Below are 115343 nucleotides of genomic sequence, written 5' to 3'. Positions count from 1 at the left end.
CAGTACACCGTGGCTGATCGGCGCAGGCGTCGTTGTCGTTGCCGGAGGCGGTGCCGTCGTCTACTCTTCGCGGCGCAACAAAGCACGCAGGCAAGCGGGAATCGACGCTGCACACAACATCGACCCCACCGACACCGCAGCACTGTCCGCTCTCCCCCTGGAGATACTCGACGCGAGAGCACACTCGATGCTCGTCGAAACCGACAACGCCGTCCGGTCGAGCGAGGAAGAGCTGGCTATCGCTCGCTCGGAATTCGGCGACACCACAGCCGCCCCGTTCATCACCGCGTTCGAGGGAGCGAAAAGGGCGCTCGCAACTGCGTTCGAGGTACGTCAACGCCTCGACGACGCCATCCCGGAAACACCGGAACAACGACGCTCGATGCTCATCCAGATCATCTCCTCGTGCGGCCGCGCCGATCACGAACTGGATTCGCGGGTCGCCGAGTTCGAGTCGATGCGAGACCTGCTGATCAACGCAGGTTCCAAGCTCGACTCGCTGACACAAGCCGTCGTCGAACTCACCGTCCGCGTACCCGAGTCCGATGCCGTTCTGAAGGCGCTGCACACCGAGTTCGCGGCGCCGGCGCTCGCCTCGATCTCGTCGAACATCACCATGGCACAGGAGGACATCGAACTGGCCGAGCGCAACATCGAGGTCGGCCGCGAGGCTGCGACGAAACCCGCAGGCCAACAGGGCGAGCTCGTGTCCGCGATCCGGACCGCGGAAAAAGCCGTCGACCAGGCTCGGGCACTGCTCGACGGAGTAGACCACGCGCAGAACGACATTCGCAACGCAATTGCCACGCTCCCCGCCGCGATCGAGGACGTTCGCCGCGACATCCAGAGCGCCGCCACGCTCGCCGAGCACGGTGGCCAGGAGCTTCAGAACGCACGCGCAGCGGCCGAGCAGGCACTCCGCATCGCCGAAGAATCCAAAGCGACCGATCCGCTCGGCAGCTTCACGCAACTCGTCGCTGCCGATCGACACCTCGATGCCGTCATCGCCGACGCCACCGAGGCGAAGACCCAGGACGATGTGCTCCGTTCACGACTGGCCCGCGACCTCGGCGGAGCACAATCCCAGATCACCGCAGCGAAGGACTACATCTCCACCCGACGCGGCGGCGTCGGCGCAGAAGCTCGTACGAGGCTCGCCGAAGCGGAACGGCACTTCGCAGCAGCTCGACAACTCGAATCCTCGGACCCGGCCAAAGCGATCCAGCACGCGCAGGCAGCAGCGCAACTGGCATCGAGAGCATCTCAGTCCGCCCAAGCCGACGTACGGGACTGGGAGAATCGCAACCGTCCACGAGGCGGCAGCAGCGGCGGCAACGTCGCCGGCGCTGTCCTCGGCGGCATCCTCATCAACAGCGTCCTCCGCGGCGGCGGAGGCGGTGGCTTCGGCGGTGGTGGTTTCGGAGGCGGAGGCTTCGGCGGGGGCGGTGGAGGCTTCGGTGGCGGAGGCGGTCGGTTCTAGCTCCCCTCCGGCTCACCCGCGCCTGACGCCCGCGCAGCGCACCGACGCACCGAGCGAAAGTGGCTTCCGGTCAGTCTGACTGATCGAGAGCCACTTTCGCTCCGGAAAGGGGTAGCGCTCAGCCCACTCAGGCGCCCAGTAGCCGGGCCGCGAGGTAGGCCTCGACTTGGTCGAGGGCGACGCGTTCCTGTGCCATGGTGTCGCGTTCGCGGATGGTGACGGCCTGGTCGTCGAGGGTGTCGAAGTCGACGGTGATGCAGAACGGCGTACCGATTTCGTCCTGACGACGGTAGCGGCGGCCGATGGCGCCGGCGTCGTCGAATTCGACGTTCCAGTAGGCGCGCAGCTGCTGTGCGAGGTCCTTGGCCTTCGGCGTCAGGTCGGCGTTGCGCGAGAGCGGCAGTACGGCGACCTTGACCGGTGCGAGGCGACGGTCGAGCTTGAGTACGACGCGCTTGTCGACGCCGCCCTTGGCGTTGGGAGCTTCGTCCTCGGTGTAGGCGTCGACGAGGAATGCCATGAGTGACCGTGTCAGGCCGGCTGCGGGCTCGATGACGTACGGCGTGTAACGGGTGTCCGTGGCCTGCTCATAGTAGCTGAGGTCCTGGCCCGACGCCTTGGAGTGGACCGACAGGTCGTAGTCGGTGCGGTTGGCGATGCCTTCGAGCTCGCCCCACTCGCTGCCCTGGAACTTGAAGCGGTACTCGATGTCGACGGTTCGCTTGGAGTAGTGCGAGAGCTTCTCCTGCGCGTGCTCGTAGAGACGCAGGTTCTCGGGGTCGATACCCAGGTCGGTGTACCACTTCATGCGGTAGTCGATCCAGTATTGGTGCCACTCGTCGTCCTCACCGGGCTTGACGAAGAATTCCATCTCCATCTGCTCGAACTCGCGGGTGCGGAAGATGAAGTTGCCGGGGGTGATCTCGTTGCGGAAGCTCTTGCCGATCTGCCCGATGCCGAACGGCGGCTTCTTACGGGAGGTGGTGAGCACGTTGGCGAAGTTGACGAAGATACCCTGCGCGGTTTCCGGACGCAGGTAGTGCAGGCCTTCTTCGTTGTCGACCGGTCCGAGGTAGGTCTTGAGCAGACCCGAGAATGCGCGGGGCTCGGTCCACTGGCCGGGGTCGCCGGTTTCGGGATCGCGGATGTCGGCGAGACCGTTCTCCGGTGGGCGTCCGTGCTTCTCTTCGTAGGCTTCGAGAAGGTGGTCTGCGCGGTAACGCTTGTGCGTGATGAGGGACTCGACCAGTGGATCGGAGAACGTCTCGACATGTCCCGACGCTTCCCACACCTCGCGCGGAAGGATCACCGAGGAGTCGAGGCCGACCGTGTCTTCGCGGCTGGTGACCATGTTGCGCCACCACTGCTTCTTGATGTTGTCCTTGAGCTCGACGCCGAGCGGACCGTAGTCCCACGCCGACTTGGTACCGCCGTAGATCTCACCGCACTGGTAGACGAGTCCTCGACGCTTGGCGAGGTTGGCGACGGTTTCGACTTTGGACTTGGGTGCCACTGGCGGAGCTCTCCATCTTGTGTCTTGCGAGAGGGACTTGTACAGGCGTCAAGACTATCGGTCGAGGGCCCCTTTCTCCGAACGCTCCCGTCCGCGTTTGACATGCGCACTCGTGCATATCAAAATGGAAGTGATTTGCATTAACGATCGCTGGACTACTGTGAAGCAGGTACGCGAGCCCTGAACACGAAGGAGAATCTGTTGGCAATCCTGGAGACGGACCCTTCGCACCTCGGCAACGATCAGCCTGCACACAGCCACTCCACCGAGGCCCACGTGCATGATCCGTTCGTATCCGCACCGCCTGCACCTGTTCCGGCCAAGGAGACGTTGACGGCTGCGGGTGACATCCTGCGCGCGTTGGCCGCACCCGTTCGCATCGCGATCGTGTTGCAACTTCGCGAGTCCGAGAGATGCGTCCACGAACTGGTGGGCGCCCTCGGAGTGACCCAACCGTTGATCAGTCAGCACCTACGCGTTCTGAAGGCCGCGGGTGTTGTGCAGGGTGAACGTAACGGACGCGAAGTGCTGTACCGACTGGTCGACGATCACCTGGCTCACATCGTCGTCGACGCCGTCGCCCACGCGGAGGAAGGCTGACATGCCCGAGAGCACGAGAACACGCAAGCCCGTCGCGGTCGGGATCCGAGCGACCAAGCAACGCAGCGCCATCTCGGACCTGTTGGACAACATCGAAGAGTTCCGGTCGGCGCAGGATCTGCACGACGAGCTACGCAAGCGCGGCGAAGGCATCGGGCTGACGACGGTGTATCGCACGCTTCAAGCTCTCGCCGACGCAGGCACCGTCGACGTCCTCCGGATCGACACCGGCGAATCCGTCTACCGGCGGTGCTCGGCCGGCCACCATCACCACCTGGTCTGTCGCGATTGCGGCTACACGGTCGAAGTCGAGGGCGTAGCAGTCGAGAAGTGGTCGCAGGCCGTCGCGGAGGACAACGGATTTTCCGACGTCAGCCACACGATCGAGATCTTCGGCACATGCAACGAGTGCAGGGCCAAGTAGGTCACGGAAGCAGGCCTTCGCGCGCTTTCTCCACGCCCCCGAGGACCAGTACCAGCATGGTCATCAGGGCTTCGTCGTCAAGGCCACTCGCCGGGAACGTGTAGCGCAGCAGGACATCCGCCGATTTCTCGTGGACATTGACCGAGATCGACCCGAACTGCGAGTCCGCGTTACGGTCCGCCACCTTCTTGTGCAGAGCGGCCTTGAGGGGCCGGTCCCATGCCAGTACTGCCGTCAGCGACAGCACTTCGAGACCGGGCGACAGTGCCACCGAGCGGAGAGAACACAGGGCACCGGCGTAGTCGAAGCCGAGCGAGCCTTCTTCCCCTACCACCACCGTCGCGAACTGCGACAGCGCCAGTTCTGCACGCGACTGCAGGGTGGTGGGCTCACTCATACTTCACTCCTCCGAATCGACGGTCCCTGGACGCGTACTCGATGCACGCTTCCCAGAGGTCCCGGCGATCGAAATCCGGAAACAGTTTTTTCTGAAAGACGAACTCCGCGTATGCGGACTGCCAGATGAGGAAGTTGGACGTGCGCTGCTCCCCCGACGGACGCAGGAACAGATCGACGTCCGGCATGTCTGCTTCGTCGAGGTACTTGGCGACGGTGGCTTCGGTGATCTTCTCGGGATCGAGTTTCCCCGCCGCCACCTGACGCGCGATTTCTCTTGTCGCGTCGGCAATTTCGGCGCGACCACCATAATTGACGCACATCGTCAGCGTCATGACGGTGTTCTTCTTCGTCAGTTCCTCGGCGACTTCCAGTTCCTTGATGACGCTGCGCCACAGACGAGGCCGTCGCCCGGCCCACCGAACACGAACACCCATCTCGTTCATCTCGTCACGGCGACGTCGGATGACGTCGCGATTGAAGCCCATGAGGAACTTCACCTCGTCCGGGCTGCGCTTCCAGTTCTCGGTCGAGAAGGCGTAGGCCGACAGCCACTTGACTCCGATGTCGATGCATCCGCAGACGGTGTCCATGAGCACGGCCTCACCGCGCTCGTGCCCTGCGGTTCGTGGCATTCCTCGGTCCTGTGCCCACCGGCCGTTGCCGTCCATGACGAGGGCGACGTGACGCGGAATCAGTTCGGGCTGAATGATCGGAGGCGTGGCTCCCGACGGGTGTGGATCAGGGGGCCGAATCGCCCTGTCACCGTCAGACTGACTGCGCGGTTCGCGTCGGAGAATCACGGTCTTCATCCTGCCCGACGCCTGTTGCTCCAACCTCACCAGGCCCGATCTGATGCGGTGCTGTGCGTTCGACGAGCGGCAACGTCCGCAGTTGGCGCTCCAGATGCCACTGAAGATGAGCGGCAACCAGCCCGCTGGCTTGGGACCGGACGGCCGTCGACGTCGTTTCCGTGTAGTCCCATTCACCGCGTTCGAGGGCGACCATCAGGTCCATGACACCGGTCATGGGCGTCGCCGAACCCGGAGGCCTGCAGTGCACGCACACAGACCCACCTGCCGCGACATGAAATGCTCGGTGCGGCCCTGGGGCTGCACACCGCGCGCATTCGGTCAACGACGGCGCCCAGCCGGAGAAGCCCATGGCGCGGAGCAGGAACGCGTCGAGAATCAATTCAGGAGGACGAGATCGGTCGGCGAGCGCACGCAGCGCGCCGACGGTCAGCTGGTGCAGTCGCTTCGCCGGTGCGTGTTCTTCACCGGCCAGCCGCTCCGCGGTCTCGAGGATTGCGCAGCCGGTGGTGTAGCAGCCGTAGTCGCTGACGATGTCCCCACCGAACGCGTTGACGGTGTGCACCTGGGTGACGATGTCCAGATTTCGACCCGGATGCAGAAGGAGATCGACGTGCGCGAAGGGTTCGAGCCGAGCGCCGAACTTCGACTTCGTGCGGCGTACACCCTTCGCGACAGCCCGGACGATGCCGTTGTCACGAGTCAGGAGCGTGACAATACGGTCGGCTTCGCCCAGCTTGTGCTGGCGCAGCACGACTGCGTTGTCCCGGTACAGCCTCACGTTCTCCAGTGTCCCACGTCGCGGGGGTAGCGCACCTTCGCCACTCGGACTTCTAAAAGCCCAGTTTGCCCATCTGCTTCGGGTCGGTCTGCCAGTCCTTGGCAATTTTGACGTGCAGGTCGAGGTAGATCCTCGTGCCGAGAAGCTTTTCGATCTGCAGCCTCGATGCGGTGCCGACCTCTTTCAATCTCGACCCGCCTTTGCCGATGATGATGGCTTTCTGGCTAGGGCGTTCGACGTAGAGGATCGCGTGGACGTCGAGCATGTTGTCGTGGCCCTCGCGAGGGGTGACCTCGTCGATCACCACGGCGAGCGAGTGCGGGAGTTCGTCGCGAACGCCTTCCAGAGCGGCTTCGCGGATGAGTTCGGCCATCAGGACGTCTTCGGGCTCGTCGGTGAGTTCGCCGTCCGGGTAGAAGGCGGGGCCCTCCGGGAGCTCCGACGCGAACAGGTCGACGAGCTTCTCCACCTGCTCACCCGACGCGGCGGAGACCGGGATGACGTGACTGTCCTCGCCGAGGAGCTTGGAGAGCGCCATCAACTGCTGTACGACGCGTTCTTTCTTGACCTTGTCGATCTTGGTGACGATGCCGATCAACGTGGTCCTGGGCGCGATGTGACGTACCTGTTCGAGGATCCAGCGGTCGCCGGGTCCGATCTTCTCGTCCGCGGGGATGCACAGCCCGATGATGTCGACCTCGGAGTAGGTCTCCTGAACCAGGTCGTTCAGACGCTGCCCCAGAAGCGTCCTGGGCCGGTGGAGTCCGGGTGTGTCGACGAGGATCAGCTGCGCGTGCTCGCGGTGCACGATTCCGCGAATGGTGTGCCGTGTCGTCTGCGGCCGGGACGAGGTGATCGCGATCTTGGAGCCGACGAGCGCGTTGGTAAGCGTCGACTTGCCGGTGTTCGGCCGTCCGACGAAACAGATGAATCCCGATCGAAACTCGGTGCCTGCGTCGGTCATTCTTCGTCTCCCAGCTCTTCCCGCCGTCTGTGGCTGGGATTGTCGTCGTCTGCCGTGTCGTATTCGTCGTCCTCGTCGGGAGCAGGCACTCGTTCCACCAGAACGGTCGTGATGCGTACTCGCCCACGTGGGTCTGCACCGCCTTCTCCGATCAGGATCAAGCCGTGTGTTTCGACGCGTGAACCGGGTAGCGGCACGCGGCCGAGCTCGTAGCCGAGCAGTCCACCGATGGTGTCCACGTCCTCCGACTCGATCTCGATGTCGAACAGCTCGCCGACGTCCTCCAGTGTGACGCGGGCGGACACACGATAGGTGCCGTTCTCCAGGTCCTCGATGGGAGCGACCTCGGCGGAATCGTATTCGTCGGCGATCTCGCCGACGATTTCCTCCAGCACGTCCTCGATGGTCACCAGCCCTGCGATGCCGCCGTATTCGTCGACCAGTAGGGCCATGTGGTTTCGATCGCGCTGCATTTCGGCCAGCAGGCTGTCCAACGCCTTCGAATCCGGCACGAACACCGCGGGTCGCATCAGTTCGTCGACCTTGACCCCTCGGCCGCCGTCTGTGGAGTAGTACGTCCGTTGGACGAGGTCCTTGAGGTAGACCACGCCGACGACGTCGTCGACGTTCTCACCGATCACCGGGATGCGGGAGTGTCCGCTGCGCACTGCGAGGGATGTGGCTTGGCCTGCCGACTTGTCGGATTCGATCCACACCATCTCCGGCCGGGGCACCATGATTTCGCGCGCGGAGGTGTCCCCGAGTTCGAACACCGACTGGATCATCCGACGCTCGTCGTCGGCGACGACTCCGCGTTCGCGGGCCATGTCCACCAGCTCACGAAGCTCGATTTCCGATGCGAACGGGCCGTTGCGGAAACCCCGTCCGGGAGTGATGGCATTTCCGATGAGGATGAGAAGACGGCTGATCGGGCCGAGTATCCAGCCGAGAGCTCGAAGCGGAAACGCGGCGGACAATGCGATGGAGTACGCGTGCTGCCTACCGAGCGTTCGCGGGCCGACACCCACCGCGACGTAGCTGACCAGCACCATGACGACGGCGGTGACCGTCAGAGCGAGTGTTTCCGACAGCAGGTCCATCATGCCGCCGACGAGAAGTACGGTGGCCGCGATCTCGCACAGAATGCGCAGCAGAACCGTCAGGTTGACGTAGCGTGGCCGGTCCGCGACCACCTCGAGCAATCCGATTGCACCGGGCCGCTCGTCCTTGGCCATGTCCTCGATCCGTGCCCGCGACACGGTGTTGAGGGCCGAGTCGACGGCAGCGAAGACACCTGCGACGGGCACCAGCACCACAGCGGAAACGATGAGTGCGGGTGCACTGCTCACAGGTTCTCGTCCCTGGAGAACCCGGTCTTACCCAGCAGTCGTGCGTCACGAGCCGCTTGGATCTCGGCTTCCTCTGTGCGGCGAAGATCCTCGTACCACTCTTCGAGGATGCGATTCTGGAGACCGAACATCTCCTTCTCCTCGTCCGGCTCGGCATGGTCGTATCCGAGCAGGTGCAGCACACCGTGCACCGTGAGAAGCGCCAGCTCGTGTTCCAGTGGGTGCCCGGCTGCGGCTGCCTGATCGGCGGCGAAAGACGGACACAGCACGATGTCGCCCAGCATCGACGGCCCAGGCTCGGGGGCGTCTGGACGACCACCCGGCTCCAGCTCGTCCATGGGAAACGACATCACGTCCGTCGGACCCGGCAGATCCATCCACCGCATGTGAAGATCGGCCATGGTCGCCGAGTCCACCAACACCATCGACAGCTCGGCGGCAGGGTGGACGTCCATACTCGCGATCGCGAACCTCGCCACGCTCACCAGTTCCGGCTCGGAGACATCCATCCCCGATTCGTTGGACACCTCGATACTCATCTACCGCTCATTCTCTGTCGATTCTCCGCTCGGGCAGCCATGAGTCTAACGGCGTGCGGCACGTGCCCCGCCCGAGCGTCGCTGCGCACGGTTACCGATCGAGTCGTTGCCCTCGCGAGAGGACTCGAAGCGCTCGTACGCGTCGACGATGTCGGACACCAGCCGGTGTCGAACGACGTCACTGCTGGTCAACTGCGCGAAGTGGATATCGTCGACCTCGGTCAGGATTTCGCTCGCGGCGCGGAGACCCGATCGGGCTCCACCGGGAAGGTCGACCTGGGTGATATCCCCGGTGACCACGATCTTGGATCCGAATCCCAGCCTCGTCAGGAACATCTTCATCTGCTCGGCAGTGGTGTTCTGGGCCTCGTCGAGGATGATGAAGGCGTCGTTCAGAGTCCGGCCACGCATGTACGCGAGCGGTGCGACCTCGATGACCCCCGCCTGCATCAGCTTCGGGATGGCTTCGACGTCCATCATGTCGTGCAACGCGTCGTGCAGCGGACGCAGATACGGATCGATCTTCTCGTGCAACGTGCCGGGAAGGAATCCGAGACGCTCGCCGGCCTCCACTGCCGGCCTGGTCAGGATGATCCGACTGACCTGCTTGGCCTGCAGAGCCTGGACGGCCTTCGCCATGGCGAGGTAGGTCTTGCCGGTTCCCGCAGGCCCGATGCCGAACACGATGGTGTTGGCGTCGATGGCGTCGACGTACCGCTTCTGGTTGAGGGTCTTCGGCCGAATCGTCTTGCCTCGGCGCGAGAGGATGTCCAAGCTCAAGACCTCCGCCGGCGACTCGGAGACGCCCTCGGTGAGCATCGCCACCGTGCGCCGGACCGCGTCGGGAGTCAGAGGTTGGGCACGCTTGACGACGGCCGCCAGCTCGGAGATCACGCGTTCCGCCAGCGCGACGTCCGCGACCTTTCCGCTGAGCGTCACCGCGTTACCGCGCACGTGGATGTCCGCGCTCAGCATCTGCTCGAGTGTGCGTAAGTTCTCGTCCGACGGTCCCAGCAGCGGCGGAACCGCTTCTGGTGCCAATTCCATACTCGACCGAACCTGGCGTTCGGCAGGAAGATCGCTGTGTTCACTCACGTGGTGGCTATGGCCTGCTTCCGGTTGTCTGGTCTCGAACTCGGCTGTTGGAAGTTTAACGCTCCTGGATGTGAGCGCATTCCAATTACTCCACCCGCCGCATCACTCCAATACGGCGGCGAGAGAATGCTTCCAACATCGGCTGCCGGGCTGGAGGAATGCGAAATGATCCTCGCCGTCGACGACGGTCGAGGTCACGTGGTCTCCGGCCGCGCGCGCCGCCTGTGCGTACTCTTCGCTCTGCGACACCGAGACCTGTACGTCCTCGGCGCCGTGGATGCAGTGCACGGGAATGCCGGTCGGTACGCGACAAAGCGGCGACGCCGCACGGTAGGTCTCCGGCGCGTCGTCGTAGTCGACGCCGAAGAGCGCCCGGATCGGCTCGTACGAGGCGCGTGACACGAGGTCGAGCACACCCGCTTGCGACACCACCCGCGACGGACGAAGTGCGGTGTCCCTCTCCCCCGCGAGCCAGACCGCGAGGTGTCCCCCGGCCGAGTGGCCCAGTAGACGCACGTCGGCGAGATTCAGCTTACGCGGTGAATTGTCCTGCACCACAGTGGCGATCGCGTCGACGGCCGACGCCACGTCTCCGCTTGTCTCGGGCCAGAGCCCTCCGGCACCCACACGTCGGTACTCGATGTTCCACGCGGCGTACCCGGCTCGTGCGCATTCGACGGCGTACTGCGTTCCCAGGTTGAGCGCGTACTGCCCGCTCCAGAAGCCGCCGTGGATGACCACGACGACCGAAAGCGGTTCCGTCGCATCGCCTTCGGGCAGATACAGATGTCCGAACTGCTGGGGGTGGTCACCGTAGGCGATGGTGGTTCGCTTCATGTCGGGGATCCGAAGTCGAGGGGCGCTTGCTTCCATCTGTCGGTGAGTGCACCGATCGCACCCAACGCAACCGCTGCCGCCGTCGACGTCCGTAACACCGTGGGCCCCAGCATGACCGGAGTCGCCCCGACTTCCGTCAGCCGAGCGATCTCCTTGTCGTCGATGCCGCCCTCCGGCCCGACGATCAACAGGACCTCCTGGACCGTTCGGAACGGGAGCGACGAGAACTCGGCGGTGGCCGCCTCGTGCAGCATCGCGACCACCCCGCCTCGATCGACCACGTCGCGCACCAGGGAGACCACGCCGGCGGTGTCCTGCACGTCGCTCACCGACGGGACGAACGGTCGCCTGGACTGCTTCGACGCCGCGGCTGCGACACCTCGCCATCGCGCGACGCCTTTGACTGCCTTCGGTCCGTCCCAGCGCGCAACGCAGCGCGCGGACTGCCACGGGTGAATCGAATCGATACCCGCTTCGGTGGCCAGTTCGACGGCCAACTCCGAGCGCTCTGCTTTGGGAAGCGCCTGGACCAGGCCGACGGTCGGTGTCGGTGGCGTCGCATCGGATCGGGCGTTCACCGCCAGCTCGAGACGGTTCTTCTCCGCAGCCGTCACGACCGTGTCGGCGAGGCCGCCTCTACCGTCGGACAGCAGTATCCGTTCGCCGACGCGGATACGTCGGACCGTGGCGGCGTGGTGGCCTTCCTTACCGTCCAGCACGGCGACGCCACCGACCTCGGGCAGCGGATCGAGATAGAAGACGGTAGCCGCCATCGTCAGCGACCGCTGAACGCTTCCCGCAACCGCGAGAACAACCCACCGCTGTGCTGAGATCCGGTAGTGACGACCTCGGCGGCGTCGCGGTCACGCAACCGCTTGAGGTCCTCGAGCACCTGTGTCTGCTTGCTGTCCAGGCGGGAGGGCACGACGACTTCCAGGTGCGCGTGGAGGTCGCCGCGGACGCCCGAACGGAGCTTCGGCATTCCGTGTCCGCGCAGAACCGCGACCGACCCCGGCTGGGTGCCTTGGTCGACCGTGATCTCGGTCGGTCCGTCGATGATGGCGTCCACGGACACCGATGTTCCGAGTGCTGCGTCCACCATCGGGACACGGATGGTGCAGTGCAGGTCGTCGCCGTCACGAACGAACACCTCGTGCGGCTGCTCGACGATCTCGACGTACAGATCACCGGCAGGGCCACCACCCGGTCCGACCTCGCCCTGCGACGCGAGGCGGATACGCATTCCGTTGCTGACGCCGACGGGCACCTTCACCGAGATCTCACGACGCGAACGCACCCTGCCGTCACCCGCGCACTTACGGCACGGGTCGGGAATGGTCTCGCCGGCTCCGCGGCACGTGGGGCACGGGCGCGACGTCATGACCTGGCCGAGGAACGAGCGCTGCACCGACTGGACCTCACCGGCACCGCCACACGTCTCGCAGCGCACCGGCTTGGAATCTCCGTTGGTGCCGGAACCGGTACACACGTCGCAGAGAATCGCCGTGTCGACGGTGATGTGCTTGGTGACACCGGTGGCGCATTCGTCGAGCGTCAGCTTCGTGCGCAGCAGCGAGTCGGCACCGGGCTGAACACGGCCGCGAGGACCACGTCCGCCTCCCTGACCCCCACCGCCGAAGAACGCCTCGAAGACGTCGCCGAGACCTCCGCCGAAGCCCGCGCCGCCGAAGCCACCGCCTCCGCCGCCGCCCTGCTGCAACGGATCGCCGCCGAGGTCGACGATGCGGCGCTTCTCCGGGTCGGACAGCACCTCGTACGCGGTCGAGATGTCCTTGAACCGAGCCTGGGCAGCCTCGTCCGGGTTCACGTCGGGGTGGAGCTCACGCGCCAACTTGCGGTACGCGCGCTTGATCTCCTGGTCGGTGGCCTTCTGACCGACCCCGAGTGTTCCGTAATAGTCCCGTGCCACGTGAGTCTCTTTCTTCGAATCTGTTCTTGGTTGATCGAGCCGATGCAGTCGAGCTGGAGGTGCTCAGCGTTCTGCGAGCACTTCTCCGATGTATCTCGCAACGGCCGCAACCGATGCGATTGTTCCTGGATAGTCCATCCGCGTGGGCCCCAGCACACCCATGCCACCGAGCACCATGCCAGCCGAACCGTATCCAGTGGAAATCACCGAGGTGCCGCGCATCTCCTCGACCTGGGTTTCCTCGCCGATCCGGACGGTGACCGTGCGCGTGTCCTGCGTCACGGCAAGAAGCTTGAGCACCACGACCTGTTCCTCGAGCGCTTCGAGGACACCGCGTAAGGAGCCGGGGAAGCCTGCGTCGCCCGCGAAGTCCGCCGCGTTGCGCGTCAGATTCGCGGTTCCGCCGAGGACCAACCGTTCCTCGGGATGTTCGACGAGCGATTCGATCAGAACAGTTGCCGACCGGATGATGGCGTCGCGAAGGGATGCGGGCGAGTTCTCCGCGAGCTCGGCGACGGCAGCCGACGCCGCAGCCAGCCGCTTGCCTTCCATCGCGCCACCGAGCAGGCGACGCAGTTGCGCCAGCTCGTCGTCGTCGATGACGTCTCCGAGTTCCACGATCCGCTGATCGACGCGACCCGAGTCCGTGATGAGCACCATCAGCAGTCGAGCCGGCGTCAGCGCCACGATCTCGAGATGACGAACCGAGGACACCGACAGCGTCGGGTACTGCACGACCGCCACCTGACGAGTCAGCTGGGCCAGCAGCCGCACACCGCGTCGCAACACGTCGTCGAGGTCGACGCCGTTCTCGAGAAACTCCAGAATCGCCCGGCGCTCGGCGGACGACAGCGGTTTGACGTCCGCGATGCGGTCCACGAACTGCCGGTACCCCTTGTCGGTGGGGACACGACCGGAGCTGGTGTGCGGCTGCGCGATGTAGCCCTCGGCCTCGAGCACCGCCATATCGTTACGGACGGTCGCGCTCGACACGCCCAGGTTGTGACGCTCCACCAACGCCCGGGAGCCGACCGGTTCCTGAGTGGAGACGTAATCCGCGACGATTGCACGCAGAACTTCGAATCGCCTGTCCTCGGTGCTCGACACGTTCCCCCCTTCGGTTCGTTCGGTCACGCGGTTGTCAACAGTCTGAGTCTAGTAGCCGCCACGAACACGAGCCGTCCAAGGCCTTACTGTGGTGCGGTGACCTACTCGACCTCGACGACGTTCACCGCATGATCTTCAAGGGCGTACGCGACGGGAAGCCGTACCCGGAGCACGGTCTCTCCCTGCGGGACTGGTCCAAGATCCCGCCACGGCAGCTGCGACTGGACGAGATCGTCACCACGACGAAGGTGCTCGAGCTCGATCGGCTTCTGTCCGAGGACTCCACCTTCTACGGAGACCTGTTCCCCCACGCCGTCCACTATCGCGGCGTGGTCTACCTCGAGGACGGCTTGCATCGCGCAGTACGCGCCGCGCTACGAAACCGGACGGTTCTACACGCCCGAGTCTTCGACTACGACGTCCTCGGCGCCTGACGGTCCCCACCACGACCGGTCAGGCCGCGATGGTCCTGACGACGGCGTCGGCGAGCAGGCGCCCACGGTCGGTCAGCACATAGTTGCCGTCACCGAAAGTCATCAGGCCGTCGGCAACGACCTGGGCCGCTGCCCGGCGTTCGGCGTCGCTCAGCACGTCGGCGGGTAACCCGGTGCGCAACCGAATCTTCAACATCAGATCCTCGAGGTGACGATCCTCTGTCGTCAGCCGTTCGCTGCCCGCGATCGGCAGCGCGCCGGACGCCAGATCGTCCGCATATCGGGCAGGGTGCTTGACGTTCCAGAAGCGCGTGCCGCCGATGTGGCTGTGTGCACCGGGTCCGGCGCCCCACCAGTCACCGCCGTTCCAGTAGCCGATGTTGTGCTTGCACTCGGCGTCGGCGCCGGTTGCCCAGTTGGACACCTCGTACCAGTGCAGGCCTGCAGCGTCGAGCACGGCATCGATCCGCTCGTAGCGACTGGCGAGAACATCGTCGTCGGGCATCGGGAGTTCTCCGCGACGCACCTTGCGAGCCATCGCCGTACCGTCCTCGACGATCAACGCGTACGCGGACACGTGGTCGACGCCTGCGTCGAGCACTGCGGCCAACGACGCGTCGAGGTCCTCGTCCCTCTCCCCCGGTGTTCCGTAGATGAGGTCCAGGTTCACGTGCTCGAAGCCTGCCTCGCGCGCCTCCTTCGCAGCGGCCACAGCCCGGCCGGGCGTGTGCGTGCGATCCAGGACGGCCAGCACGTGCTGTGCGGCGGACTGCATGCCGAGTGAAACTCGGGTGAATCCTGCGGCACGAAGTTGCTCGAAGAACTGTGGAGACGTCGATTCCGGGTTCGATTCCGTCGTGACCTCGGCACCCTGAGTCAGTCCGACGCTCGCGCGCACGGCGGCCAGCACGTCGGAAAGACCGGCTCCGCCGAGAAGAGACGGCGTGCCACCACCGACGAACACGGTGTCGGCCGTCGGGACGTGTCCGAGGCGCGCGTCGATCAATGCGGCCGCAGCGTCGAGCTCGCGCCGCAGGCCGTCCATCCAGGACTCGGGAGATGCGGAGGTGCCCAGTTCACCGGCTGTGTAGGTGTTGAAATCGCAGTACCCGCACCGCGTCGCACAGAACGGGACGTGGACGTAGATTCCGAACGGCCGCTGTCCGATTCCGTCGAACGCCTCGTCGGGCAGGGCGAGTGGGACGGGCGGGGTAGCGAGCAGGTTCACCGCTCCAGTGTCCCAGAAGTCGAACACACCGATTCACCTCGCAGGCTCGCAGCCACGTGTCGTAGGCGCGAAGCAAGTTTCCGGCCCTCTGCCTGCCTATTTACCCAAAATCGTGGGTAAATAGGCCTGCCGCGGTCGGACCAGCGGGAATGACGTGGCACAATGGTCCGCGTGACTGACTCTGGGATCCCGCTCGTGGCGCGTCGCCACGTCGATCTCAAGCGTGTGTGCAGTTCATCGTGTCCTTGTTGTCGAGTCTGCAGCTGAGCTCTACGCCGGCCAGCTCGACCGATCTCCACGCACGAAGTCAGAACGATCCGTCCGGATGCGCGCCCGCGGTGAGAACCAGCCCTCTCCCTGCAGCGGCCCGGAAGCCGATAGAGCCAGGAGCACACCGATGTCGTCGACAACCGACGCGGCCACGTCCGCCGCCTCGTCCACGCCTGCTGGCGTAGCCCCGAGGGAGCGCACCGCCAGGCCGACCAAGCGCCGAGCCGAAGGACAGTGGGCGCTCGGTTACCGCGAACCTCTCAACGCCAACGAGCAATCCAAGAAGGACGACAACCCGCTCAACGTCCGCGCTCGTATCGAGAACATCTATTCGAAGCAGGGTTTCGACAGCATCGACAAGGGCGACCTACGCGGCCGGTTTCGCTGGTGGGGTCTCTACACCCAGCGCGAACAGGGCTACGACGGCACGTTCACCGGTGACGAGAACATCGACCTGCTCGAAGCCAAGTACTTCATGATGCGCATCCGTTGCGACGCGGGTGCGCTGAACCTCGAACAGTTCCGCACCCTCGCCGGAATCTCCCAGGAGTTCGCCCGTGACACGGCCGATCTGTCGGATCGCGAGAACGTCCAATATCACTGGATCGAGGTCGAGAACGTCCCCGAGATCTGGCGTCGTATCGAGGCCGTCGGGCTGAAGACCACCGAGGCGTGCGGCGACTGCCCGCGTGTCGTGCTCGGGTCTCCCCTCGCCGGTGAAGCTGTGGACGAGGTGCTCGATCCCACGTCGGCTATCGACGAAATCGTCGAGCGCTACATCGGCAAGCCCGAGTACTCGAACCTTCCGCGCAAGTTCAAGACGGCGATCTCCGGCCTGCAGGACGTGGTGCACGAGATCAACGACTGCGCCTTCATCGGTGTGAATCACCCCGAGCACGGACCGGGTCTGGACCTGTGGGTCGGCGGCGGACTGTCGACCAACCCCATGTTGGCCCAGCGCGTCGGCGTCTGGGTGCCCCTCGAAGACGTGCCGGACGTGTGGGAAGGCGTCGTCTCGATCTTCCGCGACTACGGATATCGCCGTCTGCGCACCAAGGCTCGTCTGAAGTTCCTGATCAAGGATTGGGGCATCGAGAAGTTCCGTCAGGTCCTCGAGGACGAGTACCTGCACCGCAAGCTGATCGACGGCCCGGCGCCCGAGAAGCCGTCCCGCCCCCGCGATCACGTCGGCATCCAGAAACTGAAGAACGGACTCAACGCCGTCGGCGTCGCGCCGATCGCCGGCCGCATCTCCGGCACCATCATGGCCAAGGTCGCCGACGCCGCCGAGAAGGCCGGATCGGATCGTCTGCGGTTCACTCCGTATCAGAAACTGATCGTCCTCGACGTCCCCGACGACAAGCTCGAGCAGCTCATCTCGGACCTCGACGCGCTCGGACTGCCTGCCCGTCCGTCGCACTGGCGCAAGAACCTGATGGCCTGCAGCGGAATCGAGTTCTGCAAGTTGTCCTTCGCTGAAACTCGAAAGCGCTCACAGGTTCTCGTTCCCGATCTGGAAGCACGACTCGAGGACATCAACGCACAGCTCGACGTACCCGTCACCATCAACATCAACGGCTGCCCCAACTCGTGCGCGCGCTCCCAGATCGCCGACATCGGATTCAAGGGAATGCTCGTCGACGACGGTGCAGGGAATCAGGTCGAGGGATTCCAGGTTCATCTAGGAGGCAGCCTCGGCCTGGACAGTGCGTTCGGCCGGAAGCTGCGCCAGCACAAGGTGAACAGCACCGAACTCGGTGACTACATCGAGCGAGTGGTGCGGAATTTCGTGAAGCACAGAGGCGAAGGCGAACGGTTCGCTCAATGGGCCGTGCGAGCAGACGAGGCGGATTTGCGATGACTACCAGACTGGACCTGTCGGTCGATCAGCTGAAATCGATCGCCGAGCGAGGCGCGAGGGAGTTGGACGGCGCCAATGCCGTCGAACTGCTCGAGTGGACCGAACGAGAGTTCGGCAACGACTACATCGTGGCGTCCAACATGCAGGATGCCGTTCTCGTTCACCTCGCCGCGCAGGTACACCCGAACGTCGACGTGTTGTTCCTCGACACCGGCTACCACTTCGCGGAAACCATCGGCACGCGCGACGCGGTGGAAGCCGTGTACGGGGTGAACGTCATCAACGCACGCGCCGAGCAGACTGTTGCCGAACAGGATTCGACCGAAGGCAAGGACCTGTTCGCGCGCGAACCCAACCGATGCTGCGCACTGCGCAAGGTCGCACCGTTGCGCAAGGAGCTCGCCAACTACAGCGCCTGGGTCACCGGTATCCGACGCGTGGAGGCACCGACCCGCGCCAACGCTCCCCTCGTCTCGTTCGACGACGCATTCGGCCTGGTGAAGATCAACCCGATCGCCGCGTGGTCCGACGACGACATGCAGCGCTACATCGACGAACACTCCATCCTCGTCAATCCACTCGTCGACGAGGGATATCCATCGATCGGGTGCGCGCCGTGCACCGTCAAACCTGCCCCCGGCGCCGATCCGCGTAGCGGTCGGTGGGCCGGCAAGGCCAAGACCGAATGTGGGTTGCACGCCTCATGACCGTGAACACAGCAACGGATCGCCCCCGAGTCGACAGCGCGCGCTTCGACACTCTCGACGCACTCGAGTCCGAGGCAATCCACATCTTCCGCGAGGTCGCAGGCGAATTCGAACGCCCGGTGATCCTGTTCTCCGGCGGTAAGGACTCCACGGTCCTGCTGCACCTGGCGATCAAGGCCTTCTGGCCCGCACCGCTTCCGTTCGCGCTTCTCCACGTGGACACCGGGCACAATCTGCAGGAGGTGCTGGACTTCCGTGACTACGTCGTCGCGAAGTACAACCTGCGCCTGCACGTCGCGAAGGTCGAGGACTACCTCGCCGACGGCCGCCTCACCGAGCGTCCCGACGGCATTCGCAACCCCTTGCAGACCGTTCCCCTGCTCGACGCCATCTCGGAGAACCGCTTCGATGCGGTCTTCGGTGGTGCGCGCCGCGACGAAGAGCGCGCCCGCGCCAAGGAACGGATCTTCTCGCTGCGCAACGCATTCGGCCAGTGGGACCCGAAGAAGCAGCGCCCCGAGTTGTGGAACCTTTACAACGGCAAGCACTCCCCCGGTGAGCAGGTCCGTGTCTTCCCCCTCAGCAACTTCACCGAGCTCGACATCTGGCGCTACATTGCGCGGGACAACGTCGAATTGGCGAGCATCTACTACGCCCATCAGCGCCCGGTCTATCAGCGCGACGGCATGTGGATGACCCCGGGCGTGTGGGGCGGTCCGACGGACGCCGAAGAGCTGCAGACACTGTCGGTGCGCTACCGCACCGTGGGCGACGGATCCACCACGGGCGCCGTCCTGTCCGACGCCGCGGACAACGAGGCCATCCTCGCCGAGGTCGCCGCATCCCGCCTCACCGAACGTGGCGCCACCCGAGGCGACGACCGCGTCTCCGAGGCAGCCATGGAAGACCGCAAGCGCGAAGGATACTTCTGAGCATGTCCACATCTGGTTCGCAGCTTCTTCGCCTCGCCACCGCCGGTAGCGTCGACGACGGTAAATCGACACTCGTCGGACGGTTGCTGTACGACACCAAATCGGTGCTGGCAGACCAGATCGACGCCGTCACCCGGGCGTCGGTCGATCGTGGCCTGAGCACACCCGACCTGTCGCTACTGGTGGACGGCCTCCGAGCCGAACGCGAGCAAGGCATCACGATCGACGTCGCCTACCGCTACTTCGCAACGCCTGCACGGTCTTTCGTGCTCGCCGACACTCCCGGTCACGTCCAGTACACGCGTAACACGGTGTCCGGTGCGTCGACGGCGCAGTTGGTGATCCTGCTGGTCGACGCCCGCAAAGGTGTCATCACGCAGACTCGTCGTCACGCTGCTGTTCTGGCGCTCCTCGGTGTGCCGAAGCTGGTACTCGCGGTCAACAAGATCGACCTCGTCGAGGATCCCGCACAGGTGTTCGCGGACATCTCGGCCGAGTTCAACTCGCTGACATCCTCACTCGGGTGGGCGTCGGAGGACGTCGTCGAGATTCCGGTGTCCGCGCTGCACGGTGACAACGTCGCGGTTAGGTCGACGAACACGCCGTACTACGACGGTCCCACGCTCATCGAGCACCTCGAATCCGTTCCCGTCGACGCCGAGCCCCATCGAGTCGGCCTGCGGTTCCCGGTGCAGTACGTCATCCGTCCGCGGACAGCCGACTACCCCGATTACCGCGGTTACGCGGGCCAGGTCGCGGCGGGAGCCGTCGCCCCCGGGGACGAGGTGATCGTGTTGCCCTCCGGAACCCGTACCACCGTCGAGCGAATCCACACTGCCGACGGAGAACTCGATTCCGCACACGCAGGGCGCAGCGTCACGCTGATCCTTGCCGACGACGTCGACGTCTCCCGAGGCGACACCATCGTTTCGCCGCAGGACGCTCCCGAGCCGATCGGCGAGTTCGACGCCACCGTCTGCTGGCTCGCCGAGAAGCCGCTGCGTCCCGGTGCCCGCCTGCTGCTCAAGCACGGTACCCGTACGACCCAAGCCATCGTCGGCACACTCGTCGAGAAGTTCGACGAGCAAAACCTCACAGCCGAGCCTTCACCGGAATCGTTGGAACTGAACGACATCGGACGCATCTCGGTGCGTGTCGCAGAGCCGATCGTCGCCGACGACTATGCCGTCAACCGGCACACGGGAAGTTTTCTGCTCATCGATCCCTCCGGCGGCAACACTCTTGCTGCCGGCCTCGTCGGCGACGCCCTGTCCGCAGTCGAGCTGGGGGAATCGGTACCGGCCTGACATGAGTGTTCTGATCGCCGTGGCCCACGGCAGTCGCGATCCGCGTTCGGCGGAAACCGTTGCTGCTGTGGTCCACGGCGTTCGACTGCGCCGCCCGGACTTGGACGTACGGGTGGCATATCTCGATCTGACCGAGCCTGCTGTCGGTACCGTCATCGGCGAGGTGGCGGCCGAGGGACATTCGTCCGCGGTCGTGGTTCCCCTCCTCCTCGGCAGCGCATTCCATGCGCGGGTCGATCTCCCGGGCATTCTCGACGCGGCACGCGTCCGATACCCGTGGATGACGTTCACCCAGGCCGATGTCCTCGGTGACGATTCGCGGTTGGTCGACGTGCTCCGCGCACGCGTTATGGACACCGGCGTCGATCGATACGATCCCGACGTCGCCGTTGCCCTCGCCGCTGTCGGATCCTCGGACTCGCTTGCGAATCGACGTACTCGGGCTCTCGCGTCACGTCTTCTCGTCGGCACCGAATGGTCCGGTGCTCAGGTGTGCTTCGCGACCGGGGTCGAATCTCCGCCTGCCGACGCCGTCGCGCGGCTGACGGCGTCGGGGCCCCGCCGAGTCGTCGTAGCCCCGTGGTTTCTCGCGCCGGGCCTGCTCACCGACAGAGTGTTCGGTGCGTTCGACAACTCGGCCCCTCGTGCCGATGTGCTCGGTGACCACCCGCTCGTCGCAGACGTGGTGTCGTCCAGGTTCGACGAGGCGCCGAGGTATCAACCGAGGATCGACGAATCCTCCACCGTCCGCCGGTAGGTGTACAGCGTCGTGACGGCACACACGACAGTTGCAGCGATCAGGACCTGAGGGCCGGTGATGGCCAGGCTCATGAGTCCGCCGACGAGAGCACCGAGACTGAACGCCGCATAGAGCAGGAAGTATTCGAGCCAATCCTTGGCCGATCCACCGCTGATGTGACGCTCGATTCCCTGCCCCATCTTCACCAGAGTGCCCGTGACGTAACTCAGCGGGATCGACACCTCCCCGTTCTTGACGAACGAGGTGTTGAGCGCGCCCATCGCGAAGGAGATGAACAAGATCGGCACGAACTGTACCTGTGGTGCACTCCATCCGCTCATCACGACGTCGACCACAGAGGCGATTGCCAAAGCGATGGTCGTGAGAACCGTTGCGCCGTGGGGATGATCGCGCCACACGTGGCGCCGACACAGTGACGCGATCACGACGCCCGCGACGAACGTCAGGATCAACAGGATTGCAGCGGCGGCCATTGCGTTATCGCCCCGGAAGAATCCGACCGCGCCGCGCTCGGTGTTCCCGGTCATGAACGTCACGAAGTAGCCACCGGTATTGGTGAAGGCTGCGGCGCCGACCAGTCCGGCTAGACCGGCGAGTACCCAAGACAGTCGGGCGTGAGAGCTGAACATGTCTCGCATGTACCCCGACGGTAGCGAAGCGCATGCCGAGGTTCTTCGTGGAATTCGTCACTGCCGGAACACGTATGCGACCAGATCACCTCGAAATGCGGAATACACGAGCAACCGTTACCGTGTGGCCGCGAGCCGCAATCGCACGGTCGAGCAACCGAACATCACCGCTGCTGGTTGCTAGTGGCGCTCTCCAGCGGATCCGTCTGGACTGCATTTCCCGTCGGGGCGATCTCCGGAATCCTCGTCGCTCTGACGTACACGGTCTCTCCGGGGCTGAGCTGGAGCGCCTCGCTGTCACCGCGGGTGATCTGCGCAGCGAACAGTTCGCCGGTGGCTGCGTTCTCGAGCTCGACCTTCACCTCGAATCCCAAGTGGACGACACGCTGGACGACCGCGCGTGTCACGCCCGCGGATTCGGCGGTGCCGGTCTCCTGAGCGAGAGCCAACGACGGGTCCCGTCCCACGCGGATGTCGTGCGGGCGAACGAGTTGGCCGTTGAGCTTGGCTACCTGTCCGAGGAACGACATGACGAAATCGTTGCCGGGACGGTCGTAGAGATCCTCGGGCGAACCCACTTGTTCGATGCGTCCCTTGTTGAGCACGGCGATCCGGTCCGCGACGTCGAGCGCCTCTTCCTGATCGTGTGTGACGAGGACAGTGGTCACGTGCACCTCGTCGTGCAGCCGCCGCAGCCACGTGCGCAGATCTTCACGGACCTTGGCGTCGAGAGCACCGAAGGGCTCGTCGAGAAGCAGGACCTGAGGGTCGACCGCGAGGGCACGCGCCAACGCCATTCGCTGACGCTGTCCTCCGGACAACTGTGCAGGGAACCGAGTCTGGAAACCCGACAGTCCGACGATCTCGAGCAGGTCGTCGACTTTGCGTTTGATCTCCTCCTTGGGGCGCTTCCGGATCTTCAGACCGAACGCGACGTTGTCGCGGACGCTGAGATGTTTGAACGCGGCGTAATGCTGGAACACGAAACCGATCTCGCGCTTCTGAGGGCTGATCCACGTCACGTCCTGGCCGGCCAGAATCACTTGCCCGGAGTCCAGCTGTTCCAGACCGGCAATCGATCTCAGGAGCGTCGATTTACCCGAACCACTCGGTCCGAGCAGCGCGGTCAACGAACCCTTGGGTATGTCGATGCTGACATTGTCGAGAGCTGCGAAGTCGCCGTAGTTCTTGTTGGCGCCGACGACGGAGATCTCGATCTCGTCCGACTTCTGTGCGGTCATTACTTCGTCCTCTTCTTGTCGAGGGCTGTCATCAGAAGCAGCACGATGACGGCGATGGCCATGAGGAGCGTCGATGCCGCGTACGCGCCCTGCTGATTGAAGTCCTCGTATCGCGAATTGACCAGGAGGGTCAGGGTCTGCGAGACGCCGGGAAGGTTGGTCGAGACCATGATGACCGCACCGAACTCACCGAGAGATCGAGCGACGGTCAGCACGATCCCGTACGTCAGTCCCCAGCGGATAGCGGGCAAGGTGATGCGCCAGAAGGTCTGCAACGACGACGCTCCCAGCGTCGAGGCGGCCTCTTCCTGTTCCTCACCGATCTCGTAGAGAACGGGTTCGACCTCGCGCACGACGAACGGAAGCGTCACGAAGATCGTCGCGATGATCATTCCGGGCAGCGCGAAGATGATCTTGAAGCCGAGGCTTTCGATCCCACCGAACCAACCGTTGGCACCCCACAACAGAATCAACGCGACGCCGGTGACGATCGGAGAGACCGCGAACGGCAGGTCGACGACGGCTTCGACGATCCCCTTGCCGCGGAACCGTCCTCGGACCAGCGCCAAGGCGGTGATGACACCGAATACCACGTTGATCGGTACGACGATGGTGACGATCAGCAGCGACAGTTGCAGTGCGGACTGCGCCGCAGGCGTGGTGATCAGCCCCCAGAACTCGAGAAACCCGTTCTCGAAGGTGCGGTACAGAATGGCGCCGAGCGGAAACAGGACGAGCGCAGCTAGATACAGCAACGCTATCGACCGCAGGGACAGTTTGACCGGTAGTCCGATCTTCATCGAATCTGCTCCTCTCGGCGCGCGAGCCGATTACCCACCACACGCAGAACGAACAGCACGATGAACGCCAGCGCCAGCAACACGACGGAGATAGCTGCCGCATCGACGGGTTGGTCGTACTCGATCAGTTCACGGATGTACTGCGACGCGATCTGGGTATCCCCGGGAATGTTGCCACCGATCAGCACGACGGATCCGAACTCGCCGATCGCGCGAGCGAAGGCGAGTCCGGTTCCACTGAGAATCGATGGAAGAAGGACCGGAAGGATGATCGACCGAAAGATCGTCCAGTTGTTCGCCCCCAGCGAGGCCGCGGCTTCCTCGACCTCGCGGTCGAGCTCGATCAGGACGGGCTGAACTGCTCGCACGACGAACGGAAGGGTAACGAACAGCAACGCGACGACCACCGCGGGCTTGGTGGCGTTGAACACCAAGCCTACCGGGCTCGCCGGGCCGTACAGAGACAGCAGCACCAGGCTGGCCACGATGGTCGGCAGCGCGAACGGAAGGTCGATCAGCGCGTTCACGAAGCGCTTGCCCGGAAACTCGTCACGAACGAGAACCCACGCGATGAGCGTGCCGAACACCAGGTTGATGACGGCGGCCGCCGCCGAGACCTCCAACGTGACCTTGAACGTCGCGATCGCTCGAGGTTCGGTGACCGCGTCCCAGAAGCCGGCGAGGCCGTCGTCGAACGATTTGACGGTGAGCGCAGCGAGCGGCAGGAGCACGATGATGCTGAGCCACAGCACCGCGACGCCGAGGCCGAACGGCCCGACGGACCCGGGACCTCGAAACTTTCTTCCCTTACGTTGCGACATGTCAGCTATTTGGTGCTGTCTTTGTAGATCGTCGTGATTGCACCGGTATCACCGAAGAGCTCGGAATCGACGACGTCCCACCCACCGAGATCGTCGATCGTGCGCAGGTTCTGCGGGGTGAAGAACTTGTCGGAGAATTCTGCGGCGATTTCCGGGTTGGTCGGACGGAAGCCGGACTCGGCCCAGATGCGCTGGCCTTCGTCGGTGTAGATGAAGTCGTTGAGTGCGTTTGCCTTCTCCAGCTGCGAACTCGTGTTGACGACCGCTACCGGGTTGTCGATTCGGAAGGTGTCGGCCACGTCGATGTGCTCGACGGGCTGTCCCTGCTCCTCGATCAGCAGCGCTTCGTTCTCGTAGCTCAACAGGACATCACCCTGCCCCTGCAGGAACGCCTCCGTTGCGGCGCGGCCCGATTCCGGCTGCACCGGGAAGTGCCCGGACACGAGCTGCTGGACGTAGTCGAGTCCGGCCTGCTTGTCCTGGCCGCCGTTGCTCTTGGCTGCGTAGGGAGCCAGAAGGTTCCACTTGGCGGAACCGGAGCTGAGGGGGCTCGGGCTGATCACCTGAACGTCGGGCTTCAGCAGATCGTCCCAGGTCTGAATGTTCTTGGGGTTGCCCTCGCGCACCACCAAGGTCACCACCGAACCGAAAGGCACACCGCCGTAGGCGTTCTCGTTCCAGCCCTCGTCGACTTTGCCCGCCTTCACGAGACGCGTGATGTCCGGCTCGACGGAGAAGTTCACGATGTCCGCCGGCGCGCCGTCGGCGACCTTGCGAGACTGATTACCCGAGGCACCGTAATCGGCGTTGATGGCGGTATCCCTGCCGTCCTCGGTGGCCTCGAATGCAGGCCCGATGGCATCCCACCCATTCTTCGGGACCGCGTACCCGACGAGAGTCAGTGTCGAACCGCTGCTCGACCCACCGTCGGCCCCGACGGTATCGCTCGACCCACCGCCGCACGCAGCGAGGACCAGGGTCCCCACAGCAGCGAAGGTGGTGAGCAGGTATCGAGAGTTGAGCCTCATCGAGAAGTGCCTTTCATCGAATGTGAATCTGATATGTCGTTGACGGAATCCGTGGAGCAACCGAGGACCGCACATACCTGCTCGAGTCATGCCCGCCGGGTAGCACGGTGAAGCGTCCTTCGGGCACGCGGGCGAGAACCCCGCACGGCGCAGCGCACGCTTCTCAGGCGCGGGGCAGTACGGACTGGGCAGGCGGCCGAATCAGGACGCGGATCGACAACAGTCGATATCCGCGACTGCAAGCATGCCGACCGCGATCAACGCCAATTCATGGCGGACCTGGTACTCGGCAGCGGCAGACACGGACAGAAATCTAGCAGAGGAACCCGGCGGACTCTAATTGCGCGGGCACGCGTCCGATCACCTGGTCAGAAACCATGCCAGAACGACGAGTACGAGCAGTGCGATCAGGGCCAGCGTGACCCTCGACTTCGGCATCAATGACCTTCCGCGACGGGCGACTCGGACGCATCTTTCTCGGCACGCGCGTCACGTCCGAGGGCATGAAGAACAACAGCCAGAACTCGATCGAACACCCGAGCCAATCCCAGCGCGGCCGGAACCAGAACGAGCAGGACGACGAGCGACTGCGGCACGAAAGGCAGCCCGGTGATCCACAGCTCGATCCCGTCCCACCACGTTGCCACTGCATGCACGAACCTCAGCCTAGAGGGCACGTGCGCCACGCCGAAAATCGCCACCGGTGGACGCCGGGCACCGGTGGCGTCGATGATTGAGCGATGACGGCCTTCGACGAACGTTCCACCGTGGTGCCCGTGCCCGACGATTCGATTCCCCGACCAGGCTCTCCCGACGGCGACGGCCATGACCCGCAGGGAGTGTTGTCGAGTACCGAAGCGCCGGTGTCGACCATCACCACCGGCCGAAGCGCGTTTCCTCCGATCGACGATTACGCGTTTCTCTCCGACTGCGAGACAACGTGCCTGATCGCCCGGAACGGCTCCGTCGAGTGGATGTGCGTTCCTCGTCCGGACTCCCCCAGCATCTTCGGTGCCGTCCTCGATCGGAGCGCAGGACACTTCCGCGTCGGCCCCTACGGCCAATCGGTTCCCGCTGCGCGCCGCTACCTTCCCGGCGGACTGATCGTCGAGACCACGTGGCAGACCGAGACGGGCTGGCTCGTCGTCCGTGACGCGCTGGTGATGGGGCCGTGGCACAACACCGATCAGCGCTCGCGAACGCACAAGCGGGCCCCGTCGGACTGGGATGCGGAACATATTCTGCTGCGGACCGTCAAGTGTGTCAGCGGCACCGTCGAACTCGAGATGAGTTGCGAACCGGCGTTCGACTACCACCGCGCGCCCGCCCGCTGGGAGTACACGGGAAAGGTGTACGAGGAGGCGACGGCGACGTGCGAGGCCAGCTCGGTCGGTGACCAACCCACGCTGAAGCTCACCACCAACCTCCGAATCGGTATCGAAGGTCGCGAGGCCCGCGCACGCACGCGAATGACCGAGGGTGACAACATCTTCGTGGCCCTGTCCTGGTCGGATCTGCCAGCACCGCAGACATTCGAGGAAGCGGCAGACAAGATGTGGCGCACGTCCGAGTGCTGGCGCCAGTGGATCACCATCGGTCGTTTCCCCGATCACCCGTGGCGCGGATACTTGCAGCGCAGTGCGCTTGCGTTGAAAGGCTTGACCTACGCACCCACCGGCGCCCTGCTGGCGGCGTCGACGACATCGTTGCCGGAAACTCCTGGAGGAGAACGTAACTGGGATTACCGATATGCGTGGGTGCGCGATTCGACGTTCGCCCTGTGGGGCCTCTACACCCTCGGACTCGACCGTGAGGCGAACGATTTCTTCTCGTTCATGTCCGACGTGTCGATGACCGAGGACGGCAAAGCCAATCCACTGCAGGTGATGTACGGCATCGGCGGCGAGAAGACGCTGGAGGAAACCGAACTGCCACACCTGTCCGGGTACGACGGCGCCAAGCCGGTGCGGATCGGTAATGGCGCGTACAACCAGGAACAGCACGACATCTGGGGCACCATGCTGGATTCGGTGTACCTGCACGTCAAGTCACGCGAGCACGTTCCGGAGTCCCTGTGGCCGCTGCTCAAGCGTCAGGTCGAGGAAGCGATCGCGAATTGGCGGAAGCCGGACCGCGGCATCTGGGAGGTGCGCGGCGAGCCGCAGCACTTCACCTCGTCGAAGGTCATGTGCTGGGTCGCGCTCGATCGGGGCGCGAAACTCGCGTCCATCCACGGCGAGACCGACTACGCGGACCAGTGGAACGAGATCGCCGACGAGATCAAGGCCGACATTCTCGAACACGGTGTCGACGACCGCGGTGTTCTGACGCAGCGGTACGGACACGAATCACTGGACGCGTCACTACTTCTGGTGCCGTTGCTACGCTTCCTCCCCGCCGACGACCATCGGGTCCGTGCAACGGTCCTGGCAATCGCCGACGAGCTGACCGTCGACGGTCTGGTCCTGCGCTACATGGTGGACACCACCGACGACGGGCTGGAGGGCGAGGAAGGAACGTTCACCATCTGCTCGTTCTGGCTGGTGTCCGCGCTCGTCGAGATCGGCGAACTCGCCCGCGCGAAGCACCTGTGCGAACGACTGCTGGGATACGCCAGCCCGCTCAAGCTCTACGCGGAAGAGATCGACGCCAGGTCGGGACGGCACCTCGGTAACTTCCCGCAGGCATTCACCCACTTGGCGCTGATCAACGCAGTCGTACACGTGATCCGAGCGGAGGAAGCGCAGGCCGCCGGTCACTTCCAGCCGGCCCACACCAACTGACGTGAGTGGCCGACTCACTGCAACTGGGTCGCCCATTCCGCCATCAAGTCGGTTGCCGACGCCGCGCGTGCGCGTCGGTGACCGGTTCCGGCCCACATCGACAGCGCCGACGGGTCCCCTGCTGCTCCGGCCTTCGCGCGCATCGGAGCGGTCAGGTAATGCAGGTCCGGGTACGCGAGCGGAGCATCACCGGAGTGATCGCGCATGAATTCGTTGACGATTCCGCGCGCGGGGCGTCCCGAGAATGCACGTGTCACCGCGGTCTCCTCGGTGGCGGTCAGCTGCTCGCGGTGGACCGGGCGGGTTCCCGCCTCGGCCGTGTTCAGAAACGCCGTGCCCAGCTGCGCAGCGTGCGCCGCTCCGGATTTCAACACCGGTGCAACGTCGTTGCCGTCCATCAGGCCGCCCGCAGCGATACGAGGCAGAGCGGACGCCCGCCGCACCGCCTCGAGCAGTTCCGCCAACGGTTCCTCGGGAGCCGAGCCGTCGAAGCTTCCGCGGTGTCCACCGGCCTCCGGACCTTGGACGATCAGTGCGTCGACACCGCTGGCCTCGGCTTCCTCTGCTTCGCTGACGGAGGTCACCGTGCACCACACTTCGGTTCCGACATCGTGCAGCGCGGCGACTTCCGCGGCATCGAATGTCCCGAACGTGCTCGATACGAGCGGGACCGGGTTCTGTACGAGCCAGCGGAACTTTTCCGGGTAGTAGTCGTCGCGCCTGGTCAGTTCACCCCGGGGCGCGTCGTACTTCTCCAGCCATGGAGCGATGCGATCGGCGTACGCGTCGACATCAGCACCGGAAGGGTCGTCGGGAAGGAACAGGTTGACGCCGAACCGGACCTCTCGCAGCGAATCCACCTTCGCCCCGAAAGCGTCCAGGTCGAGTAATGCACCGGCCAGCATGCCGAGACCACCGGCTCGCGAGACCGCGGCAGCGAGCTCAGGAGTGGACGGTCCGCCTGCCATCGGCGCACTGATGATCGGAATGGTCAGTTCGTTCAGGAGTCTCGTCGTCACACTCCATGAAACTACTCCGCTGCTATTTCTTGGGCTTGTCCGCCGACGACTCCGAGGACAGTGCAGCGACGAATGCTTCCTGCGGCACGTCGACGCGACCGATCGTCTTCATGCGCTTCTTGCCTTCCTTCTGCTTCTCGAGCAGCTTGCGCTTACGGCTGATGTCACCGCCGTAGCACTTCGCGAGAACGTCCTTGCGGATCGCTCGAATGTTCTCGCGGGCAATGATTCTGGATCCGATGGCAGCCTGGATGGGCACCTCGAACTGCTGACGAGGAATCAGCTCTTTGAGCTTGGTTGTCATCTTGTTGCCGTACGCGGCTGCGGCATCCTTGTGCACGATCGCGGAGAACGCATCGACGGCCTCGCCCTGCAACAGGATGTCGACCTTCACGAGCGCAGCGCTTTGCTCGCCGACTTCCTCGTAATCCAGGCTGGCGTAACCGCGGGTGCGGGATTTGAGGATGTCGAAGAAGTCGAAGATGATCTCGGCCATCGGAATGGTGTAGCGGAGCTCGACTCGGGTCTCGGACAGATAGTCCATACCTCCCAGCTCGCCACGCCTCCCCTGGCACAGTTCCATGATCGAGCCGATGAACTCACTCGGGGAGATGATGGTGCACTTGACCATCGGCTCGAACACGTCGCGCGTCTTGCCCTCAGGCCAGTACGACGGGTTGGTGACGATGTGCTCGGCACCGTCCTCCATCTCCACGCGGTACACCACGTTGGGCGAAGTGGAGATCAGGTCCAGGTTGAACTCGCGTTCGAGACGCTCGCGGGTGATCTCCATGTGCAGCAAGCCCAGGAAGCCGCAGCGGAAACCGAAGCCGAGCGCCACGGACGTCTCGGGCTCGTAGGTCAATGCTGCGTCGTTGAGCTGCAGCTTCTCGAGCGCATCACGCAGGTCCGGGTAGTCGGACCCGTCGAGGGGGTACAGACCGGAGTAGACCATCGGCCGTGGCTCGCGGTATCCGGTCAAAGGTTCCGTCGCACCCTTGCGTGCGGTGGTGACGGTGTCACCGACCTTCGACTGACGCACGTCCTTGACGCCCGTGATGAGGTACCCCACCTCGCCGACGCCCAGGCCCTTGGTTGCCTTCGGGTCCGGCGACACGATGCCGACCTCGAGAAGTTCGTGTGTCGAGCCCGTCGACATCATCGTGACCTTCTCGCGCGGATTCAACGCACCGTCGACGACACGAACGTAGGTCACGACGCCGCGGTACGTGTCGTAGACGGAGTCGAAGATCATCGCGCGGGCCGGGCCGTCCGCGTCACCGACGGGAGCAGGTACCTGCTTGACGACCTCGTTCAGCAACTCCTCGACGCCGACGCCCGTCTTGCCGGACACTCGCAGGACGTCGTCCGGCTCACAGCCGATGATGTGAGCGATCTCCGCGGCGTAGCGATCCGGATCGGCCGCCGGCAAGTCGATCTTGTTGAGCACAGGAATGATCGTCAGCTCTTTGTCGAGCGCCAAATACAGGTTCGCGAGCGTCTGAGCCTCGATACCCTGCGCTGCGTCGACGAGCAGAACAGCACCCTCACACGCCTCGAGCGCACGAGAAACCTCGTACGTGAAGTCGACGTGTCCAGGCGTGTCGATCAGGTGGAGAACGAACTCTTCACCGTCGACGACCCACGGCAGGCGCACGTTCTGCGCCTTGATGGTGATGCCTCGTTCACGCTCGATGTCCATGCGGTCGAGGTACTGAGCTCGCATCGACCGATCATCGACGACGCCCGTGAGCTGCAGCATCCGGTCAGCCAGCGTCGACTTGCCGTGGTCGATGTGGGCGATGATGCAAAAGTTCCTGATCCGGGCGGGATCGGTGAACGTCGTATCGGCGAAGCTGGGCACTCGTATCCTTTGCTGGCGCTTGCAAGAGAGAACCTGACTATCGTCCCACAGGGTCATTCCGCAGGCTCCACTCCCGCCCGTCCCACCACGGTCATTCCGCAGGCTCCACTCCCGCCCGCCCCATGTCCTGGGTCGACGGGTTACGCGGGCCGGGTCGCTAAACTCGACGCCCATGGCGGGCAACTGGAGCAAATTGGGCAAGCAACTCGGGAAAATTGCGCTTCGGGAGGGGCCGAGACTGTTTCGCCAGTTGCAGAACTCCGGCGCCCTGCAGAAGGGCAAGGACGCGATTGCCGGCAACTCGTCGTCGGCACCCGCCCCCACGCCGGGTCGCCCGGTGGCGTCGAAGACCGTTCCGACGGCCCACCGCGCCCGTCGGGTCGAATACTCCCCTGACCTCGACGGCAAGGCCGATCCCGGTGAGATCGTGTGGACGTGGGTCACGTACGAGGAAGATGCAAGTCAGGGCAAGGATCGACCGGTGCTCGTCGTCGGCCGGGACGGACAGACCCTTCTCGGGTTGATGCTGTCCAGTCAGGACAAGCGCGAGGGCGACCCCGACTGGGTGTCGATCGGGGCAGGGTCGTGGGATGCGGAAGGTCGGCCGAGTTGGATCAGGCTCGACCGTGTTCTCGACGTGCCGGAGAGCGGCATCCGGCGCGAGGGCGCCATCCTGGCCAAGGGAAAGTTCGACGCGGTCGCCGCCCGTCTGCGTAAGGACTACAGCTGGTCCTGAAATCGCATGCGGGCGACGCGCCCGCCTACGCCAGCCTTGTGATTTCCACCACGACATCGAGAGCGGTGGATCCACCACCCGAGAAGATGCCTTTCAGGGGTGGCACGTCTGCGTAGTCACGGCCGAGACCGACCGAGACATGCTGCTCGTTGACGGCGATGGCATTGGTGGGGTCGTATCCCCACCAGGCTCCGGTCCACGCTTCGATCCAGGCGTGAGACTGCCCTTCGACCGACGCACCGATGACGGCGTCCTTCTTCGGGTGCAGATAGCCCGAGACGTAGCGGCTGGGAATCCCGAGGCTACGCAGCAGGAGCAGCGTCAGGTGTGCGTAATCCTGGCAGACGCCCTTCTTCTCGGACCAGGCCTCGACTGCCGAGGTGTGCACGCCCGTGGTTCCCGGAACGTAGGACATCTCCTGGTTCACCCAGTTCGCGATCTCCACGACCGACTCTTGAGGCGGCAGGCCTTTGGAGAGCTTTTTCGCGATCGCTGCCAGCTGGCGGTTCTTGGGAACGTAGACGGTGTTGTCGAGGACCTCGTTGAACCGATCGATCACTGGTTCGCTGGCAAGCTCCTCCCACGACGCGTTCTCCTCCGGAGCCAAGAACGGATCGGTTTCGACGACGGACGACCCCGTCACTTCCAGTTCCGTGTGCGGTGCGTGAAGATCGAAGGCCGTTACCGCCGTACCCCAGTAGTCGGTGTACCGGTAACTCCTGGTCACCGGATTGGTCTCGACTCGGTTCAGGATGACGTTCTGCCGGTTGTCACTTCGCGGTGTCAGGCGCGCCTCGTTGTAGGACGACGTCACCGGAGCGTCGTATTGATAGCCCGTGGTGTGGACAACGCGCATACGCCAGCTCACAGTTCACCTTCCAATTGATCCTCGTACGTTCCCGAACCCGCATCGGTCCACGCGACCCAGGGCGCCGCATGGAAATACTGCTTGGAAATCGCGTCTCCCAGTTCTCGGCACGTCTCCTGCAGCGCCAGCAACCTGTCCTGCAGATCGTCCAACAGTGCTCCGGGTCGCAGAAATTCGAGCTCGCTGCGGGCGCGGCCGAGTAGTCGCTGAGCCTCGGCTCGCGCGCCGACGCGGCTGTTGGGCTGATGATCGAGTTGATCCAACGAGCGTTCCGCCTCACTCAACGCATAGAACACCGAACGTGGGAACAGCCGGTCCAACAGCATGAATTCGAGCACTCGCTGCGCATCGAGCGCGCCGCGGTACGTGCGGAGGTAGGTGTCGTGCGCGCCCGCCGCACGGAGCACGGTCACCCATGCCGGCGACGACGGCCGGTCACCCGCACGCGAGAGCAGCAGACGCACCACCATGTCGACGCGTTCCACCGAACGACCGAGAATGAGGAAGCGATATCCGTCGTCGTGACTCAGCGTGGAATCGGCGAGTCCGGCGAACATCGCCGCCCGCTCCTCGATGTAACTGAAGAACTCGTGCGGTCCGGTGCGCTTCGACGCCCGGATGCGGTCTCCCAAGCCGTTGTAGGTGGTGTTGAGGCACTCCCACATCTCGGTGGACGTGACTTCCCGTGCACCACGAGCGTTCTCACGGGCACCCGACAGGGAATCGACGATCGATCCACGTCCCTCCCGACTGAACGCGACCACCTCGGTCAGCGACCACACGTCCAGGGACACGTCGGGTTCGTGCTGGAACCCGAGAACGCGGAGCAGGACACGAGAGATGTGATCGGGATCGACCGTCGCGTCCTCGAGGAGCTGATGGACCGTGACGTCCAGGATTCGAGCCGTGTCGTCGGCCCGCTCCACGTACCGCCCGATCCAGTAAAGCGACTCTGCGTTACGCGCGAGCATCTAGCATCCACCACCGTTCGAAAGCTGTTGCTGCTGTTGTTGCTGCTGCTGCTGCTGCTGGTCCATGGTCAATTCCGGGCCCTGTTCGGCCCGTGGAGCCTCGGGCGGCTCGCTGACGATCTCCTCACCCGCTAGTTCCTGCTCTTCCTGCGACGTTCGAGTTGCCAGAACCCAGGTGTCCTTGCTTCCACCGCCCTGGCTCGAGTTGACCACGAGCGAGCCTTCGGGAAGCGCGACTCGGGTCAGCCCGCCCGGCAACACCCAGACGTCGTCGCCGTCGTTGACTGCGAATGGCCGCAGGTCGACGTGGCGAGGCACGAGCCGGCCGCCGATCTTCGTCGGAACCGTGGACAGCTGAACGACGGGCTGCGCGATCCAGCCACGGGGATCGGCTCGGATCTTCTTGCTGATCGTCGACAGTTCCTTGGGCGACGCGTCGGGACCGAAGACGATGCCGTAACCGCCTGATCCTTCGACCGGCTTGATGACCAGTTCGTCCACTCGGTCGAGCACTTCCTCGCACTCGTCGTCGAGCCAGCACCGGAACGTGTCGACGTTCGCGAGGAGCGGCTTCTCGCCCAGGTAGTAGTCGATGATCGTCGGAACGTACGTGTAGACCAGTTTGTCGTCGCCGACTCCGTTGCCGACGGCACTCGAGATGACGACGTTGCCTGCGCGAGCGGCGTTGACCAACCCGGCGACGCCGAGGACCGAGTCCGGACGGAACTGCATGGGGTCCAGGTAATCGTCGTCGATGCGGCGGTAGATGACGTCGACCTGGCGTTCGCCCTCGGTCGTACGCATGTAGACGACGTTGTCGCGGCAGAACAGGTCGCGGCCCTCGACCAGTTCGACACCCATGAGACGAGCGAGCAGGGAGTGTTCGAAGTACGCGGAGTTCGCGACACCCGGTGTGAGGACGACCACCGTCGGGTCGGCTTCGTTGAGGGCCGCGGACGCGCGTAGCGCCCGGAGCAGGTGCGACGCATAATCACCGACAGCGCGTACCCGGTGTGTGGCGAAAAGATCGGGGAACACTCTCGCCATGGTGCGGCGATTCTCCATGACGTAGGACACGCCGGAGGGCGACCTCAGGTTGTCCTCCAGCACACGGAACGTGCCCTGGGCATCGCGAATCAGGTCGATGCCTGCGACGTGGATACGCACGCCGTTGGGCGGGACGATGCCCACTGCTTCACGGTGGAAGTGCTCACACGACGTGACCAGACGTTTCGGCACGACGCCGTCGCGCAGAATTTCTTGGTCTCCGTAGATGTCGGCCAGAAACATCTCCAGCGCCCGGACGCGCTGCTTGATGCCACGCTCGAGGCGCGACCACTCGCCTGCGGCGATGACGCGCGGAACTTGATCCAGAGGAAACGGGCGTTCCTGTCCCGAGAGGGAGAACGTGATGCCCTGGTCGACGAAGGCGCGGCCGAGTGCATCCGAGCGCGCGTCGAGGTCCGCTGAACTCGACGGCTCGAGTGCGGTGTGAATGCCCTTGTAGGGAGTCCGGGTCTTGCCGTCCGGGTCGAACATCTCGTCGAAGGCCAGACCGTACTTTCCGACATCGGAATAGCCGCCGAACACGCCGTCCACTTCGGGTTTCTCGCGAGCTGCCGACTTGGATTTGCTTGGCTTGGCCTTGTCTTGGGCTGTGGCTGCAGATCGCGGGCTCATCTCGGCAATGTTGCTACAGAGGCAGGAGATAAGCGCGCCGGACGCGTTAATTTCTGGAAACGCACAACACTTACCCTGTGTACGTACAGGCCGAATTGGGTTCTGCCGACGGTGCTGGTATTCTCGATCTTCGGCGCTGGGCTTCATGGCTTGGCAGCAGACTTCGGGCATTCCAGCATGGACCGCCCTGACCGGAATACCGACGAAGACAGAAGGATTTTACGCGTGGCCAACATCAAGTCCCAGAAGAAGCGGATTCTCACCAACGAGCGCAACCGCCTGCGCAACCAGTCGGTGAAGTCCTCGCTGCGGACGATCATTCGCTCCTTCCGCGCCGCTGAGGCCGAGGGCGACAAGGACAAGGCTTCCGCCATCCTCGTCAGCGCAGGTCGCCAGCTGGACAAGGCAGCCAGCAAGGGTGTCATCCACAAGAACCAGGCAGCCAACAAGAAGTCGGCTCTGGCTCTGGCAGTCAACAAGCTCTGATTCTTTTTCGTCGAAAGAACCCGCTCGGTCGTCACCGAGCGGGTTCTTTCGCGTTCCCGTGATGCCTACCGTGCACTGAGCGTCGCCACCACCGACACTGCGCTCTCCACTGCATAATCCGCGTCGGCGGCCTGGCCCTTGACGTCGGCGTTGAGCTTCGACACCACCTGCAAAGCCTCCCCGATCGACGCACCGGTCCAGCCGCGGGCCTGTGCTTGTGCTTTCTTGATTTTCCACGGCGGCATCCCCAGTTCTCCCGCCATCTTGAACGGGTCACCTCGGCCTGCCGAACCCACGAGTGCGATAGTGCGAACTGCATCGGCCAGTGCGTCGGCCAGCAGAACATGCGGCACGCCCCGATGCATGGCCCACCGCAACGCTTCGAGAGCGCCGGGCACGTCTCCCCCGACGGCTTTCTCCGCAACGTCGAATCCGGATACTTCAGCTTTGCCCGAGTAATACCGTCGGACCGCGTCGACGTCGACCTTGCCCGCGGTATCCGCAATGAGCTGCGAGCAGGCGGCAGCAAGTTCACGAAGATCGGAACCGACCGCCTCCACGACCGCCTCCACGACGTCCTGGTTCACTCGCACCTGGGCCGTGCCGAACTCACGTTTGACGAAATCCGACCTCTCCGACGCCTTCGTCAACTTTGCGCACTCGTGCGTGACGGCACCGGATTTCTGCAGCGATCCGACCATTGCCTTGGCCCTGCCACCGCCGGAGTGCATGATCACCAACACGGCCCCCTCGGGCGGATCGGCCGCCGCGTCCAGAACCAACGCGACGGCGTCCTTACCTGCCTCGGCTGCTGCTTCGAGTACGACCACGCGGTCCTCGGCGAACAGCGACGGGCTGAGAAGTTCGGCAAGTTCCGGTCCACTTGCGTCGCCTGCCCGCAGTTTGGTGACGGGAACATCGTCGCCCTCGGGGGCGGCCTTCTTGACCGACGAGACGATCGATGCCACTGCCCGGTCCATGAGCAGTTCCTCGTCACCGAGAACGAGATGCAGAGGTTCCACCGGACTGTTCGCATTCACACCGACGATCGTGCCATGTGGGTCCGACGTAGTTCACCGCCACCTGCCGCGACGCGGATTCGGTCTTCACACCGACCAGACGATCCACAGAACCGTGGCCGCTGCCCCCGCTCCCCCGATCATCCACCGCAGGAATCGAACCCTCAGAGCGCAGACGATCGCAGCCGTCACGGCCACGACGATCACCACACCTGCTGCGCCGCCGGGAGTTCCGATACTCGCACCCGGGACGGATCCCGCGCGCTCGGCAACCAGGATCAACCACCACAGCGGAGCGTCGGTGAGTCTCAACACGAGGGACGCCGGCCCCGACGCCCACGGTGCCACGGCAGCAGCGACCACACCGACGACGGTGATCGGCGCCACGACGGGTGCGACGGCCATGTTCGCGGCGATTCCCACCACCGACAGGGTTCCGGACATGCCCGCGACGATCGGTGCGGTCACCGCATGAGCCGCCGACGCGACCGCAACGATCTCCGCGGCGCTGCGACCCCAGCCGTGGCTGCGCAGCCAATCCACCCACACCGGAGCCACCACGACCAGTCCCGCGGTCGCGGCAACCGACAGCGCGAAACCGACGTCGACGGAGAGCTGAGGCAACCACACCAGCAATCCGAGGACAGACGTACACAATGCGGGGACAGCTTGCCTGCGTCTGCCTGTCACGAGAGCGAGCAGGCCGACCGCGCCCATGACGGCCGCACGCAGCACACTCGGTGACGGTCTCGCCACGACGACGAACGCGACGACAGCCATCGCGCCGATCAGCACCGTGGTCCTGGGACCGAGCGCCGCCGAGCGGGTGAGCAGGAGAACCGCACCGAGCACGATCGCGAAGTTCGCACCCGACACCGCGGTCAGATGAGTCAGACCCGCTGCGCGAAAGTCGGTTTCGACGTCTTCCGGCAGGCCGGACACGTCGCCCACCACGAGTCCGGGAAGCACACCTGCGCGATCGGCTGGGAGAGCCTCTGCGGCGGCGGACGACAGCGATGTCCTGACGGTCGACGCCGCGCGGGCGACGGTTCCCGGTGGCTGGACGTGCAGGGGTGGTCCGTTCACGCGGACGACCGCGAGCGTCAGGTTGCGCCAGGTCGGTTCCGCCAACCGACCTCTCACCAGAACCTGTTGGCCGGGCACCAGATGGTCCCATCCGTCGGAGGGTGCGAGCACAGTGAGGCGGCCACCCAATTCGATCGGTGTGCCCGCGAGGTCGATTCGTCGGAGCTCCACCGCGATGGTCACCATCGAGGGTCCGGGCGAGCGTGTCCGTCGGGGATCCTCTACGACGGACACAGCGGCGCTGATCCACGCACGGTCCTTCGCGGCTGCGGTTACCGGACTGGACTCGAACATCGAGGCGTGCACGGCCGACGCGCCTGCGTAACAGCACGACACGACGGACATCGCGACGAGCCCGAACGCTGCCGCGCCGAGCCGAGCCCGGCATCGTAGAACAACGACGACCACGACACCCGATATCACCGCGACCGCGGCAGCGAGTACCGATCCGCCGAGAACTCCGACGATCGTCGCACCCCATCCCGCCGCTGCCGCCGGAACCAGGCGCACATCGTGTGCACGGATCGGCGGTTCGGTCATACCGTCACCTGAGGTCTGAGTTTCTCCAGGCGCACCGGACCGATACCGTCGACCTCCGCCAATTGCCCTATGTCGCCGAACTTTCCGTTGACCTCCCGCCAGGCGACGATGTTGGCCGCAGTCACCGGCCCCACGCCGTCGAGGGCGTCGAGCTCGGCGACCGTCGCGGTGTTGAGGTTCACCAGTGCCGTGGACCCGGTCGCTGAGTCCTCGGCGGAACCGGGCTGGTCAACGGAATCAGGGCCGTTGGCAGAACCGGGCCCGGATGACGCAGCCGAATCTCGTACGGTGCCACTGACTACCGGCCTACCTTCCGGCGGGAGAACTCCGACGATGATCTGGTCACCGTCACTCACCTTGGCAGCGAGGTTGAGCGCCAACATGTCCGCACCCTCCAGGACGCCGCCGGCCGCAGCGATCGCGTCCGCTACACGGGCGCCTGGCGGCAGGTTCACCAACCCCGACGAGACGACGAGGCCGACCACGCTGACCACGATCCGCGACGGGGGCTCCGGCACCGATGGCTCCGTCGCACTCGGTGTCGACTGCGAGTCCGACACCGGTTGCACGACGGGCAGGGCCGGTACCGGTGCCACCTGCGGTGAGTCTCGCAGCATCGCGTAGCCCGCGACGAGCAGGACGATCAGACCGACGCCGCACAGTCCGAGGAGTCCGGTGCGACCGGGATCCATGCGAGCTCCGCGCCACCGCTCCGGAAGATACGCGGACAGAGCGGAGTCGTGACCGTCGTCGAACCCGAGCCGCTCCGGTCCGTCCCGTACCGCGCTGTCGGAGTCGTCGGCGTACTCGTGGTCATCGGTTGCGCGATCGACTCGAACGGCCTCCCGAGAGATGGGCCGAGCCCGCGGCGATGACATGGGAGGTGACGGTAGCGAGGCCGCCGACCCCACCGCGCCGCGAAACCCAGGTCGTGAATTGCCCTGTGGACAACCCAGCGCCTGTGGACAACCCGCACCCCCGCGGTGGTCCGACGACGGCTACTGCGCGACGACGACCCCGACCGCGCCGGGCCCGACGTGCGCTCCGAGGACAGCGCCGAAGGGCACCACATCGATGTCGATCGGGTGCGCGATGCGCTCGCGCAGCATGGACACCACCGTGTCGGCACGGTCCGGGCAGAGCATGTGGTGCACCGTCATGGCGAGGTCGTCGTCACTAGAGTCGTCGTCACCCGAGTCGGCGGCGCCCTCGGCCACTCTCGAGGCAGCGTCGACGAGCTTGTTCAGCGCTTTCGTCGAGGTGCGCGCTTTCTCGCCTAGTACCAGCTTTCCGTCGGTGAGGTGCAGCACTGGTTTCATCGCAAGCGCGGTACCGAGCAGTGCTGCGGCAGCGCCGATTCTGCCGCCGCGACGAAGGTGGTCGAGACGATCGACGACGATGAAGCTGCTCGTTCTCGCCGTCATCGACGCCGCGGTGTCGTACACGTCGTCGAGACCGTCACCGTTCGCTGCCGAGCGCGCCGCGGCGAGCACCGCATAACCGAGACCCATGCCGGCGGAGGCCGAATCGACCACACGAACTCGATCCCCGACGGCTGCTGCAGCCTGACGAGCAGCCTCCCAGGTGCTCGACAGTCCTCGCGAGATATGCACGGCCACAACCCCGTCACCGCCACTGCGATCGAGGGCATCGGAGTAGAGGTCGGTCAGCTCGGACGGCGACGCTCCGGCCGTCGTCACCGGACCTTTCGCAGCGAAGTCCTCGGGGATGGTGTCGACGCCCTCTCTCAGGTCGACGCCGTCGACGAAGACATGAAGCGGCGCCACTGCGATTGCCGAACCGCCGCGTTCGGGGCCGATGCATGCCGACGAGTCGGTTACCACGACGACTGTCACGCCGGTGCGCTCCGATCGGGCGCAACCGATCTCAGCACGGTGAGCATGGCGTCGGCGACCTGAACGTGGGCGTCCCAGCCCCAGTGGATTCCATCCGGGTTCGCCTGTCCGGAGTCGATGTTCTCCCGTACGGCGGTGGCAAGATCCACGAGCGGGACACCTGTGGTCGAACTCCACTGCCGCAGAGCCTTTTCCGCCGCCGGTCGACCGGAGTGAACCCGACCGTAGGCGTCGGAGCGGTGCACCGAAGGAAGCGTCCCGACGACCGGCAGATCCGGGCGGACGTAGGCCAGCGCGGCACGCGACTGTTCCAGATAGTCGACGCTGAGCTTGGGCGGCAGAGCCACCGGCCAGCCGAGGTGCGCGAGTCGCGGCTGCGCCCACTGGTATCCGGTACGAACGATTCGGCGGAGCGCGGGCGGGCGAATGTACCGAATCTGCTCACGGAGGGCGGTCGGCATCGGCGAAGGCAGCGAGTCCATTCCACCGACACCGAACACGACGGCGCCCGCCTTGGGGATCGCGGCCCACACCCGTGGGTCCTGAGTGAGTGCCCACCACGCGTCTCGACTGGTCCAGCCGATCCGGGCAACCAACTCTACTGTCCAACCCAGCTCGGCGGCAACGATATTGGGCCAGATGCGAGGATCGTCGACGGGCAGTCCGCCCTCGGGCCCGTAGTAGCTCAGCGAGTCCGCCAGCACCAACAGAACGGGTGCGGGAGCATCAGAGGACGTCACTGGCCACCCGCGCCGACGCATTCCACACGTCGAGGCGCCAGCCGAGATTCTCGCCCTCTCCGTGGCTGCTCAACTGCACCCAACTCGTGTTGGACAGTCCGCCGAGGACCGGCCACCGGTCGACCGGCAGATCCAGTAACGCCGCGGTCATGGCTGCGATCTGACCGCCGTGCGCGACGAGGACGACGGGCGCACTCGACCCGTCGGATCCCCACTCCGGCAGATCTGCGACGAGTTCCTGCACGACGGGCAGGCTGCGGCGCGCGACGTCGATCCTGCTTTCGCCTCCGGGCGGTGCCATCGTCGCGTCGGCGCGCCACGCCGCACGTGCCCCGGGTGCGACGGCGTCGACGTCGAGGTGGGTCAGGCCCTGCCATTCGCCGAGGTGCGTCTCCCGGAGTCGCTGATCCGTGACGACGACGACGCCCGACGCGTCACCGAGAGCGACCGCCGTGTCGTACGCCCGTCGCAGGTCCGAGGACACGATGCGGAGCGGTGAGCGGGTCGCGAGTTCCGCGGCCGCGGTCTTGGCCTGGGATCGTCCGAGTTCGGTGAGGTCGGTATCCAGCTGTCCCTGCATCCGGTCGCCTGCGTTGTACTCGGTCTGACCGTGGCGCAGTAGGATCAGCTGCCGTTTCGTCGGTTCGGTCACTGCTCAGGAATCCGAACCGTCGTCGCCTGCTGTCTCGGACGTCTCGGGACGCTCGCCGAGTCCGGGGACCTCGATGCTGGGGCAGTCCTTCCAGAGCCGCTCGAGGGCGTAGAAGTTCCGCTCGTCGTTGTGCTGCACGTGCACGACGACATCGACGTAGTCCAGTAAGGCCCATCGACCTTCCCTGGTCCCCTCTTTACGGACGGGCTTGAAGCCTTCTTCGCGAAGCTTGTCCTCGATGTTCTCGACGATCGCGTTGACCTGGCGCTCGTTGGGCGCCGAGGCGATGACGAAGCAGTCGGTGATGACCAACTGCTCCGAGACGTCGAGAACCACGACGTCGCTCGCCAGCTTGTCGTCGGCCGCGAGTGCCGCGATGCGTGCGATCGAGGTGGCCTGGTCTGTAGCAGTCACTTAACTTGTCTCCCGTTGTGTGGAACTCGAGTGTGTCGAACCGGCTTGTGTCTTCTGAGGGGCAGGCTCCGACATGGTGACAGAGCCGTCGAGGCGCTGTTCGCCTTGCGGTCGGTAGAGGTTTCGCTTGGAGATGTACTGGACCACGCCGTCCGGTACGAGGTACCAGACCGGGCGATTCTCGCTTGCGCGCAGTCTGCATTCGGTGGAGCTGATCGCGAGTGCCGGTATCTCTATCAGCGTCAAGGCGTCCTTCGGCAGGTCTTGGAGATGATCCGCCAGGTGCTCGACGCCCAGTTCGAAGCCCGGCCTCGATACTCCGACGAACTTGGCGAGCTCGAACAGCTCTTCCCAGTTCTGCCAGGTGAGGATGCTTTCCAGGGCATCGGCACCGGTGATGAAGTACAACTCGGCACTCGGGTGCTGCTCGCGTAGATCACGAAGCGTGTCGACCGTGTAGGTAAGTTTCTCGCGGTCCACATCGACTCGACTGACCGAGAAGCGCGGATTCGACGCAGTCGCGATGACCGTCATGAGATAACGATCCTCGGCCGGGCTGACGGCCTTGCCTTCCTTCTGCCACGGCGTACCCGTCGGGACGAAGATGACTTCGTCGAGGCCGAAACTGTTGGCTACCTCGCTCGCTGCCACGAGGTGGCCGTGGTGGATGGGATCGAACGTTCCGCCCATCACGCCCAGCCTGCGAACTACGTCGGGTTGTCGGTGCACGATTGACGAGCTTACTTGCCGTGCTCAGACGGGAAGGAGTCGCGAGACGATGTCACTCAGTTGCTGCGCCGATCGGCACTCGTACATGCCGATCACCTCGCTGTACACCCCTGCCGCGGAGTCTCCGGACCCCCACTGCCCCTTCGGCTCGGGGTTGAGCCAGTACGCGTGCTTGGCAACGGCAACCGTTCGCGCCAGAGCCCCGAGTTTGGGATCCCGATAGTTGGTGCGGCCGTCGCCCAGGACCAACACCGAGGTCCGTGAGGTGACGGTGTGCGCGTACTTGTCGTCGAAAGTCTCGAACGCGTTGCCGTAATCGGAGTGACCGTCGTAGGTGATCAGCTCGGATTCGCGCATGATCCGCGACATGGCTGCACCCAGGTCGCTTCCGGTGTCGAAGAATCGAGTCACCTCGTCCGTCGAGTCGATGAACGCGAACACCCGTACCCGCGAGAACTGCTCCCGCAACGCGTGGACGAGCAACAACGTGAAGTGACTGAAGCCTGCGACGGAACCGGAAACGTCGCACAGCACCACCAGCTCGGGCCGCGCACGCCTGGGCTTTCGCTGCACGAGGTCGATCGGTACACCACCGGTGGACATGGATTTTCTCAGCGTCCGCCGGAGATCGATCGAGCCACGCGTGCTGCGCTGCCTTCGCGCCGCGAGGCGACTCGCCAGCAGCCGCGCCAGCGGGGCGACGCTTCGCTTCAGGGCGACCATCTCGGTGTCCGACGCTCGGAGGAAGTCGACTTCCTCGGCGAGCTTGGGGACGCCGTAGCTCGCGACGCGTTCCTTGCCGAGGCGCTCGGCAGCGCGACGCCGAGTCTCCTTGTCCACCATTTTCTTCAGGTCGGCGATTCGCTGAGCGGCTGTGCGCTTGGCGACCTCGTCCTCGTACGATCCCGCTGGCCTGTTCGATCCGGTTTCCGCGTTTCCGAGTAGGCCTTCGAGTATTCGGCTGAGCAACGTGTCGGGTGCGACGTCTCGGAGGGCCTGGTATGCCGAGAAGGACGGTCCGTTCGCCGATTTGTACTGGCCGAGTTCCTCGACCATCTGCGCAGCGAGCATCTCGGTCAGGCCGATCGCGTCCTCGCTGCCGTCGACGAGCAGGTCGGTGATGAGTTCGCGAAGTGCGACGAAGTCGACGTCCCCGTCGGGGGTACGCGGAAGAGCAGTGTCGATTCGTCCGGAGTCCCGTTGCCCGGTGGCCGCGGGGAACCACAGGTCGAACAACGCGTCGTAGGTGTCACGATGCGTGGGCCGACGCAACAGCGCGCAGGCAAGGCCTTCACGGAGGGCTTCGCGATCGAGCAGATCCAGAACCGCCAGAACGTGCCCCGCGTCCACGGTCTCCGACGGTCCGACGGCTATCCCGCGCTTCCGCAATGCCTCGACGAAATCGACGAGGTGACCGGGAAGACCGTGCGGTGCAAGCATGTCAGTTCAACCGGAGCTCGGCCGCGGCCTTGTCCTGATCGGATTGGTGCTTGAGCACGACCCCGAGCGTGGCACGGACTGCGTCGTCGTCGAGTGTGTCCATCCCGAGCGCGAGAAGGGTGCGTCCCCAGTCGATGGTCTCCGCGACCGACGGCAACTTCTTGAGCTGCATCGCCCGCATGACACGCACGACGCGCACCAGTTGCTCGGCGATGGCCTCAGGGAGCTCGGGGACTCGGCTCGCGAGGATCTTGCGTTCGAGGTCGGCGTCCGGGAAATCGAGATGCAGGAACAGGCAACGCCGTTTCAGGGCCTCGGACAGCTCGCGGGTCGCATTGGACGTGAGGACCGTGAACGGCCGTCGCACCGCGGTGATGGTGCCGAGCTCGGGGATGGTGACGGCGAAGTCACTGAGCACCTCGAGAAGCAGACCCTCGATCTCGACATCGGCCTTGTCCGTCTCGTCGATCAGCAGAACCGTCGGATCCTCGCGGCGGATGGCTTGGAGCAGCGGACGAGCCAGCAAGAATTCCTCGGAGAACACATCCAGCTTGGTCTCGTCCCAGCTGCTCGAGCCGACGGTGCTGGATTGGATGCGCAGGATCTGCTTGGCGTGGTTCCACTCGTACAGTGCACGGGCCTCGTCGACGCCTTCGTAACACTGCAGTCGCACCAGTTCCGCATCGGCCGTCTGTGCGACAGCTCGCGCGAGCTCGGTCTTCCCCACTCCTGCCGGTCCTTCGATGAGCAGCGGCTTGCCGAGCCGGTCCGCGAGGAACACCGACGTAGCCGTGGCCTTGTTCGCGAGATACCCGGTCTCGGCGAGCTTGGCCACGACGTCGTCGACACTCGCGAACAGGGGCGGTGTCGTCGGTAATGCTCGATCCACAGTCAATCCTCTCGGGTTCTGCTTCAGGACCTCGGTCACACCCGGCACGATCAGACCGGGCGGGTGTGACCCTCGCCCCAGACGATCCACTTGGTCGACGTGAGCTCCGGAAGACCCATCGGGCCTCGGGCGTGCAACTTCTGGGTGGAGATGCCGATCTCGGCGCCGAAGCCGAACTGCTCTCCGTCGGTGAAGGCGGTCGACGCATTGACCATGACCGCGGCAGCGTCGACTCGCGTCGTGAATTCCCGAGCGGCGCCGAGGTCGGCGGTGACGATGGCCTCGGTGTGCCCGGTGCCGTAGGTGTCGATGTGCGAGATCGCTGCGTCGATACCGTCGACGACCTTCAGCGCGACGTCGAGAGACAAGTACTCCTCCGACCAGTCCTTCTCCGTCGCGGGCACCAATCCGGGTAGGTCGCCGTGCACGACGACACTGTGAGTCTGAAATGCCTGCAGCAACCGCGGAACCGCGACGTCCGCGATCGAACCGTCCACCAGAATGGTTTCCGCCGCGTTGCACACACTCACGCGTCGGGTCTTGGAATTGAGAACGATCTTCTCCGCGGTGTCGAGATCCGCAGCCGAATGCACGTAGATATGGCAGTTGCCGACACCGGTCTCGATGGTGGGCACCGTTGCATCACGAACGACTGCCGAGATCAGCCCGGCTCCACCGCGCGGGATGACGACGTCGACGAGTCCGCGGGCTTGGATCAGGTGCGTGACCGTCGAGCGGTCGAAGCTACGCAGAAGTTGGACGGCGTCGATGGGTAACCCGCCGGCTGCGAGTGAGCCCTGGATGGCTTCGACGAGGGCGGCGTTGGAACGCGCCGCGGAGGACGATCCTCGCAGCAGTGCAGCGTTGCCGGACTTGAACGCGAGACCGAAAGCATCGACCGTCACGTTGGGACGCGCCTCGTAGACCATCCCCACCACGCCGAGAGGAACGCGTTGCTGGCGGATTTCCAGGCCGTTCGGCAACGTCGACCCTCGAATGACCTCCCCGACCGGGTCCGGCAGTCCGGCGACCTGGCGCAGACCTGCGGCGATTCCGTCGATCCGAGCTTCGGTCAACCGCAGGCGGTCGAGAAGACCCTCGTCCGTGCCTGCGGCTCGCGCAGCGTCGACATCCGCAGTGTTGGCGTCGATGACCTGTGGAGCTGCGGCAAGCACCCCATCTGCAGCTGCGTGCAGCGCAGCATCCTTCTCGGCGGTGGTCAGGAGCGCCAGGGCGCGCGAGGCGACCCTCGCTCGCTCGGCCGCGGCATGAACGAGTTCACGCTCGTCCACCTCTTCGTGGGCGGGTGCTGCAGTCATGCACTACACACTAACCGTCCGACACCGACGTTCCTGCAGTCGGTGAGTCGGCGCAGCCGAGTCGGGAATGACGACGCTGCCGCGTCGGTTGCCACGCTTCGAGGGTCTGCACTTCGACCGGCAGCCCGTCTCGAGAACGACGAAGGAGAAATCTTGAGCGCCTTGTTCGAGCCCCTGACACTGCGGGGCGTCACGTTCCCGAACCGTGTGTGGATGGCGCCGATGTGTCAGTACTCCGCCGCCAAGGAGGGCGACGACGTCGGAGCGCCCCACGACTGGCACCGGACCCACCTGGTCAGCCGCGCCATCGGCGGCGTCGGGCTGGTCATCACCGAAGCTTCCGCCGTCAGCCCGGAAGGTCGTATCAGCCCGGCCGATCTCGGGATCTGGAACGACCGCCAGGCCGACGCATTCGCGGACATCGTCTCGCGGATCCACTCCTTCGGGTCGGTAGCCGGCATCCAACTGGCGCACGCCGGCCGTAAAGCGTCGACGACGGAGCCGTGGGCGGGTGGCGAGTCGATCCCCGCCGGCGAGCCGCACGGGTGGACCACGGTTGCGCCGAGCGCACTTGCGTTCGGCGACTACTCGACGCCTGTCGCAGCGACCACCGAGGACATCGCCGGCATCGTCGCAGATTTCGCTGCCGCCGCCGAGCGGAGCCTTCGCGCTGGATTCAGAGTTGTCGAGATTCACGCAGCGCACGGTTACCTGATCCATCAGTTCCTGTCGGCAGCGAGCAACAAGCGCACGGACGACTACGGCGGCGACTTCGCCGGACGCACACGTCTGCTTCTCGAGGTCGTCGACGCAGTGCGCGCGGTGTGGCCGGCCGACCTGCCTCTGTTCGTCCGAGTGTCCGCAACGGACTGGCTCGACGACACCTCGGGGCTGGAAGCTCCGAGTTGGACTGCGGATCAGACAGTCGCACTCGTGCAGCTGCTGCAGGATCACGGCGTCGACCTGATCGACGTGTCGAGCGGCGGAAACGCGCGGGCCCACATCCCTGTCGGTCCCGGGTATCAAGTGCCGTTCGCGAAGAGGGTCCAGAACGAGACGACCATCCCGGCTGCGGCGGTGGGGCTCATCACCGAGCCCAAGCAGGCCGAGGACATCGTGGCCACCGGCGAAGCGACTGCGGTGTTGCTGGGCCGAGAGCTTCTGCGCGACCCGTACTGGCCTCGCCGCGCCGCCCGCGAACTGGGTGCAGACATCACGCCGTCGGTGCCGAATCAGTACGCGCGAAGCTGACCGGCTCGGCTGAACGACGAAGACGCCGAACCGATTCAGTGCATCGTGGGTACCCCGGAAACGAGAGGCGAGTCCGACTCCGCCGGGGTGCCCACGGTGTTGTCACGGGCCCGAGGGATCGATGCCTCAGCCTACGAAGCCCAGTTTCTTGTCCACCACGTTGACGAGGTCTTCGGAACGGGCGTATTTCGTGAAGTTGGCGACGAACAACGCGGACAATTTCCCACGCCATCCGCGAGCATCGCCACTCATGTGCGGTGTGACCACCAGATTCTCGGTGGTCCAGATCGGGCTGTCAGCCGGCAGCGGCTCTGTCTCGAACACGTCCAATGCCGCCCCGGCCACGTGACCCGACTGCATCTGCGCAAGCAACGCGTCGGTGTCGAGCAGCTCACCCCTGCCGACATTGATTACTCGCACACCGGGTTTGGTGGCGGCCAACACGTCAGCGCTCACCACACCTCTCGTCGCCTCGGTCAGCGGAGCGACGAGCACGAGGTAGTCCACGTCGGGCACGACCTGGACCAGGTCTGCACTGGCATGCACCACACCGAATTCCGCGTCTCCGGATCGCGCCGTGCGACCCACACCCGACACGCGCATACCGACCGCCCGAAGCAAGCGACCGATTTCGCGACCGATCGCACCCGTACCGACGACCATCGCGTGGGCGTCGTCGATACGCTCGGTTTCCCTGTGCTTCCATTCCTTTCGCTGCTGGAGCGCAGCGGACGCTGCTGTGTCTTTCGCGAAGGCGAGGATCTGTCCGAGTACGTACTCGGCAATCGGCCGGTCGAAGACACCCCGTGAATTCGTCACCACCACATCGGAATCGGCGAGATCGGCGAACATGAGCGAATCGACTCCGGCGGCTGCGATGTGAATCCATTTCAGCGAGTCGCACCTGCTCCACACCTGCTCTACCGCAGACGAGAAGAAGTCCCACAGCAGCAGCACGTCCGCCCCGGGGACGGCATCCGCGAGAGTGTCGGCAGTGGCGTAACGAACCTCCGCCACCGCGGACACCGTCTCCATGCCGACGGGAAGATCGTCGGCATGGAGTACGACGACAACGGGCTTGTCCGCCACTACTTCTTGTACCCCACGAGTTCCACACCGGATGCCGCGACCTCGTCGTCGTTGTCACCCGGGCACTGACTGCCCCGCAGTGAACGACCGGCCGTTTCCGGCATCAGCATGATCGGCACGAACGCAATTGCCGCGGCGAGCATCATGTACCAGCCGGGGATCAAGTTCGATCCGGTCTTGTCGATCAGGAACGTCAGGATGAGGGGCGCAGTACCGCCGAACAGAGACGTCGAGACGTTGTAGCCGATGGCGAACGCGCCGTATCGCACCTGCGTCGGGAACAGCGCCGGCAGCGTCGAGGACACGCACGAGCACATGATCACCAATAGGATGCCGAGTCCGAGCAGTCCGATGGACTGGCCGACGAGACCGGTGTTGATGATGAGCAGAAACAGCGGAACGCTGAACACGAAGTAACCGACGCAGGCGGCCAGCAACAGCGGTTTACGGCCTATTCGGTCGGACAGCGAGCCGATCGGGTTGATGATGGCCATCATGATCAACATGATGATCACCAAGGTGAAGTTGGACTGAGTCGTGCTGTGGCCCAGTGTGTCGCTGAGGTAGGACGGCAGGAACGTCAGCACGGTGTAGTACGCGATGTTGAGCAGCAAGACGAATCCCATCAGGATGAGAATTCGCTGCCAGTAGGTCATCGTCGTCTTCAACGACGCAATCGCACCGCCACCGGACGCACCCTCGGAGACCGTTTCGCCGTCGGCCTTCGCTTCGGAGAACACCGGAGAATCCTCGAGCCGCGTCCGGAGCCACAGGGCTACGATTCCCAGCGGCAAGGTCAGCAGGAACGGAATACGCCAACCCCATGCCTCCATGGTGTCGTCGCCGAGCCCGAGGTTGAGCAGCGTACAGAGAGTAGCGCCGGCGACAGTGCCTGCCAGGGTGCCGAATTCGAGGAACGACCCGAAGAATCCGCGGCGCCGGTCCGGTGCGTACTCGGCCATGAAGACTGCCGCGCCTCCGTACTCTCCACCGGTGGAGAAGCCCTGCACGAGTCGGCAGACGAGCAGCAGGATCGGGGCGAGAATGCCGATCGTGTCGAAGGTGGGCAGAATGCCGATGGCCGCCGTGGCGATCGACATCATGGTCACCGTCAGGACCAGGACCTTCTGCCTGCCGATGCGGTCTCCCAGCGGGCCGAGCACGATCCCACCGATAGGCCTGATGATGAAGGATGCCGCGAGCACCGCGAAGGTGGACAGCAGGCTCGCTCCCCCGTCCTCCGACGGGAAGAAGTTCGCAGCGATGTACACCGCCAGGTAGCCGTACACTGCGTAGTCGAACCATTCGACGGCGTTACCGAGTGCCGATCCCCCGATGGCACGGTGAAGAATTTTGGTCTCCTCCGGGTTCAATTCGGAGGTGTCGGGCGGATAGCCCGTAGGACTTCCGTTTCCCCCTGCTTTCGAGTTACTACTGTCGGACCCACTGCTGGACGACTGTGTCACGGCCGGAATACCTCTCGCTTTGTGTACAAACGTGGAGCGTCGGGTTGGTACTTCGCAGCGTTTCACACTACGGAAGCTGATGTTCGTGTTTTCGCGCTACCCCTTCGTCCTGGACAAAACTGCAGGTAGCGCAACGATTCTGGACGCCAATAGTGCGTACGCCCTTGCGCTGTCACACAATTGCTGGACCGACACCGATTCATCGGGTTGATGAGCCTGTGTTTCGATCTCACCCGGTCCCAGCACGACGACGGGCGTACCCAGATCTCGGGCGACGAAACCTCCGTCGCAGGATGCGGTCCACACGTCTGTCCCGCGATAACCGACCGCGTCGGTCACCGCAGCAACCGCCGCGGCCGCTGTGTCACTGTTTTCGCTGGTCAGAAAGCCCGGCATCTCCATCGAAACGCCAACGGACACTTCGACGCCGTCACCGGTGATTCCGGCGCCGTCGATCGAGAGACTCAGCTCGCGGGCAATCTCGTGTGCGTCTTCGCCGGGCAGAAGCCGCCGATCGACGGTGAGGACGCACCGATCGGCAACCATCGAGGTTCCGGTACCACCGACGATGGTGCCGACGTTCCAGGTTGCGGGACCGAGAACGGGGTGTGGGTTCTGTCGCATCTCGTGTGCGGATTCCTCGACGAGTCCGACGATCTTCGCCGCAGCCTTGATCGCGCTGCGGCCGTTGCTCGGTCTACCTGCGTGCGCGGACCTGCCCGTCACCACGATCTCCAGATTCGCAGCACCCCGGCACGCGGTGATCGTCACCAGGTCCGTCGGTTCAGCGACGATGCAGTGCGAGTACCTGGGCGCTGGCCCGCCCGCAGTGGTGCCACTCTGCACGAACGCTCTGATTCCGAGACCGGTGTCTTCCTCGTCCACGAGACAGGCAAGCGAGACAGGCGCGGTGAGTTCGCCTGCAGCGCGCTCGATCGCGGCCATCGCGATCACCACCGCGGCCAGACCGCCCTTCATGTCGCACGCGCCACGTCCGTACAGTCGGCCGTCACGTGTCGTCGCACGAAACGGATCCGTCGACCATCCACCCCCGGCGGGAACGACGTCGGAGTGCCCGACGAAGAGAACACCCGGATCCGTCGATCCCCCCACCGAGACAATCACATTCGGTCGACCCGGTGCTACGTCCACCACCTCCACTCGGAAGCCCAGATCACGGCACCGTGCGGCAAGCACGTTCGCAACGTCGCCTTCGGTACCACCTGGGTTCTCGCCACCTGCGTCGATCAATGCCGAGGCAAGAGAAACGATCTCATCGGAATCGATACATCCGAGCAGCGCCTCTTCGAAATCGGCAACTTCCCCCGTGATCATCGAGTGGGATCGCTGGACATCGTGTCCACCGCGCGGTCCACTGCTGCGGCAAGCCTTTTCACACCTTCGTCGATTCGCTCGGGCGTCGAGGACGCGAAGCACAACCTCAGCGAGTCGTGGAACTTGCCACCGACGGACAGTGCAGGTCCGGGTATGTAGGCGACCCCTTCTGCCAGAGCCACCTCGAACAGATCCTGAGTGGACACAGCGGATGCCCTCCCGCGCAGCGTGGCCCAGAGAAAGAACCCGCCTTCGGGATCGGTGGTCTCGATCGTGTCGCCGAAGTACTTCTCCAGGCTCCGTTGCATCGCGATTTTCCGTGGCCGGTATACGGCGGCGAGCGAACGAAGATGTTCGGTCAGTTGACCCCTGCGGATGAACTCCGCGATCATTCGTTGGTTGGGCAGGTTGGTGCAGGTGTCCATTGCCTGCTTGGCGTTGATCAGCAACTGCCTGGCCTCGGGGGCGGCGTCGACCCATCCGACGCGCAGACCGGGTGCGATCATCTTGGAGAACGTTCGCACGGAGAAGACCAGCGGATCCGAGGGGCTGAGCGCAGCGAAACTCGGTATGTTCTCACCTTCGAATCGGAGCAGCCCGTACGGATCGTCGTCGAGGATCACCGATCCCCACTGATGTGCGAGTTCGATCAGCAGTGTGCGCCGGGCCAGCGACATCGTCGTGCCGGACGGGTTCTGAAAGTTCGGAATGACGTAGATCATCTTGGGAAGGCGCCCTGCTCGGGCGACCAGGTCCGGCAACGCTTCGACGATCAGTCCGTCGGAATCCATCGGCGCTTCGAGTACTTCGCCGCCGTAGCTCAGCACCGTCGCGGTTCCGTTGGTGTAGGTGGGGCTTTCGACGATCACCAGATCACCTGGATCCACGAACAGCTTGCAGGCGAGATCGAGCCCCTGCATCCCACCCGAGGTGATCACGATTCGGTCCGCCGACGATGGTTCGCCCACCGAGTCGAGGTACTCCAGGAGTGCGTCCAGCAGGCCGGGATCGCCTTCGGTGGCGGCGTAATCCATGGCGTCCGTCGTCATCACCTGCGCCGCGATCTCCGAGAACGCCGCCGCTGGAACCGTCTCCGCAGCAGGCGAACCCATCGCGAATCGAACGATGTCGTGCTTCTGTGCGGCGAGGAGCGACGTGGAGGAGTCGATGACCGATCCGACGAGTTTGTCGGTCCGAAGCGCCCACGGGATGGCGGGAGTGGAGCCTGCGGAATGACCCTGGTGGGCGGGAGTGGAGCCTGCGGAATGACCCGGAGAAGCGGGAGTGGAGCCTGCGGAATGACCCTGGTGGGCGGGAGTGGAGCCTGCGGAATGACCCGGAGAAGCGGGAGTGGAGCCTGCGGGGTGGTTGAGCGAGGTGGCGTGCATGTTCACTCCTTCGTCAGTAGGCGGCGCGGGTACGAGGTGAAGGTTTCCACTCCGCTGTCGGTGACTCGGACGGCTTCGGAGACTTCGTATCCGTAGTCGTCCATCCACATTCCGCCGATGATGTGGAAGGTCATGTTCTCGGCCAGGACGGTGTCGTCGTCGGTCCGGATGCTGACGGTTCGTTCACCCCAGTCCGGTGCGTAGGCGATGCCTATCGAGTATCCGATGCGAGACGGTTTGTGCAGGCCGTGTTTGGCGAGGCCGACGTTCCATATCTGCGCGAGTTCGGTCGTTGTCATTCCTGGTCGAACCTCGGCCAGGACTCCGTCGAGTGCTTCTCCTGTCGATTGGGCGAGGTAGTCGAGTCGCTTGCTGGGGGTTCCGAGGACGATGGTGCGCGCCATCGGTACGTGGTACCGGCGGAAGACGCCCGCGAGTTCGACGACGGTGGTCTCGCCTGCGATGAACCGCTGGTCGGACCACGTGAGATGCGGTGTGTCCGCGCCGGCGCCGGTGGGCAGCATCGGGACTATCGCCGGGTGGTCTCCGCCGAAATCGTCCGTTCCCCGTACCTGGGCGTTCATGATGGCCGCGGCTGCGTCGCACTGGCGTCCGCCGACGACGACGGCATCGTAGGCTGCCGACATCGCGGATTCGCAGACTTCGGCGGCGCCGCGCATGAGGTCGATCTCGGCGGGTGATTTGACCACGCGCACCCAGTTGACGAGTTCGTAGGAATCGGTGAATCGATATTCTGGAAGGGATTTGACCAGGGCTTCGAATGCCTTGGGGCTGAAGTAGTACGAGTCCATCTCCAGACCGACTTGGCCGTGCGAGAAATTGTTCACCACACCGAGTTCGCGGAGTCGCTGTGCGACCCAGACGAACGGGTGGGTGTCCTTGCGCTGCACGAAGGTCTCGGGATAACCGAATGTCTGCTCCTGCGGCAGCCACGAGGTCCGAAATGCTCCGTTGGCATCCATTTCTCTGGCGAAGAAGTACAGGTCGCCGTCCAACGGCACATAGAGCATCTGGGGGGTGTAGAACGACAAAGCGTTGTAGCCCAGCAGGTAATAGAGGTTGGATGGATCCGTGACGATGAGCGCCGTGAGGTTCTGTGACGCCATCGATGCCCGTACCGCTGCAAGGCGGGCGGAGTACTCGTCGTCGGTGAACGTGATGGGAGTGCTGTTGGGCAGATCCACGTATTCGGCCAGGCCTTCCGAGTGGTTCGGTCCGACTGCACTGGTGACCTCTGCCGCGAAGTATTCGTTCACTGGTACCCCCTTTCGAGGCGTTTCGGGTGTTCCGATCAACCGGTCTGCAGTTTGCAGATTGTTGACAATCAGGCTAAGTGCCAGGTCCACTCCGCCGCAAGAGAATCCGTGTTACTTCTTCGTTTCGACTTGTGCGCGCGGGCGACACGCTACCGACCCGCCCGCGCGCACGTACCCTGACCAGCTACTGGGCGATTCCCGTTGCCTCGTCGGCCATCGCACGCGTGAGATCGTGGATCGCGGTGTCCATGTGCTCGTGCACGCCGGCTTCGAGTGCAGACCAGTCTCCCCCGACCAGCAGGTTCACCAACAACTGATGTTCTTCGACCAATGCTTCCGGTCGGTAGTACGCGGTTTCGAGGTTGGCCATGCAGATGCGCGCTTCCGCGGCCAACGTCGCGTACATCCGCGACATGCGACTGTTGGACGTCGCGGACACGAGCGCAGTGTGGAACGCCAGGTCCCGCTCGGCAAGCCCGAACCAGTCCGCGCGATCGATGAACGGCTGCATCTGATCCACGATCGCCGACAATCGAGCAGCCGTCACCTTCAACGTCGATTCCTCCCCGTGCACAAGGGTCCACGCGGCGCCCACTTCGATCGCTGCACGAGCCTCGTAGATCTCCGCGACATCGTCGCTGCTGAGTTCCACGACGAACACTCCGCGATTGCGGTAGCTGACCAGCAGACCTTCTTGGTTGAGCCGCTGTAGCGCTTCCCGCACCGGGCCTCGGGATATTTCGAGTTCGGCGGCGACGTTCGCCTCGTTGATCTGCTCACCGGGGGCATAGGAACCGTCGATGATGCGGTCACGGATCTGATCGGCGATCACCATCGACGTGTTGCGCGCGTTGATGGGCGTCAGTCTTCTTGATCCTGGCACTGGTCTCTCCTCCTGCTAGGACCTTGGGATAGCAAAATACTTGTACTCGAGGAACTCGTCGATGCCGACCCTGCCGCCCTCGCGGCCCAACCCCGATTGCTTGACTCCGCCGAACGGCGCCGCCGGGTTAGACACCAGCCCGGTGTTCAACCCGACCATTCCTACTTCCAACCGCTCCCCCATCCGGAGCGCTCGATCGATGTCCTGCGTGAAGACGTATCCGACGAGTCCCCATTCGGTGTCGTTGGCCAACGCGATCACCTCGTCCTCGGTGTCGTACGGAACGACAGCGGCCACCGGGCCGAAGATCTCGGTCGACATCAGATCCGACGTGGGATCCACCGAATCGAGCACGGTAGGCGGATAGAAGTAGCCAGGTCCGTCGTCCTGCGCACCGCCGACGACGGCGCGCGCGCCGCGTCCCAGGGCGTCGTCGACCAGACGCTGCACCTTGGCGCGGCCCGCCTCGTCGATCAACGGCCCGACCTCGACACCGGCTCTGGCACCTGGGCCCACCTCCAGTGCGTCCATTCGCGCACCGAGCTTCTCGGCGAACTCTGCTGCTATGGAACGATGTACGAAGAACCGGTTCGCCGCGGTGCATGCCTCACCCATGTTGCGCATTTTCGCCACCATCGCCCCGTCCACGGCCCGGTCGACGTCGGCGCCCTCGGCGACGACGAAAGGTGCGTTGCCACCGAGTTCCATCGACGTACGCATCACCGTCGGTGCGGCTTGCGCGAGAAGGATTTTCCCCACCTCGGTCGATCCGGTGAAACTGATCTTGCGCGCCTCGCCGCTTGCCATCCACGATCCGACGACACCCGCAGCGTCGGTCGTCGGAACCACGTTCACGACTCCGTCCGGTACCCCCGCCTCGGCGAGAATCGCCGCGAGCGCCAGGGCGGTCAACGGCGTCTGCTCGGCCGGTTTGAACACCACAGTGCACCCTGCGGCCAGAGCAGGGCCGATCTTTCGCGTACCCATGGCGAGCGGGAAGTTCCACGGGGTGACCAGGATGCACGGTCCAACGGGTTCGCGGGTGACGATGATTCGATTCTTGCCGTCGCCGGTCAGGGTGTGATCACCCGAGATCCGTACTGCTTCCTCGGAGAACCACCGAAAGAATTCGGCCCCGTACGCAACCTCACCACGTGCATCGGCCAGCGGCTTGCCCATCTCCGCAGTGATGATCGCGGCCAATTCCTCGGTGCGCTCGATAACCAACTCGAACGCGCGACGGAGGATGATACTGCGTTCGCGGGGAGCCGTCTGGGCCCACGACTTCTGGGCTTTCGCCGCGGCTGTCATGGCCGCCTCCGCGTCCGCGACGGCCCCGTCGGCCACGGTGGCGATGGTCTCCCCGGTCGCGGGATCGACCACGTCGAAGGTCTTTCCCCCGTGTGCGTCCTGCCAGCTGCCGCCGATGAACACCTGTGTCGGTGAACCGGTCTCGGGTCGGGTCAGTGATGTGGTCATACGTCCCTCCTGGTGGTACCTGGATCCAGAATGTGTGCAAGATGCGTCGAGGCTCCGGCGCTGTGGTTGTCGGTGAGCTGGCGGACCTGCATATGGCAACTGAAGCCGTCGGTCAGGATCGGGCGATTCCCGGCCCGACGCACGGCCGGCGCGAGGGCCTGCTCGGAGACCTTCATGCTCATCTCGTAATGATTCGGTTCGAAGCCGAAATTTCCTGCCACACCGCAGCATCCAGTTGCTTCGTCGACCGACTCGATGCCCGCTGCGGCCAGTGCCTTCCGCTGAGTGGCTTCACCGAAAACAGCATATTCGTGGCAGTGCGTCTGGACGGTCACGGCGTCAGGGACCGGCCCCGATGGTGTCCATCCGCCCGCCGCTTGGTCGATCACGGCACCCGCGAAGCTCCGTACGCGTGCTGCGACGCGTCGGGCTGCGTCGGTGTTCACCAGTTCCGGCAGGTCCTTCTTCAGTGCCGCCGCACAACTCGGTTCTGTGACGACGATGGGACGGTCGGTCCCGTCGTCGAGCGCGTCCGCCGTCCGAGCGAGGTGCTTCCTGGCCGTCGCAAGCTGCCCGGTGGAGATCCAGGTGAGCCCGCAGCAGACGTCGCTGCGGCACTCGGCTGTTCGGCCGCCGTCGGCGAGGACCCGAACCGCAGCGCCGACGATCTCCGGTCGAAACCCTCTGGTGAACGAGTCGACGAACAGCACGACGTCACCGCCCTGAACCGAGCCGGCGGTCTGCGCCTTCAGTTCTGCACGTGATGCGAATCGAGGAAGCGCACGCTCGGTCGTCAGTCCTCCGAGTTTCGCAGCCAGGACACCGATTCTCGGTGTCAGCACGGCATTGAGCGCCGGAGCGATGCGCGACGTCAGCTTCAGCCACCGCGGAAGCCATCCCAGGGAATAGTGCGCCAACGGACGCACCCGACCAGCGTAGTGATGGTCGAGGAACTCCGCCTTGTAGGTCGCCATGTCCACGCCGACCGGGCAGTCGGAGGAGCACGCCTTGCAGGACAGGCACAGATCGAGGGATTCCTTGACATCGGCGGATGCCCATCCGTCGGCGACGGTCCTCGAGCTGCGCACCATCTCCTGCAGCACTCGTGCCCGCCCGCGGGTGGAATCCTTCTCGTCGCCGGTCGCCCGGAAACTGGGGCACATCACTCCGCCGCTGCTCGATCGACAGCGGCCGACTCCGACACAGGATTGTGTGGCGTGCACGAACGGATCGAGATCCGGGCGCGCGCTGACGTCCGGGCCCGATCCGATCTGGTGTAGATCGAACGTCGTCCTCCACTCCCGATTCGGAATATCAGCCAGTGCAAGGTCTTTCATCATCGGTGCCGGGTCGGTGATACTGCCCGGGTTGAGCAGTCCCCCCGGATCCCAGATACGCTTGAAACGCGCGAATGCGCCCAACATCGTGGCCGAGTACATCACCGGTAGCAGCTCCGAGCGCGCGCGTCCGTCGCCGTGTTCGCCGGACAGTGAGCCGCCGTGCCGGACCACCAGTGTTGCTGCATCCCGCAGGAACGCGTTCATTGTCGCGCGGCCCCCATCGGTCCGCTGGTCGAACGTGATGCGCACGTGCATACATCCCGCACCGAAATGCCCGTACATCACTCCGGTCAAGCCGTGGCGCGCCAGCAGGTCACGGAAGTCCGCGAGGTACGCGGCAAGATTCTCCGGCGCTACCGCCGAATCTTCCCAACCAGGCCAGGATTCGGTGATACCGCTCTTGCCGTCGGACATGCGTGCCGACAGTCCAGCGCCGTCCTCACGCACTCGCCACAACGACTTCCGCTCGGACGGATCGGCAACGACACGACCGTCCTTCAACCGTCCCAGTTGCCGGAGCCTCTCGAGGAGACGCTCGGCCTTGTCCTCGACTTCGATGGGGTCCTCGCCGTCGAGGTCGACGTACAACCAGGCGTTTCCCGACGGGAGGCCGCGCACCGAGTCTGCGCCGCGACGCAACCGCATGGTGTCGACGATCTTCTCGTCGATGCCTTCGATTGCAGCGGGAGAGAATTCGAGAATTGTCATGACGTCCTCGGCGGCCTCGACGACGTCCTCGTATCCGAGGCTGAGCAACAGCGCCGCGGGAGGTATCTCCACGAGGGAAACCGTCACGGCGACGACGATCGCGCAGGTACCCTCGCTTCCCACGAGCGCACGTGCCACGTCGAACCCGTTCTCGGGCAACAAGGTCGACAGGTGAAACCCCGAAACCTGGCGAGGGATGAGCCCGAGCTCGAGACGGAAGTCCGCCATGTGATCGGAGACGAGCGACGTCAAGTCCTCGGTGATCCGCGCAGCTGCCTCGACCGACTCGGAGTCGAACGGGTCCACCGCGGTGAGTCCGTCCCGGGTGGCACGCAAGAGGTGCCCGTCCACGGTGACGACATCGAGGGCGATCGTGTGGTCTGCTGTACGTCCGTAACGCACCGAGTGGTTGCCGCAGGCGTCGTTGCCCACCGCGCCGCCGACGGTGGCCCGGGACTTGCTCGACGGATCGGGTGCGTACGTCAGCGCCCCTGCCGTCTCCGCCGACACCGCGGCGGCGAGTTCGGAGATGACGATTCCCGGTTCGACGACAGCAGACTTCCCTGGCTGGTCGATCGACACGACTCGAGTCATGTGGCGAGAGAAGTCGAGAACGACCCCAGCACCGATCGCATTGCCGGCCATGGACGTGCCGCCGCCACGGCTGACTATGGGTACGCCGGCACTCGTACATGCTCGGACCACGGTCCGGACCTCATCCGCGCTCTTGGGAAACACGACAGCGATGGGCGGGACACGGTAGTTCGAGGCGTCGTAGGAGTACTCGGCACGCCGCCGAGGTGAGTCGTCCACCTCGATGTCCGTCCTCCGCAGGACGCCGAGGACGGACGAGGCATCGAGAACGCTCACAGTGCTCGCTTCAGGGTTCTGGCGATTGCGTCGAGCCCTTCGGCGACCTCGTCGTCGGTGACCACGAGCGCGGGAATGATCCGAACGACATTTCCGAACCCGCCACAGGTGAGCAGCAGCAGACCTTCGGAGATGGCCGTCTGCTGCACGCGCGTCGCAGCCGCGGCGTCGGGTTCTCCGTTCTCGTCGACGAATTCGAGTGCTTGCATCAGACCGAGGCCGCGAGCATCACCGATGGCCGAATACTGCCCCTTCAGGTCGTTCAGTCCCTCGAGAAGTACCGCACCCTGTTCGGCAGCGTTGTCGACGAGGCCCTCGTCGCGCACGACGTCGAGTGTGGCCACGGCGGCGGCGGCGGCAACGGCGTTGCCGCCGTAAGTTCCTCCCTGCGAACCCGGCCATGCCTTGGACATGAGTTCTTCGGACGCAGCGATTGCCGAGATCGGGAATCCCGAAGCGAGTCCCTTCGCGGTGATGACGATATCGGGGCGCGCAGCGGAGTGCTCGTGGCCCCAGAACTTGCCGGTGCGTCCGACACCCGCCTGAACTTCGTCGAAGATGAGGACGATGTCGTGTCGATCCGCGCGCTCGCGCAGTCCTTCGAGGAACGCGGGCGGTGTCGGCAGATAGCCACCGTCGCCGAGCACAGGTTCGATGATGAATGCAGCAGTGTCCGCGGGGCTGGACACGGTCGCCAGAAGGTAGTCGAGCTCTTTCAGAGCGAACGCCACGGACGTCTCGGTGTCCCAGCCGTAGCGGAATGCGTAGGGGAACGGGGCGATGTGAACGCCTCCCATGATGGGCGAGAAGCCCGAGCGGAATTTCGTGCCCGCCGTCGTCAGCGACGCCGCCGCGACCGTGCGGCCGTGGAATCCTCCGTGGAACGCGATGATGTTGGGACGCCCGGTGGCCATCCGGGCGAGGCGGATCGATGCCTCGACGGCTTCGGAGCCGGAGTTGGCGTAGAAGACGCTGTTCAGTCCGGCGGGGAGTACGTCACCCAGTTTCTCGGTCAGTTCCAGGAGCGGCTTGTGCATGACGGTCGTGTACTGCGCGTGAATGATCTTGCCGACCTGTTCGCGCGCGGCCTCGACGACCTTCGGGTGGCAGTGTCCGGTGCTGGTGACGCCGATTCCGGTGGTGAAATCCAGGTACTTGTTTCCGTCGGTTCCGTAGATCCAGCTGCCCGACGCGTAGTCGACGACAACCGGTGTGGCCTGCTTGAGTGCGGGGCTGAGGTGAGTGCGAGCTGGAGCTGTCATGCGAGCTATCGTGGTTCAGGATTTGCAGATTGTCAACAATCTGCAACCAATCGCTTCGCCGGGCTCTCGACGACATGGATATCGTCGGCTCATGCCAACGACCCGTGTTGCCGTCCTCGGCAGCATCAACATGGACCTCACGACGTTCACGCCGCGACTGCCGCAGCCGGGCGAGACCCTTCTCGGCACCACCTTCGCAGCCTCACAGGGAGGCAAGGGCGCAAATCAGGCGCTGGCGGCCGCACGCTCGGGCGCCGACACGACCTTCCTCGGGGCCGTCGGCTCCGACGCGTTCGGCCAGGATCTGATCGACACTCTGACCGAGGCCGGCGTCGACACATCCCTGGTTCGCCGCGTCGACGGACCGAGCGGCGTCGCCTCGATATCCGTGGACAGCGAGGGCGAGAACACGATCGTCGTCGTCGCGGGCGCAAACTCGTCAGTGCGCGCCCTGTCCGACGCCGAGCGTGACGCCATCGCGGGGGCCGACGTCCTCATGTGCCAACTCGAGATCCCGCTGGAGACCGTCGTCGAGGGCGCCACACACGCGCACGGCAACGACACCCTCGTCGTACTCAATCCCTCTCCTGTACAGGCTCTTCCGGACGCGCTTGTCGAGGCCGTCGACGTCCTCGTCGTCAACGAAGCCGAGGCACGGGAGTTGCCCGACGTCGTCTCCCGAGTGCCGCACATCGTAACCACGCTGGGTGCGCGAGGTGCGCACTACCGCGGCCCTGATTCGGCATCGGATTTCCGCTCGCCTACGGTCGACGCGATCGACACCACAGGAGCGGGCGACGCGTTCACCGGGGCGCTCGCCGCCGAGTGGTTCGCCGGACCCGACGAAGCAATCCGGTGGGCTTGTGCCGCAGGCGCTTTCGCCGCAACGCGACGGGGAGCCGGTTCCTCGTCGGGAACACGCGCGGACATTCGGGGCGTCGGGCAGGAATGAGCGGACTCCGGGCCGTCAAGCAAGCCCGGCGAGCCCGAATCCCGCGGCACACGACGCAACCGACAGCACGAGCGTGCCGACGGCGTAGCCGAGGGCCTTCGCATGCTTCCCGGATCGAACGAGCCGGACGGTGTCGACGCTCGCGGTGCTGAAGGTGGTGTACCCGCCGCAGAATCCGGTTCCGATCACGGCTTGAAGGTCCGTCGAACCATCCTGCAGCACAACGAGCCCCGCCAGAAATCCGAGCACGAGAGAACCCGAGACGTTGATGGCGGCGATCGCCCACGGAAACCCCGATCGTGGAAATCGGTCACCGAACCAGGAATCGACGACGAACCGCGCGACGGCACCGAACGCGCCCGCGAGCGCTACGAGCACGACGATCACCGGAGGTTTCCTCGGCGATGAGCGGCTGCTCCGACGACGATGCCTGCCCAGGCGGCTGCGCCACCGAGTGCCACGGTCGAGATCCCGTAGGCCACGGCGGTGGTCCAGTGTCCGTCACGGGTCAGCAGCACCGCTTCCAAGGCAAACGTGCTGTATGTGGTGAACGCCCCGCAGAACCCCGTTCCCGCGAGCAGACGTAGTCGTTGGCGCACACCGGTATCCGGTCCACGCCTCGCCAAGTTCTCCAGCACGAGGCCGAGGACGAACGCTCCGACGATGTTGATCACGAAGGTTGCCACCGGCCACTCGGGACTACGGTGCGGCAACGCCTCCTCCACACCGACCCGGGCGAGCGTTCCCACGACGCCACCGCCGAAAACCAGCGCGAGCGCCGACATGCTCGAGTGCAGCGGCCGCGTCGACGTCGCTTCGCGCTTTTCAGGATCACCGCTGCAATCGCGGCCTCCGCCGTCGCCCATGTCGCCTCCTCGTACCACCTTCTGCAGAAGAGTATCGGCCCTCGCCCGGTCGATCCTTGTCACACCGGTGCGGCACGATGGTGCCATGACGACCGCATCGCACACGCCGACAGACCTGCGCGCCGACGCCGAGCGCCTGCTCCGCGAGCTCGCGGGGGACGGTGCGAGCCTGCGCGAGGATCAATGGGTCGCCATCGAGGCACTCGTCGTCGGTCGACGCAGGGCACTGGTGGTCCAGCGAACCGGGTGGGGAAAGTCGGCGGTGTACTTCATCGCAGCGAAGTTGCTTCGTGAACAAGGCCTGGGCCCGACGGTCATCGTCTCTCCGTTGTTGGCACTGATGCGCAACCAGGTCGCGTCGGCGGAGCGTGCGGGAGTGAAGGCCGCGACCATCAACTCCGGAAACATGACCGAATGGGAGGACATCCACACCGACGTCGCGGCGGGCAGACTGGACGTCCTGCTCGTCAGCCCGGAGCGCCTGAACAACCCGGACTTCCGCGATCAGGTCCTGCCCTCGCTGGCCGGGGACGCCGGCCTGGTGGTCGTCGACGAGGCTCATTGCGTATCGGACTGGGGCCATGATTTCCGGCCGGACTATCGCCGCATCAGGACATTGATCTCCGAACTGAGAGAAGGAATTCCGGTTCTGGCAACCACCGCGACCGCCAACGACAGAGTGGTGTCGGACGTCGCCGCACAGTTGGGGGTCGGCGGCGGGGACACCCTCGTGCTGCGCGGAGGTCTCGAACGGGAGTCACTGCATCTGTCGGTCGTGAAGATCGAGAACTCGACCGAGCGAGCGGCGTGGCTCGCGTCGCATCTGGCGCAACTGCCCGGTTCCGGGATCATCTACACCCTGACGGTCTCCGCAGCCAAGGACCTGGCCGCGCTGCTGTCCGATCAAGGCCTGGCCGTCGCCGCGTATACCGGCCAGACCGACACCACGGAACGAGAGTCACTCGAGACCGACCTACTGAACAACGACGTCAAGGCACTTGTCGCGACCTCAGCGCTCGGGATGGGCTTCGACAAACCGGACCTCGGTTTCGTCGTCCACATGGGAGCCCCCTCTTCGCCGATCTCGTACTACCAGCAGGTCGGGCGTGCAGGCCGCGGCACCGATCGCGCCGAGGTGATCCTGCTTCCGGGTCACGAGGACAAGCAGATATGGAGCTACTTCGCCTCGGTTGCGTTTCCGCGCGAACACGTCGTCAGACAGGTCATCGAGACTCTCGATCCGGTGAAACCTCAGTCGACGCCGGCTCTCGAACCCCTGGTCGACTTGAACCGCAGTCGGTTGGAGATGGTCCTCAAAGTCCTCGACGTGGACGGCGCGGTACAGCGTGTGCGTGGAGGGTGGATCGCGACCGGCGAGCCGTGGACGTACGACGCCGAGCGCTACGAGCGGCTCGAGCAAGCACGAGACTCCGAACAACAGGCCATGGTCGACTACCAACGCACCGATGGCTGCCGCATGGATTTCCTCCGGCGCCAACTCGACGACCCGGACCTTACGGACACACCGTCGCACTGTGGCCGATGCGACAATTGCACAGGTCAGTCTTACTCTGCACAGGTCGATCAGGACGCCGTCGATCAGACTCGCAGCAGATTGGACCGCCCGGGAATCGACCTTCCCCCACGCAAACAGTGGCCGAGCGGAATGAAGAAGCTCGGCGTCTCACTGTCGGGAAAGATCACCGACGGGCACGAGCCTGGCCGCGTCCTGGGAAGACTGACGGATCTCGTCTGGGGAAAGCGCCTGCGTTCGGCCCTCGACGGCCCGGACGAAGCAGCGCCGTCGTCGTTGATCGACGGATGCATCAAGGTCCTCGCATCGTGGGATTGGAAGGTCCGCCCCACGGCCGTCCTGGCCCTCGAATCCGTATCTCATCCGGTTCTGGTGCGGTCCGTAGCGGGCGAGCTCGCGCGGATCGGCCGGCTCACCGACCTGGGTGTTCTGGGTCCACGTCCGGGTCATCCGGCGGTGACGGCCGCCAACTCCGCTTTCCGGGTCGCGGGGCTCGTGGACTCCTGGGACATCCCGGACCTCGGTCAGGTCGACGGTCCGATTCTGCTGGTCGACCTCGTGACCGACACCGGATGGACGTTCACGTGCGCTGCTGACGCTCTGCGGAAGGCGGGAGCGGACGCCGTGCTCCCGTTCGCTCTCGCCACCCCCAAGTAGACACCCGGTGACAGTAAGTCCAGACTGTGGATCTCCGGCGAGCAAACGAGCCCCGAACCGTTCGCCCTCGTCCTGAACCACACATTTGTGACCAGCGTCACATTCACCCTCTAACCAGGGGAAGCAGGGTGGTTTAGAGGGCCAATTTCCCGGGGTACATGAAAAGCCATGGCCACCTTGTTACGTTTGTATTTCCTATGAAGCCCGCACAGCTGAGAGCGACCTCAATCACTGCGCCGGACGCAGTGAAGTTTCGTAGTCCAAAGATTTCCGACGGAGTCCGGCTCTGGGAGATCGCAAGAGATTCGAGGGTGCTCGATCTCAACTCGAGTTACTCGTACATCCTGTGGTGCAGAGATTTTGCTGCAACGTCCGTGGTGTCGGACGTCGACGGCAGAGCAGTTGGTTTCGTCACCGGCTACATCCGGCAGGACTCCCCCACAACGTTTTTCGTGTGGCAGGTTGCGGTCGATGCCGATCAACGAGGCAAAGGCCTCGCCGGTCGTATGTTGAACGAACTCCTCGATCGCCTGACCCTCCAGGGCATCACACACTTGGAAACGACGATCAGCCCCGACAACGAGGCATCGATCGCGCTGTTCACGGCCCTCGCTCGAACACGAGGAACCGAGATTAGAAAATCAGATCTGTTCGCGCCCAATGATTTCCCTGATAGCCACGAGGCCGAGGAGCTCTACACCGTAGGCCCTGCCGCCGTGCGCACAAACGAAAGGAACAAGCAGAACATGACCGAAAAGACCGTTGCCACAGAGAAGCTCGACGTCTTCGAGACCGTCGAGTCCGCCGTCCGTAGCTACAGCCGTCAGTGGCCCGCTGTGTTCAAGACCGCGAAGAACTCGACCCTCGTGGACGAGAACGGCCGTGAGTACCTCGACTTCTTCGGTGGCGCCGGCGCACTGAACTACGGCCACAACAACCAGATCCTCAAGGACGCCCTCGTCGAATACATCCAGAGCGACGGCATCACGCACGGTCTGGACATGTCCACCGTCGCGAAGCGTGAGTTCTTGGAGTCGTTCAAGAAGAACATCCTCGACCCGCGCGGACTCGACTACAAGGTTCAGTTCCCCGGACCCACAGGCGCCAACACCGTCGAGGCAGCTCTGAAGCTCGCCCGTAAAGTGACCGGCCGTGAGTCGATCATCAACTTCACCAACGCTTTCCACGGCATGACACTCGGCGCGTTGTCGGTCACCGGCAACTCGATGAAGCGAGCTGGCGCCGGAATTCCGCTGGTGCACACCACCCCGATGCCGTACGACAACTACTTCGGCGGCGTCACCGAGGACTTCCAGTGGTTCGAGCGCGTGCTCGACGACTCCGGTAGCGGATTCAACCGTCCGGCAGCCGTCATCGTCGAGACCATCCAGGGTGAAGGCGGCATCAACGTCGCACGTCCGGAATGGCTGCGCGCTCTCGCTGAACTGTGCTCGCGTCGCGAGATCCTACTGATCGTCGACGACGTGCAGATGGGCTGCGGCCGCACCGGTCAGTTCTTCTCCTTCGAAGAAGCAGGCATCGTTCCGGACATCGTCACGCTGTCCAAGTCCATCGGTGGCTACGGAATGCCGATGGCGCTGACCCTCTTCAAGCCGGAACTCGACGTGTGGGCACCGGGTGAGCACAACGGCACCTTCCGCGGATTCAATCCGTCGTTCGTCACCTCGAAGACGGCCATCGACACCTACTGGTCCGACGACAAGTTCGAGAAGGAAGTTCTCGCCAAGGGCGAGCACATCCAGGACAACTTCATCAAACTCTGCGCCAAGTACGACGGAGTGTCGACCCGCGGTCGCGGCATGGTCCAAGCGCTCGTCTTCGACGAGCCGGAGAAGGCAGGCAAGGTCGCTGCCCTCTGCTACGACGAGGGACTGCTCGTCGAGACCGCAGGTCCGTCCGACGAGGTCGTCAAGCTGCTTCCGCCGCTGACCACCACCGTCGAGGAACTCGATCGCGGCTTGGACATCATCGCAGGCGCAACTGCCAAGGTGTGCTCCTGACCCGTGCAGGATCGAATCCTGCACATCGTCGAGTTGCACATTCGTTGAAGGGAGACAACACATGATCGTACGTACCACCGAGGAAATCACCGGAACCGATCGCGACATCTCGAGCGAGGACGGCAACTGGCGTAGCAAGCGCATCGTGCTGGGCGGCGACAAGGTCGGATTCTCGTTCCACGAGACCACCATTCAGGCCGGCACGGTGAACAACTTCCACTACGCCAACCACATCGAAGCCGTCTGGTTGATCGAGGGGGAAGGCACGTTGACCGATCGCGAGACCGGCGAAACGTACGAACTCGGTCCAGGGTCGATGTACCTGCTCAACGGCAACGAGCGCCACACCGTCGAGCCTCGCACCCAGATGCGCATGCTGTGCGTGTTCAACCCGCCCGTCGTCGGAAACGAAACCCACGACGAGAACGGTGTCTACCCTCTCGTGGAAGTTCCCGCATAAGCTTGCTCTTCATGACTCCACCCCGCTCGATTCCAGTTGCCGTCGGCCCCGAAGAGGACCGAATCACGGTTTCCGCAATCGAGCGGGGTGGAGCCGTTGTGGCTCCATTGGACAGAGCCTCGGGACTCGTGTGGACCGAGGGACCGTCGAGGTTCCCTGCGACGCTCCCCTCGAACGTCGAATGGGTGCAACTGCCGTCTGCAGGCGTCGAAGCCTGGTTCGACGCAGGAATACTCGCCGCCCATCCTTCCGTCCTGTTCACCTCCGCCGCCGGCGCCTTCGCCGCGACTGTCGCCGAACACGCGCTAGCCCTGCTGCTCGCCGGTGTGCGCGCTCTCCCTGAACACCTCGAAGCCCGCTCGTGGCAACCGGAACGGTTCATGAGCAGAGTCGGTACCCTCCGGGGGTCGACGGTCACGATCCTCGGAGCAGGCGGCATCGGCCGGGCGTTGATCCCACCGCTTACCGCGCTGGGAGCGGATGTCGTAGCCGTGAACCGTTCGGGTCGACCTGTGCCTGGTGCCGTACGCACGGTGCCCGTCGCCGCTCTCGCCGATGTGTGGCCCCTCACCGACCATGTCGTGATCGCCGCGCCGGCCACACCGGCCACCCGTCACCTCGTCGGCGAACACGAACTGGCCCGGCTGCAGAAACACTCGTGGGTGATCAACGTGGCACGGGGTTCACTCGTAGACACAGACGCCCTGATCGACGCTCTGACCGCACGCACCATCGGCGGCGCCGGCCTCGATGTCACCGACCCCGAGCCGCTGCCCGACGGTCATCCCCTGTGGACGTTGCCGAACGCGATCGTCACTCCGCACGACTCCAACCCGACAACGCTGCGTCACGCCGCATTCGCCGACCACGTCGCAGCCAACGTCGCGCGCTTCGTCGCAGGTGAAACGCTTGCCGCCCGCATCGACTCGACGCAGGGATACTGAGCGCTAACCTGGAGAACGTGGCAACGACCGTTCGCGCAGTCTCCTCGGCGAGTCAGCTCGACGACATCGTCGAGTTGCTGACCGACAAGCGGGTCGCCGTCGTATCGGGCGCGGGTATGTCCACCGATTCCGGGATTCCCGATTACCGAGGCCCGGACTCTCCGCCGCGAAACCCCATGACCTTTCAACAGTTCGTCGGCGACGACGAGTTTCGCCGTCACTACTGGGCACGCAACCACGTCGGCTGGCGGCACATGGACGCTGCCCAACCCAACCGCGGCCACCGGGCTCTCGCCGCACTGGAGCGCCGCGGAAACGTCTCCGGTGTCATCACTCAGAACGTCGACATGCTGCACACCAAGGCAGGCAGCCGCCGCGTCATCGACCTGCACGGTGTCTACGCTCGGGTCACGTGCCTGAACTGCGGACAGCTCGTGTCCAGGTACACGCTGGCACGACGCCTCGAGATGCGCAACCCGGGCTTTCTCGCCAGCGTTGCCCCGGCCGACGGCGTCGAAATCGCGCCCGACGCCGACGCTGTCATCTCCAGCACCGCCCACTTCCGCATGGTGGATTGCGAGAACTGCGGTGGTGTGCTGAAACCGGACATCGTGTACTTCGGGGAAAGCGTCCCCAAGCCTCGAGTCGCGGAAGCCTTCGACCTCGTCGACTCGGCGGACGCACTTCTCGTACTCGGATCGTCTCTCACGGTGATGTCGGGCTTGCGGTTCGTCCGCCGCGCCGCGAAAGCAGGCATCCCCATCGTCGTGGTCAACCGTGGATCCACCCGAGGCGACGAATTCGCATCGATCGTCAGCGCGGCAGGGTGCTCGGAAACTCTCTCCGGACTGCTCGACGCGCTGCCGCCAGTGCACTGACCACAACCGCAACCGGCCCCTGGCGCTCCTCACCGCGTCATAATTCCCGAGTCCGCTACAGCTCCACGGACACCAGGTCGTCGGCGTGAACCACTGGCCGCTGGAGTTCGGGAGCCAGGTCGGAGCTCGACTTTCCGAGCATGCCGGACAACTCGGACGCGTCGTACGCCACTACTCCCCTGGCGACGACGGATCCTTCGGGATCGCGCAGTGCAACTACGTCGCCTCCGTGGAAGTTGCCGGTGATCCCGACGATGCCGGCGGACAGCAGCGAGCGCCTGAGGTCCACGACGGCACGCACGGCACCTGCGTCGAGGTGCAGGTCGCCGTCGACGTCCGCGGCGTGCCGGACCCAGAACTTCCGTGACGACAGTCGGACCGGCCGGGCAGCGAAAGCCGTTCCGACTCCCGCATTGGTGAGAGCGTCGTTCGCGTCGGACGCAGCGGCAAGCAGGACGGGAACCCCAGCATCGGCTGCGAGTCGCGCAGCGGACAATTTGGAGGCCATTCCGCCCGTTCCGAGTGCTCCTCCAGACCCTGCAACCACTCCGTCCAGGTCTTCCGGGCTGTCGACCTCGGGGATGAGCGTCGCACCGCCTTTGCGCGGGTCGCCGTCGTACAGGCCGTCCACGTCGGACAGCAGAACCAGTGCGTCTGCTCCCGACAGGTGCGCGACGAGGGCTGCCAGACGATCGTTGTCACCGAATCGGATCTCGGCGGTGGCGACGGTGTCGTTCTCGTTCACCACGGCGACCGCTCCGAGCGAACGCAATCGGTCCAACGTACGCTGCGCGTTCCGGTGATTGGTGCGTCTGGCGATGTCCTCGGCCGTCAGCAGAACCTGTCCGACGGTACGACCGAAACGTCCGAACGACGTACCCCATGCATGCGCCAACGCGAGCTGCCCGACACTGGCCGCAGCCTGCTTGGTCGCGAGGTCTCGTGGCCGCTTGGTCAATCCGAGCGGCGCGATTCCGGCGCCGATGGCACCGGACGACACGACGATCACGTCGGTCCCGGCACGCATACGAGTCTCGACGGCTTCCGCCAACGCATCGAGACGCGTGACGTCGAGGCCGCCGACCAGGGACGTCAGCGCCGAGGATCCGATCTTGACGACGATGCGCTTGGCGCCCGCGATGGTGCCTCTCGTCGCCGATACCCTTGACGCAGAATCGGATTCAGCGCTCACATTCCCTCACTCTTCGGGGTCGAGCCCACGCCGGACTCGACGAGCATGCTTACGTTCGTCCGCGCTGATGCGCTCGACCTGATCGAGCCGTGCGTCGGTACCACGTCCGGTGCGGACGATGTCGACGCCGGCGGAAGTCTGCGGTTCCCAGTCGAACGTGACGTCACCGATGGTGACCGATGCGCCCGGCTCCGCTCCGAGTTTGATCAACGCGTCCTCGACGCCGAGGCGTGCCAACCTGTCGGCGAGGTAGCCCACGGCCTCGTCGTTGCTGAACTGTGTCTGCGCAACCCACCGTTCGGGTCGGGTACCGAGCACCAGGAAACCGCCGGGCACGTCGGGATCCTTGACGACCTCGAAGCCGTCCTCGTTGCGTGCCACTGGACGGATGACTGCACGACGAGGCTCTGCGGGCGGGTGCGCCACCCGGTACTCCTCGACCATCTTGGCCAGGGCGAAGATCAAGGGCTTCAATCCTTCTCGGCTCACAGCCGAGATGGTGAACACCGGCCAACCGCGCGCCTCGAACTCGGGGGTCACCATCTCGGCGAGCTCGGCAGCCTCCGGGATGTCGGCCTTGTTGAGCACGACGATGCGTGGACGGTCGGCCAGGTCACCCAGGCTCGCGTCACCGAGCAGCGCGGGCTTGTAGGCAGCGAGTTCTGCTTCCAGCGCGTCGACGTCCGAGACCGGATCGCGACCGGGATCCAGTGTCGCGCAGTCGACCACGTGAGCGAGCACCGCTGTCCGCTCCAGGTGCCGGAGGAAGTCGAGACCGAGGCCCTTTCCCTGGCTGGCTCCGGGAATCAGGCCAGGAACGTCGGCGACGGTGTAAGTCGTGTCACCGCTGGACACGACACCCAGGTTCGGCACGAGCGTGGTGAACGGGTAGTCCGCGATCTTCGGCTTGGCGGCCGACAGCACCGACACGAGAGACGATTTGCCGGCGGAGGGAAAACCGACGAGCCCGATGTCCGCGACGGATTTGAGCTCGAGCACCAGGTCGCGCTCGACCCCTTCCTCACCGAGGAGAGCGAAGCCGGGAGCCTTACGAGCTTTGGACGACAGCGCTGCGTTACCGAGTCCGCCCCGGCCGCCGGGCGCAGCGTCGAATCGCGTGCCCTCTCCGATCATGTCGGCGAGAATGCGGCCGTCCTTGTCGAGGACGACGGTGCCGTCGGGCACCTTCAGGATCAGATCCTCGCCGTTGGCGCCCTCTCGGTTGCCACCCATGCCCTGGGTTCCGTTGCTGGCCTTGGCGTGCGAGTGGAAGTGGAAGTCGAGCAAAGTGTGCACGCTGCTGTCGACGACGAAGACGACTCCGCCTCCGCGTCCACCGTTGCCGCCGTCGGGTCCGCCGAGCGGTTTGAACTTCTCGCGATGAACCGAAGCGCAGCCGTTGCCGCCTTTACCGGCGCTGACGTGCAGCACCACGCGGTCTATGAATCGTGACATGGCTGCCTTCGATCCTTCCTCGGTCAGGTGACCGAATGTCTGTGCCCCACGAACGCGATAAGGGCGGACCGGGTGTCTTAGACCCTGGTCCGCCCTCGTCGTAGATCGTGGGGTGCGCCGTGCGGATCGCGTGCGATCCCCGGGCGCGGATGGTGCAGCGGAGACTAGGCCTCGACTGCGACCGGAACGATGTTCACGGTCTTGCGTCCACGCTTGGCGCCGAACTCGACGGCACCTGCGGACAGTGCGAACAGAGTGTCGTCGCCGCCACGGCCGACTCCGACACCGGGGTGGAAGTGCGTGCCGCGCTGACGAACCAGGATCTCGCCTGCACTGACCGTCTGGCCACCGAAACGCTTGACGCCGAGGCGCTGTGCATTCGAGTCGCGACCGTTACGGGAGCTGGATGCACCCTTCTTATGTGCCATGTTGCGTACCCTCCTCGGGTAAGAAGATCGCCGGTGCCCTGTGAGAAACCGGCTGAGAAGAACTGGTTACTTGATACCGGTGACCTTGAGGACGGTCAGCTTCTGCCTGTGTCCCTGACGCTTGTGGTATCCGGTCTTGTTCTTGAACTTGTGGATGCGAATCTTCGGGCCCTTGGTGTGCTCGACGATCTCGCCGGCGACGGAGATCTTCGCCAGCTTCTCTGCATCTGTGGTCAGGTCGGAACCGTCAACGACGAGGACCGGAGCAAGCGAGACAGCAGTGCCGGGCGCTCCCTCGATCTTCTCGACCTTGACGAGGTCACCAACAGCGACCTTGTACTGCTTTCCGCCGGTCTTGACGATCGCGTACGTTGCCATCGGAGGGCTACCCCTTGCTTCTTCGAACTTGCTCGCGCTGCCCACGGCAACACGACTGGTCTGATCTTGCTTTGTTCTTGCTTTCAAACATCCCGGCATCTATCCCGATCAATGCTCCTGCCTTCCGCGAAGGGAGCCAGGGCACAGCAGAACGGTGTCGCCGGGAGCGACTTATCAAGGTTACGGCAGACGGGCGGCCATGGTCAAACCGCCCGTCCCCTGTTCCCTATGCGTCTACGGGAGGACCCGCCGGTCGTGCAGCACTGCGGCGGCGCCGCGGCCGAGCCACCGGCAGTTCTTCCGGCACGTCCCCTGCATCCACCTGGGCGAATGCGGGAGTCGTCACTGGTTCCGGCGCAGGCTCGTCCGCAGCTTCCGTGCCGTCCGCCGTTGCCGAGATCACGAAGACAGCTCCCGCGTCCGGTCCGGTGTCGGTCGGTGCAGCAGCCTTGCGAGCCACTCGCCGTCCGCGCCTGGCCTTGACCGGAGCCTCGGACGCTGCGGGTTCGTCGGCTGCAGCCGACTCGTCGACATTAGGTTCGACGACATTAGGTTCGACGGCAGCAGGTTCGACCACAGCAGGTTCGACGGCAGCCTGTTCAGGCGCAGCCTCTTCGGCAGCGGGACGATCCGTTGCCGCTTCGGATGACGGAGTCTCGGCATCGACGTGTGTGGGCGATTCCGCTTCGACTGCGCCTGTGTCTTCCGCTACGGCAGATGCAGTAGGCCGCGACGCCTTTCGGCGTGCACTGCGTCCACCTCGACGGGACGAGCCGGTGGGTGCCGCTTCCGTGCCGTTCGACTGGGACTCCTGCGGAGCCGCTGCATCCGACACCGCTGCACCCGACACCGCTTCATCCGACACCGCTTCATCCGACACCGATGCGTCCGACACGGCTTCATCCGACACCGTTGCGTCGTCGTTGCCCTGTACAGCGGCGACGTCCGAGGCGTCGATGACCTTGTTCTCCGTCGACGCCGATGCGTCGTGTTCCACCACGTCGGCTGGTGTGACGTCGGCGACGACTTCGTCGTGGTGCGCTGCCATTGCCAGGGCGACCGGATGGGCTCGCTTGACGGCAGGCTCAGCCGTGGGTTCGGAGTGATCTGAGCCGTTGGAGTGGCCATTCCCCGTGCCGCTGCCGTTGGAACCAGCGCTGCCGTTGGAACCAGCGTTGCCGTTGGAACCAGCGTTGCCGGTGGAACCGGCGTTGTCGGACTTGTCGCGTCCACGACGCTTGCGCTGCGAACCCGAGTCCCCTCGTGAGGACCCCGAGCGTCCACCGTCGTCGGGCTTGGCCTCCACCGGGAACGGATGCACGATGATTCCGCGACCCTGGCAGTGCTCACAGGTCGTCGAGAACGCCTCGACCAGACCGGTTCCAAGCTTCTTGCGTGTCATCTGAACGAGGCCCAGCGACGTCACCTCCGACACCTGATGGCGTGTTCGGTCACGACCGAGGGCTTCGGTGAGTCGACGCAGAACGAGGTCACGGTTCTGTTCGAGCACCATGTCGATGAAGTCGACGACGATCATGCCGCCGATGTCACGCAGGCGCATCTGCCGAACGACTTCCTCGGCTGCTTCGAGGTTGTTGCGGGTGACCGTCTCTTCCAGGTTTCCACCCGCGCCGGTGAACTTGCCGGTGTTGACGTCCACCACGGTCATCGCTTCGGTGCGATCGATCACCAGGGTGCCGCCGGACGGGAGCCACACCTTGCGATCGAGTGCCTTGGCGAGCTGCTCGTCGATTCGGTGGGCCTCGAACACGTCGGGCTGACCTGGTTCGGCGACGTGGCGCTCGAGCTTGGGGAGCATGTCGGCGGCGACGGTTTCGATGTAGGTCGACGTTGTCGACCATGCCTTGTCACCTTCGATGACGAGCTTGACGAAGTCCTCGTTGAACAAGTCGCGGATGACCTTCACCAGCAGATCGGGCTCTTCGTAGAGCGTCTGCGGCTGGCTGCCCTTGCCGGACTCGGCCTTCGCCGAAGCTTCCTCGATCGATGCCCACTGCGCCTGCAGCCGCGACACGTCGCGGGCCAACTCCTCCTCGCTGACACCCTCCGCAGCCGTGCGGATGATGACGCCTGCCTCGGACGGGACGATGTCGCGGAGAATTTCCTTCAAACGCTTACGTTCGGTGTCCGGAAGCTTGCGGCTGATGCCGGTCGAACTGCCGCCGGGGACATACACGAGATAGCGACCGGCCAGCGACAGCTGCGTCGTGAGCCGGGCACCCTTGTGCCCCACCGGGTCCTTGCTGACCTGCACCAGGACTTGATCACCCGGCTTGAGCGCCTGCTCGATCTTGCGGGAGTTGCCTCCCAGACCGGCGGCGTCCCAGTTGACCTCGCCCGCGTACAGCACACCGTTGCGACCACGGCCGATGTCGATGAACGCGGCTTCCATGCTCGGCAGCACGTTCTGAACGCGTCCGAGGTACACGTTGCCGACCATCGACGCCGACGCACTGCTGGTGACGAAGTGCTCCACGAGCACGCCGTCCTCGAGAACGGCCACCTGCGTGGTGTCGCCGTGGTCCGGGAACGACTTCTCGCGTACCACCATCACGCGGTCCACGGATTCACGACGAGCCAGGAATTCGGATTCGGTCAGGATCGGCGGACGACGACGGCCGGCGTCGCGTCCGTCGCGTCGACGCTGGCGCTTCGCTTCGAGCCTCGTCGATCCGGTGATTCCCTGAACTTCGTCCTTGTTGCGGGACTTGGTGCGCGGCTCACGCTCGTGAACGACGGTGTTGGGCGGGTCGTCCTCGGACGATGCCGTGTCCGACGACGCGTCACCGGAACTGCGGCGACGACGGCGACGACGCCTGCGGCGGCTCGAACCGTCGGCTGCATCCTGCTCGTCGTCCGAATCGTCGGAGTCGGACTCGGCCGACGCGTCGCCGCTGTCCTGTGCATCGTCGTCACCCGACTCGGCCGATACGTCGTCCCCGGACTTGGACGACGCATCGTCGCCGGACTTGGCTCCGCCACGTGACCTGCTACGCCGACGCGAGCGCCGTTCACCGGTCGGCTTCGAGTCCTCGGCGGTGTCACCCTCGGTGGATTCGTCCTCCGAATCACTGCTGCCGGTGTCACTGCTGTCGGTGTCACTGCTGTCGGTGTCACTGTCCGACCCCGAGGGCTCGGACGGAGCCGCGACGTCGTCGGCATCCGAGTCAGCGCCCTGATCGCCGGCACCCTGATCATCGACACCGTCCGAGCTGGAGTCGTCCGAGCTGGAGTCATCCGTGCTGCTGTCGCCGGCCTGGTCACCACGTCCACGGCCGCGACCTCGGCGTCCACGACGGCGGCGACGCGGCTGAGAGTTGTCGTCGTCGGCATACCCGTCGTCGGAACCGTCCTCCGACGAGGTGTCCACGGACGAGGTCGCATCGGACGGCGTTTCGTCATTGCCGGTGTCTGCGGAAGCGGGCTTGCCGTCCGGCGAGTCTGTGGTCTGGGGGCGGGTGCCCTCGGACTCCTCGGTCGAGGCGTCTGCAGCTGCGGTCACTGCCTGCGTGTCCGCTGCGTTCGGGTTCGCGTCTGCTGCCGACGAGTCCGCCGCGGGGCCAGCTGCCTTCTTGCTCCGACGCCGCACACGAGGAGGTTCGGCTACGGCCTCGGGCTGGAGGAAGAGAGGTCCGGAGAAAGTCGGACGTGCCACCGGAGTCGCAGTGCCGGTTGCAGCGCTCTCGGCGGGCGCGTCAGTCGAGAACAAGGTCTGGGCGGGCTGAGGCTCTGCGACGTCCGGCTCTGCGACGTCCGGCTCGGCGACCTGTTCCTCTGCCGCCTCGGGAACCACAGCAGCGGGTTCCACAGCAGCGGGTTCCACAGCAGCGGGTTCCACAGCAGCGGGCGCCACCGCTTCCGGTTCTGCGAACGAGGCATGGACCGTCTGGGCGACGTCGCGGCCGAGGCTCGACTGGGCGCTGCGGGCTTCGATACCGAGTTCGCCGAGCTTGGCCAGCACTTGCTTGCTGGTCACCCCGATGATCTTCGCCAGCGCGTGTACGCGCAGGCGATCCGGGAACGTCGGGGCTACCTCGGCGCCACCTTCTGCACTTCCCGTGTTCGAATTCTGTACATCTTCCGGCGGGGCTTGATCGGCCACGTATGTCTCCTCGGGCCCCCGGGCGCGTCCACCTTCGACTGCTGGGTGTGACGCGGCCACGCGAGGGCAATCCTTGTGTCCTGACGAAAGGTTTGACGTCAGTGTTGTCTTGTCACGCTCTTGGTCTCGCTCCGCGTCCGAGGCACCGCCACGATCAGTGGCCGGTGCACCGAGCACGGTGCCTGGCTGGATGGCTGTGGTGTCCTCCGGTACGAGCGCCTGATCATCAAGCGTGCCTGCGACGGCGGAGGCTTCCGCTCGGCGTCGGCAGCGATGACGGGCATCGCACGCGAAGGTGTCATCCGGTTGCTGACACGAGAACACCGATATGTCGGCGTTCGATCGTCCTGCTGGTACTGAAAAATTTCTCGAATGCTGGTGGTCGGTGAAACTGAAACTGTGAAAGCAACCTTCGCCAGTATCCCACACCGAGGGTCGCCTGCCCGCCACACCGCCGAGAATGCGTCCTCAGCGGCGTGGCGGAAGGGTGAATACGTGCTGCAACAGCGTGTGGTCAGGACAGTCCGGGGAACCAGAGTGCGATCTCGCGCTCGGCGGATTCCACCGAGTCGGAGCCGTGCACGAGGTTCTGCTGGCCGTCGAGGGCCAGGTCCGCGCGGATTGTGCCGGGAACGGCCTTGGCGACCGGGTCGGTTCCTCCGGCGATCTGGCGGAACGCCGCGATCGCGCGCGGTCCTTCGAGGACGGCGGCAACCACGGGTCCCGAGGTGATGAATTCGAGCAGGTCGGGGAAGAACGGCTTGCCTTCGTGCTCGGCATAGTGGGCGCTGGCCAGCGCGGTCGGAACGGTCTTGAGCTCGAGGGCTGCGATGCTCAATCCCTTCTTCTCGACGCGGCCGAGTATCTCTCCCACGTATCGGCGGGCTACTCCGTCGGGCTTGATCAGTACAAGGGTGCGCTCAGTCACGATCACAGACAGTAGTGGACAGCGCTCGCGCCCTCATCCCTGGCGTCGACCTTCAGCGTCGTCTTCCCGCCGACGGGCCGTCAGTCCCGTTGGCCGTACAGCATTCCGCGTTCGATTCTGCGCGTGATGTCTCGGCGCAGATAGAGCAGGTAGGCCCACACTGCTGCGAAAATCAGCCCGACGATGCCGATCGACAGGTGGATGAACACTCCGAGGATGACGAGAACCTGCAGAACGAGGTTGATCTGCATCCCCTGCGGGCGACGCTGCATCCCGCTCGCGAGAATCATCAGGACGGCGAGTCCGACGATGTAGAGCGTCGAGAACCACGTGAGCCCGCCTCCGACCGTCGCGACCACCGGCAGTGCCAGCAGGATCACGATCATTTCGAGGATCAGGGTTCCCGCGCAGACTCCCCGGAAGCCCTTCCACGGATCGTTGGTGGGCGGTTTGAATCCACCGGTCGCCTCGGTCATACCGGTTCCTTTCCGAACAGGGTTCTGGCGGCACCTGCGGTCACGACCGAACCGGTGACGACGACGCCCGCCCCGGACACTGCCTCCCCTGGGTCGGCGACCTCTTCGGCCAGGCCGATGGCGGTTTCCAACGCGTCGGCCAGGGTCGGCGACACCACCACACGTTCGTCACCGAATTTGGCGACGGCGATGTTGGCGAGTTCTTCCACGTCCATTGCGCGAGGCGAACCGTTGTGGGTGACGACGATCTCGTCGAACACGGGCTCGAGAGCCGTCAACATCGCATCGACGTCCTTGTCGCCCATGACGCTGACGACACCCACCAGCTTGCGGAAGTCGAACTCGTCCGCCAGCGTGGCGGCGAGTGCGCGCACACCGTGCGGATTGTGCGCTGCGTCGAGGAAGACCGTCGGTGCGTTGCGCACCCGCTCGAGCCGTCCGGGGTTCACGATGGAACCGAAGGCCGCGCGGACGATCTCGACATCGAGCTGCCTGTCCGCGCCTGCCCCGAAGAACGCTTCCACTGCGGCCAGGGCGAGGGATGCGTTGTGCGCTTGGTGTTCGCCGTGCAGGGGAAGAAAGACGTCGGTGTAGACGCCTCCGAGGCCTTGCAGTTCGAGCTGTTGACCGCCGACGGCGATCCGGCGGGCGAGTACACGGAACTCCGACCCTTGACGGGCCACGGCTGCATCCGCCTCGACTGCAGCGCGCAGGACGACGTCGAGAGCCTCCGGCTTCTGTTCGGCGACGACCACGACCGTGTCCCTCGGCACCAACCGTTCCGGTGCCTTCTTGATGATGCCGGCCTTCTCCCCCGCGATTCCCGCGAGGTCGGAGCCGAGAAACTCGGTGTGGTCCAAGTCGATCGGGGTGATGACGGCGACTTCACCGTCGACGACGTTGGTCGCATCCCACCGGCCGCCCAGTCCGACTTCCACGACGGCGACCTCGACGGGTGCCTCCGCGAATGCGGCGAACGCCATCGCGGTGGTCACCTCGAACTTGCTCATCCTCGGACCACCGGCAGCCTGCGACTGCGCGTCGATCATCTCCACGAAAGGTGCGATCTCGTTGTAGGTGTCGACGTAGAGACGCGGCGAGATCGGTGCGCCGTCGATACTGATACGTTCCGTGGCCACCTGCAGGTGAGGGCTCGTCGTCCGACCGGTGCGCCGATGGAAGTGCGTCAGCAATGCGTCGATCATCCGGGTGACCGACGTCTTCCCGTTCGTCCCCGCGACGTGGATGGACGGGTACGCCTTCTGCGGCGAGCCCAGAAGGTCCATCAGCGCCGCGATCCTCGCGGTGCTCGGCTCGATCTTCGTCTCGGGCCAGCGCTTGTCGAGCTCGGCCTCGACGAGAGCCAACTCGGCGAGATCGACTGGCCCTGGGTCGCCCTGGCTCGCGGGCTGATCGAATTCGGTCACTACTCACCCGTCGTTTCGAGTCGCGCCGAGATGCGCGCAATCTCTTCGGTGGCGATCTGCTGCCGGGTACGGATCTTGTCGACGACGGCATCCGGCGCCTTGGCGAGGAACGCCTCGTTGCCCAGTTTCGCGGTGGTCTGGGCGAGTTCCTTCTCCGCGGCTGCGAGATCCTTGACCAAACGCGCCCGTTCGGCGACCAGGTCGACCGTTCCCGACGTGTCGAGCTCCACGGTGACCGTCGCCTGCGAAAGCCGGACCTCGACGGAGGCGGTCGCGCTGAAGCTCTCGTCAGGTTCGGTCAGCTTGGCCAACGACCGGGTGGCGGCCACCTGGTCGGTGATGTCGGCGTCCTCGACGCCGACGATCCTTGCCGCGACCTTCTGCGACGGCTTCAGTCCCTGGTCGCTCCGGAACCGGCGAACCTCGGTGATCAGCTTCTGCATGTCCGAGATACGCCGTGCGGCAACCGGATCGACGTCCACTCCGCTGTCGGTCGGCCACGATGCGATCACGACGGACTCGCGGCCGGTGAGCACCTTCCACAACGTCTCCGTCACGAAGGGCACGACCGGATGGAGCAGACGCAGCACGGCGTCGAGCACGTTGCCGAGCACGCCTCGCGTCGACTCCGCATGCGCGGTGTCCGCGAACTGCACCTTCGCGATCTCGAGGTACCAGTCGCAGACCTCGTCCCACGCGAAGTGGTACAGCGCCTCGCATGCCTTGCTGAACTCGTACCGCTCGAACGCGGCGTCGACCTCGCCGCGGACCTGCTCGAGCCGATCGAGAATCCAACGGTCGGCGTCGGTGAGGTCGGTACGAGACGGCAACTCGGCGGGCGCAGCACCGTTAATCAGTGCGAATTTCGTCGCGTTGAAGAGCTTGTTGGCGAAGTTGCGCGAGGACTGCGCATGGTCCTCGCCCACCGACAGGTCGGCCCCGGGATTGGCGCCTCGTGCAAGCGTGAAGCGCAGTGCATCCGCACCGAAACGGTCCACCCAGTCCAGCGGGTCGATTCCGTTGCCGCGGGACTTGGACATCTTCTTGCCGAACTGGTCCCGGACGAGACCGTGCAGGAAGACGTCCTTGAACGGAACGTTGCCCGGCTCTGCGCCTGCATTCACCGACGCGTCGCCGGAGACGTAGGTGCCGAACATCATCATGCGAGCGACCCAGAAGAACAGAATGTCGTAGCCGGTGACCAGCACGCTCGTCGGATAGAACTTGGCCAGGTCGGCGGTCTCGTCCGGCCATCCCATCGTCGAGAACGGCCAGAGGCCGGACGAGAACCAGGTGTCGAGAACGTCCGGGTCCTGCACCCAGCCTTCGGGGGCGGTCTCACCCGGGCCCAGGCACACGGTCTCGCCGTCGGGGCCGTACCAGATCGGGATGCGATGACCCCACCACAGTTGACGGGAGATGCACCAGTCGTGCATGTTGTCGACCCAGGCGAACCAGCGCGGTTCCTGGCTTGCGGGGTGAATGACCGTGTCGCCGTTGCGGACTGCGTCGCCTGCCGCTTTCGCCAAGCCGTCGACCTTGACCCACCACTGCAGGGACAGGCGCGGTTCGATGGATTCACCACTGCGTTCGGAGTGTCCGACACTGTGGAGGTAGGGCCGCTTCTCGGCGACGACACGACCCTGCTCGGCCAATGCCTCGCGCACCTTCACCCGGGCTTCGAACCGGTCGAGACCGTCGAATTGCGTACCGGTGTCGGCGATTCGGCCGGTCTTGTCCATGATGGTCGGCATCGGCAGGTTGTGCCTCAGCCCCATCTCGAAGTCGTTGGGATCGTGCGCGGGCGTGATCTTGACCGCGCCGGTACCGAATTCGGGATCAACGTAATCGTCGGCGATGATCGGGATGTCCCGGCCGCTGAACGGGTGCGGCAGCGTCGTGCCGACGAGGTGCTTGTACCGCTCGTCCTCCGGGTGGACGGCCACCGCGGTGTCGCCCAGCATCGTCTCGACACGAGTGGTCGCCACGATCACGTGCGGTTCGTCGTCGTTCAGCGAGCCGTACCGCAGCGACACGAGTTCACCCTCGACGTCCTCGAACTTGACCTCGATGTCGGAGATCGCCGTCTGCAGCACCGGAGACCAGTTGACGAGACGTTCGGCCCGGTAGATCAAGCCGTCGTCGTACATGCGCTTGAAGATGGTCTGCACGGCCTCGGACAGGCCGTCGTCCATCGTGAATCGTTCGCGGTTCCAGTCGACACCGTCACCGATGCGCCGCATCTGGCCGAGGATGGTTCCGCCTGATTCGCGCTTCCAGTCCCAAACCTTGTCGACGAACAGTTCGCGACCGAACTCTTCCTTGGTCTTGCCGTCGGCCGCGAGTTGCTTCTCGACGATGGTCTGCGTGGCGATACCGGCGTGGTCCATGCCCGGCAGCCACAGCACCTCGTAGCCGAGCATCCGCTTGCGACGACTGAGCGCGTCCATCAACGTGTGATCGAGCGCGTGGCCCATGTGCAGGCTGCCGGTCACGTTCGGTGGCGGCAGAACGATCGAGTAGGCAGGCTTGTCGGTGCTCGGGTCGGCCTCGAAGTACCCGGCGTCGACCCACCCCTGATACAGCTCGGCCTCGACCTCACCCGGGTTCCAACTCTTGGGCAACGCCTCGCTCGGGTTGCTCCGCGGGCTGTCGTCTTGCCCCGCTGCGTTGTCTGGGGTCTCAGGCACTGAACTGGTCACCCGACGATTCTAGTGGTCGCGCCGGGGCGCTCCCACGCGCCCTTTCACCCCAACGTCTCGGGAAGCTCGATTCGCTCACCCAGCACGTGGTCCGCCAGGAACGCCGTGACCACCTCGTACCAGATCTTGGCGTGCTGGGGCGTGAGAACCCAGTGGTTCTCGGACGGGAAGTACAGCAGACGGTGATCGGTCCTGCCTTCGTCGTCGGCAGGCAGTCCGGACTCGCTGAGCAGTTCGTACCACAGGCGCAGCCCTTCACCGACGGGCACTCGATAGTCCTTGTCCCCGTGGATCACGAGCATCGGTGTGGAGATGTCCGCGACGAACAGGTGCGGCGAGTTCTCGACGGCCATCTCCGGGGACATCTCGCGCTGCCAGTAGTACGCGACGTCGGTGGTGGGACCGAACTGGTCGAGCGCCCACAGGCTCGCATGGGTCACGATGGCGTCGAACCTGTCGGTGTGACCGGCGATCCAGTTGGCCATGTATCCGCCGAAGGAACCGCCCATCGCAGCGGTTCTGGTCTCGTCGATATCGGGGCGCGAGGTGGCTGCGTCCGTGATCGCCATGAGGTCGGTGAAGGGCTCCTTGCCCCATCGTCCCCAGCCTCGTTGCACGAACTCGTGGCCGTAGCCCGTCGACAGAGCCGGATCCGGAAGCAGGACCGCGTATCCCCGAGCGACGAGCAGCCACGGGTTCCACCGCCACGACCATGTGTTCCACGATCCGAGGGGTCCTCCGTGCACCCACAGCAGGAGTGGGGCCTTCTCGGTGTCGGACACGCCGTGCGGAAGTGCAACGTAACCACGGACCCGGTGGCCGTCGTCCGCGGTGGTCTCGATCTCGGTCAGAGTCCCGGGCAGGTCCGGCGCGTCCAGTCCCGTGCGCAGGCGGGTGATCCCGCCCGTCGCGACGTCGACGCGCACCGCATGCGGTGGTTCGAGATACGACGCCTCCAACGCGAACGCGACGCCGTTTGCGGCGGCATGGACGTGGGTGTAAGCGGAATCGGTGTCGGTCACCCGGCGCACTTCGCCACCCGACACCAGGAAGATCGGCGCTCGTCCGTTCTCGTCGGCGACGACGAGAAGGCCGCTACCGTCGGCGAGCCACACGGGTTCCGACGGCCACAGGTCCCACCCGGGTGCGGATTCGGTCACGGTTCCGTCGGCGAAGGCGTACTCGTGCAACGACACTCGAGGCGCGTCCTCCGGGGTCGACAGAGACTCGCGCACGAACGCGACCTTCGTACCGTCCGGGGAGACAGCAGGCGACGACAGGTCGGCGTCACTGTCGTCGACGATGATTCGCCGCTCCCCCGTGTCGAGGTCGATACGGATCAGGACGGTGCGCGACGTCGCGAGGGCCCCGGCGATCGTCCACGTCGACACCAGAAATGTTCCGTCGGAACTGATGTCGTAGGACGCTTCCTGCAGCGCCCCGGCCGCCGCGTCGGTGAGTAGACGCACTGACGAGCCGTCCTCGGAGGCGAACAGGTGCGGCGTTGCCGGGCCCAGGTCGTGGTCCCAGTACCGCACCGGGTAACCGGAGTGCAGGACAGCGTCGATCTTGCCGTCCTTGCGCAACAACCGGATTCGATCGTCGTCGGCGTCGGTTCGAGCCGACGGGTGTACGCCGGAGACCGCCACGAACGCCGGTGCGGCCGTCGCCGTGACGACGCCGGAGAAACCGGCGCCGCGGGCAGCGACGACGTGCGCTTCACCTCCGCCGGAAGGCAGGGACCATATCGCCGACGATTCGTCGTCCTTCGACGCCCGACGAGTGAACAGGAGATCACCCGAGGCGGTGAACGCCGGTCCGCTCGCGCCGTCGTCGTTCCAGGTGAGGCGCCGCGCGTCGGACTCGCCGGTCGCGTCGACCTCCCAGAGGGCACCGACGTACTTCGCCCCGGCGGAGTCGGGCCGCGAGACCGTGACCACGACGCGACGACCGTCGCGTGCGACGGCGAGATCGGTGACCCGTGGTTCGGTGACGTACCGATCCAGGTCGTCGAAGATTCCGGTCGGTCGCTGTGACACGGGCGCTCTCCTCGGTGATCGAAGTCCAGGCATGCCCGGCCGATGTTACGGACCGGGCATGCGTGAGATCACCTCGGTCCGAGCTCTTCCCTCAGCTGAGTGAGAGTCCGGGCCAGGATGCGTGAGACATGCATCTGCGAGATGCCCATCCGCTCGGCGATCTGCGTCTGCGTCATGGACCCGAAGAACCGCAGGATCACGATCTGCCGCTCACGCTCCGGCAGTTTCTCCAGCGCGGGCCGGACAGTCAGGTAACTTTCCATCTTCTCGAGCTCGGGATCGTTGGAGCCCAACGTGTCCATCAACGGAAGGCGGTCGTCGCTGACGACGGAGTCGACGGAGACGGTCTGATAGGCACTGCGCGCAAGCAGGGCCTGCGTCGCTTCCTTGACGTCGATGTCCAGTTCCGCGGCGATTTCACTCGCGGTCGGGGCTCGCCCCAGCTTCTGCGACAGCGTGCCGACGGCGCCGGAGATCATCGAGTTGAGTTCCTTCATGCGCCGTGGCACACGAACCGACCATCCCGCGTCGCGGAAGTAGCGTCGAGCCTCACCCATGATCGTGGGGACGGCGAAGGAGACGAAGTCGGATCCGCGTTCGATGTCGAATCTGTCGACGGCATTGACCAAGCCCAGTCTGGCGACTTGGAGCAGATCCTCGTGCGCTTCGCCTCGACCTCCGAAACGCCGGGCTATGTGCTCGGCGAGCGGAAGGCAGCGAGTGATGATGCGGTCGCGGAGCACTTGCTTCTGAGGAGAGTCCTCCATCGCTTGCATCTGCTGGATGAGAGGTACGACTTCGCTGTAGTCGTCCGACTGACGCCGCGTAGATTTTTCGTACGGCACGGGCACTAGGAGCTACTCCTCCGCTTGACCACGTCGACTACCACCGACGAGCCACCCTCGACCGAGGACGCAGCAAGCGAGATCGAGTCGGTGAGAGTCTGAAGTACGTGCCAGCCGAAGCTGTCTCCTCGCGGGATGCGGTCGGAGTCCACCACCGAGGTCGTGGAGATTCGGATGCCGCTGTCGCTGACGAGAAACGAACACGACAGTTCCGCGCCCGGCAGCGCCCCGGAGATCAGCTCCGAACACACCTCGTCGACGACGAGCTTGATGTCGGCGATGTCGTCGAGGGTGAAGTCACCCAGTACCGCAAGTGTTTCGGCTACCGCGCGCACCACCGGAAGCTGATCGGCGTCCGCGACCACCCTCAGCTCGACCGGTGCGCCGGAATTTCGTTCCAGCTCTTCGATCTTGCCGACGCCAGTCATTCGCGCTCCCTATCCATCGTTTCGCAACAATCGCTGTCGTTTCCCTCGGGCTGAACATAGAGGCCACACAGCTCGAGTGCGCGCCGCGACCAGAGTACCCGGGGCCGTCTCGTTCAATCCTGCGAGATCCCGCAGTGAACGTGCAGTGCGTTTCGAACATGACGACGGCCGTGGATGCTGGCACGATCGAGAACGTGACCTACACAGCGCTGCTGCGCGACCTTGCCCGTGAGTGTGGAGTGTCGACCGCCTACCGAGGCTGGGACCGTGGAGAGCACGAGGTATCCGAGGACACACTTCGCAGAATCCTCGCTGCGCGCGGGATCTCGGCGTCCGACGAGGCGGAGGTCCGACAGGCGATGGCCGACGTCGACGAGTTGCCGTGGCGTCGCATGCTTCCTCCTGTCGTCGTCACCGTGGAAGGCGACGGCGACGTGACGATCGCCGTACACGTTCCACACGGTGATCCGGTGGACGTGCACCTCGAGACGGAGTTCGGAGAGCGCAGATCGCTCGACCAGCTCCAGGTGTGGGTGGAGCCCCGCGAGATCGACGGATCACTCGTCGGGCGAGCGACCTTCGAGATACCCGCCGACCTCCCACTCGGCTGGCACACCGTGGTGGCGGTCAGCGCGGCGGACGGCCGCGACCCGCGGACTGCCAGCTGCGTGGTCGTGACGACACCGCGTCGGCTGTCGCCCAACGACGCCCTTCTCGGCCGAGGCGGGAGTGGAGCCGGCAGGAACGACCCAAAGAGCGGGAGTGGAGCCGGCAGGAACGACCCAGAAACCGCGAGTGGAGCCGGCAGGAACGACCCAGAAACCGCGAGTGGAGCCGGCAGGAACGACCCAGAAACCGCGAGTGGAGCCGGCAGGAACGATGCTGGGTTCACGCAGCGGCTCGGATCGATGACGCAGTTGTACTCGCTCCGATCCGATCGATCCTGGGGTGTCGGGGACTACGGCGATCTCGCCGACCTCGCGTCCATCACCGGCCGCTACCACGATTTCGATTACGTCCTGGTCAATCCGCTGCACGCGCAGAGACCGGTTCCCCCTGTCGAGGCGTCGCCCTATCTCCCCACTACTCGACGCTTCTTCGATCCGATGTACATCCGAATCGAGGACATTCCGGAGACTGCGTACCTACCTAAGGATCAGTACGCGAAGGTCAGGGAAGCCGCTCGGTCGTTCGCGAGGGCCAACAAGCGAACGGGCCGCATCGATCGCGACCCGTCGTTTCGGGCCAAACTGAAATCGGCCAAGAGAATCTTCGCGGTTCCTCGATCCGCGGCCCGGCAGGCCGAGTTCGACGCGTTCTGCGAGCGCGAAGGAAGCGGCCTCGACGACTTCGCCCTCTGGTGCGCGCTCGCGGAGAAGTACGGCCCCGAGCACGCTGTGTGGACGGACAAGGCTGCGCATCCGGGAACCTCGTTCTCGTCGGAGTTTCGCACGACTGCCGCCGAGAAGATCCTGTTCCACAAGTGGCTTCAGTGGATCTGCGATCAGCAGCTGGCACGCGCGCAGCGCACCGCGACGGCCGCGGGAATGGACATCGGGATCATGCACGACCTGGCCGTCGGCGTGCACCGTCAAGGGGCGGATGCCTGGACCTTGGGATCGGCCTTGACCACGGGAGTGACCGTCGGCGCACCGCCGGACAACTTCAATCAGCAGGGACAGAACTGGAACCAACCACCGTGGAATCCCGACGAGCTCGAAGAGCGGGCGTACGGACCGTATCGGGACATGCTGCGGACGGTGCTCCGGCACGCGGGCGGTATTCGAGTGGACCACATCCTCGGCCTGTTCCGACTGTGGTGGATCCCGGAGGAGTCGTCCAGCGCCGCGGACGGGGCGTACGTCGAGTACGACCACGAAGCGTTGATCGGAATCCTCGTGCTCGAAGCCGAGCGGGCCGGGGCCGTCGTCGTCGGCGAAGATCTCGGGGTGTTCGAGCCGCGAGTGCAGGAGTATCTGGGCAGCCGAGGACTCTTCGGCACCTCGATCCTGTGGTTCGAGAACGACGGTGAGGCCCCCATCCCGCCCGAGGAATACCGCGAACTCTGCCTGACGACGGTGACCACGCACGACCTGCCGCCGACGGTGGGATACCTACGCGGCGAACATATTGCACTCCGCTCGCGTCTCGGGTTGCTCGAACGCGAGCTGGACGCCGAGATCGAACAGGACGCCGCCGGGAGGGAAGCGGTACTCGATCTCGCGCGGACCCGAGGACTTCTTGCCACGGATGCGTCGGAGAAGGAGACGGTGGAAGCCCTCTACCGGCTGATTCGCCGCAGTCCGTCGACCCTGCTCGGAATAGCGCTCGTGGATCTCGTGGGCGAGAATCGGATTCAGAATCAACCCGGCACCGACGAAACGCAGTACCGGAATTGGCGTATCCCTCTCGCCGATCACAGGGGCAAGGCGGTCTGGGTGGACGATCTGGTCGATCACCCCAGGCTGGCGTCACTGGTTCAGGCGCTTCGCGAGTGAGGCGCATAATCGATTCATGGGACGCATAACTGCCCGCCGTCCGGTCGTCCGGATTCGCGGCTCACACGAGTCATCCCGTCCCGACACCCTCGTCGTGGAGGAACCGCTCGAGATCAGGGTGAACGGGTCCGCTCTCGCGGTGACGATGCGCACCCCTGGCCACGATGTAGAACTCGCGCACGGATTTCTGCTGACCGAAGGCGTCATCTCCGGCCGTGACGACATCGCGGTCGCCCGGTACTGCGACGGTGTCGACGACGAGGGCCAGAACACCTACAACGTCCTCGACGTCACACTTGCCGCCGGGGTCGCACCGCCCGAACCCGGGGTGGAACGCAACTTTTACACCACGTCGTCGTGCGGCGTGTGCGGCAAGGGGTCGCTCGACGCGGTCCGACTGAAGAGCCGTTTCTCCCCCGCCGGCGACGACGTCCGCGTCGAAGCATCCGTCCTGGCCACGATGCCCGGCACCTTGCGCGAGTCCCAGAAGGTGTTCGACTCCACCGGCGGACTGCACGCGGCCGGTCTGTTCGACGCGGACGGCACCATGCTCGCGCTGCGCGAGGACGTCGGCCGTCACAACGCGGTGGACAAGATCGTCGGCTGGGCTGCGTCGCAGGATCGCATCCCAGCCGGAGGCACGGTGTTGATGGTGAGCGGCCGTGCTTCGTTCGAACTCGCGCAGAAGGCGGTGATGGCGGGAATACCCGTCCTCGCCGCCGTGTCGGCGCCGTCGTCACTCGCAGTGGACCTCGCCGACGAGTCGGGTTTGACCGTTGTGGGGTTTCTGCGCGGCGAGAACATGAACCTGTACTCGCACACGCACCGCGTCACACGCTGAGGGTTGCTCCCGTCGCCGCGCGAACGTCGTCCTCGGTAATTCCGGGGGCCGTCTCGACGAGCCTCAAACCATCGGTGGTCACGTCGAGGACGGCCATGTCGGTGATGATCCGCTGAACGCATCCGACACCGGTGAGCGGCAGTGTGCAGGATTCGAGAATCTTCGGCTCACCCTTCTTGGACACGTGCTCCATCATGACGATGACGCGGCGAGCGCCGTGCACCAGGTCCATCGCGCCGCCCATACCTTTGACCATGTGGCCGGGAATCATCCAGTTCGCGAGATCGCCTGTGGCACTGACCTGCATGGCGCCGAGGACGGCTACGTCCACCTGACCTCCCCGGATCATTCCGAAGGATTGCGACGAATCGAAGTACGACGCACCGGGGAGAACGGTGATGGTCTCCTTGCCCGCATTGATGATCTCGGGATCGAGCTCGTCCTCGGTCGGGTACGGACCGACTCCGAGAACGCCGTTCTCGGAGTGAAGGATCACCGTGATGTCGGTAGGCAGGTAGTTCGGCACGAGCGTGGGCATTCCGATACCGAGGTTGACGTATTCACCGTCGTTCAGCTCTTGCGCCACTCGCGCAGCCATCTGCTCACGTGAGAGTTTCGGGGAAGTCATGATCGCACCGTCCGCTGCTCGATTCCTACGGTTACCGGTCCGACGTGGACCACTCGTTGAACGTGGATTCCAGGAGTATGGACGTCGTCCGGGGCAATCTCTCCCGGCTCGACGAGGTGCTCGACCTGCGCGATGGTGATCCGTCCCGACGCAGCTGCCGGAGGATTGAAGTTTCGGGCGCTCGCATGGAACACGAGATTGCCGTGCCGGTCACCTTTCCACGCGTGCACCAATGCGTAGTCGGCGGCGATGCCGCGTTCCATGACGTAGGTGACGCCGTCGAACTCGCGTGTTTCCTTCGGCGGGCTCGCGACCGCGATACCGCCGCTGCCGTCGTATCGCAGCGGCAGACCGCCGTCGGCGACCTGCGTTCCGACGCCCGCGGGCGTGAAGAATGCCGGGATGCCCGCTCCCCCGGCGCGCATCCGCTCCGCCAGCGTTCCCTGCGGGGTCAGTTCGACCTCGAGTTCCCCGGCCAGATACTGACGAGCGAACTCCTTGTTGGAGCCGACGTAGGAACTGATCGTTCGACGGATACGACGTTTCTCCAGCAGGATCCCGAGACCGAAACCGTCGGTACCGCAGTTGTTGCTGACGACCTCGAGGTCGGTTGCTCCTTGCTTCAGTACGGCGTCGATCAAGATTTCCGGGACCCCGACCAGACCGAACCCCCCGACTGCAACGGAGGCTCCGTTCGGCATGTCGGCCACGGCCTCGGCGGCGCTCGCCACCACTTTGTCCATCATGCCGCCGACCATACCGAAACTTGTGCGCACTGTGAACACCTCGCCACGATGCGAACTTTTTCGGGGTATTTTGTTGTCCAGCCCACTATCTACGGTCTAGGATCGTTCGCATAGCGACCGACAGTCCACATGGCGAACATGTGCAGCTTCGCGTGCTACACCGTCACGAACCTCTCCCGTGAGGAACATCGATGCTTCATCTACCGCCGAACCACTCGATCACCGCCGACCCAGCGGGCCCGTACCGCGACCAGACGGGCGTCAACGCGCCACGTGATTTCGCCGAGTACCGCACCACCGCGCTGCGTCACCCCAAACAACCGCTCGTCCTGCTGCCCCAGCGACTCACCGAGATCACCGGACCGGTCCTCGGAGAGGGACGGGTCACGGCCGCCGACGCCGACCTGACCCTCGCCAACGGCGGCGAAGCGCAGGGACAACGCATCATCGTGCACGGCAGAGTGCTCGACAGCGACGGAAAGGCCGTGCCCAACACTCTCGTCGAGGTCTGGCAGGCCAACGCAGGCGGAAGGTACCGTCACGCCGGCGACACCTGGCCTGCCCCGCTCGACCCCCATTTCGACGGGGTCGGTCGAGTGATGACCGACACGGCAGGCAACTACCGCTTCACCACGATCAGACCGGGCGCCTACCCATGGGGCAACCACCACAATGCATGGCGCCCGGCGCATATCCACTTCTCACTGTTCGGCCAGGCGTTCACCCAGCGTCTCGTCACGCAGATGTATTTTCCGGACGATCCGATGTTCTTCCAGGACCCGATCTTCAACTCGGCACCCGAAGACGCACGAGCACGCATGATCAGCGTGTTCGATTACGAAGCTACGCAGGACAATTGGGCACTGGGATACCGATTCGACATCGTTCTTCGTGGGCGAAATGCAACTCCGTTCGAAGGGGACGACCACGATGACTGAGCCCGTGTCCGAGAGCGGCATCCTGTCGCCTCGATACCCGGTCGCGCCGGGCAGCAACTTCACGACGGTTCCGTTCGGACAAACACCGTCTCAGACCGTCGGCCCTTACCTGCACATCGGATTGCCCTGGCCGGACGGCCCCGACGTGGTCCCGGTGGGTACCGAAGGGGCCGTGGACATCTCGGTGACCGTCGTCGACGGCCATCGCACACCGCTGGCCGACGCGATGATCGAGACGTGGCAAGCGGATGCGTCCGGTCGGTTCGATCACGCCGACGACCCACGAGGCCGTCGGTCAGCGACCCCCGCGGGCTTCCGCGGGTTCGGCCGTGCCGTCGCGGACCACACCGGCACCGCAACGATCCACACCGTCAAACCCGGCGCCCTTCCAGCCGAGAACGATCTCGTCGAAGCCCCGCACATCGACATCGGCATCTTTGCTCGCGGTGTACTCGAGCGTCTCGTCACCCGCCTCTACTTTCCCGACGAAACCGAAGCCAACGCGTCGGATCCGGTGCTCTCGCAGTTGAACGATCGCCAGGCGGCGAAACTCGTGGCAACGGCGACCCCCACCGGATACCACCTGAATGTGGTACTTCAGGACGAGGACCCGAACGGCGACGAAACCCCGTTCTTCGAGCTGTGACGAACGAAAGCGAGTCATGACCACCACGCGAGGACCGCTGTTCGATCCCACGTTCGGTGCCGCCGAGGCTGCTGCACTGGTGTCGGATCAGGCCTGGGTGACGGCGATGCTCCACACCGAGGCTGCTCTGTCACGTGCCGCAGCCGAACACGGCGTCGTCGATTCCGTCCATGCTCGACAGGTGACCGAGGTCGCGTCGGAGTTGGGTCTACCGGGCGCGGTGGACCCCGCGGATCTCGGTGCACTGTCGGTCGCGGGCGGTAATCCGGTCATCCCGTTGGTGAAGATGCTGCGCGCGGCTGTGGCCGAGCACGGTGTTCCCGGCAGTGCAGTACACCCCGGAGCGACCAGTCAGGACATTCTCGACACGGCGCTGATGATCCTCACCAAGCGCGTCCTCGGCGTCATCCGTGTGTCCCTCGACGACGCCATCGCTGCCGGGGCCGATCTCGCTCGCCGCCATCGCGACACGCCGACGGTGGCGAGAACGCTGGGACAGCAAGCACTTCCGACAACGTTCGGGGCCGTCGCCGCGAGCTGGACTGCGGGTCTCCTTCGTGCCGACGAAGATGTGGCACGAGTCGAGTCGTCCCTGTCGGTCCAGTTCGGCGGCGCCGCGGGCACATCGGCGGCCTTGTTCCCCTGCGGCCTGGAGGTGGCCGACTCGCTCGCCGACCAGTTGGGCCTCGCGCGGCAGACCATCCCCTGGCATACCGACCGCACTCGCATCGGCGAGATCGCGTCGACCCTCGGGATCGTGGCGGGGGCCGTCGGCAAACCCGCGCTCGACATCACTCTTCTCGCATCCACGGAGGTCTCCGAGGTCTCCGAAGCCGCCCCCGGCGGCTCTTCTGCCATGCCGCACAAGCAGAACCCCGTCGCCGCCGTCGCCGCACGTGCGGCTGCCATACGCGTGCCGGGCCTCGTATCGACGATCCTGTCCGCGATGGCGCACGATCACCAACGTGCATCGGGCGCCTGGCATGCGGAATGGGAGACGCTGACGGACTTGCTTCGGCTGACTGCAGGCGCCGCACACCGGCTGGCAGTGAGCTTGTCCGGTCTGCGCGCGAACCCCGAAGCGATGGCCGGCAATCTCGCCCTCACCCACGGCGTGCTGTTGGCCGAACGGGTCACCACGGCACTCGGAGCGCACACCGACGACGCGAGGAGCATCGTCACTGCGGCGTGCGCTTCCGGTCTGCCGCTCGAATCCGATTCCGGCATCACTGCATTCCTCACCCCTGCCGACGTACGGGAACTTCTCGACCCGACAGGCTATCTGGGCCACGCCGGCGACATCGTCGATCGCGTGCTGGTCCGAGTCCGAGCTCGAAACGAAGGAGCATGATGACCGTCGAACTGTCCTACGACCTCGCACACGGCCCCGAGAACTGCAGCACCACCGTCGTGCTGGTCGGATCTCTCGGGTCCGATCGCTCGATGTGGGATCCGCAGATCTCGGGTCTGGTGCACGTCGCCGACGTCGTCGCCGTCGACCTCCGCGGTCACGGTTCGTCACCTACTCCACCGGGGCCCTACTCGGTACGGGAGATGGCAGAAGACGTTCTGGCCGTAATGGATTCACTCGGCCGGGACCGGGTCCATCTGGTCGGCCTCTCGCTCGGCGGGGCGATCGCGCAGTGGATTGCCGTCCACCGCCCGGCGCGAGTCGTCGGTCTCACACTGCTCTGTACGTCTGCGCGATTCGGCGAGCCGCAGTCCTGGACAGAGCGCGCAGCAGCAGTACGCGAGAAAGGAACCGACTCGCTCGCGGACGCCGTGCTCTCGCGGTGGTTCACTCCCGAACTGATCGCACGCGACGGCGAACTCGCGGCCCGCCACAGGGAGATGATCTCGTCGACGTCCGACGAGGGATATGCCGCGTCGTGCGAAGCATTGTCGCAGTGGGACAACCGCGCAGATCTCGGACGGATCAGTGTGCCTACACTGGTGGTCGCCGGTGAGCAGGACCCGGCGACGACACCGTCGGACATGCAGATTCTTGCCGACGGTATCGCCCGCTCGGACTTTCATGTTCTTACCGACGCCGCGCATCTCGCGAACGTCGAACAAGCGGGCATCATCACCGGTTTGATCGTTCGCCACATCGCCGGCGACACGTACGACGCGGGCCGTGCGGCGGCACATCGAGCAGGAACGAGTGTGCGGCGAGCGGTACTCGGCGACGCACATGTCGACGCCAGCATCCAGCGCACAACCGCGTTCACGGCGCCGTTCCAGGACTTCATCACTCGGACCGCCTGGGGCGACGTGTGGGCCCGAGATGGCCTCGACCACCGCACCCGGCGTTTGCTGACTCTCGCGATTCTGACCGCCGTCGGCAATCAGCACGAGCTGGACATGCACATCAAGGCAGCACTGCGCGCAGGACTGGATGCTGACGAGATGGCCGAAGTCTTCCTCCACACCGCGGTGTACGCGGGGGTACCGAACAGCAATGCGGCGTTCGCGCTGGCCAACGCCGCACTGGCCGAGCACCGAGGATCGGAAGCGACATGACCCGGCCCGGTCCGAGCGAGCAGCCAGGCCCGTCACCGGATTACGTGCAGTCGCTCGCACGTGGACTCGCGGTGATCAGAGCGTTCGATGCCGAGCATCCTCGACGCACGCTGACGGACGTAGCGAAGACCACCGACCTGACCAGAGCGACAGCGCGACGTTTCCTGCTCACCCTCGTCGAACTCGGGTATGTGCGCAGCGACGGTTCCATGTTCTGGCTCACCCCCCGTGTACTTGAGTTGGGATACAGCTACCTGTCTTCACTGTCGTTGCCCGACGTCGCCGGACCGCATCTCGAAGCACTCGCCGAGCAGGTCCGCGAATCGTCGTCGGTATCGATACTCGACGGCGACGACGTCGTGTACGTGGCACGTGTTCCAGTCAGCCGCATCATGACCGTCGCCATCACCATCGGGACTCGCTTCCCCGCATTCGCGACGTCGATGGGTCGCGTACTGCTCGCCGGGCTGCCGAGGGACAAGCTCGACGCATACCTGCACCGGGTGGAGCTGAGACCGATCACCGGCCGCACCATCACCGACATCCCATCTCTGCGCGCAGAACTCGATTCGGTACGCGCCCAGGGGTACTGCCTCGTCGACCAGGAGCTGGAGGAAGGCCTGCGATCCATCGCGGCCCCTGTCCGAGACCACTCCGGGGTGGTCGTGGCGGCTGCGAACGTGTCCACTCAAGCGGCCCGCCACAGCGCGGACGCCGTGCGCGAACATCTGTTGCCCGCTCTGTTGCGCGCAGCGGCTGCGATCGAAACCGATCTCTACCGCGTGCATTCACAATCGACCGACCACAAAGGAAATCGTCATGCCTGATGCCGTAATCTGCGAACCACTCCGCACCCCCATCGGCCGATTCGGCGGGGTGTTCCGCGACATCACACCCGAAGCGCTCGCGTCGACCGTCATCACCGAACTCGTCGCCCGCACCGGCATCTCGGGATCGGATGTCGACGACGTCATCCTCGGTCAGGCATCGCCCAACGGTGACGCCCCTGCGATCGGACGAGTTGCCGCGCTCGACGCGGGGCTGGGAATCGAAGTCCCCGGTCAGCAGGTCGACCGCCGGTGCGGCTCCGGACTGCAGGCCGTCCTTCAGGCATGCATGCAGGTTCAGTCCGGTGGCAACGACCTCGTCCTTGCGGGCGGCGTCGAAAGCATGAGCCAGGCCGAGTTCTACGCGACCGGGATGCGCTGGGGCGTCAAAGCAGAAGCCGTGGCGCTGTCCGATCGACTTGCACGCGCACGCGTCACCGCAGGTGGCAAGAACTTCCCGGTACCGGGAGGGATGATCGAAACGGCCGAGAATCTTCGTGCCGAGTTCTCGATCAGTCGACACGACCAGGACGAGCTCGCCGTGCTGTCGCATCACAAGGCCGTTGCCGCACAGAAGAACGGTGTCTTCGCCGAGGAGATCGTCGGGGTCTCGGTACCGCAGCGCAAAGGTGATGCGCTGGTGGTCGACACCGACGAGCACCCCCGCGCGGACACCAATGTCGAGACGCTGTCCGCACTACGCCCCATTCGCGGGAAGATCGACCCCGACTCGACGGTGACCGCGGGCAACGCCAGCGGGCAGAACGACGGGGCAGCGCTGGCCATCGTCACCACACCGGAGAAAGCTGCGGCACTGGGCCTGCGTCCGATAGCCAAACTTGTCAGCTGGGCCGTGGCCGGCGTGCCTCCGCGCACCATGGGCATCGGACCGGTACCCGCAAGCGAAAAGGCACTCGGCCGCGTCGGACTCACGCTCGCCGACATGGACGTCGTCGAACTCAACGAAGCGTTCGCCGCACAAACTCTTGCGGTGCTGCGCACCTGGGGAATCGAGCCCGACGACCCCCGGCTCAACCCCAACGGTTCGGGAATCTCGCTGGGTCACCCCGTCGGCGCGACCGGCGGACGGATCCTCGCGACACTGCTGCGCGAAATGAACCGTCGACAAGCGCGGTACGGCCTCGAAACCATGTGCATCGGTGGCGGTCAAGGCCTCGCCGCGGTATTCGAACGCCTGAGCTGACCATTCTCGGACGTGGGATGCACCGTGCATCCCACGTCCGAGACCTCACCTCTGCAGCTGGGCCGCGAGCCGCACTGCCGAGTTGACCTCGCCGTAACCGTCGTACCCACCTCGGCGTTCGCACACCTCGAAAAACAGGTCCTCCCCCACCACAGGGGTGAAGAAGTGGAAGAACTCGCCACCGGAACCGTCGGCGTCGTAAAGGATTCCGTGCTTCTCCAACTGAGTCAGTAGGTCCTGGTCCAGATCGAACCGGGCAGCGAGATCGAGGTAGTAGTTCGGCGATATTCGCAACGACCCGAACCCGCGGGCCGTCATCTGCTCGGCTGCGGTCAGCACATCGGCGCACGCGAATCCCACATGGCTCACGCCACCTCGCCGTGCCGCCGGGAGCGTGTCGGTGGACGACGACCGGCCGGGGACCATGTTCAGCGAGAGCCGAATCGTGCCGTTCTGGGTCGGTAGCGTCAGAGCTTGGCTACGGACGGTGCCGACGGCATCGACCACGTCCTGACCCTCGTGCGGAGTCATCCCGAACACCGATCGCAGCAACAGCATGATGCCGTCCCAACTGTCGGCCGGTACGGCGAGAGCGATGTGGTCGACGGACCCGACGATGGGCGCGGCGGGAGAATCCGGCTGTCGTGGTACGAGATCGAACGCGGACTGCCACGCCCCCGCGCTCGCGCGACTGCGAAGATCGAGTGATGCCGCGTCGGTGACGCTCATTCTGACGACGTCGTGATCGGTGCCGGCGACGCCGGGCATCGAGACCGAATCGGCGGAGACACCGAATGCTCGGGCCCGAGTCTGCCATTGGGCCGGATCGTCGCTGCGCACCCCGATCTGGGCCACGGCAGGCAGGTGGGCGGGCACACCGGGCGACGTCCAGAGGCTGTCGACGGTGGTGTCCACGGCGACGGCAAGCGGCCCCTGCGTGAACAACTGCAGGCCGTGGCGACTGTGCGCAGCGGTCATGTCGAATCCGAGGTGACGCAGGGTCCGGCCGAGTTCACCCGCTTCGATGGGACCTGCGGCGACGCGCAAGGACACGATGTTCTCGATCGGCCCTGCTTGCGGAGCCTCGAACAGTGCCGACGAGGTCGGCGCACGGCGCTCGGCTACTTTCTCCTGCAGGTACAGCAACGATCGGTGAGCGTCGGCGGCAGTGCGGCCGGTGGCGGATTCCCGGAACACGTCGTTGAAGATCTCCAAGGACCACGGGCCGGCGTACCCGGAATCGACCACTCGGGAGCCGAATTCGGGAAGGTCGAAGTTTCCCTGCCCGGGGAAGCACCGGTGATGCCTCGACCACTGCAGCACATCCATCTTCAACCGCGGCGCGTCGGCCAGTTGCAGGAAGAAGATCTTCTCCCCCGGAATGTCGGAGATGCCGGCCGGGTCGTCACCGCGGGACAGGATGTGGAAGCTGTCCAGGCATGTGCCGAATGCGTCGTGATCGGCGCGCCGCACGACGTCCCAGGCATGGCGGTAGGTGTTGACGTGCATTCCCCATGCCAATGCCTCGTACGCCAGCCGCATTCCGCGTTCCTGGGCGATGTCCGCGGCCCCGAGCAGTTGTTCGACGAGACGCTCGTCCTCGGTCACCGCGCCGGGCAGCGGCGACGAGCACACCAGAAGCAGATCGCACCCGAGTTGCTCCATCACGTCGAACTTGCGCTGCAGCCGAACCAGATTGCGCCGATAACGATGGTCGTCGGCACTGTCCAGGTCGCGGAACGGTTGGTACAGATCGACGCTCAGCCCGAGATCGGCTGCCTGCTTCGCGATGTCGGACGGCGAGAACGGCGACGAGATCAAGTCGGCCTCGAAGACCTCGAAGCCGTCGAATCCCGCGTCGGCGATCGCCGTCATCTTCTCTCGCAACGACCCGCTGAGAGATACCGTCGCCACGGAGGTGCGCGGGGCGGTCACGACGACACCCCTGCCAGTGCCGACGCTTCCTCCAGCGAGATCAGCTCACGCATGTGCGCCGACATGCGATCTGCGTCGGCGGGTCGTCCGGTGAAGATCTGGAACGCGTCGGCCGCTTGGTGTACTGCCATACCCGTGCCGGCCAGCGTTCGGCATCCACGTGCCGCAGCGGCGACGAGCAGCTCGGTCTCCGCGGGACGGTAGACGACCTCGGCCACCCAGTGGTCCGCTCGCAACAGTGCTGGATCGAATGCAATGCCGGGATGGGCGGCCATACCGACCGGCGTCGCGTGCACGATGCCGTCTGCGTCGGACAGCACACGCGGAAGGTCGGACGGCACAGCGGACACGAACGTCGTCCCGACGAACACCGACTGCATCGACGACAGCAGCGACCGCGCCCGCACCTCGTCGGCGTCGACCACGGTGACCTGACCGGCGCCTGCTTTCGCCAGCGCGTAGGCCACCGCCGCTCCCGCACCGCCTGCACCGAGCAGGACTGCGTGATCGATCGACACCCCGGCCAGCCCGAGCTGGAAGCTGCGGCCGAAGCCCGACCAATCGGTGTTGTGACCGATCTTTCTTCCACCGTCGAACAGGATCGTGTTGACGGCGCCGAGACTGGCTGCGTCGTCGGACAGCTCATCGAGGTGTTCGATGACGATCTGCTTGCACGGATGGGTGATGTTGAGGCCACGGAAACCGAGGTCGGCAGCAGTGTCGACCAGACGTGCGAGATCGTTCACCGTCGCGGCCACGGCGTCCAGGTCGACAATGCGATAGACGTAGCGCAGGCCGTGCGCGGCACCCTCTCGTTCGTGCATCGCCGGTGTCAGCGACCTGCCGATGCCCGTGCCGATCAGACCGCAGATCAGTGAATCGTCCACTCCCGGACTCCCTCGATTGTGCGCGTGTTCGTAATGTACGAACTAGTGAGTTATTCGAGCGTACTACGAAAATGTCCGCTACCCCACACTTCGAGAGGGATTTTTTGCAGGGATAGAGTTTCCGATCATGACGTCCACGCGCCCGGGAAGCGACCCCGCTCCAGCAAAGACGGGTGCGGACGGCCCCAAGCGCAGGCGAAACAGCGACCTCACGCGAAGCAATATCCTCGACGTCGCAACCAGTGAATTCGCAGACAAGGGCTACGCAGGTGCGCGCGTCGACGAGATCGCCGAGCGAACCCACACGACCAAGCGCATGATCTACTACTACTTCACCGACAAAGAGCGCCTCTACCAGGCAGTACTCGAGCGGTCCTACAGCGCGATCCGCGCGCGTGAACGCGAACTCGACACCGAAGGACTCTCGCCCACCGACGCCATTCGCGCAATCGCGTCGTTGACGTTCGACCATCACGAACACAATCCGGATTTCATCCGACTGGTGTCCACCGAGAACATCCTTCGCGGCGAGCACATCCGCAAATCCGAAGCGCTGAGCAACCTGGGCAACCCCGCCGCCGAGCTGCTCGAGAGCATCCTGACGCGAGGCCAGGCCGACGGTTTTTTTCGAACCGACGTCGACGCACTCGACATTCACATGGCCATCAGCAGTTTCTGCGTGTTCAGACTGTCCAACCGGTACACCTTCGAGGCTCTGTTCGGGCGCGACCTCACCGACCCATCCCACCGTGAGCATCTTCGGAGAATGTTGGGCGACATGATCATTGCTTTCCTGACCTCGACAGAGGTCTAGTTTCGGGCCACCAGCGTGTGTTCGTATCACGAACATGTAGGCCATACCGCATCAGGGCTTGACACGTGGCACGGGTCACGTTCACTATTTAGCGACGCCCAGTTTTAACCGTTTAGTACATTACGGTCCGATCGGGATGAACCCGGATCCGTCGACCTTGTGTACTCCCCCTTCACGCGAAGAGAGACCGAAGATGAGCGATCCCGTGACGCACCATCCCGACCCCGTCGGTGGGCGGGCCACTGCCAACCCGAAGCGCGCGGCCACCGCAGCGTGGGTAGGCAGTGCACTCGAGTACTACGACTTCTTCATCTACGGCACCGCAGCCGCCCTGGTGTTCGGTCGAGTGTTCTTTCCGAGCTCGAGTGCTGCCACCGGCACGCTGCTCGCCCTGGCGACATTCGGCGTCGGCTACCTGGCCCGCCCACTCGGCGCACTGGTCCTCGGGCACATCGGTGATCAGTACGGCCGAAAACGAGTGCTCGTCGCCACCGTCCTGCTGATGGGCGTCGCCACCCTCGGCGTCGGCCTGCTTCCCTCCTACGAGACAATCGGCATCGCGGCTCCGATCATCCTCGTCGTTCTCCGTCTGTGCCAGGGCTTCTCGGCCGGCGGTGAGCAAGCGGGCGCGAACTCCATGACGCTCGAACACAGCCCGGACAACCGACGCGCGTTCTTCACCAGCTTCACCCTCAGCGGCACCCAGGGTGGACAGATCCTCGCAACGGCCGTCTTCCTCCCCGTCGCCATGCTTCCCGAGGAGCAACTCCTGTCCTGGGGCTGGCGAATCCCGTTCTTTCTCAGTGCATTCGTCGTTCTCGCCGCATTCCTCATCCGCCGCTCGCTCGACGAGACCCCGGTGTTCGAAGAGGAGGTCGCCACTGGCGAACAGCCGAAGATGCCGCTCTCGGTTCTGCTCACCGATCACTGGCGTGCAGTACTGCGCGTCGTGTCCGCTGCCGTGATCGCCTCTGTCAGTACGATTTTCAGCGTCTACGCGCTGTCCTACGCCGTCAACACGGTAGGGCTGGAGCGCACACCGATGCTCTGGGTCGGAGTGCTCGCCAACGTCGCGGCGCTGTTCGCCCTCCCGTTCTTCGGTGCACTCTCCGACCGCATCGGACGCAAGCCCGTCTTCATCTTCGGCTCCACCGGCTGCGCGGTTCTGATGTTCGGGTACCTCTGGTCCATCTCGACCGGAAACTACCTACTGATCTTCGCGTTCGGCATCGTGATGTTCGGCATCGTCCACAGTGCCACCGGCGGCGTCTGGCCCGCGTTCTACGGCGAGATGTTCCCTGCCAAGGTCCGACTGTCCGGAACAGCGATCGGCACCCAGATAGGTTTCGCCATCGCAGGTTTCGCACCCACCATCGCCAGTGCGATCGCCGGTGACGGAATCGGAGCGTGGTTCCCGGTGGCTGTGGTGACGGCAGTGTTCTGTGCCATCAACATCACCATCGTCGCAACCTCCCGCGAAACGTTCCGAGTCCCCACCGAGAAGCTCGGACTCACCAAGAGAGAGGCAGCGGCCGTCCCGACGACGGTGTGACCTCTTATGACGAGCTTCCACCACACCTCCCCGACGGCGTCCGCGATCCGGCCGTCGTCGGACGAGTACTTCCGTCTCTACGCGGTGCAGTACGCATCGCGAACCGGTACACGCGAGCAACATTTCCACTACTGCGACGGGCGAGGACAGGAACCACACCCGACGGCGTACTACGTGTGGCTGGCTGTCTCCGCATCGCACACGATCCTCGTCGATGCCGGAATCTCGCCCGAGACCGCCGCAGGAATGGACGGCCTGAATTACCACGGTTCGCCACTGGAACTCGTTGCAGCGCTGGGCATTGCCGCCGATCGGATCGACCTGTCGATCCTCACGCACTTGCACTACGATCACACCGGAATCGTCGCGGACCTCCCCGAGGCTCGTTACGTCCTGCAGGCCGACGAGCTAGAGTACTGGACCGGCCCGTGGGCACGTCGGATCGTTCGCGAACAGTGGCTCAACTCGGAAAAGGATGTCGCACATCTGCGTTCGGTCGGCGACCGGCTGCAACTCGTCGACGGTGACGCCGAGCTCCTACCGGGCATATCCGTACACCGCGTCGGTGGTCACACGGCCGGAATGCAGGTGGTGCGCGTCAAGACAGCCGACGGATACGCAGTCGTCGCCTCGGACGCGAGTCACTTCTACGAGAACATCGAGAACGATTCACCGTTCGCGATCCTTCACGACGTACCGGGCATGTACTACGCGTTCGACCGCATCAACGAACTCGCGGATTCTCCGAGCCTGGTGGTTCCCGGACACGATCCCGAGGTGGCCGAGCGCCACGCCCTGCTCGACGCCTATCCCGACGCGCACGCGTTCGTGATCGGCTGAGCCGCAGAATTCACGAGAAAGGCCCGGTCTGATTCGACCGGGCCTTTTTCGTCTGTCGCTTGTTCCGCGCTACGCGGACTTGTCGCGGCGCTCGGGACGCTCCGGCTTGCGCGGGACGATCGTCGGGAGCACGTTGTCGTTGACCGTCTCGGACGTGACAACGACCTTCGCCACATCGTCGCGGCTCGGGATGTCGAACATCACGGGGTTGAGCACCTCCTCGAGGATGGCGCGCAGGCCGCGAGCACCGGTGCCGCGCAGGATCGCCTGGTCCGCGATAGCTTCCAGCGCGTCCTTGGTGAACTCCAGCTCGACGTTGTCCATGTCGAACAAGCGGCTGTACTGCTTGACCAGCGCGTTCTTCGGCTCGGACAGGATAGTGACCAGCGATTCCTTGTCCAGGTTGGTCACCGACGCGACGACGGGGAGGCGTCCGATGAATTCCGGGATCAACCCGAACTTGATCAGATCCTCCGGCATCACCTCTGCGAAGTGATCCTGCGTGTCGATCTCGGCCTTCGAGCGGACCTCCGCACCGAAGCCGAGTCCACGCTTGCCGACACGATCGGACACGATCTTCTCCAGCCCAGCGAACGCGCCGGCCACGATGAAGAGCACGTTGGTGGTGTCGATCTGAATGAATTCCTGATGGGGGTGCTTGCGGCCACCCTGAGGCGGCACACTTGCCTGCGTACCCTCGAGAATCTTCAATAGCGCCTGCTGAACACCTTCACCGGACACGTCGCGGGTGATCGACGGGTTCTCGCTCTTGCGCGCGATCTTGTCGACCTCGTCGATGTAGATGATGCCCGTCTCGGCGCGCTTGACGTCGTAGTCGGCCGCCTGGATGAGCTTCAGCAGAATGTTCTCGACGTCCTCACCGACGTACCCGGCCTCCGTCAATGCGGTGGCGTCAGCGATCGCGAACGGGACGTTGAGCATCTTCGCGAGCGTCTGAGCCAGGTAGGTCTTGCCACACCCGGTAGGTCCGAGCATCAGGATGTTCGACTTCGCCAGTTCGACGCTCTCGCCGCGACCGTCACGAGCCTTGTCTCCGGCCTGGATGCGCTTGTAGTGGTTGTAGACGGCCACAGCCAGCGTGCGCTTGGCCGTGTCCTGCCCGATCACGTAATTCTCGAGGAAGTCACGGATCTCGGAGGGCTTGGGCAGGTCGTCGAGTTTGACCTCGCTCGACTCGGCGAGCTCCTCCTCGATGATCTCGTTGCACAGGTCGATGCACTCGTCGCAGATGTACACCCCTGGACCTGCGATGAGCTTCTTGACCTGCTTTTGGCTCTTTCCGCAGAACGAGCATTTCAGCAGATCGCCACCGTCACCGATGCGTGCCATGTTCGAGGTTCCTACTTCCTTGTCCGCGTCTGGCCGATTCGACACCCAATGGATGCCGACCCGACCGTGAGCAACTTCTCGATCGACAGCGCCTGAGCCCTGATGCGACCGTACCCGTGATCCGAAGATCAGGGCGAGTTGTTTCCGGTGATTCGTCGTTCGAATTCTCTCGGAACTCGGGAACCGACCCTCACCCCAGCGCTACCGGCCCCCGCATGCCGGGCGCCGGAAGCCGAGGTTCGCTCGACTTCCGGCCTCCGTGCCACGGTCCTGCGAAGATACCCGCTATCGCTACTTCTGTGCAGACAACTTGCGGTACTCGAACACCGTGTCGATGATTCCGTATTCCTTCGCCTGCTCGGCGGTCAGAATCTTGTCGCGGTCGGTGTCCTTGCGAATGACATCGGGATCCTTGCCCGTGTGGCGCCCGAGGGTGGTCTCCATCAAGCGACGCATGCGCTCGATCTCGGCCGCCTGGATCTCGAGGTCCGACACCTGGCCCTGGATTCCGCCGCTGGCGGGCTGGTGGATCAGGACGCGAGCGTTCGGAAGTGCTGCACGCTTGCCCGGTGTTCCCGCTGCGAGGAGCACGGCGGCTGCGGAGGCAGCCTGACCGAGGCACACTGTCGCGACGTCGGCACGCACGTACTGCATCGTGTCGTAGATCGCCATCAACGAAGTGAACGATCCACCGGGAGAGTTGATGTACATCGTGATGTCACGATCGGGGTCCAGGCCCTCGAGCACGAGCAGCTGCGCCATGATGTCGTTCGCGGACGCGTCGTCGACCTGGACGCCGAGGAAGATGATGCGCTCCTCGAACAGCTTGTTGTACGGGTTGGACTCCTTCACGCCGTAGCTGGAGTGCTCGACGAAGGACGGCAGGATGTACCGCGAGGACGGCATTTGATTGGGATCGAACAAGTTGGTCATCGTTTCTCCAAGAAGTGAGGTTTCGAGGGACGGAGTTCGAAGGGCGATCTACTCGCCGACTCCGCCTGCCTGCCGTGCGCGCGAGACGACGTGGTCCACGAAGCCGTATTCCTTCGCTGCTGCGGCCGTGAACCACCGGTCACGATCGGAGTCCTCGGTGATCTGCTCGACGGTCTGTCCGGTGTGCAGCGCGATGAGCTCGGCCATTTCGCGCTTGGTGTGGGCGAACTGCTCGGCCATGATCGCGATGTCGCTGGCGCTACCGCCGATACCGGCTGACGGCTGGTGCATCATGATGCGCGCGTGCGGGAGGGCGTATCGCTTGCCCTTGGCGCCTGCCGACAAGAGGAATTGACCCATCGATGCGGCCAGTCCCATTCCGTAGGTGGCTACGTCGCACTCGGCGAATTCCATCGTGTCGAAGATCGCCATACCTGCGGTCACCGAACCACCGGGCGAGTTGATGTAGAGCGAGATGTCGCGCGTGGGATCCTCTGCCGACAGCAGAAGGATCTGTGCGCAGAGCTTGTTCGCAATGTCATCGTCGACCTGAGTACCGAGGAAGATGATGCGATTCTGAAGCAGACGCTCGTACACCGAGTCGCTGAGATTCAGGCCGGAAGCGGCCGAAGTCATGACGGGACTCTGCTGGTGCGAAGCCGCCGGATTCTGAACAGTCACGGTACCTGCCTTTTCCATACTGATCGTTGGTTCCTGATACAGACACTAACGAAAGACGGCGGCCCCGGAGTCCCGGAACCGCCGTCGTTCGCTGTCAGCGTTACTTCTCTTGTTCACCCTCGGCAGAATCGCCTGCTGCAGGCTCTTCTGCGTCTGCGGGGCTACCGAAAAGCTCGGTCGTGTCGACCGAAGCACCGGAGGTGTCGGTGACGTTCACGCGGTCGACGACCGAGGCGAGAGCCTTGCCGCGTCGCACGTCGGCGAACACTGCACCGAGCTGGTTGGCCTGCTGGACCTGCTGAATGAACTCCTCCGGCGAGATGCCGTAGCGCTGAGCCTGGAAGATGATCCGCTCGGTGAGCTCGTCCTGACCGACCTGCGTGCCCTCGGCCTCGGCAATGGCGTCGAGCAGCAGCTGCGTGCGAACCGACTTCTCGGCCGCTTCCTTGACGTCCTTGTCGAACTCCTCGCGACTGGAGCCCTGCGACTCCAGCAGCTCGGCGAGCTTGGCCTCGTCGTGGTCGAGGCCATGGATGGCCTCGTGCACCTGGTTGTCGACCTCGGCCTTGACGACAGCCTCGGGAGCCGGGATCTCCACGGTCTCGAGCAACGTCTCCAGGACCTTGTCGCGGATCTGACCGGCCTGCTCGACCTTCTTGACCCGCTCGACACGCGTCTTCAGGTCCGCGAGCAGCTCGTCGAGGGTGTCGAATTCGCTGGCCAACTGCGCGAACTCGTCGTCGGCCTCGGGGAGCTCGCGTTCCTTGACGGAGACAACCTTGACGGTGACGACTGCTTCCTTGCCCGCGTAGTCACCGGCGACGAGGGTGGAGGTGAAGTCCTTTGACTCGTCGACCGACACGCCGACGATGGCGTCGTCGAGACCCTCGATGAGCTGACCGGAACCGACCTCGTGCGACAAGCCGTTGGCCGACGCCTCTTCCACGGTCTCGCCGTCGACGGTCGCGGACAGATCGATGGACACGAAGTCACCGGACTGGACCGGGCGATCGACACCGGTGAGGGTGCCGAAGCGCTGACGCAGGGACTGGAGCTGCTCGTCGACTGCCTCGTCGGTGATCTCGAGCGGATCGACCTCGACCGAAATGGTCGAGTAATCGGGCAGCGTGATCTCCGGACGGATGTCGACCTCGGCGGTGAACGTCAGCTCGTCACCGTCTTCGATCTTGGTGATCTCGATGTCCGGCTGGCCGATGACCTTGATCTGCTCGGCGCTGACGGCCTCGGAGTACCGGGCGGGGAGAGCGTCGTTGACGACCTGCTCGAGCACTGCGCCGCGACCGACCCGTGCTTCGAGAAGCTTGGCCGGAGCCTTGCCCGGACGGAATCCGGGGAGGCGGATCTGCTGGGCAAGTGCCTTGTAGGCGCGGTCGAAATCAGGCTTGAGCTCCTCGAAGGGCACCTCAACGTTGATACGGACTCGCGTCGGGCTGAGCTGCTCGACGGTGCTCTTCACGGGACATGCTCCTTCTGGTGGTCGTGCTGTGCTGTCGGTCCGATTCACCGTCACTCGCTGACATACCGCGACCACGTGCGACGGTGAACCAGCGGCGAAGTGAACCACTCGGCGAAACCGGGCCCCTTCGAGGACCCGGTCTCATCTTTGTCGGGGTGACAGGAATTGAACCTGCGACCCTCCGCTCCCAAAGCGGATGCGCTACCAAGCTGCGCCACACCCCGTCTTACCGACGCTGTTCAAGCCGCCCGTCGATCAACTTACAGGCTCCATTGAACAGCAGACACCAGCGGTACCCGTGGGCGGGCCACCGCATCCGTCTCGACAGACTCTACATGCAGGCAATTTGTATTCTCGATCCGAGGTTATGTAGAGTTTCGAATCGCAAGCGGCGCCGATGGCGATCCCATCAACGTCGCATGCACGCCGATGTAGCTCAATGGTAGAGCCCCTGTCTTCCAAACAGGCTACGCGAGTTCGATTCTCGTCATCGGCTCCAGGAACAGCCCGCCGATCGCACTGCGATCGGCGGGCTTTTTCGTGTCTCGCTCCCCTTCGCCGGAACGTCACCGACGGGCGAGCCAGGACCGACAGCTCTACAGCCGGACACCGTCGTACAGCGCCTCTGCCACCGACCTGTCGCCGACGACGTCGAGCACATCGAGCGGGCGCCTGCGCCACACTGCGAGCATCAGATCCTCGGCCGAACCGCGCAGAGCAACGTCGCCCTTGCGGTGCTCGTGCGTGACCGTCACCCGGCCACCGCCGAAGTCGAGGAACAGTTCCATCGCAGTGTCGTCGACGGTGTGCACATGGACGGTGCGGCCCGCGAGTTGTGGAAGTTGTTCCAGCGGAACCCTTGTCAGGAAGTCCTCGGCCCATTCGACTACTCCGTCGGCCGCACCCTCGGGGTCTAGTGGATCGGGCTCCGCTCCCCCACGGATGTGAATTCCGTTCTGCGCATCGAAGCGGTGCACGGCGATTTCGTGCAACTGGCGCCGAACCCAATAGTCGGCGGTACCCGGGCCCGCCCACGTCGGGACGGCGCGATCGAGTGGGGCGAGGCGGTAGGCGTCGAGCGCGAGGGCGGCGGACTCGCGGTAGTCGTCCACCACCCGAGGTCCGCGTTCGGGCTTCTCCACCGCGGCAAGCACATTCGCCATTCCGCCGTCGGCCGGCGCCGCCAACGCGGACCTCGCCATTCGATGGACGAACGTGACGTGTCGAATCAGTTTTTCGACGGTCCAGTCCGGCATGGTCGGGACGTCGGCGCTGACGTCGTCCAGCGACACCGCCCCCATCCTCGAGCATTCGAGTTCCAGCACTTCCAACTGACGTTCGGGGGTCATAGTCTCGATCGAAGCACGTCGGACGGTACGTTCGCGCACCGATCGGCACGCGTATCGTGACAAGTGTCCGATTTGTCCTGAGGCGATCGGGCACGTGCCTGAAAAATTCCCACAAGGAAGCGGTAACAGTGGAAGCTCTCTTACTCGTCGTCGTCATCGTCGCAGCAGTCGTGTTCCTGGTCGTCCGCAGTCAGAAGAACGCGGCGGCGAAGTCGGCCAGCACACTGGAGGACGCCAAGGCAGATGCTCGCCAGTCCATCGAACGGCTCGGCGGGCAGGTCTACAACCTGATCGGCAGCGACACTGCTTCCAAGCAGGCACTCGCCGACGCCTCCGAGCGCAACATCGCCGCCGGATCGCAGATCGACCAGGCCAAGACGGTCGAGCAGGCACGGCTGGCCAAGCAGACTGCGTTGGAAGGTCTCTACTACATCCGCGCGGCGCGGATCGCGATGGGCATGGACCCCGGTCCAGAAATTCAGGGCATCGACGGCCAGAAGTCCGCGGGTCAGGTCACCGAGGACCGCAAGGTCGAGTTCGAAGGCCGCAACGTCGAGGCCTCGCCCAATCCGTCGGACCGCACGCCCAACTACTACCCAGGCGGCAAGGTCGCAGGCCGTCCCGTTCCGGCCGGCTGGTACTCCGAGCCGTGGTGGCGCCCCGCCCTCGTCGCGGGCGCCTGGGGCGTCGGATCGATGTTCCTGTTCTCGGCGATGTTCTCGGGAATGGCAGGAGTCGGCTACGGCGAACAGGAGTTCGCGAGCGGAGCCGGTGACGGTTCCGAAGGCGGCAGCGCCGACAACGGCGAGTTCGGCGACTCGGGTGACGCCGGTGGTGGCGAGGAGTACGGCGCCATAGACGGCGGCAGCGACTCGTTCGGTGGGGACGGCGGCGGAATGTTCGACGGCGGGTTCGACCTCTGACGTCCGGGCTCGCTCGCCTGACCTGCTAGGTCGCCTGGCAGACAGGGCACCAGAACAGGTTTCGCGCCTGCATCACCGAATGCAGAATCTCCGCGCCACAGATTCGACACGGACGCCCCGCCCTGCGATACACGTAGGTGCGGGGCCGTTTCGGGGCGTAGCCGGAATCTCCGTGGTCGTCCTCTGGTCTGATCGTGATGATCCTGCCGCGTCGAACACCGATCTTCATCAGTTCGACCAGATCGAACCAAATCGCGTCCCATTCACTTCGATCCATGTCCTTGCCCGGACGCATCGGGTTGATCTCGTGCCGGTACAGGATCTCCGCTCGGTAGACGTTGCCGACTCCGGCGAGGACCTTCTGATCCATCAGAAGAGTGCCGATCGGCGTTTTCGACCTCGAGATGCGGTCCCACGCTCGATCGGGATCGGCGTCCTTCCGGATCGGATCAGGCCCGAGTCGACTCAGCAGAGCGTCGACCTGCTGCTCCGTGTAGATTTCGCAGGCCGTAGGTCCGCGCAAGTCGGTACCGAAGTTCTCGCCCACCATCCTCAGTCGGACAGCACCGACCGGTTCGCTCATCGGCGGCGTCTGGTCGGTGAACTTTCCGTACAGACCGAGGTGGATGTGCACGATCAGATCCGACTCGTAGCGGTGAAGCAGGTGCTTGCCCCAGGCCTCGGCCTTCTCCAACACCACGCCGTCGACCAGCGCGGCCCCCGAGGCGAACCGCCCTTGCGGGCTGCTCACCTCGACGGGCGCGCCGGCGAATTTCCGCTGGTGCAGCCGCGCGAGGCGGTGCAGCGTATGCCCTTCGGGCATCGATCAGGCGCCGTCGAACTTCTGTCCGCCCGGGACGTCGGGTGCGTCGCCACTTCGCTCGTACTCCGACAGAATGTCGATACGACGCTGGTGCCGCTCCTCGCCGGAGAACGGGGTACCGAGGAAGGCGTCGACGATCGCAAGAGCCTCCGGAAGGGTGTGCATGCGTCCGCCGATACCGATCAGCTGAGCGTCGTTGTGCTCGCGCGCGAGCTTCGCGGTCTCGACGCTCCACGCGAGGGCGCACCGGGCACCGGGGACCTTGTTTGCCGCGATCTGCTCGCCGTTGCCGGAGCCTCCGAGGACGAGGCCGCGGCTGCCTGGATCGGCGACGACCCGTCGTGCCGCGTCGATGCAGAAGGCCGGGTAGTCGTCGACGGCGTCGTATTCGAAAGCGCCGCAGTCGACGGGCTCGTGCCCGGTCGCGGTGAGGTGTTCGATTATCTGGTTCTTGAATTCGAGGCCGGCATGGTCCGCACCCAGGTATACGCGCATGCATAGAGTCTGACAGGTGGGATTTCAGGGACGAAAAACGGTCGCCGGAGTCGACGGCGCCAAAGGCAAGTGGGTTGTGGCGCTGTTCGACGGCCAGGATTTGCGGATGTCCGTCGAACCCGACGTGCAGGCAGTGCTGGCCGCGACACGTTGGTGCGACGTCGTCGGGGTCGACATGCCGTTGTCGTTGCCCGAGAGCGGGTACCGGGTCAGTGAGCTCGAAGCGAAGAGTTTCCTCGGGCCGGCTCGATCGTCGATTTTTCACACGCCGGTACGCGCTGTTCTCGACACGCAGACCTACGAGGATGCGTGCGCGGTGTCCAGGCGAATCACCGGCAAGGCGATCAGCAAGCAGACCTGGTATCTGATGTCCTCGATCCGGCAGTGGCAGGACGTGTCCTTCGCCCCCGAACGGGTGGTGGAAGTGCACCCGGAATGCTCGTTCAGGCACATGGCACCGGATACGTCGTTCGTGTCGAAGAAGTCCGCGCGTGGCATCGGCCAGCGTCTGAGCGCACTGTCCACGTGGCTCGATCCGGTGTCCGTACACGACGCCATGGCATCACTGCCGGTCGAGCCCGCAGCCGACGACGCGCTCGACGCCGTCGCGGCTGCATGGTCCGCGTGGCGTTTCGGCCGTGGGAAGCACCGATACTTCGGTACGTCCGACGGCGTCGATCGCATCGTCGCCTGACCCGCTGTGAGCGGAAATACAGGTCCTGACCTATATTTCCGCTCACCTGGGGTCAGTCGAACTCGGGGTCTTCGTGACGGGTGCGCTTGAGCTCGAAGAAGTGCGGGTACGACGCGAAGATCACCGAGGCGTCCCACAGCTTTCCGGCTTCCTCGCCGCGCGGGATGCGGGAGAGGACGGGCCCGAAGAACGCGACACCGTTGACGTGAATCGTCGGTGTTCCGACGTCGGGACCGACCTTGTCCATGCCCGCGTGGTGGCTGGTGCGCAGCGCTTCGTCGTGCTCCGTGCTGTCGGCTGCCTTCGCCAACTCCGCAGGCAGACCGAGTTCCGCGAGGGACTGCTCGATCACCTCGGGCAAGTTCTTGTTGCCTCCGTTGTGGATACGGGTACCGAGTGCGGTGTAGAGCGGCGACAGGATTTCGTCGCCCTTCTCCTGGGCGGCGGCGATGGCGACTCGCACGGGTCCCCATGCCGTTTTCATCATCTCGGCGTACTGCTCGGGGAGGTCGCGGCCCTCGTTGAGGACTGCGAGCGACATCACGTGGAAGTTCACGTCGATATCGCGCACCTTCTGGACTTCCAGAATCCATCGCGACGTGATCCAACACCATGGGCACAGGGGGTCGAACCAGAAATCGGCGGTGTCTTTCTGTCCGCTGCCGCTCACGTGAAGCTCCTTCGTGTCGAGATACGAGTGGGTGTCGCCCGAGAACAACCAAGGATGCGGCAGAACAATTCCGCGCCGCGTCCCTACACAAGCATGCCCGACCCGCGCCGTGATGGGATGGTGTCATCACACGATCCCTACTCGAGAAGGTGCATGACTGACGTGGTTGCTCCCAACCTGACACGCGATCAAGCTGCTGCACGGTCGACCGTGCTCGGCAATTCCACCTATTCGATCGTCCTGGACCTCACCGACGGGTCCGGCAATCCCAGCGAGAAGACGTTCCTGTCGACGACGACCATTGCGTTCGCGGCACAGGCGGGCGCATCGACTTTCGTCGACATCGTCGCCGACAGCATCAGGTCCGCCACCCTGAACGGGGTGGACATCGACGTTTCGGGCTACGACGAGGAGACGGGGATAGCGCTCGACGACCTCGCCGAGGACAACGAACTCGTCGTCGTCGCAGACTGTGTCTATTCCCACACCGGTGAGGGTCTGCACCGGTTCGTCGACCCGTCCGACGGCTCGGTGTATCTCTATTCTCAGTTCGAGACGGCGGATGCCAAGCGGATGTTCGCCTGCTTCGATCAGCCGGATCTGAAGGCGACGTTCGATCTGAAGGTCACCGCTCCGGACAGCTGGAAGGTCATCTCCAACGCTGCGCATGCCGCGGAACCCGCTGCGGGAGAGCATGTTTTCGACACCACCCCGCTGATGAGCACGTATCTGGTGGCGCTGATCGCCGGCCCGTACGCGGAGTGGACGGATTCCTACACCGACGAGCACGGCACCATTCCGCTCGGGATCTACTGCCGCGCATCGCTTGCCGAGCACATGGACCACGAACGGTTGTTCACCGAGACCAAGCAGGGATTCGGTTTCTACCACGCCAACTTCGGCACCCCCTACGCGTTCGGCAAGTACGACCAGTTGTTCGTGCCCGAATTCAACGCGGGCGCGATGGAGAACGCCGGCGCGGTCACCTTCCTGGAGGACTACGTCTTTCGGTCCAAGGTCACCCGCTACTCCTACGAACGCCGCGCCGAAACGGTTCTGCACGAGATGGCGCACATGTGGTTCGGCGATCTCGTGACCATGACATGGTGGGACGACCTGTGGCTCAACGAGTCGTTCGCGACGTTCGCATCGGTCCTGTGCCAGTCCGAGGCCACCGAGTACACCAACGCATGGACCACGTTCGCCAACGTCGAGAAGTCGTGGGCCTACCGGCAGGACCAGCTGCCGTCGACGCACCCCATCGCAGCCGACATTCCCGATCTGGCCGCGGTCGAGGTCAACTTCGACGGCATCACGTACGCCAAGGGCGCGAGTGTTCTGAAGCAACTCGTCGCCTACGTCGGCAAGGAGGATTTCCTCGCCGGCTTGCGTGCGTACTTCATGGACCATGCGTTCGGCAACGCCACGTTCAGCGACCTGCTCACCGCACTGGAGCGTTCGTCCGGTCGGGACCTGTCGGATTGGGGCAGCCAGTGGCTCCGCACGACGGGACTCAACACCCTGAGCCCTGATTTCGACGTCGACGCGGACGGCAAGTTCACCCGATTCGCGGTGAAGCAGAGCGGCGCGGCGCCCGGCGCAGGCGAGCATCGAGTGCATCGCATCGCAGTCGGCATCTACGACGACGCGGACGGCGGAGTCGATGGCAAGCTGGTGCGTACCGAGCGCGTCGAGATCGACCTGGAGGCGTCGGACAGCACCGACGTTCCGTCACTGGTGGGTGTGTCGCGGGGCAAGCTGATCCTTGTCAACGACGACGACCTCACCTACTGCGCCGTGCGTCTCGATCCGGAGTCTCTCGACGTTCTGCTCGCCCGCATCGGCGACATCGCGGAGTCGCTCCCCCGCACCCTGGCGTGGTCCGCCGCGTGGGAAATGACGCGCCAGGCCGAGATGCGTGCTCGCGATTTCGTCGCGCTCGTCCAGCGCGGCATCGGTGCGGAGACGGAGGTCGGCGTCGTGCAGCGTCTGCTCCTCCAAGCGCAGACGGCCATCACCAGTTACGCCGAGCCGCAGTGGGCGCAGGAGCACGGTCAGCCCGAGTTCGCGGACACGCTTCTCGAGCTCGCGCGTGCCGCCGACGCAGGCTCGGACCACCAGCTGGCATTCGTCAACTCGCTGACCGGTTCGGCCTTGTCCGACAGGCATGTCGCTGTGTTGCGCGGCCTCCTGGACGGCGACGTCGACGGTCAGGGACTCGGCGGCCTCGAGGTGGATACCGACTTGCGCTGGCGTGTGGTGTCGGCGCTCGCTGCAGCAGGTGCGATCGACAGCGACAGCATCGATTCACCCGAGATCGACGCCGAGGCCTCCCGCGACAACACTGCGGCCGGCGCTCGTTCGGCAGCCGCTGCCCGTGCCGTTCGGCCGAGCAGCGAGGTCAAGGAGCGCGCATGGACGACGGTAGTCGACGACGATTCCGTCCCCAACATCACCGCGCGATCGATCATCGGCGGGTTCGCCGGCCCGGGACAGGGCGAGCTTCTCGAGCCGTACGTGTCGCGGTACTTCGAGTCGATCGAGGGCGTGTGGTCGAGACGGTCCAGTGAGGTCGCGCAGACCGTCGTGGTCGGGCTGTACCCGTCCTGGTCGATCAGTGCGGACTCGGTCGCGGCTGCGGATGCTTTCCTGGAGAAGGATCTGCCGCCCGCACTGCGGCGTCTGGTGATCGAGGGACGCGCGGGAATCGTGCGCTCGCTCGCGGCCCGCGAGTTCGACGCGGCGTAAGCACCGCGCTGAAACGACAAGAAGGCGCCGCCCGGGTTTCGGGCGGCGCCTTCTTCGTGTCTATACGGCGGCGCTACGGGCTCACGATGGCGGCGGCCATGACGCGAACCGCGCTGACCAGTCCGTCGATGAGGTTGCCGTCGCGGAACGGCCCCGTTGCGGCGGTGATGCCGAGCTGCGCCACACGGTCGGTCGCGCGGTCCGACACACGGCGTCCGGTGCGGATCTCGATGCCCTTGTGGTTCGGGTCCACTGCGATCAGCACGGAACGAATTGCGTCCGGTGTTCCGGGGAAGACGGCGTC

The 115343-nt window shown here is 64.7% G+C and carries 105 protein-coding genes, 2 tRNA genes and 1 pseudogene (2 of these 108 cut by a window edge); 35 read left to right on the top strand and 73 right to left on the bottom strand.

What is annotated here, in order from left to right:
* A protein-coding gene (locus tag CH293_RS20930; RefSeq protein ID WP_094721375.1) for a TPM domain-containing protein crosses the window boundary here: on the top strand, positions 1 to 1480 show its 3' portion. It extends 512 nt beyond the left edge of the window; 1480 of the gene's 1992 nt are visible here — the last part of the coding sequence; its start codon lies off the left edge, out of view; its stop codon occupies positions 1478 to 1480.
* 127 nt (positions 1481 to 1607) lie between these two features.
* Here the strand turns inward: CH293_RS20930 and CH293_RS20925 are convergent, their stop codons facing one another.
* Positions 1608 to 2993: a glycine--tRNA ligase gene (locus CH293_RS20925; protein WP_019667482.1), complete on the bottom strand. Its 1386-nt coding sequence runs from the start codon at positions 2991 to 2993 to the stop codon at positions 1608 to 1610.
* Between the two features lie 276 nt (positions 2994 to 3269).
* Here CH293_RS20925 and CH293_RS20920 point away from each other — a divergent pair, with 276 nt between their 5' ends.
* Positions 3270 to 3593 (top strand): metalloregulator ArsR/SmtB family transcription factor, encoded by a 324-nt coding sequence (locus tag CH293_RS20920; protein ID WP_170947470.1) that lies wholly within the window; start codon positions 3270 to 3272, stop codon positions 3591 to 3593.
* Between the two features lies 1 nt (position 3594).
* Positions 3595 to 4017: a Fur family transcriptional regulator gene (locus CH293_RS20915; RefSeq protein ID WP_094721373.1), complete on the top strand. Its 423-nt coding sequence runs from the start codon at positions 3595 to 3597 to the stop codon at positions 4015 to 4017.
* A gap of 1 nt (position 4018) precedes the next feature.
* On the opposite strand, the gene CH293_RS20910 is transcribed toward CH293_RS20915, so the two are convergent.
* From CH293_RS20910 to hrcA, 11 genes are all read right to left on the bottom strand, one after another.
* On the bottom strand, positions 4019 to 4414 hold the full coding sequence (locus CH293_RS20910; RefSeq protein WP_019667485.1) for a hypothetical protein: 396 nt from the start codon (positions 4412 to 4414) through the stop codon (positions 4019 to 4021).
* A complete protein-coding gene (locus CH293_RS20905) occupies positions 4407 to 5225 on the bottom strand; it encodes an isoprenyl transferase (protein WP_019667486.1) in 819 nt (272 codons plus the stop codon). The genes CH293_RS20910 and CH293_RS20905 overlap by 8 nt, the downstream gene beginning before the upstream one ends.
* Positions 5182 to 6006 (bottom strand): DNA repair protein RecO, encoded by an 825-nt coding sequence (gene recO / locus CH293_RS20900; RefSeq protein ID WP_080732902.1) that lies wholly within the window; start codon positions 6004 to 6006, stop codon positions 5182 to 5184. Before recO ends, CH293_RS20905 begins: the two co-directional genes overlap by 44 nt.
* A 52-nt stretch (positions 6007 to 6058) precedes the next feature.
* Positions 6059 to 6970: a GTPase Era gene (era, locus tag CH293_RS20895; RefSeq protein WP_020111631.1), complete on the bottom strand. Its 912-nt coding sequence runs from the start codon at positions 6968 to 6970 to the stop codon at positions 6059 to 6061.
* Positions 6967 to 8319, bottom strand: a complete 1353-nt coding sequence (locus CH293_RS20890; protein ID WP_094721372.1) for a hemolysin family protein — start codon at positions 8317 to 8319, stop codon at positions 6967 to 6969. Before CH293_RS20890 ends, era begins: the two co-directional genes overlap by 4 nt.
* Positions 8316 to 8858 carry an rRNA maturation RNase YbeY gene (ybeY, locus tag CH293_RS20885; RefSeq protein ID WP_019667490.1) on the bottom strand — a complete coding sequence of 181 codons (543 nt, stop codon included), beginning with the start codon at positions 8856 to 8858 and terminating at the stop codon, positions 8316 to 8318. The genes CH293_RS20890 and ybeY overlap by 4 nt, the downstream gene beginning before the upstream one ends.
* A 45-nt stretch (positions 8859 to 8903) precedes the next feature.
* The gene (locus tag CH293_RS20880) at positions 8904 to 9905 is read right to left on the bottom strand and encodes a PhoH family protein (RefSeq protein WP_241483684.1); all 1002 of its coding nucleotides are present in this window, start codon (positions 9903 to 9905) and stop codon (positions 8904 to 8906) included.
* Positions 9906 to 10055: 150 nt separating this feature from the next.
* The gene (locus tag CH293_RS20875; protein ID WP_037107437.1) at positions 10056 to 10790 is read right to left on the bottom strand and encodes a S9 family peptidase; all 735 of its coding nucleotides are present in this window, start codon (positions 10788 to 10790) and stop codon (positions 10056 to 10058) included.
* Positions 10787 to 11563: a 16S rRNA (uracil(1498)-N(3))-methyltransferase gene (locus tag CH293_RS20870; protein ID WP_094721371.1), complete on the bottom strand. Its 777-nt coding sequence runs from the start codon at positions 11561 to 11563 to the stop codon at positions 10787 to 10789. Before CH293_RS20870 ends, CH293_RS20875 begins: the two co-directional genes overlap by 4 nt.
* 2 nt (positions 11564 to 11565) lie before the next feature.
* Complete coding sequence (dnaJ, locus tag CH293_RS20865; RefSeq protein ID WP_019667494.1) at positions 11566 to 12720, bottom strand: molecular chaperone DnaJ; 1155 nt, start codon at positions 12718 to 12720, stop codon at positions 11566 to 11568.
* Positions 12721 to 12783: 63 nt separating this feature from the next.
* On the bottom strand, positions 12784 to 13827 hold the full coding sequence (gene hrcA / locus CH293_RS20860; RefSeq protein WP_026348199.1) for a heat-inducible transcriptional repressor HrcA: 1044 nt from the start codon (positions 13825 to 13827) through the stop codon (positions 12784 to 12786).
* 128 nt (positions 13828 to 13955) lie between these two features.
* Here hrcA and CH293_RS20855 point away from each other — a divergent pair, with 128 nt between their 5' ends.
* Positions 13956 to 14261 carry a type II toxin-antitoxin system VapB family antitoxin gene (locus tag CH293_RS20855; RefSeq protein WP_037107431.1) on the top strand — a complete coding sequence of 102 codons (306 nt, stop codon included), beginning with the start codon at positions 13956 to 13958 and terminating at the stop codon, positions 14259 to 14261.
* 19 nt (positions 14262 to 14280) lie between these two features.
* Here the strand turns inward: CH293_RS20855 and hemW are convergent, their stop codons facing one another.
* Positions 14281 to 15489 carry a radical SAM family heme chaperone HemW gene (hemW, locus tag CH293_RS20850; protein ID WP_094721424.1) on the bottom strand — a complete coding sequence of 403 codons (1209 nt, stop codon included), beginning with the start codon at positions 15487 to 15489 and terminating at the stop codon, positions 14281 to 14283.
* A 397-nt stretch (positions 15490 to 15886) separates the two neighbouring features.
* On the opposite strand from hemW, the gene CH293_RS20845 reads away from it, so the two are divergent.
* Genes CH293_RS20845 through CH293_RS20825 form a run of 5 tightly spaced genes read left to right on the top strand, consistent with a single transcriptional unit; the run spans position 15887 to position 21323 of the window.
* Positions 15887 to 17620 carry a nitrite/sulfite reductase gene (locus tag CH293_RS20845; protein WP_094721370.1) on the top strand — a complete coding sequence of 578 codons (1734 nt, stop codon included), beginning with the start codon at positions 15887 to 15889 and terminating at the stop codon, positions 17618 to 17620.
* Complete coding sequence (locus CH293_RS20840) at positions 17617 to 18327, top strand: phosphoadenylyl-sulfate reductase (RefSeq protein ID WP_037107426.1); 711 nt, start codon at positions 17617 to 17619, stop codon at positions 18325 to 18327. The genes CH293_RS20845 and CH293_RS20840 overlap by 4 nt, the downstream gene beginning before the upstream one ends.
* Positions 18324 to 19259 (top strand): sulfate adenylyltransferase subunit CysD, encoded by a 936-nt coding sequence (cysD, locus tag CH293_RS20835; protein WP_037107423.1) that lies wholly within the window; start codon positions 18324 to 18326, stop codon positions 19257 to 19259. The genes CH293_RS20840 and cysD overlap by 4 nt, the downstream gene beginning before the upstream one ends.
* Before the next feature lie 2 nt (positions 19260 to 19261).
* Positions 19262 to 20566 carry a sulfate adenylyltransferase subunit 1 gene (locus CH293_RS20830; protein ID WP_094721369.1) on the top strand — a complete coding sequence of 435 codons (1305 nt, stop codon included), beginning with the start codon at positions 19262 to 19264 and terminating at the stop codon, positions 20564 to 20566.
* Position 20567: 1 nt separating this feature from the next.
* Entirely contained in the window at positions 20568 to 21323 is a 756-nt protein-coding gene (locus tag CH293_RS20825; RefSeq protein ID WP_094721368.1) for a sirohydrochlorin chelatase, read from the top strand.
* On the opposite strand, the gene CH293_RS20820 is transcribed toward CH293_RS20825, so the two are convergent.
* From CH293_RS20820 to CH293_RS20795, 7 genes are all read right to left on the bottom strand, one after another.
* Entirely contained in the window at positions 21284 to 21964 is a 681-nt protein-coding gene (locus CH293_RS20820) for a YoaK family protein (RefSeq protein WP_255122936.1), read from the bottom strand. The two genes, CH293_RS20825 and CH293_RS20820, sit on opposite strands and share 40 nt — an antisense overlap.
* 155 nt (positions 21965 to 22119) lie before the next feature.
* Positions 22120 to 23196 carry a sulfate/molybdate ABC transporter ATP-binding protein gene (locus CH293_RS20815; RefSeq protein ID WP_037107416.1) on the bottom strand — a complete coding sequence of 359 codons (1077 nt, stop codon included), beginning with the start codon at positions 23194 to 23196 and terminating at the stop codon, positions 22120 to 22122.
* Positions 23196 to 23996 (bottom strand): sulfate ABC transporter permease subunit CysW, encoded by an 801-nt coding sequence (gene cysW / locus CH293_RS20810; RefSeq protein ID WP_094721367.1) that lies wholly within the window; start codon positions 23994 to 23996, stop codon positions 23196 to 23198. Before cysW ends, CH293_RS20815 begins: the two co-directional genes overlap by 1 nt.
* Entirely contained in the window at positions 23993 to 24817 is an 825-nt protein-coding gene (cysT, locus tag CH293_RS20805) for a sulfate ABC transporter permease subunit CysT (RefSeq protein ID WP_052059197.1), read from the bottom strand. Before cysT ends, cysW begins: the two co-directional genes overlap by 4 nt.
* A gap of 5 nt (positions 24818 to 24822) precedes the next feature.
* Positions 24823 to 25845, bottom strand: a complete 1023-nt coding sequence (locus tag CH293_RS20800) for a sulfate ABC transporter substrate-binding protein (protein WP_037107411.1) — start codon at positions 25843 to 25845, stop codon at positions 24823 to 24825.
* Positions 25846 to 26046: 201 nt separating this feature from the next.
* Positions 26047 to 26148 carry an Ms4533A family Cys-rich leader peptide gene (locus CH293_RS28815; protein ID WP_342585472.1) on the bottom strand — a complete coding sequence of 34 codons (102 nt, stop codon included), beginning with the start codon at positions 26146 to 26148 and terminating at the stop codon, positions 26047 to 26049.
* Between the two features lie 134 nt (positions 26149 to 26282).
* Entirely contained in the window at positions 26283 to 26501 is a 219-nt protein-coding gene (locus CH293_RS20795) for a hypothetical protein (RefSeq protein WP_241483682.1), read from the bottom strand.
* Between the two features lie 84 nt (positions 26502 to 26585).
* On the opposite strand from CH293_RS20795, the gene CH293_RS20790 reads away from it, so the two are divergent.
* Entirely contained in the window at positions 26586 to 28628 is a 2043-nt protein-coding gene (locus tag CH293_RS20790) for a glycoside hydrolase family 15 protein (RefSeq protein WP_037107409.1), read from the top strand.
* A gap of 14 nt (positions 28629 to 28642) precedes the next feature.
* Here the strand turns inward: CH293_RS20790 and CH293_RS20785 are convergent, their stop codons facing one another.
* Together CH293_RS20785 and lepA are read right to left on the bottom strand one after the other, a co-directional pair.
* Positions 28643 to 29647 carry a nitronate monooxygenase family protein gene (locus CH293_RS20785; protein ID WP_094721366.1) on the bottom strand — a complete coding sequence of 335 codons (1005 nt, stop codon included), beginning with the start codon at positions 29645 to 29647 and terminating at the stop codon, positions 28643 to 28645.
* A gap of 22 nt (positions 29648 to 29669) precedes the next feature.
* Positions 29670 to 31511, bottom strand: a complete 1842-nt coding sequence (lepA, locus tag CH293_RS20780) for a translation elongation factor 4 (RefSeq protein ID WP_020111642.1) — start codon at positions 31509 to 31511, stop codon at positions 29670 to 29672.
* A 172-nt stretch (positions 31512 to 31683) separates the two neighbouring features.
* On the opposite strand from lepA, the gene CH293_RS20775 reads away from it, so the two are divergent.
* Positions 31684 to 32247, top strand: coding sequence for a type II toxin-antitoxin system PemK/MazF family toxin (locus tag CH293_RS20775; RefSeq protein WP_094721364.1), 564 nt, complete (start codon positions 31684 to 31686; stop codon positions 32245 to 32247).
* Positions 32248 to 32272: 25 nt separating this feature from the next.
* Here CH293_RS20775 and CH293_RS20770 read toward each other — a convergent pair whose 3' ends face one another.
* From CH293_RS20770 to CH293_RS20760, 3 genes are read right to left on the bottom strand one after another with little or no spacing between them, the layout of a single operon-like run.
* A complete protein-coding gene (locus CH293_RS20770) occupies positions 32273 to 33103 on the bottom strand; it encodes a transglutaminase family protein (RefSeq protein ID WP_019664687.1) in 831 nt (276 codons plus the stop codon).
* Positions 33104 to 33111: 8 nt separating this feature from the next.
* A complete protein-coding gene (locus CH293_RS20765) occupies positions 33112 to 34086 on the bottom strand; it encodes an alpha-E domain-containing protein (RefSeq protein WP_037110330.1) in 975 nt (324 codons plus the stop codon).
* A complete protein-coding gene (locus CH293_RS20760; RefSeq protein ID WP_255122947.1) occupies positions 34087 to 35625 on the bottom strand; it encodes a circularly permuted type 2 ATP-grasp protein in 1539 nt (512 codons plus the stop codon).
* 366 nt (positions 35626 to 35991) lie between these two features.
* On the opposite strand from CH293_RS20760, the gene rpsT reads away from it, so the two are divergent.
* Positions 35992 to 36252 carry a 30S ribosomal protein S20 gene (rpsT, locus tag CH293_RS20755; protein ID WP_019664690.1) on the top strand — a complete coding sequence of 87 codons (261 nt, stop codon included), beginning with the start codon at positions 35992 to 35994 and terminating at the stop codon, positions 36250 to 36252.
* A gap of 65 nt (positions 36253 to 36317) precedes the next feature.
* Here the strand turns inward: rpsT and holA are convergent, their stop codons facing one another.
* From holA to CH293_RS20700, 11 genes are all read right to left on the bottom strand, one after another.
* Complete coding sequence (holA, locus tag CH293_RS20750; protein WP_037110327.1) at positions 36318 to 37292, bottom strand: DNA polymerase III subunit delta; 975 nt, start codon at positions 37290 to 37292, stop codon at positions 36318 to 36320.
* A 66-nt stretch (positions 37293 to 37358) separates the two neighbouring features.
* A complete protein-coding gene (locus tag CH293_RS20745) occupies positions 37359 to 38897 on the bottom strand; it encodes a ComEC/Rec2 family competence protein (RefSeq protein WP_094721363.1) in 1539 nt (512 codons plus the stop codon).
* Complete coding sequence (locus tag CH293_RS20740; RefSeq protein WP_037110325.1) at positions 38894 to 39775, bottom strand: helix-hairpin-helix domain-containing protein; 882 nt, start codon at positions 39773 to 39775, stop codon at positions 38894 to 38896. The genes CH293_RS20745 and CH293_RS20740 overlap by 4 nt, the downstream gene beginning before the upstream one ends.
* Before the next feature lie 120 nt (positions 39776 to 39895).
* Positions 39896 to 40753: a DegV family protein gene (locus CH293_RS20735; RefSeq protein WP_037110324.1), complete on the bottom strand. Its 858-nt coding sequence runs from the start codon at positions 40751 to 40753 to the stop codon at positions 39896 to 39898.
* A complete protein-coding gene (gene octT, locus CH293_RS20730; protein ID WP_170945305.1) occupies positions 40750 to 41514 on the bottom strand; it encodes a diglucosylglycerate octanoyltransferase in 765 nt (254 codons plus the stop codon). The genes CH293_RS20735 and octT overlap by 4 nt, the downstream gene beginning before the upstream one ends.
* On the bottom strand, positions 41480 to 42145 hold the full coding sequence (locus CH293_RS20725; protein WP_037110320.1) for a histidine phosphatase family protein: 666 nt from the start codon (positions 42143 to 42145) through the stop codon (positions 41480 to 41482). The genes octT and CH293_RS20725 overlap by 35 nt, the downstream gene beginning before the upstream one ends.
* A gap of 3 nt (positions 42146 to 42148) precedes the next feature.
* Positions 42149 to 42559, bottom strand: coding sequence for a ribosome silencing factor (rsfS, locus tag CH293_RS20720; RefSeq protein WP_019664697.1), 411 nt, complete (start codon positions 42557 to 42559; stop codon positions 42149 to 42151).
* The gene (nadD, locus tag CH293_RS20715; protein WP_255032893.1) at positions 42560 to 43288 is read right to left on the bottom strand and encodes a nicotinate-nucleotide adenylyltransferase; all 729 of its coding nucleotides are present in this window, start codon (positions 43286 to 43288) and stop codon (positions 42560 to 42562) included.
* Between the two features lie 24 nt (positions 43289 to 43312).
* Complete coding sequence (locus CH293_RS20710; RefSeq protein WP_037110316.1) at positions 43313 to 44728, bottom strand: VWA domain-containing protein; 1416 nt, start codon at positions 44726 to 44728, stop codon at positions 43313 to 43315.
* A gap of 1 nt (position 44729) precedes the next feature.
* Positions 44730 to 45617, bottom strand: coding sequence for a MoxR family ATPase (locus tag CH293_RS20705; RefSeq protein ID WP_037110362.1), 888 nt, complete (start codon positions 45615 to 45617; stop codon positions 44730 to 44732).
* Positions 45618 to 45667: 50 nt separating this feature from the next.
* Positions 45668 to 46936, bottom strand: coding sequence for a glutamate-5-semialdehyde dehydrogenase (locus CH293_RS20700; protein ID WP_037110314.1), 1269 nt, complete (start codon positions 46934 to 46936; stop codon positions 45668 to 45670).
* Positions 46937 to 47089: 153 nt separating this feature from the next.
* Between CH293_RS20700 and CH293_RS20695 the strand changes: the two genes are divergently transcribed.
* Positions 47090 to 48187 (top strand): NADH:flavin oxidoreductase/NADH oxidase, encoded by a 1098-nt coding sequence (locus tag CH293_RS20695; RefSeq protein WP_176460077.1) that lies wholly within the window; start codon positions 47090 to 47092, stop codon positions 48185 to 48187.
* Positions 48188 to 48313: 126 nt separating this feature from the next.
* Here the strand turns inward: CH293_RS20695 and CH293_RS20690 are convergent, their stop codons facing one another.
* The 9 genes from CH293_RS20690 to CH293_RS20650 all read right to left on the bottom strand — a co-directional run bounded on the left by CH293_RS20690 (position 48314) and on the right by CH293_RS20650 (position 61284).
* On the bottom strand, positions 48314 to 49276 hold the full coding sequence (locus CH293_RS20690; protein ID WP_094721362.1) for a D-2-hydroxyacid dehydrogenase: 963 nt from the start codon (positions 49274 to 49276) through the stop codon (positions 48314 to 48316).
* Positions 49276 to 50742, bottom strand: a complete 1467-nt coding sequence (locus tag CH293_RS20685) for an MFS transporter (RefSeq protein ID WP_241483771.1) — start codon at positions 50740 to 50742, stop codon at positions 49276 to 49278. The genes CH293_RS20690 and CH293_RS20685 overlap by 1 nt, the downstream gene beginning before the upstream one ends.
* A gap of 96 nt (positions 50743 to 50838) precedes the next feature.
* Complete coding sequence (locus CH293_RS20680) at positions 50839 to 52077, bottom strand: M20 family metallopeptidase (protein WP_094721361.1); 1239 nt, start codon at positions 52075 to 52077, stop codon at positions 50839 to 50841.
* A complete protein-coding gene (locus tag CH293_RS20675) occupies positions 52074 to 53471 on the bottom strand; it encodes a PLP-dependent aminotransferase family protein (RefSeq protein WP_217900777.1) in 1398 nt (465 codons plus the stop codon). The genes CH293_RS20680 and CH293_RS20675 overlap by 4 nt, the downstream gene beginning before the upstream one ends.
* Positions 53468 to 54682, bottom strand: a complete 1215-nt coding sequence (locus tag CH293_RS20670) for a Xaa-Pro peptidase family protein (RefSeq protein WP_170945308.1) — start codon at positions 54680 to 54682, stop codon at positions 53468 to 53470. The genes CH293_RS20675 and CH293_RS20670 overlap by 4 nt, the downstream gene beginning before the upstream one ends.
* Positions 54683 to 54926: 244 nt before the next feature.
* Positions 54927 to 55625 carry a GntR family transcriptional regulator gene (locus CH293_RS20665; RefSeq protein ID WP_241483769.1) on the bottom strand — a complete coding sequence of 233 codons (699 nt, stop codon included), beginning with the start codon at positions 55623 to 55625 and terminating at the stop codon, positions 54927 to 54929.
* Positions 55626 to 55640: 15 nt separating this feature from the next.
* Positions 55641 to 57104: an NAD-dependent succinate-semialdehyde dehydrogenase gene (locus CH293_RS20660; protein ID WP_094721360.1), complete on the bottom strand. Its 1464-nt coding sequence runs from the start codon at positions 57102 to 57104 to the stop codon at positions 55641 to 55643.
* Complete coding sequence (locus tag CH293_RS20655) at positions 57101 to 60022, bottom strand: FAD-binding and (Fe-S)-binding domain-containing protein (protein ID WP_094721359.1); 2922 nt, start codon at positions 60020 to 60022, stop codon at positions 57101 to 57103. Before CH293_RS20655 ends, CH293_RS20660 begins: the two co-directional genes overlap by 4 nt.
* Positions 60019 to 61284: an aspartate aminotransferase family protein gene (locus CH293_RS20650; protein WP_037110302.1), complete on the bottom strand. Its 1266-nt coding sequence runs from the start codon at positions 61282 to 61284 to the stop codon at positions 60019 to 60021. The genes CH293_RS20655 and CH293_RS20650 overlap by 4 nt, the downstream gene beginning before the upstream one ends.
* Before the next feature lie 91 nt (positions 61285 to 61375).
* On the opposite strand from CH293_RS20650, the gene CH293_RS20645 reads away from it, so the two are divergent.
* Positions 61376 to 62236: a ribokinase gene (locus CH293_RS20645; protein ID WP_094721358.1), complete on the top strand. Its 861-nt coding sequence runs from the start codon at positions 61376 to 61378 to the stop codon at positions 62234 to 62236.
* Positions 62237 to 62251: 15 nt separating this feature from the next.
* On the opposite strand, the gene crcB is transcribed toward CH293_RS20645, so the two are convergent.
* The gene (gene crcB, locus CH293_RS20640) at positions 62252 to 62623 is read right to left on the bottom strand and encodes a fluoride efflux transporter CrcB (protein WP_094721357.1); all 372 of its coding nucleotides are present in this window, start codon (positions 62621 to 62623) and stop codon (positions 62252 to 62254) included.
* Positions 62620 to 63102 (bottom strand): CrcB family protein, encoded by a 483-nt coding sequence (locus tag CH293_RS20635; RefSeq protein WP_094721420.1) that lies wholly within the window; start codon positions 63100 to 63102, stop codon positions 62620 to 62622. The genes crcB and CH293_RS20635 overlap by 4 nt, the downstream gene beginning before the upstream one ends.
* An 85-nt stretch (positions 63103 to 63187) precedes the next feature.
* Here CH293_RS20635 and CH293_RS20630 point away from each other — a divergent pair, with 85 nt between their 5' ends.
* The 6 genes and pseudogenes from CH293_RS20630 (at position 63188) to CH293_RS20610 (ending at position 69596) form a co-directional block, all read left to right on the top strand.
* A complete protein-coding gene (locus tag CH293_RS20630) occupies positions 63188 to 65293 on the top strand; it encodes an ATP-dependent DNA helicase RecQ (protein WP_094721356.1) in 2106 nt (701 codons plus the stop codon).
* Positions 65294 to 65451: 158 nt separating this feature from the next.
* A pseudogene (ectA, locus tag CH293_RS28650) lies at positions 65452 to 65991 on the top strand (diaminobutyrate acetyltransferase); the annotation flags it as partial.
* A 48-nt stretch (positions 65992 to 66039) separates the two neighbouring features.
* Positions 66040 to 67314, top strand: a complete 1275-nt coding sequence (gene ectB / locus CH293_RS20625) for a diaminobutyrate--2-oxoglutarate transaminase (protein ID WP_255122946.1) — start codon at positions 66040 to 66042, stop codon at positions 67312 to 67314.
* Positions 67315 to 67375: 61 nt separating this feature from the next.
* On the top strand, positions 67376 to 67774 hold the full coding sequence (locus CH293_RS20620; protein ID WP_019664717.1) for an ectoine synthase: 399 nt from the start codon (positions 67376 to 67378) through the stop codon (positions 67772 to 67774).
* A gap of 11 nt (positions 67775 to 67785) precedes the next feature.
* Positions 67786 to 68718, top strand: a complete 933-nt coding sequence (locus CH293_RS20615; RefSeq protein ID WP_094721418.1) for a D-isomer specific 2-hydroxyacid dehydrogenase family protein — start codon at positions 67786 to 67788, stop codon at positions 68716 to 68718.
* A 17-nt stretch (positions 68719 to 68735) separates the two neighbouring features.
* Positions 68736 to 69596: an NAD-dependent protein deacetylase gene (locus CH293_RS20610; protein WP_037110294.1), complete on the top strand. Its 861-nt coding sequence runs from the start codon at positions 68736 to 68738 to the stop codon at positions 69594 to 69596.
* A gap of 55 nt (positions 69597 to 69651) precedes the next feature.
* Here CH293_RS20610 and proB read toward each other — a convergent pair whose 3' ends face one another.
* From proB to CH293_RS20545, 12 genes are all read right to left on the bottom strand, one after another.
* Positions 69652 to 70788 (bottom strand): glutamate 5-kinase, encoded by a 1137-nt coding sequence (proB, locus tag CH293_RS20605; protein ID WP_094721355.1) that lies wholly within the window; start codon positions 70786 to 70788, stop codon positions 69652 to 69654.
* Positions 70789 to 70794: 6 nt separating this feature from the next.
* Positions 70795 to 72243: a GTPase ObgE gene (gene obgE / locus CH293_RS20600; RefSeq protein ID WP_037110291.1), complete on the bottom strand. Its 1449-nt coding sequence runs from the start codon at positions 72241 to 72243 to the stop codon at positions 70795 to 70797.
* Positions 72244 to 72407: 164 nt separating this feature from the next.
* A complete protein-coding gene (gene rpmA / locus CH293_RS20595; protein ID WP_019664722.1) occupies positions 72408 to 72671 on the bottom strand; it encodes a 50S ribosomal protein L27 in 264 nt (87 codons plus the stop codon).
* Between the two features lie 66 nt (positions 72672 to 72737).
* Positions 72738 to 73049, bottom strand: coding sequence for a 50S ribosomal protein L21 (rplU, locus tag CH293_RS20590; protein WP_019664723.1), 312 nt, complete (start codon positions 73047 to 73049; stop codon positions 72738 to 72740).
* 226 nt (positions 73050 to 73275) lie between these two features.
* The gene (locus CH293_RS20585) at positions 73276 to 77172 is read right to left on the bottom strand and encodes a translation initiation factor IF-2 N-terminal domain-containing protein (RefSeq protein WP_094721354.1); all 3897 of its coding nucleotides are present in this window, start codon (positions 77170 to 77172) and stop codon (positions 73276 to 73278) included.
* 514 nt (positions 77173 to 77686) lie between these two features.
* On the bottom strand, positions 77687 to 78100 hold the full coding sequence (ndk, locus tag CH293_RS20575) for a nucleoside-diphosphate kinase (RefSeq protein WP_037110352.1): 414 nt from the start codon (positions 78098 to 78100) through the stop codon (positions 77687 to 77689).
* Positions 78101 to 78180: 80 nt separating this feature from the next.
* Positions 78181 to 78576, bottom strand: coding sequence for a DUF4233 domain-containing protein (locus CH293_RS20570; RefSeq protein ID WP_020111666.1), 396 nt, complete (start codon positions 78574 to 78576; stop codon positions 78181 to 78183).
* Positions 78573 to 80003: a folylpolyglutamate synthase/dihydrofolate synthase family protein gene (locus CH293_RS20565; protein WP_037110285.1), complete on the bottom strand. Its 1431-nt coding sequence runs from the start codon at positions 80001 to 80003 to the stop codon at positions 78573 to 78575. The genes CH293_RS20570 and CH293_RS20565 overlap by 4 nt, the downstream gene beginning before the upstream one ends.
* Positions 80003 to 82693 (bottom strand): valine--tRNA ligase, encoded by a 2691-nt coding sequence (locus tag CH293_RS20560; RefSeq protein ID WP_094721352.1) that lies wholly within the window; start codon positions 82691 to 82693, stop codon positions 80003 to 80005. Before CH293_RS20560 ends, CH293_RS20565 begins: the two co-directional genes overlap by 1 nt.
* Positions 82694 to 82749: 56 nt before the next feature.
* The gene (locus CH293_RS20555; RefSeq protein WP_176460075.1) at positions 82750 to 84777 is read right to left on the bottom strand and encodes a prolyl oligopeptidase family serine peptidase; all 2028 of its coding nucleotides are present in this window, start codon (positions 84775 to 84777) and stop codon (positions 82750 to 82752) included.
* Between the two features lie 35 nt (positions 84778 to 84812).
* Complete coding sequence (locus CH293_RS20550) at positions 84813 to 85520, bottom strand: SigB/SigF/SigG family RNA polymerase sigma factor (RefSeq protein WP_230593920.1); 708 nt, start codon at positions 85518 to 85520, stop codon at positions 84813 to 84815.
* Positions 85521 to 85594: 74 nt separating this feature from the next.
* On the bottom strand, positions 85595 to 86017 hold the full coding sequence (locus CH293_RS20545) for an anti-sigma factor (RefSeq protein ID WP_037110277.1): 423 nt from the start codon (positions 86015 to 86017) through the stop codon (positions 85595 to 85597).
* A 158-nt stretch (positions 86018 to 86175) separates the two neighbouring features.
* On the opposite strand from CH293_RS20545, the gene malQ reads away from it, so the two are divergent.
* Both malQ and fdhD read left to right on the top strand, forming a co-directional pair.
* Positions 86176 to 88515, top strand: a complete 2340-nt coding sequence (gene malQ / locus CH293_RS20540) for a 4-alpha-glucanotransferase (protein WP_094721350.1) — start codon at positions 86176 to 86178, stop codon at positions 88513 to 88515.
* Between the two features lie 16 nt (positions 88516 to 88531).
* On the top strand, positions 88532 to 89356 hold the full coding sequence (gene fdhD / locus CH293_RS20535) for a formate dehydrogenase accessory sulfurtransferase FdhD (protein WP_094721349.1): 825 nt from the start codon (positions 88532 to 88534) through the stop codon (positions 89354 to 89356).
* On the opposite strand, the gene CH293_RS20530 is transcribed toward fdhD, so the two are convergent.
* Both CH293_RS20530 and CH293_RS20525 read right to left on the bottom strand, forming a co-directional pair.
* Entirely contained in the window at positions 89346 to 89984 is a 639-nt protein-coding gene (locus CH293_RS20530; protein ID WP_037110274.1) for a CoA transferase subunit B, read from the bottom strand. The genes fdhD and CH293_RS20530 overlap by 11 nt on opposite strands.
* Positions 89981 to 90727: a CoA transferase subunit A gene (locus CH293_RS20525; RefSeq protein WP_037110348.1), complete on the bottom strand. Its 747-nt coding sequence runs from the start codon at positions 90725 to 90727 to the stop codon at positions 89981 to 89983. Before CH293_RS20525 ends, CH293_RS20530 begins: the two co-directional genes overlap by 4 nt.
* A 194-nt stretch (positions 90728 to 90921) precedes the next feature.
* Here CH293_RS20525 and pcaH point away from each other — a divergent pair, with 194 nt between their 5' ends.
* The 6 genes from pcaH to CH293_RS20495 are packed head-to-tail and all read left to right on the top strand — an operon-like array spanning position 90922 to position 96868.
* Positions 90922 to 91668 carry a protocatechuate 3,4-dioxygenase subunit beta gene (pcaH, locus tag CH293_RS20520; RefSeq protein WP_037110272.1) on the top strand — a complete coding sequence of 249 codons (747 nt, stop codon included), beginning with the start codon at positions 90922 to 90924 and terminating at the stop codon, positions 91666 to 91668.
* Positions 91661 to 92314, top strand: coding sequence for a protocatechuate 3,4-dioxygenase subunit alpha (pcaG, locus tag CH293_RS20515; RefSeq protein WP_176460074.1), 654 nt, complete (start codon positions 91661 to 91663; stop codon positions 92312 to 92314). Before pcaH ends, pcaG begins: the two co-directional genes overlap by 8 nt.
* Before the next feature lie 16 nt (positions 92315 to 92330).
* Positions 92331 to 93665, top strand: a complete 1335-nt coding sequence (pcaB, locus tag CH293_RS20510; protein WP_094721348.1) for a 3-carboxy-cis,cis-muconate cycloisomerase — start codon at positions 92331 to 92333, stop codon at positions 93663 to 93665.
* On the top strand, positions 93665 to 94837 hold the full coding sequence (pcaD, locus tag CH293_RS20505; RefSeq protein WP_094721347.1) for a 3-oxoadipate enol-lactonase: 1173 nt from the start codon (positions 93665 to 93667) through the stop codon (positions 94835 to 94837). The genes pcaB and pcaD overlap by 1 nt, the downstream gene beginning before the upstream one ends.
* Positions 94834 to 95664 carry an IclR family transcriptional regulator gene (locus tag CH293_RS20500; protein WP_094721346.1) on the top strand — a complete coding sequence of 277 codons (831 nt, stop codon included), beginning with the start codon at positions 94834 to 94836 and terminating at the stop codon, positions 95662 to 95664. The genes pcaD and CH293_RS20500 overlap by 4 nt, the downstream gene beginning before the upstream one ends.
* Entirely contained in the window at positions 95657 to 96868 is a 1212-nt protein-coding gene (locus CH293_RS20495; RefSeq protein ID WP_094721345.1) for an acetyl-CoA C-acetyltransferase, read from the top strand. Before CH293_RS20500 ends, CH293_RS20495 begins: the two co-directional genes overlap by 8 nt.
* A gap of 45 nt (positions 96869 to 96913) precedes the next feature.
* On the opposite strand, the gene CH293_RS20490 is transcribed toward CH293_RS20495, so the two are convergent.
* Together CH293_RS20490 and CH293_RS20485 are read right to left on the bottom strand one after the other, a co-directional pair.
* On the bottom strand, positions 96914 to 98803 hold the full coding sequence (locus CH293_RS20490) for a sugar phosphate isomerase/epimerase and 4-hydroxyphenylpyruvate domain-containing protein (protein WP_094721344.1): 1890 nt from the start codon (positions 98801 to 98803) through the stop codon (positions 96914 to 96916).
* Complete coding sequence (locus CH293_RS20485) at positions 98800 to 99690, bottom strand: shikimate dehydrogenase (protein WP_094721343.1); 891 nt, start codon at positions 99688 to 99690, stop codon at positions 98800 to 98802. The genes CH293_RS20490 and CH293_RS20485 overlap by 4 nt, the downstream gene beginning before the upstream one ends.
* Positions 99691 to 99817: 127 nt before the next feature.
* Between CH293_RS20485 and CH293_RS20480 the strand changes: the two genes are divergently transcribed.
* The 3 genes from CH293_RS20480 (at position 99818) to CH293_RS20470 (ending at position 102896) form a co-directional block, all read left to right on the top strand.
* Positions 99818 to 100504 carry a TetR/AcrR family transcriptional regulator gene (locus CH293_RS20480; RefSeq protein ID WP_037110253.1) on the top strand — a complete coding sequence of 229 codons (687 nt, stop codon included), beginning with the start codon at positions 99818 to 99820 and terminating at the stop codon, positions 100502 to 100504.
* A 193-nt stretch (positions 100505 to 100697) separates the two neighbouring features.
* Positions 100698 to 102056, top strand: a complete 1359-nt coding sequence (locus tag CH293_RS20475) for an MFS transporter (protein ID WP_094721342.1) — start codon at positions 100698 to 100700, stop codon at positions 102054 to 102056.
* Between the two features lie 6 nt (positions 102057 to 102062).
* Positions 102063 to 102896 carry an N-acyl homoserine lactonase family protein gene (locus CH293_RS20470; RefSeq protein ID WP_094721341.1) on the top strand — a complete coding sequence of 278 codons (834 nt, stop codon included), beginning with the start codon at positions 102063 to 102065 and terminating at the stop codon, positions 102894 to 102896.
* Between the two features lie 69 nt (positions 102897 to 102965).
* Here the strand turns inward: CH293_RS20470 and clpX are convergent, their stop codons facing one another.
* The 5 genes from clpX to CH293_RS20445 all read right to left on the bottom strand — a co-directional run bounded on the left by clpX (position 102966) and on the right by CH293_RS20445 (position 107561).
* A complete protein-coding gene (clpX, locus tag CH293_RS20465; RefSeq protein WP_094721416.1) occupies positions 102966 to 104246 on the bottom strand; it encodes an ATP-dependent Clp protease ATP-binding subunit ClpX in 1281 nt (426 codons plus the stop codon).
* 291 nt (positions 104247 to 104537) lie between these two features.
* Entirely contained in the window at positions 104538 to 105179 is a 642-nt protein-coding gene (locus CH293_RS20460) for an ATP-dependent Clp protease proteolytic subunit (RefSeq protein ID WP_037110245.1), read from the bottom strand.
* Between the two features lie 48 nt (positions 105180 to 105227).
* Positions 105228 to 105878 carry an ATP-dependent Clp protease proteolytic subunit gene (locus CH293_RS20455; protein WP_019664750.1) on the bottom strand — a complete coding sequence of 217 codons (651 nt, stop codon included), beginning with the start codon at positions 105876 to 105878 and terminating at the stop codon, positions 105228 to 105230.
* 82 nt (positions 105879 to 105960) lie between these two features.
* A complete protein-coding gene (gene tig / locus CH293_RS20450; RefSeq protein WP_037110244.1) occupies positions 105961 to 107337 on the bottom strand; it encodes a trigger factor in 1377 nt (458 codons plus the stop codon).
* A 150-nt stretch (positions 107338 to 107487) separates the two neighbouring features.
* Positions 107488 to 107561, bottom strand: a tRNA-Pro gene (locus CH293_RS20445).
* 201 nt (positions 107562 to 107762) lie between these two features.
* On the opposite strand from CH293_RS20445, the gene CH293_RS20440 reads away from it, so the two are divergent.
* Positions 107763 to 107836: transfer RNA gene (locus CH293_RS20440), tRNA-Gly, on the top strand.
* Between the two features lie 97 nt (positions 107837 to 107933).
* Here CH293_RS20440 and CH293_RS20435 read toward each other — a convergent pair.
* Positions 107934 to 108686, bottom strand: a complete 753-nt coding sequence (locus CH293_RS20435) for a maleylpyruvate isomerase family mycothiol-dependent enzyme (RefSeq protein ID WP_094721415.1) — start codon at positions 108684 to 108686, stop codon at positions 107934 to 107936.
* 128 nt (positions 108687 to 108814) lie between these two features.
* On the opposite strand from CH293_RS20435, the gene CH293_RS20430 reads away from it, so the two are divergent.
* A complete protein-coding gene (locus CH293_RS20430) occupies positions 108815 to 109609 on the top strand; it encodes a hypothetical protein (protein WP_094721340.1) in 795 nt (264 codons plus the stop codon).
* 25 nt (positions 109610 to 109634) lie between these two features.
* Here the strand turns inward: CH293_RS20430 and CH293_RS20425 are convergent, their stop codons facing one another.
* Positions 109635 to 110432, bottom strand: a complete 798-nt coding sequence (locus CH293_RS20425) for an Fpg/Nei family DNA glycosylase (RefSeq protein ID WP_094721339.1) — start codon at positions 110430 to 110432, stop codon at positions 109635 to 109637.
* Positions 110433 to 110435: 3 nt separating this feature from the next.
* Positions 110436 to 110927 (bottom strand): ribose-5-phosphate isomerase, encoded by a 492-nt coding sequence (locus CH293_RS20420; protein WP_037110235.1) that lies wholly within the window; start codon positions 110925 to 110927, stop codon positions 110436 to 110438.
* A gap of 16 nt (positions 110928 to 110943) precedes the next feature.
* Here CH293_RS20420 and CH293_RS20415 point away from each other — a divergent pair, with 16 nt between their 5' ends.
* Complete coding sequence (locus tag CH293_RS20415; protein ID WP_094721338.1) at positions 110944 to 111621, top strand: DUF429 domain-containing protein; 678 nt, start codon at positions 110944 to 110946, stop codon at positions 111619 to 111621.
* A gap of 52 nt (positions 111622 to 111673) precedes the next feature.
* On the opposite strand, the gene CH293_RS20410 is transcribed toward CH293_RS20415, so the two are convergent.
* Positions 111674 to 112291, bottom strand: coding sequence for a DsbA family protein (locus tag CH293_RS20410; protein WP_037110344.1), 618 nt, complete (start codon positions 112289 to 112291; stop codon positions 111674 to 111676).
* A gap of 162 nt (positions 112292 to 112453) precedes the next feature.
* On the opposite strand from CH293_RS20410, the gene pepN reads away from it, so the two are divergent.
* The gene (gene pepN / locus CH293_RS20405; protein ID WP_094721414.1) at positions 112454 to 115039 is read left to right on the top strand and encodes an aminopeptidase N; all 2586 of its coding nucleotides are present in this window, start codon (positions 112454 to 112456) and stop codon (positions 115037 to 115039) included.
* Positions 115040 to 115112: 73 nt separating this feature from the next.
* Here pepN and CH293_RS20400 read toward each other — a convergent pair whose 3' ends face one another.
* A protein-coding gene (locus CH293_RS20400) for a DUF5130 family protein (RefSeq protein ID WP_037110227.1) crosses the window boundary here: on the bottom strand, positions 115113 to 115343 show its 3' portion. The gene runs 246 nt beyond the window's last position; only the last 231 of its 477 coding nucleotides appear in the window; its start codon lies beyond the right edge, outside the window; the stop codon is at positions 115113 to 115115.

Origin of the sequence: Rhodococcus sp. 14-2470-1b (assembly GCF_002259415.1) — a bacterium.
Lineage (GTDB): Bacteria > Actinomycetota > Actinomycetes > Mycobacteriales > Mycobacteriaceae > Rhodococcoides.
This window is presented reverse-complemented; position numbering and strand designations above follow the sequence as displayed.

Coding starts and splice junctions, on each gene's coding strand:
- CH293_RS20630 (WP_094721356.1), top strand. CDS start 63,188: ATGACGACCGCATCGCACACGCCGACAGACCTGCGCGCCGACGCCGAG.
- CH293_RS20880 (WP_241483684.1), bottom strand. CDS start 9,905: ATGGAATTGGCACCAGAAGCGGTTCCGCCGCTGCTGGGACCGTCGGAC.
- CH293_RS20550 (WP_230593920.1), bottom strand. CDS start 85,520: ATGCAAGCGATGGAGGACTCTCCTCAGAAGCAAGTGCTCCGCGACCGC.
- CH293_RS20710 (WP_037110316.1), bottom strand. CDS start 44,728: ATGCTTGCACCGCACGGTCTTCCCGGTCACCTCGTCGATTTCGTCGAG.
- octT (WP_170945305.1), bottom strand. CDS start 41,514: ATGCGTCGGCGCGGGTGGCCAGTGACGTCCTCTGATGCTCCCGCACCC.
- CH293_RS20915 (WP_094721373.1), top strand. CDS start 3,595: ATGCCCGAGAGCACGAGAACACGCAAGCCCGTCGCGGTCGGGATCCGA.
- CH293_RS20870 (WP_094721371.1), bottom strand. CDS start 11,563: ATGGCGGCTACCGTCTTCTATCTCGATCCGCTGCCCGAGGTCGGTGGC.
- CH293_RS20820 (WP_255122936.1), bottom strand. CDS start 21,964: ATGCGAGACATGTTCAGCTCTCACGCCCGACTGTCTTGGGTACTCGCC.
- malQ (WP_094721350.1), top strand. CDS start 86,176: ATGACGACGGCCGTGGATGCTGGCACGATCGAGAACGTGACCTACACA.
- rpmA (WP_019664722.1), bottom strand. CDS start 72,671: ATGGCACATAAGAAGGGTGCATCCAGCTCCCGTAACGGTCGCGACTCG.
- CH293_RS20790 (WP_037107409.1), top strand. CDS start 26,586: ATGACGGCCTTCGACGAACGTTCCACCGTGGTGCCCGTGCCCGACGAT.
- CH293_RS20635 (WP_094721420.1), bottom strand. CDS start 63,102: ATGGGCGACGGCGGAGGCCGCGATTGCAGCGGTGATCCTGAAAAGCGC.
- ybeY (WP_019667490.1), bottom strand. CDS start 8,858: ATGAGTATCGAGGTGTCCAACGAATCGGGGATGGATGTCTCCGAGCCG.
- CH293_RS20460 (WP_037110245.1), bottom strand. CDS start 105,179: ATGACCAACTTGTTCGATCCCAATCAAATGCCGTCCTCGCGGTACATC.
- CH293_RS20475 (WP_094721342.1), top strand. CDS start 100,698: ATGAGCGATCCCGTGACGCACCATCCCGACCCCGTCGGTGGGCGGGCC.
- CH293_RS20455 (WP_019664750.1), bottom strand. CDS start 105,878: ATGGAAAAGGCAGGTACCGTGACTGTTCAGAATCCGGCGGCTTCGCAC.
- CH293_RS20855 (WP_037107431.1), top strand. CDS start 13,956: ATGATCTTCAAGGGCGTACGCGACGGGAAGCCGTACCCGGAGCACGGT.
- pcaH (WP_037110272.1), top strand. CDS start 90,922: ATGCTTCATCTACCGCCGAACCACTCGATCACCGCCGACCCAGCGGGC.
- CH293_RS20470 (WP_094721341.1), top strand. CDS start 102,063: ATGACGAGCTTCCACCACACCTCCCCGACGGCGTCCGCGATCCGGCCG.
- CH293_RS20420 (WP_037110235.1), bottom strand. CDS start 110,927: ATGCGCGTATACCTGGGTGCGGACCATGCCGGCCTCGAATTCAAGAAC.
- CH293_RS20775 (WP_094721364.1), top strand. CDS start 31,684: ATGGCGGGCAACTGGAGCAAATTGGGCAAGCAACTCGGGAAAATTGCG.
- CH293_RS20840 (WP_037107426.1), top strand. CDS start 17,617: ATGACTACCAGACTGGACCTGTCGGTCGATCAGCTGAAATCGATCGCC.
- CH293_RS20680 (WP_094721361.1), bottom strand. CDS start 52,077: ATGATCACGGGGGAAGTTGCCGATTTCGAAGAGGCGCTGCTCGGATGT.
- CH293_RS20545 (WP_037110277.1), bottom strand. CDS start 86,017: ATGACTGGCGTCGGCAAGATCGAAGAGCTGGAACGAAATTCCGGCGCA.
- CH293_RS20500 (WP_094721346.1), top strand. CDS start 94,834: ATGACCCGGCCCGGTCCGAGCGAGCAGCCAGGCCCGTCACCGGATTAC.
- fdhD (WP_094721349.1), top strand. CDS start 88,532: ATGGGACGCATAACTGCCCGCCGTCCGGTCGTCCGGATTCGCGGCTCA.
- CH293_RS20570 (WP_020111666.1), bottom strand. CDS start 78,576: ATGACCGAGGCGACCGGTGGATTCAAACCGCCCACCAACGATCCGTGG.
- pcaG (WP_176460074.1), top strand. CDS start 91,661: ATGACTGAGCCCGTGTCCGAGAGCGGCATCCTGTCGCCTCGATACCCG.
- CH293_RS20845 (WP_094721370.1), top strand. CDS start 15,887: ATGTCGTCGACAACCGACGCGGCCACGTCCGCCGCCTCGTCCACGCCT.
- era (WP_020111631.1), bottom strand. CDS start 6,970: ATGACCGACGCAGGCACCGAGTTTCGATCGGGATTCATCTGTTTCGTC.
- CH293_RS20800 (WP_037107411.1), bottom strand. CDS start 25,845: ATGAGGCTCAACTCTCGATACCTGCTCACCACCTTCGCTGCTGTGGGG.
- CH293_RS20620 (WP_019664717.1), top strand. CDS start 67,376: ATGATCGTACGTACCACCGAGGAAATCACCGGAACCGATCGCGACATC.
- CH293_RS20530 (WP_037110274.1), bottom strand. CDS start 89,984: ATGACTTCCCCGAAACTCTCACGTGAGCAGATGGCTGCGCGAGTGGCG.
- CH293_RS20435 (WP_094721415.1), bottom strand. CDS start 108,686: ATGACCCCCGAACGTCAGTTGGAAGTGCTGGAACTCGAATGCTCGAGG.
- CH293_RS20760 (WP_255122947.1), bottom strand. CDS start 35,625: ATGTTCGACCCGGACGGCAAGACCCGGACTCCCTACAAGGGCATTCAC.
- CH293_RS20830 (WP_094721369.1), top strand. CDS start 19,262: ATGTCCACATCTGGTTCGCAGCTTCTTCGCCTCGCCACCGCCGGTAGC.
- CH293_RS20425 (WP_094721339.1), bottom strand. CDS start 110,432: ATGCCCGAAGGGCATACGCTGCACCGCCTCGCGCGGCTGCACCAGCGG.
- CH293_RS20905 (WP_019667486.1), bottom strand. CDS start 5,225: ATGAAGACCGTGATTCTCCGACGCGAACCGCGCAGTCAGTCTGACGGT.
- obgE (WP_037110291.1), bottom strand. CDS start 72,243: ATGTCACGATTCATAGACCGCGTGGTGCTGCACGTCAGCGCCGGTAAA.
- cysW (WP_094721367.1), bottom strand. CDS start 23,996: ATGAAGATCGGACTACCGGTCAAACTGTCCCTGCGGTCGATAGCGTTG.
- cysT (WP_052059197.1), bottom strand. CDS start 24,817: ATGTCGCAACGTAAGGGAAGAAAGTTTCGAGGTCCCGGGTCCGTCGGG.
- cysD (WP_037107423.1), top strand. CDS start 18,324: ATGACCGTGAACACAGCAACGGATCGCCCCCGAGTCGACAGCGCGCGC.
- rplU (WP_019664723.1), bottom strand. CDS start 73,049: ATGGCAACGTACGCGATCGTCAAGACCGGCGGAAAGCAGTACAAGGTC.
- CH293_RS20660 (WP_094721360.1), bottom strand. CDS start 57,104: ATGACCACATCACTGACCCGACCCGAGACCGGTTCACCGACACAGGTG.
- pcaB (WP_094721348.1), top strand. CDS start 92,331: ATGACCACCACGCGAGGACCGCTGTTCGATCCCACGTTCGGTGCCGCC.
- CH293_RS20875 (WP_037107437.1), bottom strand. CDS start 10,790: ATGAAGCGAACCACCATCGCCTACGGTGACCACCCCCAGCAGTTCGGA.
- CH293_RS20910 (WP_019667485.1), bottom strand. CDS start 4,414: ATGAGTGAGCCCACCACCCTGCAGTCGCGTGCAGAACTGGCGCTGTCG.
- CH293_RS20645 (WP_094721358.1), top strand. CDS start 61,376: ATGCCAACGACCCGTGTTGCCGTCCTCGGCAGCATCAACATGGACCTC.
- CH293_RS20765 (WP_037110330.1), bottom strand. CDS start 34,086: ATGCTCGCGCGTAACGCAGAGTCGCTTTACTGGATCGGGCGGTACGTG.
- CH293_RS20740 (WP_037110325.1), bottom strand. CDS start 39,775: ATGTCATCGCCGCGGGCTCGGCCCATCTCTCGGGAGGCCGTTCGAGTC.
- CH293_RS20525 (WP_037110348.1), bottom strand. CDS start 90,727: ATGGACAAAGTGGTGGCGAGCGCCGCCGAGGCCGTGGCCGACATGCCG.
- CH293_RS20770 (WP_019664687.1), bottom strand. CDS start 33,103: ATGCGCGTTGTCCACACCACGGGCTATCAATACGACGCTCCGGTGACG.
- CH293_RS20615 (WP_094721418.1), top strand. CDS start 67,786: ATGACTCCACCCCGCTCGATTCCAGTTGCCGTCGGCCCCGAAGAGGAC.
- CH293_RS20825 (WP_094721368.1), top strand. CDS start 20,568: ATGAGTGTTCTGATCGCCGTGGCCCACGGCAGTCGCGATCCGCGTTCG.
- CH293_RS20815 (WP_037107416.1), bottom strand. CDS start 23,196: ATGACCGCACAGAAGTCGGACGAGATCGAGATCTCCGTCGTCGGCGCC.
- CH293_RS20700 (WP_037110314.1), bottom strand. CDS start 46,936: ATGACTGCAGCACCCGCCCACGAAGAGGTGGACGAGCGTGAACTCGTT.
- clpX (WP_094721416.1), bottom strand. CDS start 104,246: ATGGCACGCATCGGTGACGGTGGCGATCTGCTGAAATGCTCGTTCTGC.
- pcaD (WP_094721347.1), top strand. CDS start 93,665: ATGACCGTCGAACTGTCCTACGACCTCGCACACGGCCCCGAGAACTGC.
- CH293_RS20555 (WP_176460075.1), bottom strand. CDS start 84,777: ATGCCTGGACTTCGATCACCGAGGAGAGCGCCCGTGTCACAGCGACCG.
- CH293_RS20480 (WP_037110253.1), top strand. CDS start 99,818: ATGACGTCCACGCGCCCGGGAAGCGACCCCGCTCCAGCAAAGACGGGT.
- CH293_RS20745 (WP_094721363.1), bottom strand. CDS start 38,897: ATGACCGAACCGCCGATCCGTGCACACGATGTGCGCCTGGTTCCGGCG.
- CH293_RS20650 (WP_037110302.1), bottom strand. CDS start 61,284: ATGACAGCTCCAGCTCGCACTCACCTCAGCCCCGCACTCAAGCAGGCC.
- CH293_RS20495 (WP_094721345.1), top strand. CDS start 95,657: ATGCCTGATGCCGTAATCTGCGAACCACTCCGCACCCCCATCGGCCGA.
- ectB (WP_255122946.1), top strand. CDS start 66,040: ATGACCGAAAAGACCGTTGCCACAGAGAAGCTCGACGTCTTCGAGACC.